Origin of the sequence: Psychrobacter sp. YP14 (assembly GCF_003209315.1) — a bacterium.
Lineage (GTDB): Bacteria > Pseudomonadota > Gammaproteobacteria > Pseudomonadales > Moraxellaceae > Psychrobacter > Psychrobacter raelei.
In genome coordinates, this window is the sequence record NZ_CP029789.1 from 922,743 (window position 1) to 1,038,085 (window position 115,343).

Below are 115,343 nucleotides of genomic sequence, written 5' to 3' on the forward strand. Positions count from 1 at the left end.
TGAATAGGCTGACAGTATAGCCAGCCACAAGCTACTCGATAGACCTCAAAAAGCTTTCACGCTCAAAAATACGCTTTTGATACTCAAGCAGCGGCCGGATTAAATGCGCTGGCAACTCAATTTGCATCTCTTCTAAGCGGTATAGCATAGCGCCAAGCAGCACATCACACCAGCCAAAATCATCGGACATAAAATAGCTACTATTACCAAATACTGGCGCTAATGTGACCAGTGCATCAGACAGTTTGCGACGGGCAATTTTGGCCTGATCAGGATTGAGGCTGTCTTTATGGGTTAATAAAATACGCCCAAGCTTTAGCCAATCATTTTGAATGCGCCACGCCAATTGACGTTGTAAGGCTTTTGACTTAGGCGTATCAGGCAGCAGCTTGTGTCCGTGGTATCTGTCTTCAAGATACTCAAAAATAACGTTCAGCTCATAGAGGCTAAAGTCGCGATGTACCAATACGGGTAGGGTATTGTAAGGATTGAGTTGACGCAAATCCTCGGGACGTTCGCTGTCTAATAAAGACAAATAATACTTTAGCTGTTTTTCAGCCAACAAAAACCTGACAACGTGGCTATCGTAGCCATCATCGGCATACAGGACAAGCTGGCTATCAGGGATATCTCTAGGATCAATCATGGACTACAAAAGGCAATAAATAGACTAGCATCGTAACCAAACTGCTCAAGTTAATCAATAGTAGAATCTTTAATACCAGCCTGCAAGCATTCAACGCCATCCCTTAGATTTTTGACTTCCTCCCCTCGCTAAACCGAGGGGATTCCTACAACTAGACGGTCAAGCCCGACCGCAAGGATGTTCTTAGCAGCATTGATATCTCTATCATGCCATGTGCCACACTCAGCACACCTCCATCCTCTTATTCCAAGACCTGCTCTACCTTTTGGACTACTACCGCTTATTTTAAGGCAGTGTGAACAGGTCTGGGTAGTGTAACTCTCATTTACCATCTCAAGCTGACAACCTGCATACTTGCATTTATATTCCAGTTGTCTTTTGAGTTCAAACCATCCTGCATCGTATGTTGATTTAGCCAGTTTGGTCATCGAATTGGTAAATGAGCGTGATTTAACATCACCAACCACAATTAAAGCATTATTTTGAACTAGCTTGGTGGTGAATTTGTGTATGGCATCTAATCTTGAGTTTTTGATCTTGGCATGGATAGCCTTTACCCGGCTTTTATTGTTTGCACGCTGGGCGACTGCTAATTTATTAGCCCACTTTTGAGTTTGTTTGGTTGTCAGCTTGTCACCGTTTGAGGTGGTAGCAGACTCTTTTAAACCTAAATCAATACCAACACTACCTTTACCACTCACTTGTTTGGGAAAGTCTTTAACAGTAATACAGGCATACCAACGATTACGGCTGTCTTGCACTATCTCAAGCGTATTGATTTGATACAAAGACAAATTGTAGCTATCGAATACGTCTATGATAAGCTTTTGACCTTTACAGAGCGATAGCTGTATGGTTGATTTCAGTGCTTTTTTACCTGTTTGTCTTGTATGTAGATACTTTATGGCAGACTTTTTAAAAGGTATCCAACCTAAGCTTTTTCGTTTGGCATCGGGTCGGTTGGTTCGCCAATTAAGTTTAGTTTTTTTAAACTGCTTACGAGATTTCGCATGAGTCTCGTTAATGGCTTGCAAAGTTTGCGAGTGCAAGCCTAAATACTCACCACTGCCTTTGGTGTATTGGATTAAATCATAGGCCGAAAAGTACTTACCTGTGCGTCTTAAATGCTCAAAGCTTAACGCATTAACATAGTTCCACGCATAGTTAACACTCCCAGCTAGTTTGTTTAGCTGGTTTGCATGTTTGTCTTTGATGCGTAGCTTGAGTGTTTTCATGCCTTTAGTATGGCGAGGTTAATTTTAACTTGCAATACTTTAAGTACTAATCACGACAGTGTGTGTCGCCTTATGTCCACCCCCTGAAGGGGGTGGTTTTACGGCGACCGGTGATAAAGTATAGCCATAAAAAAAGACGATAGATTACTCTATCGTCTTTTTTGGTTTACTGAGCTATTTAGGCTTAGGCAGACTATTTTACGTCTTTCCAGAACTCTTTATTTAGTAAGTAAACTGGGATTAATAAAATTAGCAAGAAGATAATCACGAAGAAGCCATAGCGTTGACGGTCTTCACGAACAGGCTCTGCCATCCAAGCCATAAAGTTGACGAGGTCACCCACACGGCTGCGGTATTCTTCTTCGCCCAACTGGTTTTGTAAGTTCATCAAAACGTGAGGCATAGCAGCATTGTGCAGCACTAGGTTGTTCGCGCCCCAAGGACGGCTAGGATCTTCATAGAAGCTAAGTAGGTATGTGTATACCCAGTCATCACCACGTAGACGTGTCTCTAAAGATAAATCAGGTGGTGGCGCGCCAAACCAAGAGGCTTGAATTTCAGGGTCAATACCGTTGTCAATTTGATCACCGATTTGATCTGAAGTAACCAATAAGTACTTCTCAACCAATTCAGGTGGAATCTCTAAGTCTTGAGCAATACGTGAATGACGCACGTATTTAGCCGTATGACAGCCTGCACAGTAGTTCATGAACATGGTAGCACCACGCTGCAAAGAACCTTTATTAGCAAAGTCGATAGGGGCTGTGCTACACGCTAAATGCTCTTCCACACCATCTGCGTTGGTAAAGGTGCCGCAGCCTTCACCACCTGCTGCTTGCGCAGAGGTAGTGGCGGCTAGTGTTAAAGCAACACCAAATCCGAAGCCGGTCAATGATTTAGTTAAAGCACTCATTAGTGACCTCCAGTAACGCGTTCAGGTGGCTGCTTACATGTCTCAATTGATGTATAAATAGGCATCAATAAGAAATATAAGAAGTACAAGATAGTAAAGATACGACCTAGGATAGTGTTCACTGGAGTAGCAGGTGCCACACCTAAGTAACCTAGTACTAAGAAGCTAACTACGAAGATACCTAGTGCAATCTTAGATAAAATACCTTTGTAACGAATAGACTTCACAGGTGAACGGTCTAACCATGGCAATAAAAACAACATGGCAATCGCACCACCCATCGCAATAACACCACCTAACTTATCAGGAACTGCACGTAAAATTGCATAAAATGGCGTGTAGTACCAAACTGGGGCAATGTGTGGCGGAGTCTTCAATGAGTTAGCCACTTCGAAGTTTGGTTTTTCTAAGAAGAAACCACCACCTTCTGGGAAGAAGAAGATAACAGCAAAGAAGATGATAAAGAATACCACGATACCCACTAAGTCATGCACAGTGTAGTAAGGGTGGAATGGAACACCGTCTAAAGGTACGCCGTTTTTATCTTTTAGCTTTTTAATATCAACGCCATCAGGGTTATTTGAACCCACATGGTGTAGCGCCACTAAGTGAATGAATACTAAGCCTACTAATACCAATGGAATGGCCACAACGTGTAGGGCGAAGAAACGGTTAAGGGTAATACCAGAGATTAGGTAGTCACCACGAACCCATTCAGCAAGGCCGTCACCAATGACAGGAATAGCTGCAGGTAAGTTAAGAATAACCTGAGCACCCCAAAATGACATGTTACCCCAAGGAAGTAGGTAACCGAAGAAGCCTTCTGCCATTAGACATAGGTAGATACCCATACCAATTAGCCAGATAAGCTCACGAGGCTTCTTATATGAGCCATAGAGCATACCGCGGAACATATGCAGGTAGACCACTACGAAGAAGGCAGAAGCACCGGTAGAGTGCATGTAGCGAATCAACCAGCCGCCTTTAACATCACGCATGATGTATTCAACAGAAGCAAACGCGCCTTCAGCACTTGGGTTAAACATCATGGTCAGCCAAATACCAGTTACTAACTGGTTGACCAACACAATCATTGATAAAACACCGAAGAAATACCAAAAGTTGAAGTTCTTTGGTGCGTAGTACTTCGACATATGGTATTCATACGTCTCAGTCGCGGGGAAGCGGGCATCAACCCAGCTCATCATCTTTTTACCAAAACTCATGATCATGCCTCCCCAATAGTTAAGATAGGACCATCAACACTGTAGTCAGGTATTGGTAGGTTTAGTGGGGCAGGTACACCGCTGTACACGCGTCCAGCTAGGTCGTATTTTGAACCATGGCATGGGCAGAAGAAACCACCGAACCAATCACCACCACCTAAGTCAGCTGCACCTACTTCTGGGCGATAGTTTGGTGCACAGCCCAAATGGGTACAAACACCTTCTACTACCAAGACAGTAGGCTCACGTGAGCGGGTTTCGTTTTTGGCGTATTCAGGTTGCACTGAAGCCTCAGATTGTGGGTCACTTAATAAAGGCGTTACTTTAGTTAAGTTGTCCAACATCTCAGGAGTACGCTTGACGACGAAGATTGGTTTACCACGATATTTCACCACAATCATTTGACCATCTTCAATGGCACTAATGTCTTGGGTAACGGCAGCACCTGCAGCTTCAGCCTTCGCACTTGGATACCAAGAGCGAACAAATGGCGTGGCCACCGATGCAACTCCTACTGCGCCAATAGCGGCAGTTGAAGCGATCAGAACTCTACGGCGTTTTATGTTGACGCCTTCGGCATGGCTCATTAAAAACTTCCTCCAGATAAAAGTCATGAAATGACGGCACCTAGTATATAAGTAACTCGTACAGTTTCATACTGGTATGTAAAACCCAATGCAATAAGAAGACAATAACTTTTACTTCCGCTGTGTTATTTGTCATTAATAATATATGTTGGGTTACATTGGCTTTGCCTAATATTACTAATTGTGTCTATTCTAAGCTATTTTAGTAATAAAATAAATTCGCATCTGTAAAAATAAAAAAACCCTTGAGTCAACAAGGGTTTTTTTGATATTAAATAAGCAAGTACAACTCTGCCTATAAAATAAATTAACGTTTAGAGAATTGAGGACGTTTACGCGCTTTGCGTAGACCCAATTTCTTACGTTCAACTTGACGTGAGTCACGAGTAACAAAACCAGCTTCTTTAAGAGCAGGTTTTAAAGTTTCGTCAGACTCGATTAGCGCGCGAGTGATACCATGACGGATAGCACCGGCTTGACCATTGATACCACCACCTTTAACAGTAGCATAGATATCATAAGTTTCAGCTGAATCAAGTAATTCTAGTGGCTGACGAACAACCATACGTGAAGTTTCACGACCAAAATACTCATCAAGTGGTTTGCCGTTTACAACGATGTTACCAGTACCTTTTGATAAAAAGACGCGGGCAGTTGACGTTTTACGACGACCAGTTCCGTAATTGCGTTCCATAACTTACTCCTGATTATGCGATTAGATGTCTAGTTCTTTAGGCTGCTGGGCGGCATGTGGATGCTCTGTACCAGCATATAGCTTCAACTTCTTAATAGTAGCATAACCAAGAGGGCCTTTAGGTAACATGCCTTTTACGGCTTTCAAAAGAACTTCTTCTGGTTTATGAGCGATTAACTTAGTGAAGTTAGTCTCTTTAATGCCGCCAGGATAGCCACTGTGACGATAGTATTTTTTGTCTTGGGCTTTCTTACCAGTTACAGCAATCTTGTCAGCATTGATAACAACGATATAATCGCCAGTATCGACATGCGGAGTGAAAGAAGGCTTATGCTTACCGCGTAGGCGAGCAGCAATTTGAGTGGCAAGACGACCTAAAGTTTTACCTTCAGCATCGACGATATACCAGTCGTGAGTAACCTCAGCGGGCTTTGCACTTTGTGTTTTCATGATTAAACCTTAAGTTATCGAGTGAAGCAGTTGTCTGTGAAACAGCTAAACTGCTTCACTGTCGTTGAGAGTGTTGGGGGAAACGGGGCTCTCAAAAAACAGACGCACATTGTAGTCATTGGCTACAAAAAAAGCAACATAAGAATGTAATTAGCACAGATTATTTATTTTAACTAACCTGCGCATTTAGGCTTCTATTTGTACTTGAATTAAACTGGCAAAAATCTGCCCCATTTTTGTCTCTTTTAAAAGGGTGTAATTATACGCTAACCCTTGCAAGGTTTGGGAAATCTCTCGCCTATCTTCTAAATAAAATAAAGTATGTTTATTGACCAATTTATTTTCTATAAGGGCGGTTAATAAAGGTACCCATAGCTCTAAGTCGTAAGGCGGATCGACAAACACCAAATGATAGCCAAAAGCGTTGTCGCTACTTTGCAAGTTTGTCTGCTCCGCTACGCTTGCTGCACGGTGCTTGAGCGCTAAGGTAGGTATTAGGCTTAGGGCATCACCCACATGTACGGCTAGGCTTGATGCCGGCAGCTTTAAGCGCTCGGCAGTTTGCCCAAGTAAAGCGGCCTGCTTGGGTTGTAGCTCAATAAAAGTGACATAATGAGCGCCTCGTGATAAGGCCTCAAAGCCCAATGCGCCGCTGCCGGCACACAGATCTAACACGGTGGCATCATGGAGCTCAAATTGCACCCAGTTAAATAAAGTCTCGCGCAATCTATCTGGGCTAGGCCGTAGACCATCGGCATCAATAAAGGGCACCAATTGGCGTTTAAATTGACCGCCAATAATGCGCACCTGACCGGTAACACCACTTTTGCCAGATTTTGCAGCAGTGTGTTTAACAGGCTGTTTGCTCATTTTCGAGCGGGCTGTCTTAACAGGGCGTTGGCGCTTGGCACTCATAAGCAAGACTCTCACATCTTTATAGTAGATTGACGGTATACAGGCACATTTTACTCAATAGATCCGTTAATTGCTTTGGGCTGGTTTTGGCTTGTCGGCAGATTTTTCAACAGGCTTGTCGCCAGGCTGAGTAGTGCCGCTCTGCTTTTGCTGCTCTTTAAGGGCTTCTTCTAGCGCAGCTTGGGCATCACGTTCGGCATCTAGGCGTGCTTTTTCTTCAGCCTTTTGCGCTTTTATAATAGCCAGCTCGTCGGGTGTAGGTGGTACGATTGGGTCGCTTTTACGGCGCAGTATCCAATAATCAAACAAGGCGCGGCCAATCGGTGCGGCTGTTGAGCCACCACCGCCACCGTTTTCGACCAAGACGGCCACAGCAATCTCAGGGTCTTCTACCGGTGCAAAGCCGGTGAACCACGCGTGGTCCCAGTGGCGCTTATCTAAAGCGGCCTTGTTATAGCTTTTGCCCTGAGCAATGGACTTGACCTGAGCGGTACCGGTTTTACCAGCGATGCGATACCGCGGAGTATAAATACCGTGACCGGTTCCTCTTTTAACGGTCTCCTCCATCGCATCGCGCATTTTTAGCCAGTCCGCTTGGGTGCCATTAAATTCAATTTGACCTGTCGGCCGATCAATAGGATGTACCTCTGCAGCACCTTCAGATCGCTTAAGCATATGCGGGGTAAGCTTCTTACCTAAGTTTGCGGTCATGGCTGTGGCATTAGCAACCTGAAGCGGCGTCGCCAAAAAGTAACCTTGGCCAATACTGACCGAAATGGTCTCACCCGGTAGCCAGTCTTTATCATAGGTGTCTTTTTTCCACTTAGGGGAGGGCATAACGCCAGATTTCTCACCTGGCAAATCAATACCGGTAGGGCTGCCAAAGCCAAAGCGGATCATCCAATCATGCAGTCTTTGAATGCCCAATTGATACGACAATTTATAATAGTAAGTATCCACAGACATGACGATAGATTTGGTGAGGTTAACCGTACCATGACCGCCTTTTTTCCAGTCACGAAAGCGGTGACTGTCGCCCGGTAGGGTAAAGTAGCCGGGGTCATAAATGGTATCATTCCAGCCCATTACCCCATAATGAATAGCGCCCAAACCCTCAAAAGGCTTGATGGTAGAGGCCGGAGGGTACATGCCCTGAAGCGCTCGGTTATAAAGAGGCTGATCGGGGTCATCGCGCAGCGCCCCATAATCTTTAAAAGAGATGCCCGAAATAAAAGGGTTAGGGTCAAAGCTTGGGTTACTAACGAAGGCTAAGACATCGCCATTTTTAGGGTCAATGGCGACAATAGCACCGCGGCGGCCGTTAAGTTGTTCTTGAGCCACCTTTTGTAGGCCGTAATCTAGGCTTAAATAAATGTCATTACCTGGAACAGGCGGCGTGCTATCAAGTTTGCGCAGCACATCGCCATGGACGTTGGTCTCGACCGCTTGATGCCCAGGCTTACCGAGCAATAAATCCTCATAGTAATTCTCGATACCAATCTTGCCAATTAAATCAGTGCCTGCATAACGCTCTTTGTCTATTTTCTTAGACTCTTTATCATTAATACGACCCACATAACCGATAACGTGCGCAAATAAATCATCATAAGGATAGCTGCGCGTTAGTTTGCTTTGGATGCTCACGCCTTTAAAAAATGGCTTACGCTCACTAAACTGCGCCATTTGCGCATCAGTGATGTCAATTTTTACCGTGACCGGATCATTTTTATTTTTGTCAATGCGTGCCAAGATATCGATAATGTCCTCTTCAGTTAAATCGAAGATAGGCGCTAACAGATGCAACGTACGTGCCGGATCCTTAATCTCATCTGGGCTAAGCATGGCTGTAAACACCGGCTTATTATCGGCCAGCAAATAGCCATTACGGTCATAGATATAACCGCGAGAGGGCGGATCTGAGATGAGCTTAACCCGGTTGTTGTCTGCTTGAGTGATGTATTTTTCGTGAGAATACACTTGCAAGTACCAATAGCGGGCCATAAGCACCGAAAGGCCTAAGAAGATAAATAGCGCAGCAAAAAAAATACGGCTGATAAACACCCGATTTTCTTGTCGAATATCTGAGGAGATAGGTTGTTTCATTAAGTGTATATGCTTAGCAGGCAAAAAGATTGGAAGGTGAGGGCTTAATATGCGGGTAAAAAAACCAATATTTCTAATTATATCATACCAAACTGTGCTGCATGGTAATTGAGCGCAAATATTCAAAGACAGTTTTTAATGCTATTTATCTGAGTGAGAAATTTTTAATCAGCTCTTTTATTGAGCAAAATTAAACAGTGACTTATAAGATTAGGGGTTAACTATTGCACAATTTGATGATATCAAGCTATTATCAGTGCCTGCTATGATTTGCGAGTACGCTTAAGTAAATCAGTGGTGGGTGTGTTAGAATTTGGCACACAAAATGACCGATACACGGAAGTGGGTGTTTAACCTAAGTCTATAAAGAACAATAAAGAATAAGTGATATATCCAACATGTTCTCTTCTATTTGGCAAGTCTTAACTGCACATCCTGAATTTTTAGCGATGCTCACTATCCCGTTTGTGACGGCATTTGTGACTTGGGCGCATGTTTGGATGGCATTAAAAATGCTGTTTTATCCCATTAAGTTTTGGGGGATAAAAATTCCTAACCTACCGTTTGGCTGGCAGGGTATTGGCTGGCAGGGTATTGTGCCGCGTAAGGCAGGTAAAATCTCAGGGGTCATTGTTGATCAGACCTTATCTAAGCTTGGCTCACTTGATGAATTCTTTAAGGCGATGGAGCCTGAAGAGATGGCTGACTTTATTACTAAAACAGTCGATGCCAATCTTGAACATCTTATTGATGAGATTATGAATGAGCGCTCTGCCTCTTTGTGGAGCAATTTGCCGTATGCATTAAAGCGCCGCATCTACGCGCATGCCCATGAGCAGCTTCCCATTATCATGCGTGAGCTTGTGGTAGACTTAACCCACAACGTAGAAGACTTGGTAGATATGCGCCAAATGATTGTGCGTACTATGGAAAATGACCGCCGTTTGATGGTCAATATGTTTTTGAAGGTGGGCCAAAAAGAGATCAACTTTATTTGGCATATTAGTGCGCTTATAGGCTTTGTGTTTGGTATCGTGCAGATGTTTATTTATCTGTTGGTGCCACAGCACTGGACAGTACCATTTTTTGCTGCCATCTGGGGCTTTTTGACTAACTGGATTGCCATTTGGATGGTGTTTAATCCAGTAGAGCCGGTACCGGTTAAGTATTTAAGACTGTTTAAAAAGGTCAAAGGCTTTCCTTTTGTGGTGCCAGTTATCCCTCGTATGGACACCTATTATTGGCAAGGCGGCTTTATGAAGCGTCAGCCTGAGGTGTCAGAGGTGTTCGCCGGCATCGTGGTGCAAGAGCTGGTAACCCTTGAGAACATCATGAATGAGATGATGTATGGCTATAAAGCGGCTGAGACCCGCAATCTAATGAAGCGCCATTTATATGGAGTGTTAGAGTCACCTGTGGTCAGCACCACTTTGCGTGTCGGCTTGGGGCGACGAGAGTTTGGTCAGCTCAAAAATACCATTATCGATAAGTCTATTGATGCCACTATGGTGCCTATCCGTGATCCGGGGCTTAATGAAAGCCGTGCTAGCAAGATTTATGGCCTGTTTTGTGAGCGTATTAAAGCGTTAACACCCAGAGAGTTCCAAAACTTGCTGCGTCCCGCCTTTAGAGAGGATGAAACCACATTAATTATCTTGGGTGGGGTGACGGGTTTTTTGGCCGGTTGGCTACACTTAATACTGGTCTTTTTCCCCATCAGTGGCGGTTAGATTTATAATTAGACCCATGACTGCTATAAGCTGCATCCTTATGCAGGGCACAAGCTATCTCTGTCTTAAGCGGCGTCTTAGGCAGGTTTTTCGGGTTAAGTGGTTTGTTACCAAGGCTGTTTATATGGCCCGTAACTCTATATAATAGCCGCTATAAATTGTCTTTGATAAAGCCACTCTATTGACTGAGTGGCTTTATTCGTCAAGAGCGCATAACTTACTAAAAAGGTTATCAATAGAGACTACATAATTAGTGATGTTATGTATGTCATGCGTGCTGATAGACCAAGCGCAGTTAAGTTAAGCGTGGCCAATTAGGCAAAGACAAGTGCTATTAAAATATGAGTAACACAAATATCAGTGTTCACCATGCCTTGAGTGATGGTCGACAATTTAAAGTTTCATGAGTATTCACACGCTTATTTTGATGGGGCAAAACCTGCCTCATGATGATAAATAAGCAACAGCGTAGTAGTTTTAGGGCGAGCGAATATGGTAATTACTGAGCTAGGGTATTTTGCTTTAGTGGCATCAATGGTATTGGCGTTACTGCAAGTGGTGCTACCAACTTTTGGCATTGTCCGGCAGCAGCCTCATTTGCAGCGTTTGGCTCCAAGCTTAGCTTGGGCACAGTTCGTGGCAGTAGGATTGTCCTTTTTGGCACTGATGGCTGGGTTTTATTATAACGACTTTACTTTAGTGTATGTCGCCCAGCACTCCAACTCTTTGCTGCCTTGGTACTATAAGCTATCTGCCACTTGGGGTGGTCACGAAGGGTCTTTACTATTGTGGGTAACCATTTTGGCTGGCTGGTCATCCATGGTGGCTTGGTTTAGCCGCGGCTTACCACTCAATATGCGTGCTCGCGTTTTAGTCATCTTAGCGGCCGTACAGTTGATGATGTTGGCCATGCTGATTTTTACCTCCTCACCTTTTGATCGCACCTTACCCAATGTCCCTGTGGATGGGGCGGATCTAAACCCCTTACTACAAGACCCCGGCTTAATTTTCCATCCACCTATGCTATATATGGGCTATGTAGGAATGGCAGTGCCGTTTGCATTTTGTATGGCGGCGCTTTGGGCCGGTCGTTTGGATGCGGTATGGACGCGTTGGTCTCGCCCTTGGGCGCTAGCGGCATGGGGCTTTTTGACCTTGGGTATCGCTTTGGGCTCTTGGTGGGCTTATTATGAGCTTGGTTGGGGCGGTTGGTGGTTCTGGGATCCGGTTGAGAATGCATCCTTGATGCCTTGGCTGGCATGTACGGCCTTAATTCACTCGTTGGCGGTAACTGAAAAGCGTGGGGTGTTTAAAGCGTGGACCATTATGCTGTCTATCTTCGCCTTTGCGCTAAGCTTACTGGGAACCTTCTTGGTGCGCTCAGGGGTGATTACCTCTGTGCATTCTTTTGCTGCTGATCCCACGCGTGGTTTGGCCATTTTAGCCATCTTAGGGGTGGTGATTGGCTCAGGGTTATTTGTGTTCGCTGTGCGCGGATGGCGCTTGACCGTTGAGAGTCATTATGGTCTAAAATCACGTGAGACCTTATTAGTAATCAACAACATAGTAATATTAGTGGCCACCTTAGTGGTTCTACTAGGAACCTTGTATCCCATCATTGCTGACTCCTTTAATTTGGGTCAGGTATCGGTGGGCCCTCCTTACTTTAACGCCTTGTTCGTGCCTTTGGCGTGGCTGATTTTATTGACTATGGGTATGGGCTCAAACTTGCGCTGGAAGCAAGACAAACGCCCACTGCTAGGTGCTGCCACCACCATTTTGGTAAGCAGTGCATTGTTAGCCGGTATTATTACCTACCTCATTACCAAAAGTCTTAATGTCCAAATTATTATCACCGGTTTATTGTGTTTGTGGGTGCTGGGCTGGATGTTGTATGACATCAAAGAAAAAACCCGCAATGCACCAAGCCTTGGCCAAGGTCTAAAGCGTTTAAAAGCTCATTATTGGGGCATGCAAATTGCGCATGTGGGCGTATTGATTGTCGCTTTGGGTATTGGTGTGACCACCGCGCTGAGTGTCGAAAAAGATGTGGCAATGACGGTGGGCGATACTGTGGATGTCAATGATTACCACTTTACTTTAGTTGACTTCGAACAAGTGCGCGGCAAAAACTATGATGCCACTCAAGCGGAGATTAAGGTCGAAAAAGACGGTAAGTTTGTGACCACGTTATACCCACAAAAACGTGATTATGTGGTCAGTAGCATGCCTATGACCGAAGCGGGTATCCAAACCACTATGCTACGAGATGTCTATGTGGCCCTAGGCGAGCCGATTAATGCCAATGAGCCTGAGGGTAATTGGGCAGTGCGTGTGTATGTTAAGCCCATGATTGCATGGCTATGGCTTGGTGCCATAGTGATGGCGTTAGGCGGCATTATCAGTATGCTAGATCGTCGTTATCGCCTAAAAAAGTCTTAATTAAGATTGGTTAGGCGTAGTCAGTCGTATACGTTAAGCTAGGTTCATAACTTGTTATTTAAGGAAGCTATAAATGTCTGATCCGGTCATGAAGAAGTCACAATTTAAGGTCTGGTTTTTAATTCCACTGATTGTCTTTGCAGGTCTGATTGTCATGTTCTTTGCTCGGTTGGGTAAACCGACAGAGGTGGTCATTGATAATGCGCTCAACCGTCCGGTTCCGACTTTTGACTTGCCGCTTTTGTCTGACCCTTCAAAAAATGTGACCAATGCAGATTTACCTAAGACACCATTTTTAATTAACGTCTGGGGCTCTTGGTGCCCAACCTGTATCGTTGAGCACCCTTATTTAATGCAGCTGCATGAGCAGGGCGTCCCTATTGTGGGTGTTAACTATAAAGATGAGCTTGAAAATGCCAATGGCTATCTGGCGGATGGTGGCGATCCTTTCTTATTTAGCTTCCGTGATTATTCAGGTAGCTTTGCCATTGATCTAGGTCTGACAGGAGCGCCTGAGACCTTTGTGGTGGATTCGGAGAATAACATTCGCCAACACATTATCGGTGAGGTGGCTGAGGAGAACTGGAAGGCGCGTATTGAACCTTGTGTCTCTTTGCTCAATAAGCTTGGTGAACAACAAGCGGATTTGTCTGCCGCAGATACCGCCAAAAATATCGCAGAGGTGTGTAAATGAATGCATCAAGCCTAACATTACAGTCATTTGGCCGAGCCCTAAAATATAGCCTAAGTATCTTAGTTCTGGCCTTTAGCCTTATGGGATTTCATACTTCGGCGCAGGCTGCCATTGAGGTGTATGAGTTTAACAGCCCCAGCCAAGAGGCGCAGTATAAAGCCTTGATTGAAGAGTTTCGTTGCCCAAAGTGCCAAAACCAAAACTTAGCCGGCTCTGACTCACAAATTGCACAAGACCTAAAGCGTAAAACTTATGAGATGGTCATCGCCGGACAAAGTGATGCGCAAATTCGCGAATACATGTATGAGCGTTACGGCGACTTTATCAGCTATAAACCGCCTGTACGTCCTTCTACTTGGATCTTATGGTATTTTCCACCACTGATTTTAATTTTATTGGTAGCGGGCTGGTTGTGGCGTACCAAACAAGGCCAGAGAAATAAGGCGTTGGCCACAGCACAGGCTGCTCAAAGTGATACAAAAGCGGCGAGCCGCCTAACCGATGCTGACAAAATTGAGTCAGAATTATCCAGTGAAGAAGCAGCCAAGCTAAATGCGTTACTACGCAAACACGGCTCAACATCTGATGCAAATAGCCCAACAAAACGCTCCGATAGCGATTTAAAATAGCCTAAGCTTTTATAACGCAGCAGTGAATGTAGGCTTCACAGCCTATCTTATGCGCTTTATACCTCAACTTGTAAGGAGTTAAATCATGCCAACGTTAGTGATTTTTGTCGCGCTGGCAATAATATTGACACTTGTCTTGGCGGTTATTGTCTTAATGCCTTGGCTTAGAGTGGATAAATCTGCTCAAAATAATCAACTGATCGTGCTAAATATTGAGGTATTTAAAGAGCGTCTAGAGGAGCTAAAAGCCGACTATAATTTAGGCGGCATGAGTGAGGCTGAGTTTAAAACTCAAAAAACTGAGCTTGAGCGTCAACTGCTTTTGGCCAGTGATGATAAAAACAGCCTTATTTTGGACGATAACCTAGATACCGATTTGGCACATAATGGGCATAGCAGCAGCGCCATTGCCAAGGCCCAGCGTGAGCAAAGATTCACCCGCAGTGCCAAAGCACGCTTAACTATCTTGATCTGTGTGCCCATTTTGATGATCATGGCATACTTTTTGTCTGGTGATCGAACCGCTGTGACGAATCTGTGGCAAGCGCAAGATAAGGTGGGGCAGGTAGCAGATGACTTATTGACCGGCAAAATTGATGCCCCGCCTGAGTGGGCCACCGAAGATAGTATTGGTCTGATGGGCGCCATCCAGACCAACGTGCATCATCATGCCTATGACCCTATGCGCTGGATGCGATTGGCCGATATTTTAATGGCATTTGAAGCCAACGACCAAGCTTTAGAAGCCCAATCACGTGCTTATCGCTTAAGCCCAGAAGATGAAGAAGTCGCCGTTGCCTACGCTCAGACCAAGTTCTTCACCAGTGGCGGCATGCTAGATAGCAGCAGCCGTGAAGCATTACAAAATGTACTAAGAAAAAATCCAGAGCATCAAGGCGCCCAAATGCTTATGGCAATGGGTGAGGCCCGCTCAGGTAACTATGAGCAGGCACAAGCATGGGTTGAGCGTTTAAGACAAGGCATTGCTGCCAGAGATGGCGATCACAGTGAGGCTTTAAATAGCTTAAATGAGTTAAGCCGTAATATTGCTCAGCAGCAACAGGCAGCGTTACAAGCACAAACCTCAGGAGCCAAGAGCACTACAGATAGCGCTGCTTCTGCTCAGTCTGTGGCAGTTACCGTGACGTTAAACAAAAGCTTGGACAGTATGGTTGAGCCCAGCGATATACTGTTTGTGACCGTTCAAGAGGCCACAGGCGGTGCCCCATTGGCAGTGAAGCGCGTGCCGGCTACTCAGTTAAGCAGTGCAGTGAGTGGCTTTAATATCGAGCTTAATGACAATGATGCGATGATGCCTACCCATACCTTGTCAAAAGCTATGGCTGAAGGCAAGTCTTTGGTAGTAAAAGCCCGTATTAGTAAATCAGGGCAAGCGATGACAGCGTCCGGTGATTTAGAAGCCACTGATTTACCCTTAGAGTATCAGGGGGTAGCGGGTGATTTAAAAGTGGCACTTGAGATTAATAAACAGGTGCCTTAATGGGCATGGGTTTTGAGATCAGTTGCAACAAAGCTTTTCTCAAAACCGTAGGGCAAAGCACAAACAGGGCATAACAAAAATAGGGTAAAATAAAATAACAAAGTGAGCCGTTACCCTAGCCATAAGCGTGGCTATGCTGTTGTCATAAAAGTGACTTAATTTTGACTAATAAGTTTTCGTTATATCGGTATTTATTATCAAAATAGCTTGAGCTTTTTTTCAGCACAATGTAAGGTATTTGTGTTTTATATGACAGGATTAAAGCGTCCCTAGTGGCTACTAGCGAATGAGAAGTTGTCACCACCTTATGATAAATAGTATATTTAGGGCTTGTGGTTATCGATGCTCAATTAATTTAGGCGCTTTATTTTTTGGATGATATTTGCTCATCTACACAACTTAAGAGGATTACGACTATGATGCGTATTATTTTGCTAGGGCCTCCAGGGGCAGGTAAAGGCACCCAAGCACAATTCATATCTAAACAATATGATATTCCACAGATTTCTACCGGTGATATGCTACGTGCTGCCATCAAAGAGGGCACTGAGCTTGGCAAAAAAGCAGAAGGTATTATGAAATCTGGTGGCTTAGTATCAGACGACTTAATCATTAATCTGGTGAAAGAACGTATCGCTAAGCCTGACTGCGCTAATGGTTGTATCTTCGATGGCTTTCCACGCACTATTCCACAAGCTGAAGCGTTGATTGAAGCGGGTGTGGACATCGATCATGTGGTAGAAATCAGCGTACCTGATGATGAGATCGTCTCTCGTTTATCAGGCCGTCGTCAGCACCCAGGCTCAGGCCGTGTGTATCACCTAAAATACAATCCGCCTAAGCAAGAAGGCTTAGATGATGAGACAGGTGAGCCACTTATCCAGCGTGATGACGATAAAGAAGAAACCATCCGTGATCGCTTAGCTACTTATCATGAGCAAACCTCTACTTTGGTTGGTTTTTACCAAAACAAAGCCAAAGAAGATGCCAATGCCCCTAAATATCATCAATTCGATGGAACCAAAGATATTGAAGTGGTTAAAGAAAATATTCTTAGTGCTCTAAAAGGCTAGTCTTCAACGTTATTTTAAGCATTAACGTAAAAAAACCTCAGTTCATCTTTGAACTGAGGTTTTTTATATCACAATAAGCTGATTAAGCGTTGCCTTCACCATCAGTAACCTGCTGCTGGCTTTGAGCATAAGCTTGATCAAAGTTAACAGGCGCTAGTAGCAATTGAGGGAAGCTACCACGAGTCACGATATCACTGATGACTTCACGGGCGTAAGGGAATAGGATATTAGGGCAGTAAGCACCTAAAATTTGACCCACTTGATCTTCTGGGATGTCTTTGATTAAGAAGATACCCGCTTGATGCACTTCAGCGATAAAGGCAGCAGCACCTGCGTTTTGTGCATTAACGGTTACTGTTAAAATCACTTGATAATGATCTTCATCAAGTGGCTCAGCTGTGGTGGCCAAATTAATATCAAGCTCTGGTTGCCACTCTTTGGTAAATACTTCGGCACCGGCCACTTCAAGTGACATGTCTTTTACGTAAATACGTTCAAGGGCTAGTTGAGGTTGGGCTTGCTGTTCTGCCATGAAAATTATCCTTAGTTATGGGTTGTAAATTGTAAGCGGGGTTATCCGTTGAAAGTTAAATATCTGGCGTAAAATGATAAAAGGCGTGGGTGATTAGCCGTTTACCATTTCATCTAGTTTACCGCTTTGGTTAAGCTGATTTAACTGATCAAAACCACCCACGAACGTGTCGCCAATGAAGATTTGAGGGACAGTTCTGTAGTTATTGGTTTTTTTCATAAGCTCCATACGCTCATCCGAGCTGATATCATGCATACCAATTTCTTTAAATTCAATACCTTTTGATTTCAAAAGTTGTTTGGCATTAGAGCAGTAAGGGCAAATGGGGGTGGTATATACAGTAACAGGAGCAGTCATGTCATAATCCTTTTTGTTATTTATTAAAATAGGCCAATCATTAAATCAGCAAAATAGGGTAAGGTGATACAATCCTTGATTTTACTAAACTGGGCCTGGTTTATAATGGGTTATTTAACTGTTTTTTGTATTCAATGTATTACTTAAGATACCAATCTGACACAAGGGTGGCCTATAGGTGTCAATAGGCAAAGCGACTTCTTATGCTAGTCAATTAACGCGCTTTGGCTTTGCCATTTACAGTTTTAGTGGTTTTTACGGTGCCACCCACTAAAGGCATGCCGGCTGCCTGCCAACCGCCGATACCGCCATCTAGGCGAAATACATTAGGTTTGCCAATCATTTGTACGGCAGCTCCTGCTTGAAGGCCCATATCACAGACGATGACCACAGGGGCTTCAATGGCACGAATCTCTTCTAGACGGTCTTTAAGCTGAGTAAAAGGAATGTTGCGGCTGCCTTGAATGTAACCGGTTTCAAATTTCTTCTTGGCACGAATATCAATGATTTGTGCATTTTGTGAGTTCACTAAGGTGCCCAAAGTATTGGGAGACACCTTTTTACCACTGCGTTGGTTTTCTACAGTGAAGAACAAAAAGATAAGCACGGCCAATGTGCCGAATAAAAACGGGTGGTGGGCCATGAACTCAAGCCAGCGATCTAAAGACAAAACACTTCTCCAATAAAATTTTTATGGCAATTATTATAACGTGATAAGGCTATAAATGCATTAACGACTGTAGACTATTGCTACTAGGGCACTCATACTTAATAAGTGGGGGTATCGGCCTCAGCTTGCAAGGTCACCAAGCTCTCTACCCGGCGCTGTAGCACCCTGCCTTCAGCGACCGCCTCCCAAAGTGCGCAGCCTTTACTGTTATGGGTATGCTTGCAATCTCTAAACTGACAATCTGCCGCTAAGGCAGAGAGCTCAATGAAGCCGGCAATAATATCATCAGGGGTCAAATGCCAGATACCATATTCACGAATACCAGGCGTATCGACAATGCCGCCTTGGGTCAAGTCGTCACGATTAAAGGGCAAAAGGCGACTGGTCGTGGTGGTGTGCTGGCCAAGCTTAGAGTTGGTGGATATGACGTTCACGCTTTGCTCAGAGTCTGGCAATAACGCATTAACCAAGGTGCTTTTACCGACCCCAGATTGACCGGCGAAGATAACCAACTTATCTTTAATTTTTTGCTGTAAGTCCGACAAGCCCAGCTGAGCTTTAGGCTGATCCTCACTTTGGGCACCATGTAAGATATTTTCAGGACAAGGCGCGGCGGTGAGTACCGTCTCATAACCTAGGTTTTGGTACTCATCTAGCAAGGCTTGGGTAAACGCATAATCTTCAATGGATAATAAGTCAGCTTTATTGAGCACCAATAGCGGCTTAACATCGGCATGATGACAGACCACCAAGTAGCGGTCAATCAAATTAGGCGCAGCTGCTGGCAAGGGGGCAAAGACGATGGCTAAGATATCTACGTTGGCGGCCACAGGCTTAAGCTTATGATAGCGATCGGGGCGTGATATTAGTGAGGTTCTAGGCTGCACCGACTCAATGCGACCAAAGCCGGTATTGGGATCGGCCACCCAGCGAACTTTATCGCCTGTGGCTATCATAGGTAGATTGGTACGCACATGACAGCGCCAGATATCACCCAGCTCAATGGCCTGCCAAAATGGTTCAGGCTCTCCTTCGACCACTTCAGGTCGCTCAGGTATGAGGGTAGGCAATGAGGTCACTTGCACCTCTAATTGCTTACCATAATGGGCCATTACTACGCCATCCATCAAGCTGCCATCTATCGATTCTTGTTGCTGAGCTTGCTGTTTATCAATGCGTCTTAGTTGTTGTTTGGTCAGCTTACGTTGTCGTATTAAAGCCATAAATTCAAATTACCTGTGGTTTGTTCTAAAAGAAGTTTTTTGTAATATCTGGATGGTCAATGAGGGTGAATGCAGTCTGGCTCAAGGGCTATTAGCATATCGCTTAATGACCGGCTATACAATAAAGTGACAGTTTACGCCTTCTAGGCGCACAATAGTTACGGCCAAAGCGTCGAAATTTGTTACCATAGAGGGCTGACGAGCTGGCAGCTTAAATCGATAGCGCCAAACCGGATATCAAGCGGCAGTGATGCCGCATAGCGTGATGTCTCTTGTCGTGTGTCCTTGATGGTGCACCCTAGGCAATGTGCCCTGTATTGTACCCTGATTTGACGCGTTGTTTTGTCCCATTGTTCTGACCCTATGCGGCTAGTGTCTAAAATAACTAGTGGCTAAACAGATGGCCAAACGGGTGGCCAAAATAAGAGGCGCAGCGTGCTCGTGATGTTTTACAGGCTATCTATAATAGTTTATTACCGTGATTTACGCTTTAAATTAGCAGCGTTTATGTTTTTTGTATATTGGCAGGTTTAGGAAAAATTATGAGTGACCACCCCAACAAAATTAGAATTAAGAATCAAGGCAAAAAAGGGCTTATCTGGATCGATTTAGAAATGACCGGCCTAGACACAATGAATGATGACATCATTGAAATTGCGACCATAGTCACCGATGAGGATTTAAACATATTGGCAGAAGGTCCAGTATTTGCCATTAAAGTCTCAGACCAAAAGCTAAACGCGATGGATGACTGGAATACCAAGCAGCATGGGCAGTCAGGCTTAATTGATAGGGTGCGCCGTAGCAGCGTAACTTTAGAGCAAGCCGAGCAAGAAACCATTGCCTTTTTGAATAAATGGGTCGATGAGGGTAAGTCTCCAATGTGTGGCAACTCAATCTGCCAAGACCGCCGTTTTTTAGCGCGTCAGATGCCGCAGCTAGAGCGCTTTTTTCATTACCGAAACCTAGATGTGTCCTCTATCAAAGAGCTGTGCTATCGCTGGCGACCTGATATCTTAAAGGGTGTTGAAAAAACGGGCAGCCACTTAGCGATGGATGATATTCGTGATTCTATTCGTGAGTTGAAGCACTATCGTCAGCATTTTTTCAAACTGTTGGATTAAGCACTTAAATAAAGGGCAGCGGCTTAACGGGTTGGCCACTCAAACGTAACCAGCTCAAAGCTTGAGCTAATCTGAGTGTCCAAAGCCAAGCCAATCACCGCTTGTACTTGTTCACAGCGGGTATCTGGGTCTAGGATACGCCAATCCCCGAGCACATAGCGTTTTTTAAACTCAAGGGTTTGAGAGCGGGCTTTGGCGTTTAACGCCAGGTGAGTTTGATGGCAGGCTGGGCGGTGGGTATGACCATGAATGAGGCCATCGACTTTTTTAAGAGCACAGGTGACCGCCTGCTCATTTACATCCATAATTTGTAACGATTTGGCTGATTTATCGAGCGCACTTTGACTGCGTATCTTTTGTGCTAAGGCTTGGCGCTTATTTAGCGGCTGCTTAAGTAATAGCCACTGTACCAATGGATTACGCATGACCTTACGAAAGCGCTGATAGCGTTTATCATCTGTGCACAAGGCATCGCCATGCTCTAGCCGATACGTCATCTTGCCAAGCTTTAATAGATAGGGCTCATCAATCAGCTGTCCACCGAAGTTGTCACAAAAATCTTGACCGATTAAAAAGTCGCGATTGCCATGCATCACAAAGCTTTGGCAGCCTTTATTTTTAAGCTCAGTAAGCTTGGTTATGAGGGGAGTTAGCCAATGGCGTTTTTGCTCTGTAGCAGACAATGACAAATACGCATCGTCACCAATCCAAGCATCAAACCAGTCGCCTAAAATATATAGCTGATGTACATTGGGCAGCACCAACACATCATCAAGTAAAGCCAAAAAAGCCTGCACTAAGGCAGGCTCATCAGCGGATAAATGCAAATCACTGATAACCACCCGATTGATATCATAGGGTCGGGTGGTTATCAGGTGATGATAGCTGCTAATAGCAAAATCTTGATTAGACATAAATCAGCTAAAACTTACTTATTCGCTGACCACAACCGCAGAGTTGATAATCACAGGCTCTTTTGGTACATCAGCGTGCATGCCATAACGGCCAGTAGGTACGCCTTCAATTTTCTTAACCACGTCCATACCGCTGGTTACTTTACCAAATACGGTATAGCCCCAACCTTGCATGTTTTTGCCAGAATGGTTTAAGAAAGCATTGTTTTTTACGTTAATAAAGAACTGACTGGTGGCTGAGTGTGGATCTTGAGTACGCGCCATAGCAATGGTGCCTTCCTCGTTCTTCAAACCATTGTCTGCTTCGTTTTCGATAGGCGCGTTGGTGCTTTTTTCATTCATGTCAGCATCCATACCGCCGCCTTGAATCATGAAATCTGGAATAACGCGGTGAAAAATCGTACCGTCATAATGGCCTGATTTTACATAAGACACAAAGTTTTCAACAGTTTTAGGTGCTTTTTCAGCGTTAAGTTCGATTACGATCTCACCCATAGAGGTGTTTAGTTGTACTACTGGCATATCGCTCATTTGTGTATCCTTAGAATTTGTAGTGATGTTGGTACTGGGGGTTTGAGTAGCAGTGGTATTGGTACAGCCCATCAAAAAAAGAGGCAAAATTAAGCTACCAAAACCTAACGTTTTAAGTGTGCTCACAGGGTGTCCTTATCGGATGAAATGGGCTGGTTATTGGTTAAACTACCCGTTATGTCCTAAATATAAGTGATGAGGCAACCGGCACAATACCAAAAAGGTAGGGTTTATCACCTGTAGTTAGCGAATGAGTTCTCGCCAGCTAGGCAACAAAATGGTCAGTTATCCCCTTGTTTAAGAGCACAATGGGCTCTATATAGAGCAGATGCTCTTAAATTTAAAGGGGTAGTCTAACCTCTTTTTTTTGGGTTGTCATGTGTCTAGCTGTTACAGGGTTTGGTAAACCTGATAGAATGGGGCAAAATTATGAATGATACCCCCAAGTTTTATAATAGGAGAAGTAATTCGATGAGCACTGAAAATAATAAAGCGAATGCCTCAGCTGAGCACAAAGAGGATCAAAAAAACGATTTTATTCGTCATATCATTCGTGAAGATTTGGCCCAAGATAAATACAATCAAATCGTGACCCGATTTCCGCCTGAGCCAAATGGCTATTTGCATTTGGGTCATGTCAAATCTATCTGTCTAAACTTTGGAATTGCCAAAGAGTTTGGCGGTATTTGTAATCTGCGCTTTGACGATACCAACCCCACTGCCGAGAAGCAGGATTATATTGATAACATCAAAAACGACGTACAGTGGTTGGGCTTTGAGTGGGCCGATCAGCCTTATTATGCGTCAGGCTACTTCGATCAGCTACATGAATGGGCTATTAAACTGATCAAGCAAGGCGATGCCTATGTTGACTTGCAAACGCCGGAGCAAATTAAAGAAAACCGTGGTTCATTTAATGAGCCAGGTAAGCCGTCGCCACAGCGTGATACCAGCGTAGAAGAAAACTTGCAGCGCTTTGATGATATGAAAAATGGTAAATATGCCGAGGGTGAGGCAGTACTGCGTGCCAAGATTGATATGGCAAGCCCCAATATGAATATGCGTGACCCTGTTATTTATCGCGTTATGCATCAAGCACATCACCAAACAGGTGATAAATGGTGCATCTATCCGATGTATGATTATGCGCATCCCTTATCGGACGCCATTGAAGGGATTACACACTCCTTATGTACGCTAGAGTTTGAAGATCATCGTCCGTTTTATGATTGGGCTGTAGAGAAGATTGGCTTTGATGTACCACCACATCAGTATGAGTTTAGCCGTCTAAATGTTGATCACACCATGACCAGTAAGCGTAAGCTTAAGCAGTTGGTTGATGAGCACATTGTCAGCGGCTGGGATGATCCACGTATGCCGACCATTGCTGGCATGCGTCGCCGTGGCTATACGCCAGAAGGTCTACGTGATTTTTGTGACCGTGTTGGTGTGACCAAAGCCGATAGCGTGGTAGATTTCCGTTTGCTTGAATTTAGCATTCGTCAATCGCTTGAGAACACCACCGCGCGTGGTATGGCGGTATTAAAACCTCTAAAAGTGACCATCACTAACTTTGATGAGGCGTTAAGTGAGTGGGAAAGCCTAAAAGATGACGGCGTTAATGCGCGCTGGGATGAGGCGAGCAAGACCTTATGGATCAATCAGCCCAAGCACCCAAATATTGATATGGGCGAGCGTGAGATTCCTTTTACTGAAACCATCTATATCGATCAAGGTGATTATGAGCTTGAGCCGCCAAAAGGTTATAAGCGTCTGTCTCCTGAGAAGCCAGAGATTCGTCTGCGCAATACCTATGTATTGGCCGTGACGGAGCATGTGCTAGATGATGCAGGCAATGTGGTAGAGCTAAAAGCCACTATCGATAAGACGACGCTGGGTAAAAACCCAGAAGACCGCAAAGTAAAAGGTGTGATTCACTGGGTATCAGCCACGCAAGGCGTACCCGCAACCGTGCGTTTGTATGAGCATCTGTTTGCAGCAGAGAACCCAAGTGCGGTAGAGGACGTACATCAAGCACTTAATGATCAGTCTTTAGTTGAGCTAGAGGCAGTCGTTGAGCCCGCTTTGGCTAATGCTGAGCCGGGCACTCGCTTCCAGTTTGAGCGTGAAGGCTATTTTGTGGCGGATGAGGTAGAGCACAGCAGTGATAAGCCTGTGTTCAACCGCACTGTGACGTTACGCGATAGCTTTAAGCCAGAATAAAATAAATAGCCTGGTAATCTTTGATAGACTAAAAGGCGCTAACGACATCTCGTTAGCGCCTTTTTTGGGGTGGTAGCAGTAACATAAACGCCAGCACTTTACCCTAAACTATCAGTACCATACTGTTTGCGCTTGTTGCTGAAGAATCTGTCCAATCTGTCCATGGCATCTTCTAAATCCAATAAGTTAGGTAAGAACACCACACGGAAGTGATCGGGCGCATCCCAGTTAAAGCCCGTGCCTTGTACCATCAGCACTTTTTCTTCGATTAATAAGTCCATCATAAACTGCATGTCATCTTTAATAGGGTAGATGCTGCGGTCAATTTTTGGGAAACAATAAAAGGCGCCTTGCGGCATGGTGCATGAGATACCTGGGATGGCATTTAGACGCTCTACCGCCAATTGGCGCTGCTTGTATAAGCGGCCTGTTTCGGCCGTTAAGTCCTGCATGCTTTGATAGCCGCCTACTGCAGTTTGGATGGCATGCTGAGCTGGCACGTTAGCACACAAGCGCATCGAGGCGAGCATGTCTAGGCCTTCAATGAAGTCGCTGGCATGTTCTTTATTACCAGAGAGCATAAGCCACCCCGCTCTAAAGCCGGCAATCCTATGTGACTTTGACAGACCGTTGTAGGTCAAAATCAGGACATCTTGCGCTAAGGTACACATGGGGGTGTGCACTGCATTATCATATAAAATGCGGTCGTAGATTTCATCTGCCATCAGGACTAAATTGTACTCACGTGCCAGATCGATAATTTGTAGCAGCACATCGTTAGAGTAGAGCGCGCCGGTGGGGTTATTGGGGTTAATCACCACTATGCCACGGGTCTTATCGGTAATTTTTGCACGGATATCTTCAATATCAGGCTGCCAGTTATTCTCCTCATTACAGCGATAATGTACCGCGGTGCCGCCAGCAAGATTGGCCGCGGCTGTCCATAGTGGATAATCTGGCATAGGGATAAGCACCTCATCACCATCATTCATTAGCGCTTGCATGGTCATTACGATAAGCTCTGATACGCCATTGCCTAGGTACACATCACGCACATCAACCGCTGATAACAGCCCCTTTGATTGATAATATTGTAAGACGGCCTTTCGGGCTGAGAAAATACCTTGTGAGTCTGAATAACCGGTCGCATTGTGCAAATTTAGCGCCACATCTTGCAAGATTTCATGCGGGGCATCTAAGTTAAATGGCGCGGGGTTGCCGACATTAAGCTTTAAGATGCGCTGACCTTGAGCTTCCATTTGCATTGCTGTCTTAAGGAGCGGGCCTCGGATGTCGTAGCAAACGTTTTGTAATTTATCAGATTTTTTTAAGGGCTTACGGGTAGGGGCGGTGTTTTTCATGATGCTGTTACTCGTACTTAGGTGAGAAGAAGGGGTCTGGATAATGCTTGGAGTAGCATTGGTGCTTGAGTTAATAGAGGGTGGGTTGCTGGCAAGGCTTGAGCGTTGAGTACTATTATCTGGCTCAGCGTTGTCTGCTGGCTCACCACGCAATAAATAGCCCTCAGAGCAGCCTAAAATATGAGCCAAAGCGGGCAGCTTGGAGGAGACAATCCCATTTATGCCACGCTCCCAATTAGATATGGCGCCACGACTGACTTTAGAACCGGACGCTGTCATTGCCGTAGCCAATTGCTCAGCCGTAAGACCCTTGGCCTTACGCAGCTTACTGAGCCTTGCGCCTTGTGCCTTAAATTCAGATTGCTCACTCATAACGGCTACTCTTTGTTGTTTGGTTTATATGCTTTTAGACACCGTCTAACCTAGGTGTGCTAAACAATTTAATGTAGAAATTCTCTAATGCAAGATATTATTGCATTAAATGGTTTTTTTCAATGGGTTGTAATGCAAGTAAATCTTGCATTACGAGAGGTGCGTTTGAAATCACAGAGGTGTCTAATAACAGGTTATTTATAAAAAGTATTTAAAATTAATGGCTTAGATATGATTAATGAGCCAGGCGCGTCTGCTAAAGGTATCCTATTGTCACGCCTATCTTTGATGATAAGAAGTTTTATGATTATGTAATCAAGCTCTATATTTGGTAAGATTAGGCAAAGGGGTGATTGAAGTTATCAAGGATGCCCGCATAATTGACAGTAGCGCACTCAAATAACTGATGATAAAAATACCAAAAGGACATGTTATGCAAGACTCACAATTGACCCCAGAAGAAATCGCCCAATTAACCGACGCAGACTGGCGGGCGCGCTTAAGCGATGAGGAGTATCGTGTGCTGCGTCAAAAAGGCACAGAGCGCCCTTTTACCGGCATCCATAATGACATGAGCGAGCAGGGCGTGTATCGCTGTAAAGGCTGCGGTGCCAAATTATTTGATTCAAGCAATAAGTTTGATGCCGGCTGTGGTTGGCCAAGCTTCGATGCCACCTTAGATGAGTCGGCCGTAGATGAGCACTTAGATACATCGCATGGCATGCGCCGCGTTGAGGTCACTTGTCGTAATTGTGGCGGTCATTTGGGACATGTGTTTCCTGATGGCCCAAGAGAAACCACAGGGCTGCGCTACTGCATTAATTCAGTGGCCATTGACTTGGAGCCAAAACCCTAAGTTCAAGGGTAGAGATTGCGGCTAAAATCTAGTAACTGAGGCTCTACATTTAAGGACTGAGCTTCTATTAATGATTGAGTAATGATTGAGCATCAAGTCTTGGGCCGCCATTAATTTAAACAATGGGTAACACTGACAGGTGTTATCCATTTTGTTTTTTGTCTATAGTGGTAAACTATGGCGTAATATCGAAAAAACCTATTGACTCTAAGTTTTAGTGAGAATAATCATGCGAATACGTAAGCTGTTTAAATTTGAAAACGCCCATATTGTGCGTAACTGCAGCTCGGATAGATGCAAGCGCTCTATTCATGGACACAGCTATCAAATTGAGCTGATTTTGCAAGCAGACAGACTAGATAATGGTCAAATGGTATATGACTTTGGCCTGTTAAAATCCTCTATCAAAGACATTATTGATAGCTTTGATCATGCCATTTGTTTTTGGAACAAAGATGATCCTGAATACATTGCAATGTGTAAAAAATTCAGCGCCCGTTGGATCAGCTTGCCGGTATCACCTTCAGCGGAGCAGTTTTCTCGGGTCATTTTCTTTTGGGCCCAAAGTATTTTAGAGCAGACTAAAATGGCTAATGGCGAGGCAGATGTCAGCGTGTATTCGGTGATTGCTCATGAGACGGCAACTGGCTACGCTCAGTGCTTTGCTGAAGATGTGAGCAACGAGCACATGGGTAAATTGGCGCTAGAGGATTTTGAATTTAGCGATCAAATCAAGCAAGAGTGGAGTGATCCGGCGATGTATGACAAGCTAAAAGCAGGTGAAGCTTTTATAAATCCTGAAGTGGCACTGCAAGTAAAATAATAATCAGCAGCTGATAACCAGTCATCAACCTATGGGCTACAAAGAGAATAAAAGGAGTGCCAATGACGCGCCGCAATGTACAGCTTACGCTAACCTCTGAGAGCGATACTCAGGCCTTGGCCAAACAGTTGGCCAAAGCCCACATCAAAGGTAGTGTCTGGCTATCAGGAGATCTGGGTGCCGGAAAGACCACTTTAACCCGCTACTGGCTGCGTGCCCTAGGCCATGAGGGCGCGGTAAAAAGCCCGACCTATACTTTGGTTGAGCCTTATGAGCTAAAAAATAGCACGAATGTGGCGGTTGATCGGGTGTATCATGCCGACTTGTATCGTCTACAAGACCCAGAAGAGCTGTCATTTATAGGCTTTGAAGAGTATTTGGAGGATGAGCGGGCGTTGGTAATTATCGAATGGGCCAGCCGTGCTGAGGCGTATTTGCCGCCGCCGGTAATGACAGTCACCCTTACTGTGGTCAGTGATGAGCAAGGCACACGCCGAGAGGTGAGCGTGGACTTTGATGAGGCTATTGATTTTGTTGCCCCAGATTAATAACTTGATCTTTTGCAGTGATTTGGATGCTCATATCCTTAATTATTTGCCCTAATTTATTTACCTTAATTTATTTGTCCTCATTTATTTATCGTCCAGCTTTGAGCTTTATACATGATGTTTCGCCGTAACCCGCTCGATGGCTTAGCCGACACTGGCCTACAGGTCAGCACTCAGGCTCAGCATAGCAATCGCATAAAAAAACTGCCGCCTTTATTGGTCAATCAGCTGGCAGCAGGCGAGGTGGTGACTCGGCCTGCCTCAGTGGTCAAAGAGCTGATTGAAAATGCGCTCGATGCTGGCGCGCGCCAAATTGATGTGCGCATTACTCAAGGCGGTATGGGCATTATTGAGGTGGCCGATGATGGCTGCGGCATTCATCCTGAGGATATGGTAATGGCGGTGACCCGCTTTGCCACCAGTAAAATCGCTGATGTGGCGCATTTGCAAGGCATAGCCACTTTGGGGTTTCGTGGTGAAGCACTGGCCGCTACAGCTGCTGTGTCCCGATTGAGCTTAACCAGCTGCTGTGATGACAGCGGTATTGGCCGACAGCTTAATGTGGCCGGTATTTTAGAGGACACGCCGCAATTGGTGCCGGTAATTCATCGCCGTGGCACCACAGTAAGCGTAAAGGACTTGTATTTTAATGTGCCGGCAAGACGTGGCAATCTAAAGGCCATCTCGACTGAGTTTATGCACATCGAGACGGTGGTCAAACAGTTGGCATTGGTAGCAAGTGATGTCAGCTTTAGCCTTTGGCATAATGACAAACGTCGTTTTAATTTTGCCGCCATCCATGCTGAGCCGTCATCGCCGTTAACCGTATCTTCGTCTAACCTTGCCTCAGAAGCCTTGTCTACCCAAGTGATGCAAGCCTTGCTGACACGATTAAAATCGGTGCTACCTCCAAGTCATGAGCAAGCAAGTTTATTACATGACAACAACTTGCAGGTGTTATCCTTAGATTTAGAGGCGCTGCGTGTGCAATATGAGGGCATGCGCGGCATCAACCGCAGCCAAGAGCCACTAGGTATTGAAGGGCTGATAATTCCAAGTACAAAGGCACTGGCCAATCATCCTTATAAGCTGATTTATATCAATGGTCGCTTGGTCAAAGACAAGCGTATTGCCCAGAGCCTACGTGAGAGCATTAATGGCTTTGATCACATTGCCAGCCTAGGCTACGTGCTGTTTTTTAATCTGCCCAAGGCGTGGCTCAATCTTAATGTGCATCCCTCGAAGCTGTGCATAAAAATCCAAAATCTGGCCAATGTCATGGCGCACTTTGAGGTGGGCGTGCGTGAGGCCTTGCAGCGTTGGCAGAAGCGTCAGCCGATAGTGCAGCCGCCGCAATACCAGATCAACGCCCAAGCATCAGTGCAAGTGGCGCAGTCCCACTCTCACCAGATATCTGTCAGCCAAGGCTCTAAGCGGATTGCAGCATCTAATCACATAGACTACCCGCACAATAGCAGTGCTACAGCATCTGAGACGACAGTACCTCAGTTAAAACAGCCGGTACAGACAAATGAGTCGATAGCCTGTTATCAGACACAGGGCCACAACGGCCAGTATACGCAAAGCCACCCCCATGTCGTCTCTGATTCACGCTTATCAGGTTTTGATACTGTAACAGACTTGCCTCCTGTGTCTTTTACCCAAAAAGATGGCCCAGTGCAGTGCTTATATTTGTTAAAGGACAGTCTGTTGAAGGAGAGTCTGTTGAGTGACAGTCTTTTAAGTGATCAGCAGCTGGCGTTATTACAAATACAGCACACCCTGTATGTCTTTTTAGAGACTGAGTTGATACATTGGCTACAGGCTAGCTTCTGTACGCTGCTAGAGGACGAATGGCAGAGACACTATAAAGACTATCAAGCCTGCGTGAGTCAAGGGCAAAAACTAGCCTGGATAAACACCCAGCTACAAAATCTAGCTAAAGCGGCTCAAAACCAATGGAAGCAGCCTTGGAGCAAGCAATTGGCCGACCAAGCGCTTGGCGAGCTGCCTTTATCGCAGCTGATTCAATTAATACTAAAAAACGACCCGTAAAATCAGTTAGGTTTATGACAGTATCCAAGCCGTTTATAACCGCTAATCCAATCAAAAAAAACCATAACCATAAGAGTAGATACCATGGGTGATGTTGATAATTTAAGCTTGCCAACAAAGCTGCCAGACAATGCGGTGGTGTGCTTAATGGCTCCCACAGCCAGCGGTAAAACCTCGTTGGCTTATGAATTGTATGAGACCGGACGCTTTGAGATTATTTCGGTTGACTCTGCGCTTATTTATAAAGACATGAATATAGGTACCGCTAAGCCCACACAAAGTGAGCTTGAGCAATATCCGCATCATTTGGTGGATATCATCGATCCGACGCAAAGCTATAGTGTGGCAAACTTCGTCAGCGACACACAGCAGCTTGTTGAGCAAATTCATCAGCGCGGCAAAATTCCGCTATTGGTTGGCGGTACCTTGATGTATTACATGGCACTGTTTAACGGCTTATCTCCAATTCCCGATACCGACCCAAACGTTCGTGCCCAAGTAGAGGCTCAGCGTCAGCAGCAAGGGATTGAAGCTTTGCATGACTATTTATCTAAGATAGATCCACCGCTGGCTGAACGCTTACCTATAGGTGATACCCAAAGAATTACCCGCGCCATCGAGGTATATCAACAAACCGGTAAACCCTTAAGCTATTGGCAGCAACTTCCCAAACAGGCCTTATCAGACAATCCTCAGCAGTACTGGCTGGGCTTAGCGGTCATGCCAGATAGAGCGTGGCTCCATGAGCGTATTGCCTTAAGGCTTGAGATGATGTGGGCAGATGGTTTTTTTGATGAGGTGGGGCAGCTGCTTACCAATTATTCATTGGATGCGCAGATGCCATCGATGCGCTGTGTGGGCTACCGCCAAGTCATTGATTACCTGATAGCCACCGATCATCCTCTGATTAGTCGGCTGAAAATAAACGGCCAATCTGTTGATAATAAAGGGCTAGAAGTGAATGAGGCGCACAAGTCAATTGCTTGTCAAGATATGAAAAATAAGGCATTATATGCGACGCGACAGCTGGCTAAGCGCCAATATACCTGGCTTAGAAACCTGGTAGCAAGCCATCAGCCCTCTGATACGCTGCAGACAAGCGGTGCACAAACTGAGCAAAAAGTGGTGCACAGCTTCGATACCATACAAGACGCTAAGGCCTATTTATTCTCCCGTCTTTAATAAAAGCACAATAAAAAGTGTCACAAAAGATGTCAAAGGCAATGTAGCCGATGCGTAAGTAATATATCTTGAGCGTAGTTCGCTATAAAGGGTATGGACTGGATTTTGAGAGTGAAAATAGCCCGCTTAATATTGTGAACGTCAAGTATAAGCCAGCCAAACGTATATAAAACCTGTGCTTCACTTTTTTTGTAAGACGAAGAGCAAAAAAAATGCTATGGTAAAGACAACTTAAGTATTGACAACTTTTTTTAGAAATACAACCAATTAATAACGAAACGTAATAGCTATTTTGGGATTACAGTATTACCCTAATTACTTATTTGTCATCCATCTATAATAAATTAAAAAATTCAGGAGACATACCTCATGTCAAAAGGACAAACGCTTCAAGATCCATTTTTAAATTCTTTGCGCAAAGATCGCATACCCGTATCTATCTTTTTGGTAAATGGTATTAAACTACAAGGTCAAATTGAATCTTTTGACCAGTATGTGGTGTTGTTAAAAAACACGGTCAGCCAAATGGTATATAAGCATGCCATATCAACAGTAGTACCTGCCCGCAATCCACGTAGCAGTGGAGCAACACCGGGCGGCTCTATTCAACAACCTGCAGGCTACCCTAGTGCAGGCGGCTTTAGTGCACCGCCAGCTGCAGGGGGATTTGATCGAGGCGCGCCTGGTTTTGAGCCGGGCGGTTTCGCCAGTAAGCGCAGCGGCTTTAATCGTGGTGGCTTTGCCGATCGCGGTTTTAATCAAGAGCGTGGCGGCTTTGCCCAAGAGCGTGGTTTTGGGGTAGAGCGTGGCTTTGAAGGCGATCGTGGTTTTGATTCTGATAGAAGCTTTGGCGCCAGTCGTCCACAACCACAGCGCGGCTTCGATGAGCGTAGCTTTGAAAAGCGCGGCTTTGCAGCGCCCAACCAGGTCGATAATGATGAAGACTTAGGTGGTGGTTTTGGCAGTGATGATTAACTGTTGATGCTGATTTCAAGAGCAATACTCAACAGCCGCCCATTTAAATCTAACGGCTTTGAGTCAACAATAAAAAAACCTGCTTTCTGGCAGGTTTTTTTATGCCTAAAATCGGATAAGGTTAGATATTATTACATTCTATTGACATCTAGAGCTGCTCGTAGCTTGGTGGAATATGCTAAACTTACCCCTTATAGTAAGCTATGAAATAGACCCTGAAGCGTAAGGGTTAAAAAAGCGATATTCTAATAAAAAATTACATTCCAATAACTCATAAAGCCTGATTTTATTATGCAAACACAACTGCCACCGCCCACTTATGAACAGTATATCAAGTATGCGGTAGATGCCATCCGCACTGAGCAAGCTGCATTACAGTTACTAATTGAGCAGCTTGATGAGCGTTTTGTCGAAGCGTGCGAGCTGATTCGCAATTGCAAAGGCCGAGTGGTGGTCACTGGTATGGGCAAGTCAGGCCATATTGGCCGTAAAATTGCTGCCACCTTTGCCTCAACCGGTTCTCCCTCCTTTTTTATGCATCCTGGGGAGGCCGGCCATGGTGATTTGGGCATGTTGGTGGCAGGGGATGTGTTGCTGGCCATCTCAAACTCTGGTGAGTCTGATGAGATTAAGACCTTGTTGCCTGTGGTCAAGCAATTGGCCATTCCTTTAATCAGTATCAGCCGTGATAAGCGCGGTATGCTGCCTAAGTCTGCAGATGTGGCGCTCACTTTGGGTGCTTCTGAAGAGGCTTGTCCCTTGGGGCTGGCTCCCACTTCAAGTACCACAGCGACTTTGGCCTTAGGCGATGCTATTGCTGTGGCATTGGTACATGCGCGTCATTTTACCTCAGAGGATTTTGCGCTGTCACATCCAGCAGGTGCGCTAGGACGTAAGTTGTTGATGCGAGTTAGTGACTTGATGCATCAAGCCCAAAAAGATTTGCAGCTGCCCCTGGTATCGACCGATACCACGTTACATCAGGCACTATTTGTCATGACCAATGGGCGCTTAGGCATGGCGGTGGTTATGGATGAGGCGCACAAGGTAGTGGGGATTTTCACCGATGGTGATTTGCGCCGTGCACTTGAAAAACACATTGATTTGCAAACCCCTATGTCACAAATTATGACCCCCAATCCCAAACAAATCTCAAAAGATATGCGGGCCTCAGATGCTTTAAGTTTAATGAACGAAAAAGCCATCAGCCAGCTACTGGTAGTCGACGAGCAGCAGCAGCTTGAAGGGGTGATTAGCATTCATGACTTATTACAAGCGGGCGTGAGTTAGGCGTGATCATAAGCTTGTTATCTTAAATCATAAAAGGCTGTGCGCTTTTTACAGCTGTTGAGCCACTAAATACTGTCTTATTTTTTAATACATTTCAATTCGCGACGACACATAGGGTAAGTAGATATTATGCAAGACTTAATCCAAGCTGCAGGCAAAGTAAAATTGTTGGTGCTCGATGTAGATGGCATCTTATCTAATGGCTATATTATTTATGATGGCGAAGAGATAGAGACCAAGTGTTTTAATGTGAAAGATGGCATGGGCATCAAAGCAGTAAAATGGGCCGGCGTTAAAACGGCCATTATCACAGGTCGATCAAGTCCTATGGTCAATAAAAGGGCCAAAGAGATGGGTATTGATTATGTGATCCAAGGCCGTGATGATAAGCTTGAAGCGCTTAATCAGCTACTATTAGATTTCCCAATAAGCTTAGAGCAGTGTGCTTATATGGGTGATGATCTGCCAGATATTAAGGCCCTGCAGTCGGTGGGTTTCTCTGCTACAGTAGCTAATGCCCATGCTGAGGTATTAAGCCGAGTGATGATGGTCACCACGCGCGCAGGTGGGGAGGGTGCCGTACGTGAGGTTTGTGATTTGATTTTAAAAGGTCATGGCAAGTACGAGCAATATATTAGCCAGTATGTGCTTGATTAATCAGCACTTAACACCATTTATTTTTTGTTATGGTCATAAAGAGGTGTAATGAATACCCGATTTTTATTTATCCTATCCTTGCTTGTGGCAGTGTTTGCCGTATGGTTTTATCGCAATCAGGGCGAGCTTGACTCGATTATCAACTTATCTACTACCAATATTGAGTATGAAGCTACCGATATTTTGGCAGTTCAGACCAATGATGATGGGGTGGCTGAGTATTCATTAGCTGCCGATACTTTGACCCATTATGCCGATCAAAACTTGGATAAATTGGAGGCGATGAAGCTTAACTGGCGCCCCAGTCCCAATCGCAGTGTGTTGATTAATGCTGACGAAGCGGTGATGTATCATGAACAATCCAAAGTGGTGATGACCAATAATGTGTTGTTCTCGAGCCAAACTGCCGCAAATAATCTGGACAATAAGCCGCCTATGAAATTAGTGGCTTCAGAGCTTATAGGCGATTTGGAACAAAAAAGGGTTTATAGCAACACGCCCATTAAAGTGACCCAAGGACAAAACAGCTTTGAATCTTCAAGATTTTTGGCAGATGTGAACACAGGTGATTACGAGTTTGCCCAAGTGGCGGTTACCTTCATGCCACCGGCCCGCAAAGACGTGCCCTTATTTTAGATAGCTGTCTATTTTAAATGACGACTTATTTTTGATAGCTACTTATTCATTATTGTAGATAGCTACTGACTTTAAATAACTACTTTAGGCCATAATTTAGGAAAAACATTGTGAATAAACGCTCAAATACGCTAGCACCAATACTCTCTACCCCGCACTCACCAAGCTTGATACCGGTGCTGAGCAAAATCACGCTTTTTGCCGCCACTGCTTTGGCGTCTATGGTCTCATTTAATGCCAATGCTTTGCCCTCTGATGCGCAGCAACCTATCCATCTGTTGGCGGATAAAGCCACTTATAGTGAGCGCACCGGTGTGACCTCCTACTCAGGCAATGTCACCATTACTCAAGGTACTTTAAAGCTTGCAGCAGATAATATTACCGTGAATTTATCTAATAGCCGCAGTATCTTATCCGCTGTCGCCACAGGCCGCCCAGCCACCATGCAGCAAGTGGTCACCAAAGAAAAAGGCTTGGCTCGCGGTCAAGCCAACAAGATTGATTACAATGCCCAAAATGGTATTGTGACTTTGACCGGTAACGCCAAGCTTACCCAAAATGGCGCAAGTTTCGCCGGCAACGTTATTCGCTATAGCTTAAAAGTGGGTGACGTTGAGGCTACTGCAGGCGGCAGTCAGCGTGTTGAGCTTGTTTTCCCGCCCAGTGAATCCAATAGTCGTACAGGAATTAGGTAGGTTATGAGTAACTCTGCATCGAATGCCCCAAAGCCTGAAGTGATAAGCCCTTTAGAGAAAACCCCCGTGTCGATAGCGCAGCCGGTTAGCTCGGATACTGCGTTGACCATGCTTAATCTGGCCAAGCGCTACGGTAAGCGCTGGGTGGTAAAAGATGTGTCATTTAGCGTGGAGCCAGGTCAGGTTGTGGGTTTGTTAGGCCCGAACGGCGCTGGTAAAACCACCAGCTTTTATATGGTGGTGGGGCTGGTGAATATGGATAAAGGCATGGTAAAGCTTGGCAATCAAGACCTGTCTAAATACGCCATGCATGAGCGCGCGCGCGCCGGTATTGGTTATCTACCCCAAGAGGCTTCTATTTTTCGTAAGCTGACTGTACGAGAGAACATTCTTGCGATTTTACAAACCCGAAAAGACTTAGATAAAGCGGCGCAGGAGCAAGAGCTTAACAAACTCATCGCTGATTTTAGCTTAGAGCATGTGTGCCATTCACTCGGTATGAGTGTGTCAGGGGGTGAGCGTCGGCGCTGTGAGATTGCACGTGCACTGGCGGCCAATCCGAAGTTTATTTTATTGGATGAACCCTTTGCTGGTGTTGATCCTATCTCAGTGAGCGACATCAAAGAGGTGATTGTGGCGCTAAAACGCCGCGGTATTGGGGTGCTGATTACCGACCATAACGTGCGTGAGACGCTGGCGATTTGTGAGCATGCGTATATCGTAAGTGAGGGCGCTATTATTGCCCATGGTACCTCAGAGGAGGTGTTAAATAACGAGCTGGTGCAAGAGGTGTATTTAGGCCGCGACTTCCAGGCTTAGTCGTCACCTATTGTCAGCGGGGGGTCAGCCGGTGGCATCACTATTAAACACAGCCTTTTAGACAATCCGTTATAGATTAAATGAGGCAGATGTCGTAGACGCATAGGCTTTTTAGCCCGTTGTTTATGGCATGCCCATACTTATTGCTATTTTCATTCTCCTCGCATCCTAAAGATAGCTGGCTGTTACAGGCTGGCTATTTTTAACGCCAAAGTTTGTCGCAATCGGCGCATCTTTATTAATCAACCATTTTGCATATGAGACGCCTCATATGTAGCATCACTTACTAAGGGTAGCGGTTATGGCCAAATCAAAATCAAGTTATGTCTGCCAAAATTGCGGCGCCTATTTTGGTAAATGGGCCGGACAATGCTCTGACTGTGGGGAGTGGAATACTCTTGTTGAGGCGCCCAATGTCAGCCTACCGCATCACAATAAGTCGGCGGCTAAAGGCGCTATGGCAGCACATACAGGCCCTAAGGTGTTGGCTGGTGCAAAGTCTGATCGTATGAATTATTCAGGCTCACAAAGCGGCGTTGTCACGTTAGGCTCAGTCAATGTCACCTTCGATACCCGTCTGCCTACTGGGATTAGTGAATTTGACCGCGTCCTTGGTGGCGGCTTAGTGGCCGGCTCAGTGGTGCTTATTGGTGGTGACCCTGGTATTGGTAAATCGACCATTTTATTGCAGACAGCGGCCAATATGGCAGACCCTGAGTCTTTGTCCGGCAGTGCATTGTATGTGACCGGAGAGGAGTCGTTATCGCAAGTGGCCATGCGGGCGCAGCGCTTAGGGTTATCCAGCGATCACTTAAAGGTCATGACAGAGACCAATGTGGAGACCATCTGCGCAGCACTGACCCAAGAGCAGCCTGCGGTGGCTATTATTGACTCTATTCAGACTATTTATACCGATGCCATAAACTCGGCACCCGGGGGCGTCAGTCAAATTCGAGAGTCAGCAGCAATGCTCACCCGCTATGCCAAGCAAACCGGTACGGCCTTATTCTTGGTAGGTCATGTGACCAAAGAGGGTACGTTGGCTGGGCCACGCGTGCTTGAGCACATGGTGGATACGGTGTTGTATTTCGAGGGTCAGTCTGATTCTCGCTTTCGTATGATACGTGCAGTAAAAAACCGCTTTGGCGCGGTCAACGAGCTGGGTATTTTTGGAATGACAGATACCGGTCTAAAAGAAGTGGCCAATCCTTCAGCCATATTCTTAAGTCGTTATGATAAGCCGATATCTGGATCCATTGTCATGGTTAGCCGTGAAGGCACTCGGCCGCTATTGGTAGAGGTGCAAGCGTTGGTCGATGATTCTGCGGGTCAGCCCAGACGTATGGCATTAGGCCTAGATCCTCAGCGCTTGGCGATGCTACTGGCGGTCATGCACCGTCATGGCGGTATACATACCAGCGGACAGGATGTGTATGTCAACGTGGTGGGCGGGGTAAAAGTGATGGAGACCGGCTCAGACTTGGCGGTACTGTTAGCTTGTGCCTCAAGTATTAAGGAGCGGCCGTTGCCCTCATCTTTGGCGGTATTTGGTGAGGTGGGGCTATCGGGCGAGATACGCCCGGTTCCCAACGGTCAAGAGCGCCTAAAAGAGGCAATGAAACACGGCTTCACCCACGCCATCGTACCCAAAGCCAATGCCCCAAAAAACCTTATGGGGCAGTTTAAGGGTATCACAGTGATAACGGCTGATCGCTTGGATGATGCCATTGACCGAGCGTTTGAAATTTAAGGCGCTGAGTGTTTTAAATTAGCGCTCATAATACGCGTAAAAATGATGCACCGGACCATGGCCATGACCGACATTAAGCTCATCTGCATGCGCTAGAGCACCCGTCAGATAAGCTTTGGCCTTAGCACAAGCTAGGCTTAAGCTGTCGCCTTGACTCCAAAAAGTCGCGATGGCGGCAGATAGGGTGCAGCCAGTGCCGTGGCTGTTTTTAGTAGCGATACGCGCCGCCTCCAGCCACTGACTTTGACCCTCTACCCATAACAGATCTGGAGAGTCTGGCTGATTAAGCAGGTGACCGCCTTTTAAAAAGGTGGCGACCCCTAAACGCTCTGCCTGCTCGAGCATCTGTTCTCGGGTGGTGGCCTCAGCTTCACCCAGTAAATCAGCGGCTTCTGGCAGGTTGGGGGTAATCAGCCCCACTTGGGGCAATAATAGCTCACGCAAGGCCGCCACCGCATCACTGTCCAGCAGTCTATCGCCGCTTTTAGCAACCATGACCGGGTCTAGTACTACCTTGGTGGGTTGGTAAGTCTGAAGCGCTTCTGCCACACAGCGGATGACCTCAGCGGTACCTAACATTCCAATTTTTACCGCATCGACCTGTACATCGCTAAATACAGAATCTAATTGAGCACGAATTAAGTCAGTTGGCATCATCTGAATTTGCTGCACACCTTGGGTGTTTTGTGCCACCACAGCGGTGATGACACTCATCGCATAGCTACCATTGGCACTAATGGCCTTAATGTCGGCTTGAATACCGGCGCCGCCTGTACAGTCTGTACCAGCAATAGTTAATACATTTTTAATCACCGCTACGCTCCTTAAAAATTAGGATGGTTATTGATAGCCTATCTTATGTTATCGCTGTGCTATCAGCAGCTCAGCTGCTTGCTTTGGATCATCGGCTGCACAAATCGCAGAGACTACAGCGATCCCATGACAGCCTGTTTGGTACACTTGTCTGGCATTAGCATGGTTAATGCCGCCAATGGCCACTGTGGGCAATACGCTGGCCTTGGATAAAGTGCTCAATCCCTCTAAGCCTATAGGCTTGGCATGATCTTGTTTGGTAGCGGTAGCGAATACAGGGCCTAGTCCGACATAATCGAGCAGATCAAGGTGATGGTGGTGCGTCTGCTGTAACTGCGCTAAAGTATTAATAGACAGCCCCAGCCAAGCATCATGGCCTAAAATATTTCGGGCCTGTTCAACACTCAAGTCACCTTGACCGATATGAGCACCATCGAGTTTGGCTTTATGTGCAATCTGCACTTTGTCATTGATAACCAAAGGAACACGACCAGCAATGGCCTCTTTAAGCTCACAGGCTGTGGTATACAAGGCCTCATCGCTGGCGTGTTTGTCACGCAACTGCACTAGGGTCACGCCGCCATCGATGGCAGCAAGCACCGTCTCAATCAGTCCCTTATCAGCGCATAGAGCGCTATCGGTGACCAAATATAGCGATAAGGCATCGGCAGATTTATTATGTTTATTCATAAAGCGTTACTCGTGCTTGTTGAGAGACATCGGTTGCCTGTAGGGCATACAAACTATCGAGGAAGTGGATATAAAAGCTGCCAGGCCCTTGAGCAATCTGCATGGCGTGCTCAGCGGCCTGTCCGTAATAACATAAGGCGGTGACAGCCGCTTGTGCCATAGTCTTCTTATTGGCGCCTACAAAGCCGGCTATGAGCGCCGTTAAGGCACAGCCAATTGCGGTGACTTGAGTCATCATAGGATGGCCATGATTAATAGCCCAGCGGTTCATGCCATCGGTCACCCAGTCAATCTCTCCGGTAACCACCACTACCTTGGCATATTGGGTCAAGGCTTCAGCTGCTGCATGGGCTGCCGCCACGCTATCGCCGCTATCGGTGCCCCTGCTTTGACTACTCATACCCGCCAGAGCCAATATTTCTGAAGCATTGCCGCGAATGACATCAGGCTGTAGTGACAGTAGCTGCCGGCAAGCTTGTTGCCGAAATGCAGTGGCACCCACAGCGACTGGGTCTAGCACCCAAGGAATGCCTTTGCTGTGTGCCATCTCGGCCGTGGCCAGCATGCTGTTTAGACGAGTTTGGGTCAGCGTACCGATGTTAATGGCTAGGGCATCAGATAAGCACACAAAGTCAGGGGCTTCTTGAATGTCATGTACCATAGCAGGCGAGGCGCGACAGGCCAAAAGCACATTGGCAACCGTATTATGGGCAACATCATTGGTGAGGTTATGGACCAAAGCAGATTGGTCTTTAAAGGCGTGAAAACAAGACTCGATGAATGGTAACTGCATCTTCCCTCCGAATAGGATAAGAGGGCGTTTAGAAACACACAGCATGACGGCACGCTTATGATAAAGGTGGCAAGTTAACAATCAACCCTTACCCGAAGATGCCGTTATCGCTATACACTCCCTACGCCAGTATAATCTGGATCAGGTTCAAAGGGTGCATCTCAGCCCAAGGGCGCCCCTGTGATAACTTAAAAACAAATAAAACAGCTGTTTATCATAGCTAAGATGGCTTTTTTTCACAAGGGTTTGAGCGGCCTATCTTGCTCAGCTTTTTTAAACTTAGAGCTTTGAAGTTGCCGACTCAAAAATTGGGCATAAAAAAAAGACCTGCCGTTTACGGTGCAGATCTTCTTTTGATCCTGGTTTTAGCCCACCAGGCCGCTTATCGACAAGCGTAAATTTATCACCCTGACTTGATTTAGCAACTGTACTTTTAAAAACCAGCAGCTTACTAAGATTAGCAGGATTAAGGTGAACCCACTCTTTCAATGGTCACATTGGCAATACCACGGCTTACCAAACCGATCTGCTTAGCAGCAGCATAAGATAAATCCAACACACGGTTACCATGGTAAGGACCACGGTCATTCACTTTGACTACCACGCTCTTACCGTTACCTTTGTTGGTGACACGTAAGTAAGTATTAAAAGGCAAAGAGGGGTGTGCTGCGGTTAATGAGTTCATATCAAAGCGCTCACCACTGGCAGTCTTTCTGCCATGGAACTTGCCACCGTACCAAGAGGCACGACCACTTTGTTTGAATTTGTTAACAGCATTTGAGGCTACTAACGTTAAATGAGATAACACATCATCGTTATCTTGGCTAACTTTACTACCTTTGGCATCCATCAATGAGCTGCTGGCAGCTAAAGAGGAGGGCTCAAAGGAGGTTTGTAATAAAGAGGTGGGTTGGCTTTTTTTGCGTGCTAACTCGTTGAGTACACTGTCGATATCGCTTGGGCTTTTAACGCTGATAGTTTGCTTAGAATCCGTAGCGTGAGCCAGATTAGTGGCTCCTACCATGCATGCTAGCGCACATAGAGCTGATGTGAATTTCTTCATAATTGCCTCGTAAGCATTTATCTTAAGTAATGGAAACTCAAAAGATTATGCATTTACTATAAAAATACTACTTAATTAAATAGCTTAAATAAAAATGGGTTAAATAAAAAATACTTACCTAAATTGTTAACATTGGCTATAAAACCATAGGAGGTAAAGATACACACGAAGTGTCACATTTAGATTTGCCAATGTTATATTTTTGTAACTTAACATTAAGCAAAGGGGATTTGCAAGTGACGCTAGAGTTCAACTTTATAGATAATAGACCATTTTTTGATCTATGAATAGTAAAAATATTGAACTCTAGCTAAATAAAGGACGCAATAAATTAAAATTTATTGGTTAAGCTTTACTGATAAATAACTTCGATAATTTCAAATTCTACCAGGCCGCTTGGGGTCTCAATACGTGCCTCATCACCCTCTGATTTACCGATTAAACCTCGAGCAATAGGGGAGTTGACGGAGATTTTGTTGTTCTTAAAGTCTGCCTCATCATCGCCCACAATCTGATAGCGCTTTTGCTCTTCAGTGTCTAGGTTTTCGATAACCACAGTCACACCAAATACGACGCGGCCCTCACGTGGTAAGGTAGCCGGATCAATAACTTGAGCGCCAGAGAGTTTGGCTTCAATGTCACGAATACGGGCTTCACAAAAACCTTGTTGCTCACGGGCGGCGTGGTATTCTGCATTTTCTTTTAAGTCGCCATGTTCGCGGGCTTCAGCAATCGCAGCCGTGATGCGCGGACGATCTACGCTTTTGAGTTGCTTAAGCTCGGCTTCTAACGCAGCATGTCCTTGCGGAGTCATTGGGTAACGTTGCATATCATCTTCCTCATATACATATATGGATGAATAAATTAATAAACAAAAAACACCCCAGCACTCATCACTAAGAGGGTGCTGTTGGTGTCAGGCTTAGGTTAAGTTGTGTGTCGACCTTCTATTTTCAGCGCTGAGCTAAAAAAAGACGACTTATAACAAAAATTGCTAACCGAAGCTGTCGATTAGCAATTAAAAAAAACATAAGGTGGTACGTTATCAAGCCAGTATATTAATGTTGAACAAAAAGCGACTGCTTAATAACAAGCCTAGAGTTATTAGCCTAAACTTTTTAGGGCAATAAGTCCACTTTTATATCAGGGTTTTCACATCAATAACGGTATCATATAAATGATAAGAGGTCTTATTATAAAAGCTCATTTTGGTTTGTATCGCTAAATTTTGTTACCGGCGACTGCCATGAGCTGTGACAATTTAGAGCCATCACAACACACAACAGCCACCCGCGAAACTTACGTTTTAGCTTTCAGTTTATAGTAGTCAAGCAGCTCACTTAATAGCTGCTTGCAACCCGTTGGCTTTATAAGTCTACTTTTGGCAGCTTTAATCAGACCAGTGACTAAAGTGCGGCTTCGTGTAACGCTTGTAATTTATAGACATCAAAAGGCAAGTCGATGGCATAAGACTTACATACCGCATCGGCTGCGCCTAAAGTGGTGACATAGAACACCTTGCTTTGAAGGGCATTGCGGCGAATTGAGAACGAGTCCTCTTGCGCTTGCTTACCTTCGGTTGTATTGATAATAAGGTCGATTTCACCATTTTTCAAGGCATCAACGACATGAGGACGACCTTCAGTCACTTTATTAATGCGTTTGCACTCGATGCCTTGCTCGGTGAGATACTGCTCAGTACCTGCGGTGGCTACCAATTTAAAGCCAAAATCAATGAGCTGTTTGGCGATAGGTGCAATGTTAGGCTTGTCGCTATCACGCACTGAGATGAATACAGTCTTGGTCTCGCCCTGTTGTGGTAGGCCTGGTAGGCGCTCATTAGAGCCGATAATGCCTTTATAGAAAGCTTCACCGAAGGTTTTGCCAACGCCCATCACTTCACCGGTTGACTTCATTTCAGGGCTTAAGATAGGGTCCACACCTGGGAATTTAGCGAATGGGAAGACCGACTCTTTCACTGCAAAGAAAGTGGGCTTAATTTCTTGGGTGAATTTTTGATCCTGTAGGGAGGTACCAGCCATACAGCGAGCCGCCACTTGAGCCAGTGACTTGCCAATGCATTTAGAGACAAAAGGCACGGTACGCGCAGCACGAGGGTTCACCTCTAAGATGTAAACGGTGCCATCTTTTACCGCAAACTGTACGTTCATTAAGCCTACCACGCCAAGCTCTTTGGCCATGGCCACGGTTTGAGCGCGCATCTCATCACAAATCTCATCAGATAGGGAATAAGGCGGTAATGAGCAGGCTGAGTCGCCTGAGTGAACACCCGCTTGTTCGATGTGCTGCATGATACCGCCGATAACCACTTCATTGCCGTCACTAACACAGTCTACGTCCACCTCAATGGCGTCATCTAAGAAGCGATCTAACAGTACTGGTGCTTCATTAGAAGCTTGTACCGCAGTGCGCAAATAGTGCTTAAGCTCTTCTTCGTTGTAGACGATTTCCATGGCACGGCCGCCGAGCACATAAGATGGGCGAACGACTAATGGATAGCCGACGCTGCTGGCCTTCATTAAGCCATCTTCCATGCTGGTGGCTAGGGCGTTTGGTGGCTGAATCAGATTTAGCTGCTGAATCATGTGCTGGAAGCGCTCACGGTCTTCAGCACGGTCAATGGCATCAGGAGAGGTACCAATGATGTTCACGCCTGCAGCTTCTAAGGCACGAGCTAATTTAAGTGGGGTTTGACCACCGAATTGCACGATAACCCCTTCAGGTTTTTCGATACGGACAATTTCAAGCACATCTTCTAACGTGATTGATTCAAAGTATAGACGGTCAGAGGTGTCGTAGTCGGTTGAAACCGTTTCTGGGTTACAGTTCACCATGATGGTCTCATAGCCGTCTTCACGCATGGCAAGGGCTGCGTGCACACAGCAGTAATCAAACTCAATACCTTGACCAATACGGTTTGGGCCACCGCCAATAACCATGATTTTTTTGTTATCGGTTGGGTTCGCCTCGCACTCTTCATCATAGGTTGAGTACATATAAGCGGTAGAGGTGGCAAATTCAGCGGCACAAGTATCTACACGCTTATAAACCGGATAGACCTGTAAGTCCCAGCGCTTTTTGCGCAGCTGCTTTTGAGATACGCCGAGCAGTTTGGCCAAGCGTAAATCAGATAGGCCTTTGCGCTTAAACTTGCGTAGATTTGCGGCATTAAGACCACCGAAGCCTAGCAGCTTAACCTGCTCTTCGGTTTTTACAATGTCTTCAATTTGAACCAAGAACCAAGGGTCGATATTGGTCAGTTTAAATACTTCATCAACACTCATACCTAAGCGGAAGGCATCTGCGATATAGAAGATACGCTCAGGAGTAGGGACGGTTAAGCGGTTTTTAATCTCAGCCTTTACTTTGTCCTCGCTGATTTTGCCGGCTTTTAGAGCGGCAAAGTCGATTTGCTCATCAAAACCATCAGCACCCGTCTCAAGGCCACGCAGCGCTTTGTGCATCGACTCTTGGAAGTTACGGCCGATAGCCATGACTTCACCCACAGACTTCATCTGGGTTGATAAGATGTTTTCTGCTTGTGGGAATTTTTCAAAGTTAAAGCGTGGAATCTTGGTGACAACATAGTCAATAGATGGCTCAAAGCTGGCTGGTGTTTTACCGCCAGTGATGTCGTTTTGCAGCTCATCAAGTGTATAACCCACGGCCAGTTTGGCAGCGATTTTAGCAATTGGGAAGCCGGTTGCTTTTGAGGCCAGAGCTGATGAGCGAGATACACGAGGGTTCATCTCAATCACCACCATACGGCCGGTTTTTGGGTTCACCCCAAACTGAACGTTAGAGCCGCCGGTTTCCACACCAATCTCACGCAGTACGGCCAGTGACGCGTTACGCATGATTTGGTATTCTTTGTCGGTAAGCGTCTGAGCAGGGGCAACGGTGATTGAGTCGCCGGTGTGCACGCCCATTGGGTCGACGTTCTCAATGGCACAGATAATGATACAGTTATCATTTTTGTCGCGTACCACTTCCATCTCATATTCTTTCCAGCCGATTAATGATTCATCGATTAACAGCTGATGGGTGGGCGATAGGTCAAAGCCACGCTCACAAATCTCGATAAATTCATCACGGTTATAAGCGATACCGCCACCTGAGCCGCCCATCGTAAAGGAGGGACGGATGATACATGGGAAGCCAAGTTTGGCTTGGATTTCAAAGGCCTCTTCCATGCTCTCAGCAGTTTCGGCGCGTGGACATTCAAGGCCAATACGCTTCATGGCTTGGTCAAACAGTTCGCGGTCTTCGGCCATCTCGATGGCATCTTTGGTTGCCCCGATGAGCTCAACGTTGTATTTTTCTAAGACGCCGTTTCTATCCAAGTCTAGTGCACAGTTAAGTGCCGTCTGACCACCCATGGTCGGCAAGATAGCGTCTGGACGTTCTTTATCAATAATTTGCTCAACCGTTTGCCAAGTAATCGGTTCAATATAGGTGGCATCTGCCATCACAGGGTCAGTCATGATGGTGGCGGGGTTTGAGTTGACTAAGATAACGCGGTAGCCTTCCTCGCGAAGTGCTTTACAAGCTTGTGCGCCTGAGTAGTCAAACTCACAAGCTTGACCGATAACGATAGGGCCGGCGCCAATAATTAGGATGCTTTTAATATCAGTACGTTTTGGCATAAGTCTCTCTTTTTTATATATTTAGTTCTGTGTCTATGGGTGACAATCAGCAAAATGCGTCGAGCGTATTGGCTGGTGATTAAGCCTGTTTGTTCTGCTGCATTAAGTCAGTAAATCTCTTAAATAAGGGCGCCGCATCTTGAGGGCCAGGGCTGGCTTCAGGGTGACCTTGGAAGCTAAAGACAGGCTTGTTGGTCAGCTCAATACCTTGGTTAGTACCATCGAATAACGAGCGATGTGTTGGCTTAACGTTATCTGGCAGGGTCGACTCATCAATAGCGAAGCCGTGGTTCTGACTGGTAATCATCACCTTTTTGCTGGCCAAATCTTGTACTGGATGGTTGGCACCGTGGTGACCGGTTTTCATTTTCATGGTCTTGGCACCGCTGGCAAGGCCGACCAGCTGGTGACCTAAGCAGATACCAAAGGTTGGGATGTCTGTCTCTTCAATGATGTGACGTACCGCATCGATGGCGTAATCACAAGCGGCAGGGTCACCAGGGCCATTTGATAAGAAAATACCATCTGGGTTTTGCGCCAAGACATCAGCAATAGGCGTTTGCGCCGGTACCACAGTCACTTTACAGCCCAAATCTACTAACATGCGTAGGATATTGGTTTTGGTGCCAAAATCGTAAGCCACCACGTCATATTGATGATCAATATGCTCGCCAAGTTTTTTGTAATAGCCGCCGGTTTGGCTCTCGGTTACCCCATGTACGCCGCGGTCTGCCAGCTCCCAAGTGCCTTCTGTCCACTCAAAGCCTTCAGGGTTGCAGCACTCTTTGGCCAGGTCCATACCTTCTAGGCCTTCCCACTGCTGGGCAATTTCGATGGCTTTTTGGATATCTTCTTCACTGATGGTCGCACCATTGCTGGCAGTCATGATACAGCCATTTTGAGCGCCTTTATCACGCAGGATACGGGTCAGTTTGCGGGTATCAATCTCAGCGATAGCCACAGTCTGCTGGCGCTGTAAATAATCGCTTAAGCTTTCTGAATTGCGGAAGTTTGAGGTGGTCATGGTGGCATCACGAATGATTAAGCCCTCTGCCCAAACTTGGTTGTTTTGATAGATGTTGCCAGATTCGGCATCTTCAACGTTGGTGCCTGTATTACCGATGTGTGGGTAGGTTAGGGTAACGATCTGTTTGGCATAACTTGGGTCAGTCAGGATTTCTTGATACCCAGTCATTGAAGTATTGAAGACCACTTCACCTACGCGGCTACCTGCTGCACCAATTGAGATGCCACGAAAAATATTACCATCGGCCAAAGCCAAAATAGCTTCAACTTCATTAGAGATATTGTGTGTTGTGTCTTGTTGTACGCCCATATTACCACCCTTATAATTCGTGTTTATCATGACCTAGTAATTGTGAAGGTTGCGGCTATGTTGTGACCTAAAAACCGCTAAGGCACAAATTCTAGTCGCAAAAAAAGCGAGTAGCACGATAACAGAAAACAACAATATCACTAAAAGAAAAGTCATTAGTGAACGTTGCAAACTGTGTCATGTCTACTCGCTTAGGTACAGATTTTGCGTATTATACAAAACCTGACTGCAAATGGCTAGGCAATCCTAAAAATATTACATAAAACAAAGTTAGAATTGATAGTGAACCGCCAATTGATAAGACTCAGGGGCTAAATTGGCACTGATTAATAAGTCGTCATTGTGATAGCTTTTGGTTAAAAACATGCTGCTGGCTATCCCAAGCGCTGCGCCAGCCAGCACATCTGAGGTATGATGTTTGTCTGACTCTACGCGGCTGTAGCCCACAAATGTTGCACCAACATAGGCGGGTATACTGTACTCAAGTCCATAGCGCTTGTGAATAAAGCTTGCTCCCTGAAAAGCAATGGAGGTATGTCCTGACGGAAATGAGTCATTGTCACTGTGATCAGGGCGCTCTCTATCAATGCTCTTTTTTAATCCATACGTCACCACAGCATTGGTCGCAAAGGATTTATAAAATTGACTGCGCCCCTCAGGGTCATCCATATAATAGGTAGAGCCATAAGCCAGGGCGGGAATTGTGATGGCGATAACATCACCTGCAGTTTCGATGTCTGATTTTGCATACGCGGGGCTGGCAGCCAAAGCTGAGCCTGAAAGTAGTAAAGCGGCGGTAAGGTGCTTGTGATGCATCAAAGAAATCCTAAATTAAGGGACAATATTTAACTAAAAAGTGACAGATAAGCTGAACTGGCTCTATAGTACTATGCCAGCTTTGTATGACAGCGATATATCTTTGTCGTTTTTTGTGAAAAATTTGCTAATAACAGCTTAAAGCATTGATAATAGCACGGGATGAAATCTCAATGCACGAGCTCGTATAGGGTTGGATAACATTGTACTTAATGACGTTAAAAATATATGTAATTAATGCTAGCCTAGTCAGAGAACTGACATCAAGGTAGGGTCAGCAATAACCGCAAACAAATAACTTAAAAGGATGTCACCGATGATTTATAAATTTTTGGACAAAGCCCCGCAGTTTGCCACCCCTTTTCAAGGCTGGGTTGCCGATAGCGCCCGCGTGATTGGGGATGTGTATTTAGGCCATCAAGCCAGCGTTTGGTTTGGTGCGGTAATCCGTGGTGATAATGAGCGCATTCATATTGGTGATTACAGTAATGTGCAAGAAAATGCGGTGATTCACACGGATGCTGGCATACAGGTCACTATCGGTGAGTATGTCACCATAGGACACTTGGCCATGTTGCATGGTTGCACAGTCGGCGATAATAGCTTAATTGGCATCGGCGCTGTGGTATTAAACAATGCCAAAATTGGTAAAAACTGTATTATTGGTGCCAAGGCCTTGGTGACTGAAGGCAAGGAGATTCCTGACAACTCATTGGTGATGGGCGCGCCGGCCAAAGTGGTTAAAACCTTAACTGAAGAGCAGGTGGCTTTTTTAAAAATGTCAGCGCTGCACTATGCAAAAAAGTGTCAACAATTTAAAGCAGGCTTAGAGCCAGTGAGCGCACCTGAATAATGAAATGAGCATAAATACCACACATCAAAACGACGCTAAACACAACATATAAAACGATGGGCAGCTTTTACAGTGTTTAAGTATGGCCCATCCACTTATGACCCATGCACTAAGGAAAATACATGCAGCAAAGTGATGCCCAGCAAAAAGAATTGGCCTTGTTCGACTTAGACCACACCTTACTTGATGTCGATAGTGACTATCTGTGGGGCGAGTATATTGTAAAAAATGGCTTGGTCGATGAGGCGCAGTACCGCACTGCCAATCAAAAATTTTATGAGCAGTACATAGAAGGTACCCTAGATGCGACTGAATACAATGAATTTGTGGCTCAGTTTTTAACCAGTTTGCCTCTTGATGAGCTGTGTCAAATCCGTGAGGCGTATATACAAACTGAAATTGAGCCACACATACGGCCAAAAGCCATTAGTGCCATCCAGCATCATATCGAAGCGGGGCATGACGTGGTCATTATTTCAGCCACCAATGACTTTGTGGTATCTGCTATCGCTCAGCGCTTCGGTATCGAGCCGGTCAATGTGTTGGCCACGCCGCTTGAGGTGCAGGATAATCGTTATACGGGCAAATTAACCGACAAACCCAACTTCAAAGAAGGTAAAATATATCATCTAAATAAGTGGTTAGAGGCCAAGCACGCACAAGGCACTCGTTACAGTAAGACTTATGCTTATTCTGACTCAAAAAATGATCTGCCTTTATTACAATGGGCAGATATACCAGTGGCAGTTACCCCAGATGAGGTGCTGCACGCGCATGCTTTAGCGCACCGCTGGGCAGTTGAGGACTGGAAATTATAACCTCTTGTCCCCAGTGTGACGCCTTCACGATATTTATATGGTTGATAGGCTCATTAGAGGGGTAGGCCGATTTATGACACTTATCTACTTAATGAGCGCTATCCATTCATTCTTTTTTATTCCTTATAGCTGACAAACAACCGCGGAAACCCTATGGAAATTAACCAATATCAAGAACAAATCAAAGATTTAAGCGAGCGCTCACAGGACATGCGGAGGTATCTTTGACTTCGATGGTAAGTCAGAGCGCCTAGAGGAGGTTAATCTTGAGATGGCGTCGCCAGAGCTTTGGAATGACCCAGAGCGCGCGACCAAAATCAGCAAAGAAAAAAGCCAGCTTGATGCAGTGATTACTACCATTACCGGTCTAGACACTACTCTTGAAGATGCCGCTGCCATGCTTGAGCTGGCGGTAGAGGCCGATGATGAAGGCCTGCTTGAAGAGGTGCAAAATGAGCTTAATGCTGCCCAAGCTTTGGTAGAGGACTTAGAGTTTAAGCGCATGTTCGATGGCGAGATGGATGCCAATAACTGCTTCGTTGATATTCAATCAGGCAGTGGGGGTACCGAGGCGCAAGACTGGGCGGAGATGCTGCTACGCATGTATACCCGTTGGTGTGAGTCACATGGGTTTAAGGTTGAGATTATTGAGGTGTCAGCGGGTAGTGTGGCTGGCGTGAAATCAGCCTCATTTAAAGTCAGCGGTGATTATGCCTTTGGCTGGCTGCGAACCGAGACAGGCGTACATCGCTTGGTGCGCAAATCACCCTTTGATAGCAATAATGGCCGTCATACCTCGTTTGCTGCGGTGTTTGTGTCGCCTGAGATTGATGATGATTTTGAGATTGATATTAATCCGGCTGATTTACGTATTGATACCTATCGCTCAAGTGGGGCAGGTGGTCAACACGTCAACACCACCGACTCTGCGGTGCGTATTACCCACGTACCGACGGGTACCGTGGTGCAGTGTCAAAATGAGCGCAGCCAACACGGCAACAAAGCCACGGCCATGAAGATGCTACGCGCTAAATTGTATGAGCTTGAGATGCAAAAGCGTATGGAGCAGCAGCAAGCCGTTGAAGATAATAAATCTGATGTGGGCTGGGGCAGTCAAATTCGCTCGTATGTGCTTGATGACTCTCGTATTAAAGATTTACGTACTGGTGTTGAGACCTTTAATACCGGTGCAGTACTAGATGGTGATTTGGATCAATTTATTGAAGCGAGCTTAAAAGCAGGTCTGTAGTTATCTAACATTATATAAAGATAAAGCTAAGTATAAAGATAGAACTAAGACCGTTTAATAGGTATGCTATTAAACGGTCTTTTTATTACATTCGCTTTTGGAGTATGACTTGTTTATCCCTAAATCTTTTGCACAACATGATGAGTTTGCTATTCAAGAGTTTATTGCCCAGCATCCTTTGGCAACTATCATTGCGACAACTCCTAATGGCCTTGAGGCCAGTCATGTGCCGATGCAGTGGGTGCAACAGGAGGAAGGTGAGTCTCAATGCCATTATTTGCTAGGGCATATTGCCAAGGTTAATCCACTTAATGATACTGACGTATTGACAACACAATGGTTGGTTGTTTTTCAGGATGCAGGGCATTACATCAGCCCCAATTGGTATCCAAGTAAAGCTGAGACGCACAAGCAAGTACCTACATGGAATTATCGTGCCGTACATATCACGGGTAAACCCCGCAAGCTCACTGACTCAGGCAGTCTGATGACTATTTTAACGCGTTTGACAGAGGTATTTGAGGCAACTGAGATAAAGCCTTGGTCATTAAAAGATGCGCCTGATAAATACATTCAAGGGCTGTGCAAAGCCATAGTGGGTATTAGGATAGATTTTGACCCAGACCATATAAAAGCGCAGTTTAAATTGAGTCAAAATAAGTCGAAAGCAGACAGAGAAGGGGTGATAGCAGGATTAAAGGCCGTAGGGACACCTGAATCACTCAAGATGGCAAGCCTTATTGCGCTAGATTAAAAGGCTTGCAATAAATAAATGGCTGCTCCTTTATATCAAGATATATGATGTGTGAGGCGATTTGGCTTTTGTGCGAGGGACGAGCGCCGAGATAGGCCATTAATCAGTGCCTACCTCTGCCTTGCATATTTCTCAACCGCAAACGTGCGCTATGCTGAGGCCATGCTTTTTGCTCTTTTTTTAATGCCAAACCTACAGCATCGGCTCTAATACCGTTTGTATTCCATACTCTTCAATGGTGCCTGTCACCCAGTCTGCCCTTTGTTTAAGTGCAGGCTGGGCATCTCCCATGGCCACACCAAAACCCACCACATCGAACATCTCTAAGTCATTAAAGCCATCTCCAATGGCCATTGCGTCACTAACATCAATACCAAAGTAATGGCAAACGTCCCGAACCCCGCGCTCTTTTGAAGCTTCAATCGGCAAAATATCACCGCCAATTTTGTGCCAGTGCACCAGCTTTAATCCAAACTCTGCGAAATCCACGTGTTGCATTTTGTCTTTTTTGCTTTCAAAAAAAACCGAGCATTGATAGACCGGATGCGTTTTGTAATAGTCAGGGTCAATGATTGAGCTGGGATTATTGGCAATAAAAGCCCGTATATTCTCGTTATCATTGGCCCAAGCCAAGTGGGTTGCTGAATCAAATTTGTGAATAAGATGGTCTTGGCGACACAATTGATCGATATTACTGGCCTGCTCAAGTGTGAGTGGATAATGACTGATGATGCCGTGCTTATCAAAGCTGTATTGACCATTGGTACAGACAATGGCGTCAAAAATATGTGATTCAAACAGTGCCATAATATCTTTGGGAATGATGGACTTTGAGCGGCCGGTGGCGATGACTAACTTAATATCTGTTTTGGCAAGATCTTCTAAAGTGGCTTTGTTGTGCGGCGCGATGCTCCCATTGCGGCTTAAGGTATCGTCAATATCAAAGAATATAATCTTTGGGATAAATGTAGGCTGAGTGGGCGTTACGTCGGTTGCCAAAATTTGAGTCATGACGGTCCTATTTTTGAGTTATCTGTTTTATCAGGTATCTGTATTTTTACGAATTTACGAACATGGCGGTATCAATTTGTTGTCTATGCTGGTGCACAAGCCACCGAGCAACAACTTATTGTACTTAAGTATATGCAAGAGTATACGCAAGTATAGACACAGTAATTTTTCATAGCAACCATATAGAGAAATAGAGGATTGAACAGCAGAGGATTACAAATCAAAGGCTGATGACGGGCTTTTGTACAGTCAAGGTTATAGACAATTTTTGTAGATGATTTTAAACTTATTTGTGTTTCATCTAAAATATACACGGTAAAAATCATTTATTTGGAGAAGTAGATGCCCGCTTTCGCTTGGGTTTGTGTTGTCATAGGTTTTATTATTCTATGGTTTTATGGTATTCAGCTTATCATTATCGCGTTTAGAGAGTCGATAGCGTGGGGCCTGATGTATTTATTTATGCCTTTTGCTAACCTTTATTATGTGATTAGCCGCTGGGATAAATGTAAATCTCCTTTTTTAAAGTCGCTGTTGGCCTTGCCTTTTATTATTCTAGGTTTTTATTTGCTCAATACCAGTATAGCTGGCCCAGGCTATGAAATGATTGACGGTCTAACTCAGCTCTAAGCGCTTAAAGTGGTGACAACCTCAGTGGCTCGCCTGTATATAAGGTATAATCAATAACACACTCATTTTTAGCAAGTTTTTAGCCAATGGCTTGCCGCTGCAAGGGCGGCTATTGAGCGTTATTCATCCCCACTAAGGCCCATTTATGATTAATACAAAAATATATCGCGCAATTTATAATTTAGCTGAAGACTTATTAGAGGCCGATAGCAAAAACGATCAAGCCCGCTTTGATAAGCTGTATGCTGAGCTTAAAGCCATTTGTGACGACAATGAAAATAGCGATAAAGACCATCCGGAGCAGTGGGAAACGTTGGCGGACTTTACCGCCGATCTGGATCAGGCATTGGTCATCTATGACAAAGCCTTGGCCAAAGCCACTGCCATTAATTCCAAAGATCATATGTCCTCCATCGCTTTTTCGATGGCAGAGCTGCAGTTAGAATTGGGTCAGACTGAGGCGGCTATTAAGAGTCTAAAGCAGGCCAAAATTACGGCCAATAAAATTGAAGACAAAGAATTTAAGCAAGAGATTGATACGCTGCTGACCAAGTTGTTAACTCATTAATTTGTTAGATCGATAAGGATGTACCTTGGACTGCTTAAACTTCCCCGCTATTGCTAATATCGATAATCCTCAATTGGCAGCTGATCTACAGCAGCTTCTGGATAACAAAACCAAGCCACTTGGTGCACTGGGCCGGCTAGAAACGCTAGCGCTAAAAATCGGGCTTATCCAAGGGACAACGCAGCCAAAGATTGTTAGCCCGCACATTCGAGTGTTCGCCGCTGATCATGGGTTAACCAAACATGGTACCTCGGCTTTCCCTAGTGAGGTAACGGCGCAAATGGTGCTCAATTTCTTAAAAGGGGGCGCGGCAATTAATGTGCTGGCTCGTCAGCATAATATTGAGCTCAAGGTGGTCGATGCGGGCGTGGCCAGTAACTTTGCTGAATATGGGGTAGACCATCATCCGCAGCTTTTGGATTACAAAGTGCGCCTGGGGAGTCGTGATGCGCTCACTGAACCGGCCATGAATAGTGAAGAATGTATCGAAGCGCTTAAGGCAGGTATGCAGGTTGCCAAGTCTCTGAAAGGTAATCTGTTTATTGCAGGTGAGATGGGTATCGGTAATACCTCAGCGGCAAGCTTACTGCTCGCCAAGTTAGAAGATATACCTATTGCCCAGTGTGTTGGCCGTGGTACGGGACTTGATGATGCTGGCTTACAGCACAAAGTTGACGTGCTAAGCCAAGTATTGCAGCGTTATGAGCACGTGACCACGCCACTTGAAGTGTTGGCGGCTGTGGGCGGGCTTGAGATTGCCATGATGGCCGGCGCCTTTATCCAAGCGGCCAGTGACCGACGTATTTTATTAATAGATGGTTTTATTGCCAGCAGTGCGCTACTGGTCGCAGAGCGTTTGGTACCCGGTGTGGCCCAATTTGCGATATTTGCCCATCAGTCGGTAGAGCCTGGCCACAGCAGGATGTTGGCGGCGCTAGATGCTGAGCCCCTACTGGGCTTTGAGTTGCGATTGGGCGAGGGCAGTGGTGCGGCGCTGGCGTATCCTTTATTGCAATCAGCGTGCGCCATTATCAATGAGATGGCAAGCTTTAGTGATGCGGGGATTAGTACGCAAAGTGAGCCAGGTTCACAAGCCAATATAGCCGCAGTTGTGGCCACTAATGATGGGCAATAACGCCAATGTCTATTAAGCACGAGTGGCGCTTATTACAGGTTGCTACTCAGTTTTTGACCCGCATTCCTGTAAAAATGGATGATTATCAGCCTGACTGGTTACATCAAAGCAGCCGTCATTTTTCGGGTGTCGGGCTATTGGTGGGCATACTTTGCGCCGCTGTGTTTTGGGCAGTGAGCTTGGGGTTTCCCCCTTTGGTAGCAGCCATCGCCAGTACCACCTTTGGCATTAAACTGACGGGCGCTTTTCATGAAGATGGGCTGGCGGATACTTGTGATGGGCTTGGCGGCGGGCTTACTCGAGAACGCACCTTAACCATTATGAAAGACTCTCGTCTTGGTACTTATGGCACCCTAGGCTTGGTGTGTGCTTTGTTATTAAAAGTGAGTCTGCTTGCGGCAATGCCGGTTATGACAGCCGTGGTGGCTTTGATTGTCGCCCACAGTGCCTCGCGGCTGTTGTGCACCTCGCTGATAGTGCTGCTGCCTTATGGCGGTGAAATAGAGCATGCCAAGGCCAAGCCCATGGCGCAGCAAATGACATTTAAGCAGTGGCTGGCAAGTGCGCTGTGGCTGATACTTATTGGTCTGCTACTGCCTTTGTTGCTGCCACAAGCTATGCACAGTATCAGCTTAAAGCAATGGGTGCTGGCATTCATATTTGCCCTACTTGGGGTGACCCATATGTACCGTTTGCTTAAAAGACGCTTGCAAGGCTATACCGGTGATGGATTAGGAGCCACTCAGCAAATCACTGAGATTGCTATTTATGCTGGTCTAGCGGCCAATTTTACCGGATAGATGTTTCTCTTATGCAATTATACATCTGGCGCCATCCTAAACCAAAGCAGGTGCAAGGGCTGTGCTTTGGTCAACATGAGGTTATGGTTGATAGGCGCAAATTAAAGCGACTGGCGCATCAAATTCTGCGCTTTGTTAGAGTCAATCAATTGCCTAAGCGAATTTGGGTGAGCCCCTTACAGCGCTCCAAGCAAGTGGGTGAGTATTTAGCAGCACAAGGCTTTGAATGTCATGTCGATGCTCAACTGCTCGAGACCCATTTTGGTGCTTGGGAAGGTAGGCTTTGGTCAGACATTAGCAAAGATGAGATTGATCAGTGGTGTGAGCATTTTGCGGATTTTACACCCCCAGGCGGTGAGAGCCTACGCCAGTTATTTGAGCGAGTGGCGGCTTGGATTGAGCAGCAAAAGCAGACCCAAGCTGAGCTGAATATTGATGCTGCTACTACTCATGCTAGGCTTAGTCCCAAACACCAGGTAGTCACGCACCAGACAGTCTTGCATCAGGCAGTCTTGCATCAGGCAGTCTTAGTCGTGGGGCATGCTGGCTGGATTAGTAGCGCAAAATTTATTCAACAAGGTCAACAGCCGCCTACTCAAGCAGCACACTGGCCGCGGTCTGTCGGTCACGGCCAATTGAGCTGTTTTAAGTTTTAACCTTGACGGCGCATTTGAGGTTGTGGGTTTTGTGCCTCAATTTGCTCTTCGATAAAGTGAGTGTCTGCATGATGCTCAATGTGATGTTCAATGCGGGTTTTTACTAAGGCAAACCAGTAAGCCGGCCATTTTTGATTGGGTTTGATATTGTTCACAATAAGAGCCACGACAATGAGCGCTACAGAGCCTGCCAAGACGGGCATGATTAAAAAGCCCCAGTCATAATGCGTGGTTTGCGCGGTCAATAGCACCACTAAGGTGGTGGCGCCAGCAGGGGGATGGATGCATTTAAAATAGTGCATCAATGAGATCGATAAGCCAACGGCGAAGGCAATGGCAAAGATAGAGGTGCCAATATATTTTAAGAATACCAATCCCACAAAGGCTGCAATCAAATGACCAAATATGACGTTACGCGGCTTGGCCAAGGGGGAGTGAGAGACAGCAAAGAGTAAGACGCAGGTGGCACCAAAGGGGGCCATAATCATTAGGTTGCCGGTATATTGGGTAAGTAACAATAGGATTAAAATCCCTAAGGTGCCGCCTATTAATGAGCGTAATAAATCTATGGCACTGGCATTTTCAGGTAGTTTTTCGGCCCTATCAAATAAAAAATGCATACACACCCCTAAAACAAACATCATGCGCTAAGCTTTTAATTAAAACGCTTTCAAATTGAAATATTTTCAGATTAAAAAATTTCATCGTAATAGGTATAACCTGAAATATTTTTAACCGGGTGGAAAATATTAGCACAACACATCAAGGCGCAGTAGATGGATAAATATGCCTTAATGGGAGCATAAAAGTCACTTATGGAATAATAATGGACACACAGGCAGCATAGCGCTGCTTTTTTTTGTTATTATTTCAGCCTGAAAATGGGTATAAAAATAGGGCAGATAGCTGCGTGCATGGCTCAAAATATTGAGATTTTTATTGGCTTATGAGCATATGCTTTTTATCCAAAAGCCGAGGCGCGACTATCTATTTAATGCCTAAACAAGCAACAGCGGTCTTAGATTAAGGTCTAAGACCGCTGTTTTTGCCGGTTATAAAGAACACTAAGGAGCAGTATGGAGATTTACGCCACCGCACTAACTTTGTTTTTGATTATGGATCCATTGGGGAATATTCCCATTTTCTTATCGGTACTTGATAAGGTGCCAGAGCAAAGGCGCAGATTTATTATTATCAGAGAGTTACTGATAGCCTTAGTGCTTATGGTCCTGTTCTTATTTGCAGGTGGCAGTATTCTACATACCTTGGGGCTTAGTACTGAAGCGGTTGCTATTGGTGGCGGTTTGGTGATGATGATTATCGCCATTCGTATGATTTTTCCGAACCGTGGTTCAGTCATGGGCGATGAAGATGACGTAGACGGTGAGCCATTTATTGTGCCTTTGGCCATTCCCTTAATTGCTGGGCCTTCTATTTTGGCCACGCTGATTTTATTGACTGAAAAAAACCCAGAGAGTATCCCGAAGGCGTTAGTGGCCCTACTTTTGGCATGGTTTGTCTCGGCAGTTATCTTGTTCTTTTCAACCAAGCTGTACAAAGTGCTGGGTAATCGTGGTCTAAAAGCCATTGAGCGCTTGATGGGGATGATTCTAATCTCAATTTCGGTACAGATGTTATTAAATGGCTTTGCGTCATTTATGAACTAGTTGATAACCAGCATTTATGAACTAACTGAGAGTCAGTTAAATATCAGTTAAATAAAAGCCTCGCTAATACTCATTAGCGAGGTTTTTTTATTAGAGAGCTGATTGTCGGTATGACCGTCTCACGCTCTGTCTCTATAAATATAAGACCGAACTTTAAGCCAAGTTCGTTGACTTCACCTGACCATTTATCACAATCATCTCTATTGGGTTTAACCCCATTTGATAGGCAAGGTCAGCAGGGCGTTCGATATCCCATAAGGTTAAGTCGGCATCTAGACCGATTTCAAGACGGCCTTTGTTGTCTAAGCCTAATGCTTTAGCAGCATGCGTAGTAATCCCTGCTAATGCCTGTTCTGGTGTCATGCTAAATAACGTGCAGCCCATGTTAAGCGTCATTAGTAGCGACGTTAAGGGTGAGGTACCTGGATTACAGTCTGTTGAGAGTGCAATTGCCACATTGTGTTTGTACAGCGCATCCATAGGCGGCAGCTGGGTTTCTTTTAGAGTATAAAACGCACCAGGTAGCAATACTGCGACTACGTCATGCTCGGCCATCTTCTGTACATTTTGTTCAGATAAATACTCAAGATGGTCAGACGATAAGCCATTATAATCAGCAACCAAGCCGCTACCATCCATATCGCTGAGCTGCTCAGCATGTAATTTAACCGGTAGGTTTAACGATTTGGCCACATCAAATACTTTACGCATTTGTTCAGTGGTAAAGCCGATATTTTCAACAAAACCATCGACCGCATCGACTAAGCCCTCGTTATGCAAAATAGGCAGCCACTCACACACCGCATCAATGTACTCATCAGAGCCGTTTTCTTTGTCTTTATACTCAGTCGGTAAGGCGTGAGCAGCAAGATAGGTCGTCTTGACTGTAATGTTGTAATCTTCCCCTAATTGACGAGCCACTTGCAGCATTTTGCGCTCAGTATCCAAATCAAGGCCATAGCCTGATTTAATTTCAATCGTGGTCACACCCTCAGCAAGCAGTGCTTGCAAGCGGCGTTCGGTTTGGGCATACAAGGTATCAAAGTCTGCCTCACGAGTGGCGGTGACGGTCGCCACAATACCGCCGCCATTGTCAGCGATTTGTTTGTAGCTGACACCTTGCAGGCGTGCTTCAAATTCATTGCTGCGGTTGCCGCCGTATACCAGATGCGTATGGCAGTCGATAAGACCAGGCAATAACCATTGGCGATTGGCATAAATGATTTTGTCATCAGCATCGGGCTGCATAATGGCGTGATGATAAGCTGTGCTGTTTAAGGCACTTTGACTGTCACCAATCCAGCTGATTTTGCCCTCTTTAATTGTTAACGCACCATCTATGATTTGACCATAAGGGCTGTGCGGTTTTGATGACTCTGATGGCTCAGCGTTGGCCACTGCCAATGCTCTATCAAAACCATATTGCTCTGAAAACGTGGCAATATTGGCATGTAAAATCAGGGTATCAAAATCTTCTGGAAAATCTTTAATCATTGAGGATGTCATGTGAGACTCCAAATGGATAAATGGATAAATGGATAAATGGGTTTGTATACGACTTATTAAGTGGTAGGCAATAGCAAATGATGTTGAATCATCAGCGCCAACAGACGTGCTGTTACTTTACAGCTGCGAGCATCAATGTCATAAGTGGGGTTTATTTCAGCAAAATCAGCCATTTTTACTTTACCGCTTGCAAATATCACCTCAAGGCAGCGTTCGGCAAAGTCAAGAGAGATGCCTTTGGCCGCAGGGGCGCTCACGCCAGGCACGATGCTGGCAGGGAAGGCGTCCATATCAATGGTGACGTATAGCACATCGACTTGATCGATGAACTGCTTAAGCTGCTTATCAATTGTCTCCCAGCTGTCTCGTGCACAGGTGTCATCGCTAATAATAGTCACACCAAGCTCATCGGCTCTGTCAAATAAAGCCGCGGTATTAGAAAACTGACTGATGCCAATAGCGCAGTAATAAAAGGGCTGTCCATGTGCTTGATTGTGTTCAGCAATTTGGCGAAACGGTGTCCCAGAGGTGCCGTTTGGTGCATTGCGAATATCTAAATGCGCATCAACGTTAATAATACCAATCTTAGGGCTGTTTGACTCAGACTGACCATTTAATGCCTGCCATAATCCCATATAACTGGCATAAGCAATGGCATGCCCTCCGCCCAAACCTATGGCTAGGCTGCCTTGATTGATAATCTTGGCAACCTGCTCACTATACTTGGCTTGCGTTTGCTCAAGCACATCAGGCATTAAGCTGTCGTTATCATGACAGACAATGTCACCAGCATCAGCCAGTAATGTACCATAGTCAGCCTTGCTAAATTTGTCTTGCAGCACAGGCGTGATAGGCAGCTTAGCAAAGGCTTGACGAATGGCAGGCGGCGCATGGCGAGCACCGACACGGCCTAAATTACGGCGCACACCTTGATCGCAAGCAAAACCCACTAAGGTGACCTTTGAGTGATGCTCACTCTTATCGGCTGCTTGACTGGGCGCCACGACTTGATACCAGTATAGTGCCCGCTGTGACTCGTCTGGCTCAGCACGTCCGGTCCAAAGACTAGTATCAAAAGGTATATGCTCGGCACCAAGCTTAACATCATCAGTGCTAGGGTATGAGGTCGACATAATCAGTACTCGCAAAAGTCAGTATTAGGGTTAAAGCAGTGGTTGCTAACACGCTTTATTCTTGCAAAAACCAATCTGCTCTTAGCTCAGACCAGTGCTCATTGAGCGCAGCAGACAACACCAGTTGTTTGGCCGCTTCGATATCAGGGGCAAGATAGCGGTCTTTATCATAAAAGCTTACTTTTTCACGCAGTAGGGCATGTGCTTTGGTCAACAGCTTAGAGGTTTGCAGCCCTTTATGAAAATCAATTCCTTGTCCAGCGGCTAATAGCTCGATGCCGACAATGGTTGCGGTATTTTGTGCCATGTCATATAGACGGCGACCAGCAAAGGTGGCCATAGACACATGGTCTTCTTGGTTGGCAGAGGTCGGAATGCTGTCGACGCTGGCAGGATGGGCCAAAGATTTGTTCTCTGACGCTAAGGCAGCAGCGGTCACATGCGCAATCATAAAGCCTGAGTTGACGCCTGGGTTATCGACTAAGAAGGGCGGCAGGCCGCCATTTAAGGTGGCATCGATTAATAGTGCCACACGGCGCTCAGACATCGAGCCAATTTCAGCAATGGCAAGTGCCAAAGTATCTGCGGCAAAGGCAACTGGCTCGGCGTGGAAGTTACCGCCTGAAATGGCAACTGGTCCATCTTCATTTCTAAAGATTAGCGGGTTATCGGTGACCGCATTGGCTTCGATAAGTAGCGTATTACCTGCCTGATTAATAATATCTAGACACGCACCAACCACTTGTGGTTGGCAACGAAGACAGTAGGGATCTTGTACACGGTCGTCATTCTCGGTATGTGAGGCACGAATTTCACTGCCAGCGATTAATCGGCGGTGTGCTTTGGCAACTTGGATTTGGCCGTGGTGGCCACGCACCTCATGGATACGGGCATCAAAGGGTGAGTCTGAGCCACGCGCCGCATCAACCGATAACGCCCCAACCACAGTGGCTGTAGCGACCAGATCACGGGCCAAGAAATAACCACGTAAGGTCAGCGCAGTCGATACTTGGGTGCCGTTAATCAAGGCCAAGCCCTCTTTGGCTGCTAACGTGACAGGCTCAAGGCCTGCTTGTGCCAGTGCGTCTTTGGCAGACATCTCTTTGCCATTGATATAACACGTTCCTTGACCGAGTAGGGTCAAAGTCATGTGCGATAACGGGGCCAAATCGCCTGACGCGCCCACTGAACCTTTAGCAGGAATGTGTGGAATAATATCGTGATTGATTAGACCGATTAAGCCATCAATCACCTCACGGCGCACGCCAGAGAAGCCTTGGGCTAAACTTGCAACCTTCATGACCATAATCAGACGTACTACACCATCTTCTAAGCGCTCACCGGTGCCAACAGAGTGCGACACAATTAAGTTATATTGCAATAAGCCCAATTCATCATCACTGATACGCGTTTTGGCCAACAGACCAAAGCCAGTATTGATACCATAAGCACTTTTATCACGCGCAATAATCTCTTTAACACAGTCATGTGACGCATCTATGTCTTTGTATGCACTGTCATCAAGACTGACTTGTACCGGTGAATCATAAACCTGACGCAGCTGAGCAAAAGTAAGCTTACGTGGGGTGAGGCTTAGGGTTTGAGTGGAGGGCATGAGAAAATCCTTTATAAATTGTTATCGCTTGGCATTAATACCAAGCTTTATTTTTTATTTATTTTGCAAGACAAATTAGTTTTAGGTCATCTAAATACAAGGAGTTGGCCTAAATTACGCAGGGAAGCTTAGCGCATTATGGTCATGCATGCTGTGTTACAGTTTAAGCTATCCATCCGGCAGCAATAGCAATATGAGCAAAGGCAGCAGCCAATAAGATGCTTAAAATAGTTCTCTGAAGCCAAATGATGAGCATTTTTGGGATAGATAACGGAATTTTTGTCGCCAATATACAAGGAATCATCGCTGAAAAGAACAACACACTACTAATAGAGACCACACCGGCAACGTAGCGGGTTATCACATCTGTCTCGCTAAGTAGTAATGCCGGTAAGAACATTTCAGCTAAGCCGGCTGATATGCCTTTGGCCGCAAGCAAAGGATCAGGCAAACCGCCAACCAAAGTAAATGGATACAACAATAAGCCTAATACCTCAAAGACTGGAGTATATTTATCTAATAGTAAGCCGGCTAATCCCACAGCAATAATAGAGGGGACAATAGCGGCGGCCATCTCTAAGCCATCTTTAAAGTTTGACCAAAATATCTTGGGGATATTGCTTGAGCGTCTTGAGGTTTGAATGCCTAATTCAAGGGCTGCACTTAAGCGGTTTTCCTTAATATCTACGACAGCTTGCGCCGAAGGGTCAGCATCATCATTACGCTCTTGGCTAATGGGTGGAATACGGGCGGTAATGGCAGTGACTATGAAGGTAATGACCAAGGTAGACCAAAAAAATAGGTTCCAAAGCTCCATTAAGCCTAAGGTTTTAGCCACAATTACCATAAAGGCGGCTGATACGGTTGAAAAGCCGGTGGCAATAATAATGGCTTCACGAGTAGAGTAGTGGCCTTGTAGATAGACGCGGTTAGTGATCAGAAGACCAATTGAGTAGCTGCCCACAAAGGAGGCAACAGCATCAATAGCAGAGGTTCCTGGGGTACGCCAAATGGGCTTCATAATCGGCTGCATTAACACCCCAATCATCTCAAGCAAACCAAAGCCAATCAGTGAGGCTAAAATAAGAGCCCCAATAGGTACAATCATACCCACAGGTAACGCCAACTTCTCAAACAAGAAGGGCATCATGTCTTTTTCCATAATGACATCGGGCGCCATACCCAGTACATACAAGCTGCCTAATATTAATCCAGCAATCTTTGCAGCGCTTAAGATAGCATGTGTCAAGTTTTGCTTATATTTACCAGTGACAATAGGCTTGATGGCGCCATAAGCCATGAGTAAAAATAATAATGCGACTGCAACAGCGTGTAAGTCATTGACCAAATACGAGGCGGCATGATCAAACAAAATGGTGCTTTTATCATTAATGGTAAATGGAATAAAAAATGTAGTAATACCAATAATACTAAAAACAATCAGCTGCAGGATGCCTCGTGACCGAGATAAAATTGGGTCGTCACTGATTAACGAGCCTGGCTGTAATTCTTGCTGATCTACGGTAAACATTTCAACGTTTTTATCGACTTCCATGATGACAAATCCTTGTCTGTAGCAATAAGTTAAAAATTGTTAGACTCACTGGTTTATAAGAAGCTGTTGGTTAGCAGCTTAGCGGCGTAATAACGGACGCTAACCAGAAAGCTTGTTTGCTTAATTTGCATACTTAGTTTTGTATACAGAGGTTTGTATAATTTGTATAAATAGTCGCTTAACTTGCCTATGTCTATAGACAAATTAAGCTTAGAGTATGAAGGCATAGGTCGATAAAAATAGTTATTTAATCATTGGTAGCTTTAAGCCGTAGTCTTTGGCAGTTTTGATGGCAAGCTCATAGCCGGCATCTGCATGACGCATGACACCTGAGCCGCAATCGTTGACCAATACACGGGCCAAACGTTTGGCTGCTGCATCAGTACCATCAGCAACAATCACCATGCCAGAGTGCTGTGAGTAACCCATACCCACGCCGCCGCCATGATGCAGTGACACCCAAGTAGCGCCGCCAGCCACGTTTAGCATACCGTTAAGTAGCGCCCAGTCTGATACCGCATCACTGCCATCTTTCATGCTTTCTGTCTCACGGTTTGGACTGGCCACAGAGCCGGTATCTAAGTGGTCACGGCCAATGACGATGGGGCCTTTTAACTCACCGTTTTTGACCATTTCATTAAAGGCAAGGCCGGCTTTATCACGCTCACCTAAGCCAAGCCAGCAAATACGGGCGGGCAGGCCTTGGAACTTAATACGCTCATTGGCCATATCTAACCAGTTATGCACGTGTTTGTTCTCTGGGAACAGCTCTTTGATTTTTTGATCTGTTTTGTAGATGTCTTCTGGGTCACCAGATAAGGCTACCCAGCGAAAAGGTCCCTTACCTTGACAGAATAACGGACGCACATACGCAGGTACGAAGCCTGGGAAGTTAAAGGCATCTTTGACGCCCTCATCAAAGGCAACTTGGCGAATATTGTTGCCGTAGTCGGTCGCAGGGATACCCATTTGTTGGAAATCAAGTATGGCCTGCACATGAATCGCACAAGACTCTGCTGCTGCTTTGGCCAATCTTGGGTGCTGCGTGTCATCGGCTGCAGCGGCTTTCCACTCCTCTACTGTCCAGCCTGCTGGCAAGTAACCATTAATTAAATCATGTGCTGAGGTTTGGTCAGTGACCAAATCTGGTTTAATGTCGCCATCTTTAGCACGTTTTACCATCTCAGGTAGGATTTCGGCAGCGTTACCAAGTAGTGCAATAGAAACTGCATCACCGGCTGCGGTATGCTTTTTGATGAGCTCGTAAGCGTCATCTAAATCTTTGGCCTGCATATCGACGTAGCCGGTACGCAGACGAAAATCAATGCTGGTTTGCTGACATTCGATGTTTAGAGATACCGCACCGGCAAAAGTGGCTGCCAGTGGCTGAGCGCCGCCCATACCGCCAAGCCCTGCGGTCAAAATCCAGCGACCTTTCCAGTTATCTGGGCTGGCAGTTTCAGCGCCTGCACCGTAATGTTGACGACCGGCTTCTGCGAACGTCTCATAAGTGCCTTGGACAATGCCTTGGGTGCCGATATAAATCCAGCTGCCAGCGGTCATTTGACCGTACATCATCAAGTCTTTACGATCAAGCTCGTTGAAGTGCTCCCACGTTGCCCATTTTGGTACAAGGTTTGAGTTAGCAATCAATACTCGAGGCGCATCTTCATGAGTCTGGAACACACCAACAGGTTTGCCCGATTGAACCAATAAGGTTTGATCATCTTCAAGCTCTTTTAGAGACTCTAAAATTTGATCGTAGCACTCCCAGTTACGAGCAGCACGGCCAATACCACCATATACCACCAAGCTTTTTGGATTTTCGGCAACATCAGGGTGCAAGTTGTTTTGAATCATGCGAAACGGTGCTTCGGTCAGCCAGCTTTTGCAGCTTAACGTTGATCCGGTAGGGGAGGCAATTTCACGGCTTTCATCAGTGCGGGTAAATTTATAGTCAGTCATGGTCAGTCCTTTGGGTCTAGAATAATAGATTTTATATTTTGTATATACAAATTATCAGGAAGGAAAACAGGATGCAAGTTTTTTTTATCGCCAATTTAAGAGTGCCTTTATTTTTATAGTAAAATTTTTTATAACTAAGTTTGTTGTGATTGGCTAAATTGTATTATTATCGCTATATCAATGTTTATGGATGTTCACTCATTGTGATGAGTATTCTTTACTTTCCTTAATAAATAAGTCTTTTATCATGTCAAAAAAGAAAACAATGGTGCCAAAGTCTAATTCAAGAGCGAAGCCTGCCTATCAGCGTATTAAAGACAGCATTTTAAAAAATATTCATTCGGGAAAATGGCAGGCAGGAGAAGCCATTCCGACGGAACACGCTTTAGCAGATAAATTTTCTGTATCACGAATGACTGTCAATCGTGCGTTAAAGGAGCTTAGTGAGGAGCGAGTATTACATCGCAGACAAGGTTCGGGCACCTTTGTGGCGCAGCAGCAATACAACCATACGGTGGTAGAAGTGCGCAATATCGCCGCTGATATTAAAGCCACAGGCAAGCAGTATAGTGCGCAAGTCATCAGTCAGCGCCGGGTCGCTGCCAGTGAAGTCAGTCCGCGAATCTTGGCATTATTAACCCAGCCGATGCTGGATATCTCTCCGACACCGACCACAGGTCTTGAGCGGCGAGAGGACACCGATCTTATTGATGAGGTAAAGCTGGTACATATCGCCAATGGTAAGCCGCTACAATACGAGGAGCGCTGGGTAGATGCCTCATTAGTGCCGCAATTTATCGAGCAAGACTTCAGTGTGGTCAATACCAGCGACTATCTGATACAGCAGGCCCCACTACAAGGGGGTAGCTATACCATTCGTGCGGTGGCGGCGCCCAAGCCGGTGGCTAAGGCTTTAGATTTGGCAGTGGGTGCCCCTGCATTATTGCTCAGTCGTCAGACTTTCTCAGCCGGCCGCGTGGTTACCTTTGTTAATATGTGGCATGCCGGTGACAGTTATCAGATCTCTGGCACCTTGTAGCTACTTTAGCGTTTGGCTTTGCTGACATTTATATCTGCCAGTGTCAGCTCTTTTAAGCCAAAATAAGTAACGCTTCGGCTGACTTTGACCTTGTGGGTAATCGGGTTAAAGTCGGCCTTTTTTAGTCAAATAAAGCCGTTACTAACCTGTCTATTAGGTTGTAAAAAGTCTGAGGTATAAATAATTTAGCGATACATATAGTCAAAGAGCATATAGTTATGCAATAATAGTATATAAAATTATATAATATATTTCTGTGTAACCTGAGTGGGTTGTATATAATACTTCTTTGATTGGTCTACGAAGGAGATATTAACTGTGTCAAATGCAATCGAACATGAGGCATCCAAACAAGATGACCGTACCAACGTGCTTAACCTAGATACAGGCGAATTAGATACAAGCAAATTAGATATAGCAGCGCTCAAGGCTTCAGCGACCAAAGCCTCAGCCTTACTTAAGTCGTTATCGCATTCAGATCGCTTATTGTTGTTGTGTCAGTTGGTGGAATCAGAAGCTTGTGTGCGTGACTTAGAGCAGGCAACGGGTATTAAGCAGCCCAGTCTATCGCAGCAATTGGGTGTATTGCGTGATAACGGATTGGTGAGTACCCGCCGTGAGGGTAGACAAATTTTTTATAGCATTGCCAGTGAGGATGCGCTGGCCGTCATGCAAGTCTTGTATCAGCGCTTTTGTGCCAAATAAGCACAGCAATGTGCAGATTAAAGCGATATTTTAACGCAAGATATGTCAGTCAAAGCAGTCACCTATACACAACTCAAGCGCACGACTTTAGGAGTATCACATAAAATGCACACGTGGATAGATATGGCAAACTTTACGCCGTGGAGCGCCTTGATTGGCGGTATTATGATTGGTCTGGCAGCGTCTATTCTGATTGTCGGTATTGGTAAAATCATGGGTATGAGCGGTATTTTAAAAGGCAGTTTGGCAAGTCTGCCTAAGTTTAGTTGGCAGTTGATGTTTGTCATTGGGATGGCCATTACCACTTGGCTTTATAGCTCATTTATTGGATTTCCAGAGCTTGAAATGGGGCAACCGCTTTGGAAAATCATAGCGGCAGGATTATTGGTTGGCTTTGGTACACGTCTGGGTTCAGGCTGTACCAGCGGTCATGGTATTTGTGGTATTTCACGTCTGTCAGGTCGCTCAATCACCGCAACCGTACTGTTTTTATTTAGCGGTATTGTCACAGCCACTTTATTTGCGATGGTCTGATAAACCTTGCTTAAGCTATCTAATATCCTCTGTATCGAGATAATAATATGAGCACATCAAATAAAACCACTCCAATGACGTTAATTATCAGCCTATTATCGGGCGCTGTCTTTACCGTCGGGCTTATTGTGTCGGGCATGGTGAATCCAGAGAAGGTGCTTGGGTTCTTACGCCTGTTTCACGGCTGGGATCCGTCACTCGGTCTGGTGATGGGCGGGGGTATTGCCGTTGCCATGCCGACTTTCTTTTATGTCAAATCACGTATCGCTAAAGGTGAGAGGGCGCTCGATAAAGGCAATTTTGATTTGCCCACGGCGACCAAGATTACACCGCAACTGGCTATTGGTAGTCTTATCTTTGGTATCGGCTGGGGTATGCTTGGATTTTGTCCTGCACCGGTATTGGTAACCGCATTTGCTGGTTATATTGAGTCGATGATATTTGTGGTCGCAATGCTGGCAGGCTTTTGGTTACATGCGAAGTTAATCAAAAGCTAGGCGTTAATTAAGTAGTTGTCAATTATCCAACTACAGGCAGCAATTGAATGGTTCTGATAGGGTATGCCCTGTTAGTTAATCATCACTCTGAATAAAAAATATTTACGAATATATTGTTTATGGCTACCCACCAGTAATAGCATTTTTGAGAATAGATTATGATCTTTACGTTCTGCTATTTTAAACTTCCTGACTCTGATAGTTTGCATGCAACAATTCTTCCTAACAGAATAGAAGATGATATGGAAAGTTTAATTGCATCATATTTAGTAGACAATGGAGGGGCTTCTCTAAAATCACATATTGAATATTTGAAAGGATGCTTGAGAGCGCTAGAAAGCCCTTCAACGTATGAGGCTGATATAAGTAGTAATTCTTATTCTGCTGAAATACGTAATGATGGGGTGAGATTAAGTTTTTTATATGATGAATTTCAGAGTATTAAAGTAAGTCGTACTAAACTGCAAGACATTACGAAGGCTTGGATTTTATTTTTAGAAAGAGAGCCCATAGCAGGGTATATAGAAACTATGCGTATTGCTTAAAACTGTTATATCTAACAATTATTAAATTGTTTTGAGCAAGCGAAGCTAAATATGACTTATGCTTTCAACCCTATAATTATCAGATAGATGATTGTATAGCACTCCAAACCCGAATAGGATATTCAGATAAATCTTAAAAAAATGTAGTCATTCTTAAGCTGGAGGGAGTGCTTTCAATTACATTATTATTTTTTGGGATGAATATCCATGTATCAAAACTTACAGCTGTAACATCATCAAAAACCTTTACTATACTTCCAACAGTCGTCTCTATAATCGGGTGTGCTGCATCATTCCAGATAACAAAACAACTATCTGTTAAGGTAAGATTTATTTGATTGCTAATCTCTTCTATACAGCTTAATAGCACTTTTTTCTCAACCTTGTTCCAGTCGATTCCTCCGCTACCACTAGTTCGTATCGGAAATGAGCTAACAAACTGATCCATTACTTTCCTAGACTCATCATCTGCTAACACTCTAACTTCTTTAAGCGCATCTAAAGCTTCGTCGAATAAAACACTCATACAAGTGACCTGTTAAATTGTTTAAGATAATTAAGAGTAACTAGATTAAATCTTGAAAAGCTCGCTTTATGTACATCATCAAGTACACTGCAATTATTTAGATAATTCAAACCATTGGTTCTACTGGCTTAAATATCCAAGCATCTACTGTCAATGAGAGTCAGTGTTCACCAAGGGCAGTATTTTCCAGAGACAAGCCAGCTTAGTTTATATAATATTCAAAATAGCATTTCAGTACAAACCTTTAAGCTCAGCTCATCATCAATTTGCGGTTAACTTGATTGTCCCGTATAATACCACTCACTTTATCAACCCACGCCATGACACACTTGTGCATTTGGCCACAACCTACGGAGGAATCAGTATGTATTTGTTTCAAAAAACTGTGTTACAGATGACGCAAAACACAATGAGTGATGACCTCGGTACGGTTGTTGTTAGCTTGAGCTAAGCTTATCCTACCTCGATCATTTCTCTAGACCAACTACTGGTCACATTCCAATTTGCATTGTCTTAACTCATTGACCTTAGGTTAATGGGCTTTTTGCGTCTGCTATTTAATACAATATCACCCTCTATATTATGACTTACGTGACGCAAAGCACAGTATTTAATATATAGAGGCGACTGGGTGTTGTTTGTGAAGCCTATGGAATTACCGTACAGCAAGCGAACAAATAATACCCGGTCGTGATAACGCTTAATACAACAAAACATATTCAAAGCGAATAAGTTTGGTTAAACAAGTCTATGGTTCTAAACCGCTTATTCGACTAAAAAATAAAGGTAATAACAAAATGGGCATACAGCTAATTTTGAATGAAAACAGTAAAAAAGGTGTACCCGTTAAGGTATATACCCAAGATATCGCACAAGAGGCGATACAACAATTACGTAATATGGCGCAGCTAGAATTTGTACACTCACACATCGCAGTGATGCCAGATGTACACGTGGGCAAAGGCGCAACGGTGGGCAGCGTGATTCCGACCAAATCCGCCATTATCCCTGCCGCAGTTGGGGTGGATATCGGCTGTGGGATGAATGCGGTGCGTACCTCGCTAACTGCCAGCGACTTGCCAGACAGTCTAAGAGCGGTGCGCTCAGCGATTGAGAAGCAAGTGCCGGTTGGCTTTAATATGCACAATCAAATCACAGCCAAAGCCTCAACCCTTGATCCGTTAGGTAAACGCTTAAAGCCGATTACTGATAAGCATCCGGGGCTTTTAAAGATGCTCAAAGGTTTTGAGCGGACTTGGGCCAAACAGCTTGGTACGCTTGGTGGCGGTAACCACTTTATCGAGATTTGTCTTGATGAGAACAACGATGTGTGGGTGATGCTGCACTCGGGTAGCCGAGGTATTGGTAACTGTATCGGCCGCTACTTTATTAATTTGGCCAAAAAAGAGCATCAATCACGCTTTGGTCATGTGCCTGACAAAGATTTATCCTATTTTGCTGAAGGTTCAAGCAGCTTTGATGACTATGTCGAAGCGGTGCAGTGGGCGCAGGATTATGCGGTGCAAAACCGCAAAGAGATGATGCGTTTGGTATTAAATGCGATGCAGTCTAAGCAGGCAAAATTACCGCCCTTTACCCTGACCAAAGAAGCCATTAACTGTCACCACAACTATGTGGAGCAAGAGAAGCATTTTGGCGAAAACGTCTATGTCACTCGCAAAGGCGCTATCAGTGCTTACGAGGGTGAGCTGGGTATTATTCCAGGCTCTATGGGTGCTAAGTCGTTTATCGTGCGAGGTCTTGGTAATGAAGAGTCGTTTTGCTCATGTTCACATGGGGCAGGGCGTAAGATGAGCCGAACCAAAGCATCTAAAACCTTTACCGTTGATGAGCTTAAAGCACAAACCGCAGGCGTTGAGTGTAAAAAAGACAAAAGCGTACTCGATGAAATCCCCGGTGCGTACAAAGACATCGATGAGGTGATGGATAACCAAAAAGACTTGGTTGAGGTGGTGCATACGCTTAAACAGGTGCTGTGTGTGAAGGGATAGTTATTTGGACTATTTCATCCTGCTACGTTGTCAATCTCGCTTGAAGTACTGCAAGTGCATCGTCGCTTCATTTCACAGGTAGGTGTTCCTTGAACACTATGTTCGCTTTTTGTCCTTCAAGATAAGCAAATATTACAAATTCGAAGAAGTAAGGAAATTAACATGAAGTCTTATCCTTATATCAATCAAAACGGTAAACGAAGACCGCAAAATAAGGAGTGGCAAGGTGTTAGGGCAGAAATGATACGCCTTAAGTCAGAGCTACATATAAGTGATAATGAGTTTCGTCCATTATCGCCTCATGACAACTGGAGAGGTATTGAAAATAATATTTATCAGACATTTTGTCATTTAACGAGTGGGGCAACCAAGCCAATACGGTTATGGCAGTGTTTAGAAGGTGACGTTGTTTCTGCCAATTTAGGTGAACATCCAGAGAGTTATTTACAGCACTTACTAGATGTTAATGAAACTATTTTTTGTGGTGTTTCAGGTTCTTATAAAGAGCAATCTAAGTTATGGCTTTATGAAGGAAAAATTCGAACCATTCAAAAAATTATGTCTGAAGTATATTTCTTTGATGAGTTTTATTTCATATCTAAGAAATATGATTGGCTAATTTGTATTAATCACTATGACCTACTTATTGCAACAGGTAAAGATAAGCCAAAAAAACTAAAAGAGTTAGAGAAACTTATAGTTTAAAAAGACTATTCTGCATATTAAGGAGTATAAAAATGTCATCAACTAAAAAACAAAACAACCAACCAAATAAAAAATTAGAAGATTTAGGACAAAACTATGAGCTTAAAACAAACCTTAAAGCTGGCGAAGCAACTAGAGAGTCGAGCCAACAAGAGTGAGGATAGCCTGAATAATACGGCGAACCTCAGCGCTCTAAAAGATGAAACCAAACCTCGTAATCATGTTGCGTTTAATCCGCTACTTAAAAAGGGCGGCGTCCATGAAAAAGACAATATCGAAGCGGTGCGTAAGAAAAAACGCCGTGAAACCAAGAAAATTCTGCGTCAAAAGGATTGGCTGTCAGAAATATAAAGGCTTTAATTTAAACTGTCTTAGAAGAAGCCCATTCTATGGATATAGGATGGGTGTTAATCACATAGTAGTTTATTGCACAGACTCTAGGTGATGTCACTGTTTACAATATGTGCTCTAAATTAAATTGTAATAAGGTTAAGGATAACACAATAAAATGGATGAATATCGCCCGACGAAACTTACGCAGCCTCAGCAACATTTTTTAAATCAATACTTATCAGCATTAACCAGTGAAGAAAGACAAAATATTCCCAATTTAGATGATATTCCTGCTGAGTATTTCTGTGCTGATGAGGTTAATGCTAATGAGTGCGCAAGATTGGTTGAGCTAGGTATCAAAACAGCATCCTGTAGCTTAAAAGGTGGATGGGATTATGACGGTGAGCCTTTGCCTGAAATTGGTTCACTAACGATTGTGACAGATTGGGAGGGCAGACCCATTTGTATCACCCAGTTAACCGATATCAGTATTGAGAAATTTAAAGACGTTACTGAGGATTTCGCTCAAGCTGAGGGAGAGGGAGATGGTACTTATGATTGGTGGAGAGATGCGCATATCTCGTTTTTTACTGACTACGCACAATCAGTTGATAGTCATTTTACACAAGATTCTGAGTTGGTGTTAGAGCGGTTTAAAAAGGTCTATCCCTTATGATATCTATCTATGTAAATGTTATTTGAATGTAGCTAACAGTTTAAAAAGTCTGTTCTAGTCCCATTAAACAATGAGCATTTCCTTTAGTTATTTTATCAGTTCTATCCTAAGTAAACATCTTTACTTTTATACTGCCACTAAGGAGTCTCATGAGCCTATTTTTCGAAAAACTTGTCAATCCTTTCCCCAAAATTGATAATCAAACCCCTCCAAATACTTTGTGGGGCTTTATTCGTTATCATAATCAGGGGTATGGCTGGGTATTTCTTGCATTAGGCATATTAGAGGCACTGTCAGCAATAAGTGAAATTGCCATTTATGCTTTTATGGGGCAATTGGTTGATTTGCTCAGTGAGCATGACAAAGCAACCTTTTTGCAAAGCGAGATGCCGACCTTACTGGGTTATTCAGCCTTGCTACTGATAGCCATGCCGATTATTAATTATCTACGCACCTCGCTTAGAAGCCGCACTTTAAATGGTAACTTGCCGATGAGTGTGCGCTGGCGCTCGCACCGCTACTTGCTCAATCAGGGCATGTCGTTTTTCCAAGATGAGTTTGCAGGGCGGGCGGCGACCAAGGTCATGCAAAGCAGTATGGCGGTGCGTGAAGTGACCTTGATTTCAGTCTCGGTGATGGTTTATGTACTGGTTTATTTCGGCAGTATGCTATACGTATTAACCAACCTAAATACATGGTTTTTGGTACCTATGCTGGTGTGGCTGGGTATTTATACCGCGCTGCAATTTTATTTTAATCCTAAAGTGCGCCAGTACTCGCAAGCGCAGTCTGATGCCCGCTCGACCATGACCGGCCGTATTGTGGATGCCTATACCAATATTAATACCGTCAAGCTGTTTGCGCATACCGACAGCGAAGCAGAATACGCGCGCGACAGTATGGATACCTATTTGCAGACGGTGTATAAGCAAATGGGCACGTTATCAACCTTGATGATAACCATGACCATTTTGAACTATATCCTTATTTTTGCGACCAGTGCGCTCAGTATCTATCTGTGGCTGCATGACTTGGTTGGCCTTGGTGCGATTGCGGTTGCGGTATCGATGGCACTAAGACTGCTCGGCATGTCACGCTGGGTGATGTTTGAGCTGACTGACTTGTTTGAAAGCTTAGGGACAGTGCGTGATGGGATGAGTTTACTGACCAAACCCTTGACCCTAACCGATAAAGCAGATGCTCAGCCGTTAGCAGTACAAGGCGCACAAGTTGATTTTAACCATGTCCGATTTAGCTATCACAGAGCGGGTATTAATGATGGTGACAGTGAGGCCGATAAAGAGTTAAGCATATTCAAAGATTTAGATTTGCATATCAAGCCAGGCGAGCGTATTGGTCTAGTCGGTCGCTCGGGTGCGGGCAAGTCAACCTTGGTGAATTTGCTACTGCGGTTTTATGATGTGCAAGGCGGTAGCATTTGTATCGACGGGCAGAATATTAGCAAAGTGGCGGAAGAAAGCTTGCGCGAACACATTGCGATGGTGACGCAAGATACCTCGCTATTGCACCGCACCGTTCGTGAAAACATCATCTATGGTAAGCCTGATGCCACAGAAGAAGAGCTTGAGCGTGCGATCAAACAAGCCAATGCTGATGAGTTTATTGATTCATTGGTGGATTTAAAAGGCAATACGGGGCTGGATGCGCAAGTGGGTGAGCGCGGTGTGAAGCTGTCAGGCGGTCAACGTCAGCGTATCGCCATTGCGCGTGTGCTATTAAAAGATGCACCGATTTTAATTCTGGATGAAGCAACCTCAGCACTCGATAGTGAGGTGGAGGCGGCGATTCAAGAGAGCTTGGATAACTTAATGCAAAATAAAACAGTCATTGCCATTGCCCATAGACTGTCGACCATTGCATCGATGGACAGACTGGTGGTGATGGATCAAGGGCGCATTATCGAGCAGGGTACGCACCAAGAGCTGCTTGCAAAGCAGGGTGTTTATGCCAGTCTGTGGGAGCGTCAAACTGGTGGCTTTTTAACCGATGAATAAAGAGGCTGACTGACAGCGAGTAAGTGATGAGTGCAGAGCGCGCACAAGCTTGGTATGACAGGTTAACCCAGCGTTCAGACGTGCACCTTAAAGTGCCATCTAAGTGCGTGTATCATCGATGGGTGTTGCCAAGACCCTGTAAATCCTGCTATAACACTTTGGTGTCATTGCCCTTCAATTTTTAAATCTAAGGATAATCTATGCCAAGCGTTAATCAATATTTTGACAACAAAGTCACCTCAATTGCCTTTCAAACCGAGACAAAGCCTGCCACTGTCGGCGTGATGGAAATTGGTGAATATGAGTTTGGTACCAGCGAGTTTGAAACCATGACAGTCGTCAGCGGTGCATTAACCGTAAAGCTGCCAGGCTCAGATGAGTTTGTGACTTATGACGCCGGTCAAAGCTTTACCATTGATGCCAATCAGAAGTTTCAGGTAAAAGTTGCGGTTGAGAGCGCTTATCTGTGTACTTATGGCAAATAAGAAGCCGCGGTAACTAAAGATAAAAAAAGATAAAAAAAGATAAAAATAGCAAAGCAGCAGACCTAAGTTTGCTGCTTTTTTGTTTGGTATGTATCAGGCATATTGACTGCTTTGTATTAATGATACATTTTGTATTGAAATAAAAAGGCAAATCGGTTAATAATAGACAGGTTAATAGGATGTTAACTTAACTCTTATCCCCCAGCGCCCAATATAGGGCATGCTAGAAGATGCTAAAGGAATAGCGACATGTCACTTACTACCCCCACATCACTGAACTCTATCAGTTACGCTGAATTTTATCAGCAGTTTGACCAACAAGACCTACTAAAACAAATATTCCAAGATCATCCTGAGGACGCGCTGAATGCTTATTTGGCATGCTGCGGCAGGCATGTGCGTAATGGCTTAGGTGATAAAGTGGCCTTGGTACATGAAGATACTAAGCAAAAAATTACTCAGCTTAGCTTCAATGAGCTAGATCAAAGAAGCGCCCAAGTGGCCAACTTGCTCAAAGCCTATGGCGTCAAAGCTGGTGATAGAGTAGCGACCATGCTACCGCGCACCCCAGAGCTGCTTATTGTGGTGTTGGCCACCTGGCGTGTCGGGGCAATTTATCAGCCTCTATTCACCGCCTTTGGGGTGGAGTCTATCGCTTATCGACTCGATAAAGCGGACACCAAGGTGGTATTTACCAATTTGGACAACCGCTCAAAATTTGATGAGATTGAAAACTTGCCTACGATGGTGTTGATTGAAGCGCAAGCCGCCGCGGATGCTAGTGGTTACAGCGATGATATCTTTGCCAAAGCCGAGCAGTATTCTGAGGTGTGTGAGCCGGTACTACTGACCCCCGATGCGCCATTTTTACAAATGTTTACCTCAGGTACTGTGGGCAAGTCAAAAGGCGTTAGTGTGCCTTTGGCCGCTTTGCCAACTTTTTATCTGTACATGCGCTATGCCATTGACCTGCAACAAACAGACCACTACTGGAACATGGCCGATCCTGGCTGGGCTTATGGCTTGTATTATGCCATTACCGGTCCGTTATTGATGGGCATTACCACTTACTTTAATGAGATGGGTTTTGATGCCCAGAACACCCTTGATTTCCTAGTCCGACATAAAATTAGCAACATAGCTTCCTCGCCAACTGCATTTAGAATGATGAAATCCAGTGGGGTCTTTGAAGGTGTGGCGGACCAATTGTCGTTACGTGTGGCCAATTCAGCAGGTGAGACACTCAATACCGAAGTGGTGGGCTGGGTGAGCGAAAACCTAGGCTGCAAGGTCTGCGATCAGTATGGTCAGACTGAGACGGGTATGACCTGCTGCATGCATCATGCGTTGCAGCATGAGGCGCCCACAGGCAGCATGGGAATGCCACTACCAGGACATAAACTGGTGGTATTAGATGCCGATATGCAACCGGTAGAAGATGGGGTGCAAGGGCAATTGGCAGTGGTGGTTAGTCAGTCGCCAGCCTTTTATTTTAATGGCTACAGCTGGAATGAAAAACAGGCCTTTTTCGATGACTATTATTTGACTGGTGATGTGGTTGAGCGTCATCAAGATGGCACGTTCTGGTTTGCCGGTCGTGATGATGATATTATCATTACCGCAGGCTACCGCATTGGGCCCACCGATGTGGAAAACTGTGTGATGGAGCACGAAGCTGTGGCAGAATCGGCTGCTGTGGGAGTTCCGGATGAGATGCGTGGCCATGTCATCAAATCTTATGTGGTGTTAAAAGAGGGCATTGATGGCTCAGAAGATTTGGTCAATCAAATAAAGTCTTTGGTACAAAAGCGGCTGTCAGCTCATGCTTATCCGCGTTATGTGGAGTTTGTGACGGCATTGCCGAAAACACCCAGTGGCAAAATACAGCGTTTTTTATTGCGTCAATCAAATTGATAAATATGACTAAACCTGTTTAAATAAATGCTAAAGTTGTTTGACTGTTTGTTCGAGTAATAACTCATAATTTAACCATAAAAAAGGATTTTAAATGAAGATTGCATCACAAGCTTTTATCGTAACCGGCGGCGCTTCAGGATTGGGTGCGGCCACCACACGTGAATTGGTCCAACGCGGTGCCAAAGTGGTTGTTGCAGATCTAAATGCACAAGCCGGTGAGGCACTGGTTAGCGAGCTTGGTGACAGTGTGCGCTTTGTGGCCTGTGATATTACAAAAAGTGAAGATGTGGAGCATGCCGTACAGACTGCCGAAAAAGAGTTTGGCGGGCTAGCTGGCAGTATCAACTGTGCTGGTATCGCTATCGTTCAAAAGCTGCTTGATCGTGATAACAACCCTGCTGACCTTGAGCAGTTTAACAAAGGGGTTCAGGTCAATTTGATCGGTAGCTTTAATGTGGCGCGCTTAGTGGCAGCAAGTATTGCCAAACGAGTGGCGGCCAGCGGCGGTCCTAACAATGAAGATCAAGGTATTATTATCAATACCGCATCTATCGCCGCCTTTGATGGCCAAGTGGGACAAGGCAGCTATGCCTCCTCAAAATCTGGAGTAGTGGGCTTGACCCTGCCTTTGGCACGTGAGCTGACTCGCCATGGTATTCGTGTAATGACCATTGCACCAGGTATTTTTGAAACCCCCATGATGGCAGGTTTACCAGAAAAGGCGCAAGAGCAGCTTAAAGCAAGCGTACCTTATCCCAAACGTTTGGGCATGCCTGCAGAGTACGCCAATTTGGTCGCTCATATTATTGAAAATGCCTACCTTAATGGTGAGGTAATTCGTCTTGATGGTGCCATTCGTATGACCTAATAGGCGATGATAATGAGCGTCTAAAATTAGCCCAGTGTCGATAATAAGCTGTCTTCTTAACCGAAGGCGGCTTTTTTTGTGTGTTGAGGGGTTCACTTACACCAAGTAACAGATTCACTGCCACCGGCTACTGTTTTAAGCGGCTTGTGCTATTTAAAATGGTAGTCGCTTTTTATAACTTATAACTTATAGCTTTATAATCTGACAGGAGTTGTATATGTCCGCTACGCCGTCCTTGCAACCGCCAAAAGCTGATACAGTGAAACAGGCCACTCAACCAAAACACAAGCAGCCAAACTCTGACTTGCGTCATGATTATGAAGCGCTGGCCAAGCAGGCGGCGTTACGTTATGTCAGTGATGAGCAGCCTGGCTTCACTCGCAAACGCTGGGCCAAAGGCTTTACTTATAAAGATGCGCTGGGCAATACGGTAAAAGACCCATCACTACGCAGCCGTTTTGATGCTTTGGCCATCCCGCCCATGTGGTCTGAGGTGTGGATTTGTGAGTATGAGGATGGGCACCTGCAATGTACAGGCCGTGACGAGAAAGGTCGTAAACAGTATTTATATCACGAGCAGTGGAATCAGGTACGCGATATGGCCAAGTTTGATGCGGTAATGGGATTTGGTAACGTGCTGCCTAAGCTGCGCGCACAAGTTGAGCAAGATCTTGCGGCGCCAGCGCTTAGTCGTGCTAACGTATTGGCGGCGGTAGTAAAACTACTTGAAACCACCTTAATTCGTATCGGCAATGACCGCTATGCTAAGCAAAACAACAGCTATGGTCTGAGCACTTTGCGCAGCCGTCATGTCACTGAGACTGAGGAGGGGCTTGCTTTTGACTTTGTCGGAAAAAGCTCTAAAGCGCATCATATTGAGCTGCAAGATGAGCGTTTAGTTGACATTGTTCAGGCGTGTTCTGATTTACCAGGCTATCGTATTTTTAAATATATCGATGAAGCTGGTGAGAAGCAGGTGGTCGAGAGCGGTGATATCAATGAGTATCTGCGTACCCATACTGGTTATGAGTATAGCGCTAAAGACTTCCGCACTTGGATGGCGACGGTGCTGGCGGCCGCTTATCTATATGAGTATGCCGATGATGAGGTGCTGGCAAGTGAGCCTGACAGTAAGCTGCGTCAGCAATTGGTGGTTGATATGGTTAAAGAGGTGGCGCGTAATTTGGGCAATACGCCAAGTGTCTCGCGCGCCTCTTATATTCATCCCAAAATTATTGAGCACTTTTTACAAGACAGCTTTATGGACGCTTATAAGCAGGGGCGGCGTGGCCGTAGCAAAAAATATCAATCGCTTGATGAAAAAGCAGTGTTGGCATTGTTAACCACAAACGAGTAATCTATCTCACTTTAATCTTGAATAGTTAGGCGCTTATAGATCAGCGCAGTACATCTTCTTTTAATGGCATTAATTTTTTAGACACTCGACCATGACTCGCTTTATTTTTGTCCCTGCGACATCGACTTCCACGTATCCGGCTTTAAGCGAAGAGCTTGAGGCGGCATCTGTGTGGCTACAGACTGTGTCGGCGGGCGACTGGGCTTGGCTTGGGGTCGCTATTCATATCACCCTAACGGTGTTTATGATCGTGCGTATCTTATCTACTCAGCGCAATAATGGGATTGCCATTGCGTGGTTGGTATTGTTATTTGCCATCCCTTTTTTGAGTATTATTGCTTATGTCTTGGTGGGTGAACCCTATTTGGGCAAAAGCTATAAATCACGTAACTCACAAGCCCAAAAAATGCTAAAGGCTGTCGCCAAACGTGAAGCGATTCAGTTGGCCAAAGTCGATGATACTTTGCCGCAGCGCTATCAAGGAGTCAGTCGTATTGGTACTTTTGATACTGGATTTGGGGTGTATGATAAGCACAAGATGCAGCTACTGACCTCAGCACAGGCCACGTTTGAGTCGCTAATTTCTGATATTAATCATGCCACCACCTTAATTTTGATGGAGTTTTATATCATTTATCCCAAAGGCCGGGTCCAAGAGGTCTTTGAGGCTTTAATTGCCGCAGCACAAAGAGGCGTGGAGTGTCAGATATTAGCAGATAGTGTGGGCAGTTTTAGCTTCTTTACTGATGACTGGCATAAGCGGCTAACGCAAGCAGGTGTGACCATCCATCAGTCGCTGCCAGTGGGGTTATTTAAGACCTTATTTAAACGTACGGACCTACGCAATCACCGCAAGATTGTGGTTATAGATGATGATATTGGCTATACCGGTAGCTTCAACTTGGTTGATCCTGAGTTTTTTAAACAAGACAAGGCGGTAGGTCAGTGGATTGACTTAATTATGCGCATTGAAAGTGAGAAACCGGTAAGTGTGGTGACCGCTTTGGCCGCAGTGAATGTGACTGATATTGGTGCTGAGAGCCTAACTAATTTAAAAGAGCTTGGCTTGCGCATTGATAACAATATTAATATTTATACACGCAAACTGTATCGTCCCAAGCCGGCCATTAATGATATAAATGATAAGGCATCGGGTTATCTATCGCGGCAAATCGCCTCTTTTAACTTAAGTGATGAATATGGTCATGACTTTAAGGCCTCTGATCAAAAAGTACAGGAGGGGGCAGACGAGAGGTTGCCGCAGAAGCTGGCAGGCTATATGCAGCAAATTGCCAACTTGCCAGCAATAGATAATGTCATGGCGCAGCTCATTCCTTCAGCGCCGCGCATTACAGAGCATGTGATTTATAACACCTTATTGACTGTGTTTCACCGCGCAGATCGACGCATTCAAATTACCACCCCCTATTTTGTCCCTGATGAGGCGCTGTTAGCGGCGTTAACTACCGCGGCAAAACGAGGCGTGGAGGTGACCTTAATTTTACCCAAAAAGGTCGACTCGTTTTTTGTGCAGCATGCCTCACAAGCGTCGTACTCTATTTTGATGGAGGCTGGGGTTAATATTGCCTTATTTAATGGTGGTTTGTTGCATGCAAAGACGGTGGTGATTGATGATGACTACTGCTTATTTGGCACCGTCAATATGGACATGCGCAGCTTTTATCTGAATATGGAGATTAGCTTAGCGCTTTATACCCCAAGTATTGTGGCACAAGTGGTGCGCTGCCAGCAGGCGTATTTGACCCAGTGTGAGATGCTGGATCTGGCACACTGGGAGAGCCGGCCGACTTATAAGCGTTTATTTGATTCGGGCATACGTTTGTTTAGCCCGTTATTGTAGATATATTATTGATAGCAATCGCTATTTTAAACATTTTAAATGGGGTAAAATAACGCCTATTTTTTCCGCCATTGGTTTTATTTCTTTTTATAAGGTGATATTGGGTCGATCATGCCAGACAAAAATGCCACAACATCCTCTGAACCACCCTCCGCCTTAAACGCAACTGCTGGCCAAAATGGCCAGGCCTTATCGCCGCCTTGGTATTATAGTTTAGTGATAAAGCTGTTAAAGCCGCTGTATAGGATAGCGCTGTGGCGTCGGCATAATAAAGCCACTAAGACAGGTTTGCCTGTGGCTGATTACAAAAGCGAGATTGATGCTCGATATGGCCGCCGCTACCCGCTGCCGCCGCGTTTGGCCACTGCCACAGAGGTCAGTGAGCGCACTTCTGCCTTTTATAACACTCTCATTTGGTGTCATGCCGTGTCACTGGGTGAGACCAATACCATTGCGCCTATGCTCAAGCAGATGCTCAAACAAGGTGCAAGGCTATGGATTACCAATACCACACAGACTGGATTTGCCCGCACTGAGGCCTTGTTTGCTGAAGCAATAGCTGCCGGTCAAGTGGTGCACACTTTTGTGCCAGTAGATGACAAGGCTGTGATCCAAAAGTTTGTGGATAATGCCAAGCCAGATTTGGCCATGTTCGTTGAGACTGAGCTGTGGGCCAATATTTTAGCGGTTCTTAAGCAATCTAATATACCGTCAGTCTTAGTCAATGCCCGCTTATCCCAAAAATCTTATGATAACTATGCCAAACATGCTGCCGTTAGTAAGGGCATGGTCCACAACTTAACTATGATTATCGCTCAAGATGCCGACTCCGCTAAGCGCTTTCGTTATCTGGGTACTGACGTTGTTAAAATCCGCCGTGCCAACTCCTTAAAATGGTCGACCGGCTCCATGCAGCCAAAACCGCTAGATCAACTGCGCAGTGAATTTGCCGCAAATACTCAGGCTCTACAGCGGCCGATTTGGGTAGCCGGCAGTACGCATGATGGCGAGGAGACTGCCGTGCTTAATGCCCATAAGCAGCTATTGACTCAGCCGCATATGGAGAACGCTTTACTTATCTTAGTGCCGCGCCATCCTGAGCGCTTTGATGCCGTGGCTGAGCTGATTGAACAGACTGGACTTAACTACCGCAGGCGCAGTGAGCAGCAACTGATTGATGCCGATACTCAAGTGTATTTGGCTGATACCATGGGGGAGCTGGGTGACTGTTATGAGCTGTCTGATGTGGCCTTGGTTGGTGGCTCTTTGGTCAATATCGGTGGTCATAATCCGATTGAAGCGGCCAGTCTGGCCAAGCCCATTATCATGGGGCCTTATACCCAGTCGTGTCATGAATTGGTGAGTGAGTTAAGCGCAGCTGGCGCCCTAGTGGTGGTAGACGCCGCTGAAGGCCATGCCCAAAAGCGCAGTAATAAACAATCAGCGACTAAAGGCAGCGATGGGGGGCAAACACCGGCGCCGCAATCGACGCTGCTGCAAGCTGTGCTTCAGTGGCTAGCCTATCCTGAGCAAGCACAGCGGGCCGGCCAACTAGGCGCGCAGCTGGTGGCCAAAAAAAGCGATGCCATGCAAAAGCAGCTAGCTATGATAGAGAGCTTATTGATTAAAAAGCAAATTTCCTTATCTGCTAAGCCAGATCCTAAACAAGAGCCGCTGGACCTTGATTACTTTAAAGTACGTACCCGCAGCGATGGCAGAGATGTGGACAGTGGCGAGCTATGAACCTAATTTTATTAGATCAAGCGGAGCCATCTAGCGCTCAGACTGTACTTTGTGATCCGGCTCAAATTCAGCACATACGCCAAGTGCTACAGCTGGGTGTTGGTGATCATTTAAAGGTGGGGCAAAAGCACGGAAATATAGGGACAGCTGTCATTAGCGAGATGCGCTCTGATCAGATAATATTGACTGATATGGTGTTAACGACTGCGCCGCCGGCTAAGCTGGATTTGACTGTCATACTGGCGCTACCTCGGCCCAAAGTATTGCGCCGCCTGATTATGGATATGACGGCTATTGGTGTGCGAGATATTGTGCTGGTAAACAGCTATCGCACCGATAAAAGTTACTGGCAAAGCCCGATGTTAACTCGCCTAGATGAGTTTGTTCACGAGGGACTGCAGCAAGGGATGGACACGGTGCCACCCAATATTTATCTAAAAAAACGCTTTAAACCCTTTGTCGAAGACGAGCTGAGCCTTTGGGCACAAGCGCAGCAGGCAGTGGTGGCCCATCCTTATGCGGCGACAAGCTTTAGCGACTGGAGTGACCGCAATGGCTTGCCACAAATTTTGTGCATAGGTGCAGAAGGTGGCTGGATTGAATATGAAATTGAGCTGCTGCACAATAATGGCTGTCATAGCGTAAACTTAGGCGATCGCATCTTGCGTACTGAGGCAGCGGTCAATGCGTTATGTGGCCGCTACTTCTAAAGCCGTTGTCGCACATATACTTTTAATAGATAAACAGGTAAGCTGCTAGGCCTATTACAGGTTAAGTATTTTAACCTTGTTTTAAATCTTCACCCCACTGTCCAAAAAATCATAGGTCTTAGCCATGTTAAACCCTGTTCGTGCCAGCCTTCCTATTTTTGCCAAAGCAACCTTGGCGCTGATGGTAGCTGCGGTCAGCCTAACTGGGCTGGTAGGGTGCTCGAGCCGCTCAGACACCGATACTGCTCAAGATAAAAAAGAGCAGCCACTGATGAGCCAAGAGCGCTTTCAGGTAGGTACCGATCTTGATATAGCCATGCTCAAGCCGCTGAGCGATGCTTATAAACAAGAGACGGGCATTAGTATCGAGTGGGTGCCTGTGGATCGGCAAGTATTCACCATACATTTTGATGAAGAGCCGCCGTTACACTTCGATGTGCAGCTGCCCAAAGGGGTGGATATGCTAATGATGCACAGCGCTTATAGCTTAGCCGATGCCAATGCCAGTCATGTGCTGCAACCGGTGGGATCAGAGAAGCTCACCACCCGAGTGCCGGCGCAATATAAAGACCCCCAAGGCCATTGGTTTGGGGTGGCCAAATATGCAAGAACCTTGGTGTATAACCGCAATAAGGTGAACGAGCCTGAGCTCATTAACTACGCTGGACTTGCCGCAAAAAAATGGTACGGCCGCTTGTGCATGACCGATATTTATAGCCCAGAAAACCAAGCCATTGCTAAAATGATGATGTCGTATCGGGGCACGAAGCTGACCCCAGAGATTTTGGCCAATTGGCAAACCAATATGGGCCGCCCCTCAGCCAGTAATGAGGACATCTTAAAAAATATAGAGCAAGGCCGCTGTGATGTGGGTATTGTCGACAGCGATGTGTTCTGGCACCATGCCAAAACCCATCCCGACACACCCATTCGCTTAATGTGGGCCAATCAAATTAACCGCGGCACCCTGACTAATACCATTAGTATCGGTATGATTGATGAGGGTGAAGAGGTGGGTCAGGCATTGAGATTTATGGAGTGGTTGGTCAGTGACCGCGGGCAAGCGTTATTGGCTTTTTATACCAGTGCCTTTCCTGTGGTGGATATCAAGGATGACAGTATAAATATGCAGGCGCTGCGTCCTGAGTGGACTGAGTTTGAACCAGACCTCACGGCGTTGCCGGACATTATTGCCAATCACAGCAAAATTGAGCCGCTTAAAATGGAGCCTGAGCCGGTGCTTGAAGATAAAGCCGGCGCTGCTGCTAGCACCAAAGACAATAGCGAGGCCGAAGCAGCGGTACAAAACGATTTAACCCAGGCTTCTAAACAGGCTGCCTTACAGCGTACACAGGCTGCCCAATCTGAGGCAGCAGGGGGTACTACGCCGCCTATAGTGATGCAAAATGTAGAGTAAAGCGGCTCAATGGGATAAGGTTTTAAATGAGATTGGTTAGTTATTGATAATTGTTACTATTTGTATTAAGATGCCAATCTGTGTTTAATTACAGGATTGTAACAAACACAGTTTAGACCAAACTAAAAATCAATTCTCTAAAGAGGCCAAAATGGGTACAGATAGACAAGTAACAGCAGTAGCACATTCAGGAGTAACAAAATACTCATTACTGAGTGCAGCTGTGATTGGTGCATTGGCATTAACTGGATGTAATAAGCCTGCAGATCAAACACAAACTACTGAAACCGAAAACAGCGCAGAAGTGGCACCCACTGCTGACGCCAAAACTGTAACCATTTACTCCTCACGCAATGAGCAGCTTATCCAGCCTTTATTAGATGAGTTTACTAAAGAAACGGGTATTCCCGTAGAGCTTGTGACTGATGACAGCGGCCCACTTATGGCGCGTTTGCAAGCAGAAAGCACCAATACCCCTGCCGATATGCTATTGACTGTAGATGCCGGTAACTTATGGCAAGCTGCGCAGCAAGGCCTACTACAGCCTCTAAACTCTGAAGTTGTGAACAGCAATGTCCCTGCAAAATACCATTCAGTAGATGACTTATGGACTGGTCTCTCCCTGCGTGCACGTACTATTTTTTATGATCCAGCCAAAGTAAACCCAAGCGACTTATCTACTTATGCAGATCTTGCTGATCCAAAATGGAAAGGCAAATTGTGCCTTCGCACCTCCAAAAAAGTATATAACCAGTCTTTAGTCGCCAGCATGATTGAGCATTTAGGCGCTCAAAAGACCGAAGAAATTGTGAAAGGCTGGGTGGCAAACTTAGCCGCCCCTGTGTTTAGTAATGATACCAAGCTGTTAGAAGCCATTGCCGCCGGTCAATGTGAAGTTGGTATTGCAAATAGCTACTACTATGGCCGTATCTTGGATGAAAACCCAAGCTTCCCTGTAAAACTATTTTGGGCCAACCAAGGGGAAGGCGCTGAAGCAACTGGTACACATGTGAACGTATCGGGTGCAGGTATTATCAAATCCTCTGATAACGTAGAGGGCGCTCGTAAGCTGATTGAGTGGTTATCATCAGATACCGCCCAAGGCAAATACGCCAGCAGTGATAAAGAATTCCCAGTAAAAGAAGGGATTGATGAGTCAGACATGTTGCGCTCATGGGGCAGCTTCAAGCAAGACGACATCAATGTGAGCATCTTTGGCCAGCGTCAAGCTGAAGCGGTTCAATTAATGGATCGTGCAGGATACGAATAACCTATTATTGACATTAAAATAGTAGCAAGATTGTGACACTGCGCTAGAGAGAAAACCAAAATCAGTGCTAAAGTCAAAGGGCAGTGTTCACCGCTTGTCCTAGGGCTTGGCAATAGGGTTTTATGAAAGCAACTATCTCTAAAGGGTCCTTAATAGCGAAATCAATCTTAGTATTGGTTTCGCTATTTATGTTGATACCTGTCTTTATTGTTATGCGCTCTTGGCTTGAGCCCATGGCTGATATCTGGAAGCATTTGGCAGATTATGTACTGCCACAAGTACTCAAAAACACCGCCTTAATCTTATTACTTGTCACGTTGATTGCGGGTAGTTTAGGTACTTATTTGGCGTGGCTGACCAGCATGTATCGCTTTACCGGACAGAAGTTTTTTGTCTGGGCTTTAATGCTACCCTTTGCTATTCCTGCTTATGTGTTGGCCTTTGTTAGTGTTGGGCTCTTTGATTATAGCGGCGTGCTACAGACCACTTTAAGAGAGCTGAATATAACGGGCGCACTTGGGGCACAAATTCGTAGTGTCTGGGGCGCCGGAATTATCTTATCACTGGTATTTTATCCTTACGTGTATCTGCTGGCGCGGCAAGCCTTTTTATCCCAAGGCCAGCGTGCATTAGAGGCCGGACAAATGCTGGGACTTACCCGCAGACAGGCCTTTTTTAAAGTGGCACTACCACAGGCCATGCCTTGGATTGTGGGTGGTTTGCTGCTGACGTGGATGGAGACTTTGGCCGACTTTGGTGCGGTCTCAGTATTTAATCTAGATACCTTTACTACAGCCATTTACAAAGCTTGGTTTGGCTTCTTTAGCTTAACCACAGCTGCCCAGCTGGCCGCCTTGCTTATCATTACTGTGTTTTTAATTTTGATAATCGAGCGCTATTGGCAAAAAAAACGCAGCTATTTACCCAGCGCTGGCCATCGTCAGCGTGAAGAGCTTACCGGACTGCGTAATCTATGGGCCTTTGGCTTTAGCCTGCTTATCTTTATTTTGGCTTTTGGCTTGCCGATGACTCAGCTTATCGTCTGGGTGATAAAAAACTATCACATAGATCTAGATGAGCGCTATTGGGGCTTTGTCAAAAATACCTTGGTGATAGCAGGCGCTACGGCCATCGCCATTGCGTTAGTTGCGCTATTGATAGCTTGGATGCTGCGTCAATACCCAAGCCGCAGCAATCAGCTGTTGGTATCTTTGGCTAACTTGGGCTATGCCGTGCCAGGTACGGTACTGGCAGTGGGGGTGTTTATTCCCATTGCTTGGATAGATAATTTATTAATTGCCCAGCACATTACCACCACTCAAGTGGTCAGTGGCAGTGTGATTGTCATGCTATGCGCTTTGGCCACCCGGTTTATGACGGTAGGCTTTCAGCCGATAGACCGCCAGTTGAATCGCTTAACGCCAAGTCAAGAGCAGGCGGCACAGCTATTGACCACCAACCGCTTCCAACGCTGGCGCCAGGTATATTTACCAGTGATTAGTCCTGGGGTATTTACTGCGCTGATTATGGTGTTTGTTGAGGTTACCAAAGAGATGCCAATTACGCTGATGACACGCCGCCAAGGCTGGGATACTTTGGCAGTGCGGGTTTTTGAGATGACCTCTGAGGGGATGTATGAACGGGCCGCATTGCCAAGCTTAACCATCGTCTTGGTGGGATTGATTCCGGTTATTTTGTTAATTCGTCAATCGGATAAAACCTAGCAGTGCGGCATAAAGCTTGGGTGACTCTAAGCCTTGATTTCTTCAAATATCAATAAGTTAGCTGTCTTAGTAGTAACTTGTTAGTGTGACAACCTTCTTATTAAGATAAATAGCCTAAGCAAAACGGTGGATAACTATGCAAACCAGCCCCAATCGCAGTGTGAATCATTCTTTTGAAAATGTGAGCCATAAGGACAGTGCAGATTATTTAGTGCTTGATAATATCAGTGTCAGCTTTGGTCATACTGAGGTGGTAAAGTCATTATCGATGCGTTTGAACCAAGGCGACATCGGCTGTTTGCTTGGATTTAGTGGCTGTGGTAAGACCACGGCTTTGCGTGCCATCGCTGGTCTTGAGCAGCCGCATCAAGGTAGGGTGGTGCTCAATGGCAAAACCTTAACTGATATTAATCAAGGTAAGGTTACTGTACAGGTTATGCCAGCTAAGCGTGATATGGGCATGGTGTTTCAAGACTATGCACTGTTTAGCCATCTGACAGTCAGTGAAAATATTGGCTTTGGTTTACACCGCTGGAGCAAGGCAGATAAGGCGGCACGTATACAAGAGATGCTAGAGTTGGTGGAATTGACTGAACACGCCAACAAGCGTATCAATCAGCTCTCAGGTGGTCAGCAGCAGCGCATTGCTTTAGCGCGCGCTTTGGCGCCTAAGCCTGAGCTGTTATTACTTGATGAGCCATTTTCAAACCTAGATATGATGCTGCGTGAGTCATTAGCAGCCAAGGTGCGAGACATCCTAAAGCGCACCCATACCACGGCCATCTTAGTCACCCACGATCAGCATGAAGCCTTTGCTATTGCTGATAAAATTGGGGTGATGCATAACGGTAAGCTTGCACAGTGGGCGACCCCTGATGAGCTGTATCATGAGCCCAGCAGTCCATTTATCGCCGAGTTTATCGGGGAGGGGGCCATGATTGATGGGGTCATTGAACAAGGTGTTATCAAGACTGCACTGGGGGATATTAAGCGCTATCCTGAGCCGATTCATGCCACTCATAAAGGCTTTGACTATGATACTTATTTTAGCCAAGGTGAGGTGTGTGAGTATGACTTTCCTAATGGCACCAAGATTAAAGTGCTCATTCGCCCAGATGACATAGTACATGATGATCATAGCACTCAGCATGCCATGGTGGTAGAGCGGGTGTTTCGCGGTGCCAACTTCTTATATCGTCTGCGTTTGGATAATGGCGAGGAAGTGCTGTCTTTGGTTTCAAGCCACCATGATCACCCCGTGGGCGCAGACATAGGGTTTCGGCCGCTAATGGCGCATGTGGTATTGTTCCAAGGTGATAATTTAGAAGACATGACCACGTGGCAGCGTATCTAATGGCTGACACACTAATTAATTCATTCATTAATCACAAACTGGTTAATCACAAACTAGATACTGACAGTTAAGCATCAAAAGAGGCCTGAACATGCAGGTAACGCCCCAGCCATTTATAAGGGGTTTGATCTGAATAGCGCAGCTCCATCTCAATTACAGCCTCAGGATTGGTGTGACCACCACGTTTTAGCGGCGCATAGTCATGAAACACACGCAGCCCGCTTACTTTATCAATCATAAAGCCTTGCGCCTTTAGCCAAGCGTCAGCTTCTTCATAGCTGACGGGGTTATTGGGCGTCAGGCTTTTTTTGTTGTCTGATTTGAAATTGGGGTTATTGAGCAAGTTAAAATTGCCCATAATCAGATTGCGGTATATGAAGCTTGCGGGGTTATAAAAGCACAGCGACAGTACGCCGGTGGGCGCAAGCCACTGTGCAAAAAATGGCATAATCTGTTGCGGCTCAGCCAACCATTCAAGCAGCGCATGACACAAAATCAAGTCATAGCTTTGTTTGTTGTGCTCCCCAAGCAAGTCCTCAAGCTGTTGATAGGGGCAGACTAACCAGTTTACTTGAGTCAACACGCCCAATTGTTCAGCACTTTTTTTGGCCTCAGTGAGCATGTTGTCTGAGATGTCATTGATCGTAACCATGTGACCTTGAGCGGCCAGCTGCAATGACAACTGAGCCAATCCAGCTCCCACATCAAGTATTTTTAATGGCCGCTTTAACTGAGCGGATAGCTGCTCGACTGTCTGAGCCAAGTCGCGCTTGAGCACTGCCAGACGAATCTCCCCTTTTAAGCCGCCATAGACTTTTTTGACAAAATGCTCGGTGATGGGATCAAAGTTACGGTCTTTATCTGCACTCATGTCAACTTAGCCTTTATCAAAAATAGGGGATAAAATGGGGTTAAAAAATCATAGATTGTAACCAAGTTAGCAGAATTTACCAACAAATATCCTATGCTTTTTGACGCAGGCTTAGAAGGTGTTTTTTTTCTGGCTGAAAATCACTGAATTTGGCAAGGGTTTTGGAGTTAATGTCAGTCAAATCGCCCGCTTGAGCGTAATTTATGCTAAAATACAGCAGGTAATTATTAGCATAAAAATTTAAAAAATAGTTTGCAGTTGTCCTCATAAAATTCGTGATTGCCGGGCTAAAAAACCAAGCCAAACTCCATGCTAAAAAATCACGCCCAAAAATGAGATCAGCTGCTAACATGGAGATGTATGTATGAGTGATTCGGTCAGTCCCATTGCCATCGTAGATGAGATGAAGCAATCCTACCTTGATTATGCGATGAGCGTTATTGTGTCTCGAGCATTACCTGATGTGAGAGACGGGCTGAAACCTGTGCATCGCCGTATCATGTACGCCATGCATCAGCTGTCAAACGACTACAATAAACCCTATAAAAAATCGGCCCGTGTGGTCGGTGACGTAATCGGTAAATATCACCCCCATGGTGATACTGCAGTGTATGATGCCATTGTGCGTATGGCGCAGGACTTTAGTCTTCGCTATCCTATGGTTGACGGTCAAGGTAACTTTGGTTCTATCGATGATGACCCTGCTGCAGCGATGCGTTATACCGAAGTTCGTATGACCAAGCTGACGCATCAAATGCTGGGTGATTTGGACAAAGATACTGTCGATTGGGAAGACAACTACGACGGCTCTGAGCGTATGCCAAGCGTTCTGCCTGCTCGTATCCCGAACCTATTGGTTAACGGTGCAACCGGTATTGCGGTTGGTATGGCCACCAACATGGCGCCACACAACTTAACTGAAGTATTAAATGCTTGCTTGGCCTATGCCGACAACCCCAATATCTCAAGTGAAGAGCTGACCAATTACATCTCCGGACCTGACTTTCCTACTGGTGGCATTATCTATGGCCGCTCAGGTATCGTTGATGCATACCGTACCGGTAAAGGCCGCTTACACATTCGTGGCCGCTATCATATTGAGCCGATGAGCGATACGGGTGTTAACCGTGATCGTGAGCGCATTGTATTTACCGAAATTCCTTATCAGTCTAACAAAGCCAAACTGATTGAGCGCATCGCAGAATTGGTTCGTGATAAAAAGATTGAGGGTATCTCTGAGATTCGTGATGAGTCCGATAAAGACGGTATGCGCATTGCCATTGACCTGCGCCGCGGTGAAGTGGCCGAAGTTATCGTCAATAACTTATTCTTGCAGACCCCACTTGAGTCAAGCTTTAGCATTAATATGGTGGCCTTAGATAATGGCCAGCCAAAGCTTATGACCTTACGTCAACTGATTGCCGCTTTCGTGCGTCACCGCCAAGAAGTAGTCACCCGCCGCACCATATTTGAATTAAATAAAGCCAAAGCCCGTGGTCATTTATTAGAAGGTTTGACCGTAGCGCTGGCCAATATCGATGACATCATCGCGACTATCAAAGAGTCGGCCAACCGCGGTGAAGCTCGTGAGAAGCTACTGGCTCAGATTTGGGATTCAGGAACAGTTGTCGCTATGCTACAGGCAGCGGGCCGTGGCACGCTAGCGGCGGGTGACTTACGCTCAGTACGTCCTGAATATATTGAGGGTGAGGATTTAAAAAATCCGTTTGGCCTGATTGATCAAGGCAACAATTACCGTCTATCGCTTGAGCAGGTCAATGCTATCTTAGAGATGCAGCTGCATCGTCTAACCGGTCTTGAGCAAGATAAATTAACCGAAGAGTATCAAGACTTATTGCGTCAAATCGCTGAGCTTGAATCTATTTTGGCAGATTTTGATAAGCTGATGATGGTTATCAAAAATGAAATGCTTGAGATTTTAGAGAACTTCGGTGATGAGCGACGTACTGATATTGTTGACTCACGTACCGACTTTAGCCGTGAAGATTTAATCCCAGAGCAAACAGTGGTATTAACCGTATCTCGTACCGGCTACGCTAAGACTCAGCCTATTAGCGATTATGTGGCACAAAAACGTGGTGGTAAGGGTAAATCTGCCACAGCGATGAAAGAAGATGATGTGATCGATCACTTAGTGGTCATCTCAACGCACGCAACGGTACTTTGCTTTACCGATAACGGCCGAGTGTTTAGCTTACGCGGCTTTGAAGTGCCGATTGCCAGCCGCGGTGCCCGTGGTCGCCCCTTAGTCAATATTATTGGGCTTGAGCCAGATGAAATTGTCACCACCATCTTGCCGATTCCGAATTTATCAGAAGAAATTGACAGCCATTTTGTGTTCTTTGCCACAGCGAACGGTACCGTTAAACGTGTCGAATTGTCACAATTTGCCAACATTCGCTCAAACGGTCTGATTGCTATTGGCCTAGAAGAGGGTGATAAGCTGGTGTCTGCACGCATTACCAACGGCGAGCAACAAGTGATGCTGTTTGCCTCAAGTGGTAAAGCCATCCGCTTTGATGAAAATGATGCCCGCGTTATGGGACGTACTGCCAAAGGCGTACGCGGTATGCGTATTGCAAATGATGAGTTTATCAAGTCGCTGGTAGTCATCGAAGAGGATGTGCAAGAGATTTTGATTGCTTGTGAAAATGGCTATGGTAAACGTACCCCTGTTGATGAGTTTAATGCCCAAAACCGTGGCGGCGGTGGTGTGATTGCCATCAAGACCAGTGAACGTAACGGCGCACTCGTTCGTGCCACTAAGGTTCAGCCAGAAGATGATATTATCTTAATCTCTAACAAAGGTACTTTGGTGCGTACCCCCGTGGCTCAAGTAGCAACCTCAGGTCGTAACACGCAAGGGGTTACCTTAATCCGTTTATCTAAGGATGAAGCCTTAGTGGCCATGGCACGAGTTGAAGATACCGGTGAAGAAGATGAGCTGGTTGAAGCCATGATTGAAGATGGCTTACTGACCGGTGACGTACTTGACGCGGATAAAGACAGTGACGTTGTGGACCACTCTGATACTCTAGAGTAGTTAGCTTGAGTAACAAAACAGTGCTATGACAACTCGCTTAGAGTGTATAGAATGCCGGCATAATCTGTCGGCATTTTTTATTTCATAATCAAGGATCGCTTATGTCTGATTTACATTTACATCACTTACAAAAGTCACGTTCGTTTCGTATTTTATGGCTTCTAGAAGAGCTGGGTGTGCCGTATCAACTGACCAGTTATGAGCGCAATAAATCTTTTTTAGCGCCTAAGAGCTTAGAGCGTATCCATCCTGTCGGAAAATCGCCGATTCTTGAAGTAAAAGGATTGGATCCTAAGCACCCTGATAACAGCACTGCTTTAATCGAATCTGGGCACATCATAGATTACCTCATGGCCAAATATGATACCAATTATGAGCTGCATCCAAAAACTGATGCCGATGATGCCGCTTGGCGTGACTATGACTTTTGGATGCATTATGCCGAAGCGTCTGCCATGCCAGCCTTGGTCATGCGGTTGGTATTTTCAAAAGTAGTGGAGCGCTCTCCGGCCCTAATTAAGCCCATCGCTAAAGGGATTCGTAAGCAAGTAGAAGCCTCTATGATTACTAAAAATGTTAATAATTCGCTAGAGTTGGTCGAACAAACCTTATCGAGTAATCAGTTTTTTGCAGGGAGCGAGTTTACGGCAGCGGACATTCAGATGGCATTTTTTGTTGAAGCGGCCAACTCAGGCGCAGGCCTTGATGAGGTGCGTTATACCAGTACTTTAAACTGGTTAAAGCGTTGCCAAGGTCGTCCGGCCTATAAAGCGGCAGTGGCAAAAGGAGGTAAGCTTGAGTTCTAAGCGTCAACACTCTCAATTGCACTCTGATGTACCCCAAAAACCGGAACTGCTCAAAAACAGCAAAATAAAGATTTTTGTTTTATTACTTTGTGTCGTCAGCTTCTATGCTGGGTGGCAAGCCAGCCGTTCGCACTTGGTCAAAGAGTGTCAGATGGCCGGTGCCCAAACTAGCGTTGAGCAAGGTCTGGTTTATTGTAAAATGCCTTAACAGCTGGACAAACAGATTTGGGTAAAAAAATTACCTAAATGATTGTTAAAATGACGAATATTGGGTGTTATGTCCTAAACCTGCGTTCCTTTTTTATGAAGGGTTCGCAGGTTTTTTTTGGTCAAAATATTGAAAAAAACACAGCTAAATCTTATATATAACACCAATTACCCCTTGGTCATCGAAAAAATTTGACATTGTTAAAAAACAAATAGAGATGACTTGAAAAGCTAAGACCCTAGCTGCATATATATAACAGAACAAAGCAATTTAAGTTAACAACAGGTGTATAGTATTTATGCCTTAAGTTAAAGATTGCTTTTAGACAATTGATATAAAAAATATAAAATACGCCTATTACAAGGACAATCCTATGAGATTTGATAAATTCACTCAAAAGCTACAAGCAGCGCTCCAACAAGCTCAAAGTCTGGCCATCGGTCGAGACCACACCAGTATTGCACCGGTGCATATTATGGCCGCTTTATTAGAAGATGAGTCTAATATCTCGGTGTGTCAGCAAGCCGGTGCCAGTATTCCGGCACTAAAAAATGGCGTGGCCAAAGCCTTGGACAATCAGGCAGTAATTGCCAATCCAACTGGTGAAGTCAACTTAAGCCCAGATGCGGTGAAAGTGCTTAACTTAGCTGACCGTCAAGCCCAAAAAGCGGGCGATGATTATATTGCTACCGAATGGTTATTATTGGTGTTAGCGGAACAAGGCGATACCAAAAAACTGTTTAATACAGCCGGTGTTACTGCTGAGAAATTAAAAGCGGTTATCGAACAATTGCGGGGAGAGCAGACTGTGGACAATCAAAATGCTGAAGATCAACGTGATGCGTTAAATAAATATACCATTAACCTAACTGAGCGTGCCGAGCTTGGTAAGCTTGATCCTGTGATTGGCCGAGATGAAGAGATTCGTCGTACCATTCAGGTGTTGTCACGCCGTACTAAGAATAACCCAGTACTTATCGGTGAGCCTGGTGTGGGTAAAACCGCTATTGTTGAGGGTTTGGCTCAAAAAATCGTTAATGGCGATGTGCCAGAGGGTCTGCGCCGTAAAGAGGTGTTATCGTTAGACTTAGGTGCCCTAATTGCTGGTGCAAAATATCGCGGTGAGTTTGAGGAGCGTCTAAAAAGCGTGCTCAATGATTTGGCCAAGCAAGAAGGCAATGTCATCTTATTTATCGATGAGCTACACACGATGGTGGGCGCAGGTAAGTCGGATGGGGCGATGGATGCTGGCAACATGTTAAAGCCTGCTTTAGCACGTGGTGAGCTACACTGTGTGGGTGCAACAACGCTGGATGAATACCGTCAGTATATTGAAAAAGATGCTGCCCTTGAGCGCCGTTTCCAAAAAGTATTGGTCGATGAGCCAACAGTCGAGGACACCATTGCCATCTTGCGTGGGCTAAAAGAGCGCTATGAGCTGCACCACGGGGTAGATATCCAAGACAGCGCTATTATTGCTGCGGCGCGCATGAGTCATCGTTATATCACCGACCGTAAGCTGCCTGATAAAGCCATTGACCTGGTGGATGAGGCCGCAAGCCGTCTGCGTATGGAGATGGACAGCAAGCCTGAAGCCTTAGGTAAGCTTGACAGCCGCTTAATTCAGCTAAAAATGCAGCGTGAAGTCTTAAAAAATGAAGAAGATGCTGGCGCTCAAGCAGAACGTAAGGTATTAGATGAGCAGATTGAAGAGCTTGAAAAAGAGTATGCTGATCTTAACGAGATTTGGCAGGCAGAAAAAGCGCTGGTCAAAGGCAGTCAGCAGCTAAAAGACGAGCTGGATAAAGCGCGTATTGCTTATGACAAAGCCAGCCGTGAGGGTGACTATGAGACCATGAGTAAGCTGCAGTATGAGACCATTCCGCAGCTAGAAAAACGCATCACCGAATCTGACTTAGCTGAGCAAAAAGAGCAGACGGGTGAAGGCAATGGTATCAAGCTGCTGCGCAATAAGGTAACCGATAACGAAATTGCTGAAGTGGTGGCGGCGGCTACCGGTATTCCGGTCAACAGAATGCTACAAGGTGAGCGTGAGAAGATGCTGACGATGGAGGAGCGCTTGCATGAGCGAGTCGTCGGTCAAGATGAAGCGGTGCAGTCAGTGGCCAATGCGGTGCGTCGTAGCCGTGCAGGTCTATCAGACCCCAACCGTCCATCAGGCTCTTTCTTATTCTTAGGCCCAACCGGTGTGGGTAAAACTGAGCTGACCAAATCACTGGCCAACTTCTTGTTCGATAGTGAGGATGCGATGGTGCGTATCGACATGAGTGAATTCATGGAGAAGCACAGTGTCAGCCGCTTAGTGGGTGCTCCTCCTGGCTATGTGGGCTATGAAGAGGGCGGTGTATTGACCGAAGCGGTTCGCCGTAAGCCTTATAGCGTTATCTTGTTCGATGAGGTAGAAAAAGCGCATCCTGATGTGTTTAACATTCTACTTCAGGTGCTTGATGATGGCCGTTTAACAGATTCACAGGGGCGAGTGGTGGATTTCAAAAACACAGTCATTATCATGACCAGTAACTTAGGCTCGCACAAAATCCAAGAGATGGCCGGTGATGATTATGAAGAAATCAAAGCATCAGTCATGGAATCTGTCGGTCAGCATTTCCGCCCTGAGTTTGTGAACCGTATCGATGAGATTGTGGTTTTCCATCCACTTGGTATGTCACAGATGGCCGGTATTGCCGACATCCAACTGGATCGTTTACGCAGCCGCTTAAAAGAGCGTGAGATGGACATCAAGCTGTCTGCTGATGCGATGCATATGCTGGTGGCTGTGGGTTATGACCCTGTGTATGGCGCACGTCCGCTAAAACGTGCTATCCAGCAGCAGATCGAAAACCCCTTGTCATTAAAGCTGTTGTCGGGTGAATTTGTCGCCGGTGATACCATCCAAGTGGATGTGGATGACGAAGATAACCTAGTTTTCACCAAAGCCTAACTGTGCTTAGAGCAGACGGATAGATGGCTGTATTTATCACACAGCACACCCCTTATCTACGTAAGTAGGTAAGGGGTTTTTTACTTTTAAGCCACAAGTCATCATATCAAGGCGGCTTAGATCAGTGACAGCGGCCAACACGTGGCTTATGATACTGTTGATTTAGTTAATATTATCTTCAAAATAAAAACAGCAGGCCATGCGCAAGCTTAGTTAAGAGTAACTGAGCTTTTTTTATGGATAATAAAGAGGCGGCTCACTATTTACTAGGGAGACATGGCTTAGGTTAATCAATAGGATTTTCATACTTTGATAAAAAAATCAATTAAAGTTGGTTAATTTATTACAGCAAAGCTGTTGCAAAAATTGCTTATTATTAAGAGGATTGTTAAGGTGGCTACTTTTTAAAACAAGGTAGATAAATGAGTGAGTTGAAAATTGGTCGATTGGGTCCTTTTCCCAAGGTCAATAAGCCGGTATTTATAGCCTCAGTTGTATTGATTGTCGGGTTTATCATTTTTGGGGCTCTATTTCCAAAAGTGGCCAATACCGTATTTACACAAGCCCAAAGCTTTATTACCCACAGATTTGGTTGGTTTTTTATTGTGGTCATGAATGCTGCAGTGGTGATGTGTCTGTATTTAATTTTTAGTAAATATGGCGACATTCGTCTGGGACATCAGACCGAAGCACCGCAGTATAGTTTGCCATCTTGGATTGGCATGTTGTTCTCGGCAGGCATCGGTATTGGTATTATGTACTGGGGTACTGCTGAGCCAGTGTACCATTTTATGGCACCACCTTTGGGCGAAAAAGAGACCGTGGAAGCCGCCAAACAGGCGATGAACATCTCATTTTTGCATTATGGTATTCATGCTTGGGCCATTTATGCGTTTGTGGCGCTGTCTTTGGCCTATTTTCATTTTCGCCGTGGTTTACCACTGGCCATTCGTTCAGCGCTATACCCTATATTAGGTAAGCGCATTTATGGCGGCTGGGGCCATACGGTAGATACCTTAGCGGTATTTGGTACCATGTTCGGTGTGGTGACAACTTTGGGTCTTGGCGTGTTACAGATTAACTCAGGTCTAGAGGGTCTATTTAATCTGCCCAACAACATCACCATACAGATTGTGTTGATCGGCTTTATTACCTTACTGGCCTGTGGCTCATTAATGCTAGGCTTGGACAAAGGTATCAAGCGGTTAAGCGATCTTAATATCTTTTTGACCTTTGTGCTGTTGGCTTTTGCTTTTATATTGGGCCCCAGTCAGTACATTATGGACAGTTTCGTCGAAAATATTGGTAATTATGTCCAAAACCTAATTCAGTTGGCCTTTTGGAATGAAGCTTACTCTAAGACAGATTGGCAGTCTGCTTGGACCATTTTCTATTGGGCTTGGTGGGTAAGTTGGTCACCTTTTGTTGGTGTCTTTATTGCTCGTATTAGCCGTGGCCGCACCATTCGTGAGTTTTTATTGGGCGTGCTATTTGTGCCAATGGCTATTTTATTCTTCTGGTTCACTACCTTTGGTGGGGTGGCGGTGAATATGGAGCTACTAGGCAACCCAGGCTTTATCGAAGTGGTGCAAAATGATTATGGTAATGCCATCTTCAAACTGATGGAGTTCTACCCCTTTACTCAGGCCACCACCATGCTGATTGTGGTGATGATTGTGCTGTGGTTTGTGACCTCATCAGACTCTGCAAGCTTCGTGATTGATATGTTAACCTCAGGTGGTGATGCCAATCCTCCTAAGATTCAACGTCTATTTTGGGCAGTGGCTCAAGGATTGGTAGCTGCTATTTTGCTGGCAGCAGGTGGATTGGGTGCGTTACAAGCGGCAGCTATTGTGGCAGGCTTTCCATTTGCCGTGGTGATAGTGGTGATGATGTACTCCTTAATGCGAGGTTTAAGCCGTGACCGTTTAATCTTATACCGCGCTCATCAGTGGTTTATTACCGAGGAGTCGGCTGAGCACAATACTGCTGATGAATTCGTTGATGAAGAGCTGTTGAAAGGCCCTCCTAAGATTATCTCAGGTGATTAACAGCGCATAAGTATAGCGTAGCAAAAAAAATAGCCCACAAACGTGGGCTATTTTTCTGTCTGATAAAAAACAGAAAGCGGGTTAACGCCGATAATCTGATCTATTTTTGCGCTGAGCCGGTTTGTACATATTTATCGAAGTTCTCAGCATAGTCATCTAAGTTGTCACTGAGCATTTGGCGATACTGCTTGGTATAAAACTCGATAATCTCTTGTTTTTCTTTAGCCAAATCACTGCCTTTAACGAAGCCGATTGAAGCCACAGAAGAGCTATAGCGAGCTGCAGCATACAACAAAGAGGCGCCTACTTGACCTGAGTGTGATTCTGGACCTAATTGGCTGTTGGCCAATTCAATGATGGCATCAGCACGTTTGTAAAAGGCTTCGATGTCTTTTGACAACTCAGGGGTTTGGGTGGTGTTATTGTCGGTCATAATAGATTCAACTTATTTACTTTAAAATTTAGAGCCGTTGTTTATTCTTTATAGCGCTTACTATGAGATATTGGCTAAATATTGGCATCTGCTCTTAGGATTTCGGCTTTATCGGTTTTTTCCCAAGTAAAGGCAGTCTCAGAGCCTGGGCGACCGAAGTGACCATAAGTGGCCGTCTGTTGGTACATAGGCTGTAGCAGATTTAACATGTGGGTAATACCATAAGGGCGCAAGTCAAAGTGGGTGCGGATAAGCTCAATGATCACCTCAGCGCTAACTTTGGCTGTCCCAAAAGTATTGACTGAAATGGAGGTTGGCTCAGCAACCCCAATGGCGTAACTGATCTGAACTTCACAGCGCTCAGCCAGACCTGCGGCCACGATATTTTTGGCCACATAACGACCCGCATAAGCCGCACTACGGTCCACTTTTGATGGGTCTTTACCACTAAAGGCACCGCCACCATGACGCGCCATACCGCCGTAAGTGTCTACAATAATTTTACGACCTGTTAGACCGGCGTCGCCTACAGGGCCACCGATGACGAATTTACCGGTGGGGTTAATGTGATAGCGAGTACCGGCATGTAATAATTCAGCAGGCAACACATGCTTGATGATGTTTTCCATCACAGCTTCTTGTAAATCAGCTTGTGAGATGTCTGGATCATGCTGAGTCGACAGTACCACTGCGTCAATGGCTGATGGGGTACCGTTGGTGTATTTTAAAGTGACCTGAGCTTTGGCATCTGGACGCAGCCATTTTAGCTCACCTGAGCGGCGCAGCTCTGATTGACGCTCCATCAAGCGGTGTGCAAATTCGATAGGCGCTGGCATTAATACTTCAGTTTCGTTACTGGCATAACCAAACATTAAGCCCTGATCGCCTGCACCTTGGTCTTCTGGATTCATGCGGTCAACACCCTGAGCGATTTCAGGAGACTGTTTGCCAATCATGTTTATAACGGCACAGGTTTCACCATCAAAGCCTAGGTCTGAATGGTTGTAACCGATACTGTTGACCGTATCACGGACGATACGCTCGATATCGATGTTGGCGGTGGTTGAGATTTCGCCCGCTAAAACCACTGCTCCCGTTTTTACTAAGGTTTCACAGGCCACACGGGCGTGTAAATCTTCACGCATAATAGCATCAAGCAACGCATCTGATATTTGATCTGCCATTTTATCTGGATGGCCTTCACTTACAGATTCTGAGGTAAAAAGTTGATAGTCATGCATAATGAGGGAGTCACTTATAGTCAGGGCTTGTGTTCAGGAACTTGCGATTTTCATCCGATAGAGTTTTAAAAAACATACGACAGAGCTTTAAAAAAGACCAAGACGATAATCGATAAAATCTGACAAGACAAACGTAGAATTTAAAATAGCATATTTTACCTTGAAGTTGGCCAAAACTCTAGTGACTTGGCCACTATTCATCGGTCGAAAACGGCTTAGTTAGTTTTAGCATAAGTCAAAGCACAAAAATGAGCCCAAAAACATCACATCTCAGCAAATAGTTGTTTGTCTTTGAACATACACTCTGTATAAACAGGGCAAGCGCCGCATTTTGGAGTGCGTGCTTGACAGGTGTAGCGGCCGTGCAAAATCAAATAATGATGGGCATCGAGTATAAAATCATCAGGGACACGTTCAATCAGCTTATGTTCGACTGCCAGAACCGTTTTGCCAGTGGCAAGTCCCGTGCGATTGCTGACTCGAAAGATATGGGTATCGACTGCCATTGTGGGCTGGCCGAAGGCGGTATTTAATACCACGTTGGCGGTTTTTCGGCCGACACCTGCTAGCGCCTCTAAGTCTTTGCGGTTATCAGGCACCACGCTGTTGTGTTTATCGACTAAGTCTTTACAGGCCTTAATCACATTTTTGGCTTTTGAATTATACAGGCCAATGGTTTTGATGTACTGTTTCAAGCCCTCTTCACCCAGCGCATAGATTGCCTCGGGGGTATTGGCCACTGCAAACAGCTTGCGGGTGGCAATATTGACACTGACATCGGTAGCTTGCGCCGATAAGATAACCGCGATAAGCAGCTCAAAGTTACTGCTGTATTCAAGCTCTGTGACCGGCTCATCGATGGCTGCGGCCAGTTTCTCAAAAAAAGGGCGTACATCGCGATTGGGTAGGCGTCTTGATGGCGGGGTATCGGCTGTTTTGTGTTTAACCACTTTACTCATAACTCTACACTCATAAAATAGCTTGGCAATTAACCGGCAATAAGCATCAACTGCTGTTTGAGCGCATCAAGCTCAGCTTGCTTGGTAGCATTGGCACGCACGCTAAGCTGCTTTTCAAGCTTTTTGATTTTGGTACGTAGTTTGGCTGCAGCAATGGTGGCTTTGGCCTGATCTTCGTCAATGTCGAGGCTTTGATGCGAGGCATTACCAATCATGGTCTCTACCATACTAGTCACCGGCTTGGCATGGGTATTGTCTGTCATCTGCTGCGCCACACGGTTTAGGTGAGTGTGATAGCGTTGTCTTAAATGCGCCTGCTCTTTGGCTCTATACTCCGGCGTTTCAAGCGCTATATCGCGTGGCAGCTCCACCAGGTCAATACAGTCAACTGGACAGGGCGCTAGGCACAGCTCGCAGCCTGTACATAGGTCGGTAAAGATGGTGTGCATGTGCTTGCCGGTGCCAATGATGGCATCCACTGGGCATGCTGGAATACACTTGGTACAGCCGATGCAGTCATCTTCACGGATAATGGCACGCACTTCAGTAGGGCGGCCGGTATGAGCATCCACAGGCCATTGTGACTGACGCACAGGCAGCGACTCACGGCCTAAAATATCAGCTATATCATTACTGACAGGCTGACCGCCGGGTACACACTTATTATGCGCTTCATCATCAACCACTATGGCCACAGCATAAGGCAGGCAGCCGTCAGGATGATCACACAGCCCGCACTGAGTCTGAGGTAAGATGGCATCTACAGCAGCAATGCGCTCACGCTGTTGTGCAGGCAGGCTCTCAAGCCCTAAGCGATTAAATAAGATGGGAAGGGCGTTTAATCGATCAGTGCTCACAAGTACCTCAAAATAAGTTGAATAAAATGAAAACAGGCCGTTTACGCCGCCAATACTTTGGCCAAACTGCTATTGGCCACCTGCATAGCATATTGGCCGATAGGGTAGTTTTGTTGGCGTGCGCTAAGCTGATGGTCAATGGCCAATAATACAGTGGCAAGGTTGGCAAACGTATCATACGTCTGCTCCTGTTTTTTAGGGTGCTTATTATCATCAATATATAAGCTTTCATCAAGCTGTAGTCGCAAGCGGTTAATCATATTGGCCGCATCGCTTAATGCCAAAAATTGTAGCGCACCGGCGAGTTGTTTGAGCGTCGCTGGGATCTGTTGTAGCAAGCTTTGAGGCTGCACAGATGCATTGGTATTAGAGGCGTGTAAATTATCAAGATACTCACCAATTGCTTGCTCAAGCTGGCGAATAACACGGCGGCTTTGCTTAATGAGCTGTTGATAGGCGGTATCTAGCTGATAAATTGAAATATTAGCATTATTAATTTGTTGCATGGCGGCACCAGGGATATGTGCTTTGGATAAGCCTATAGCAGCATTCTCGGCAACCATCAGCTGAGATAGCAATATATCAAGCTGCTCATCATTTGGGAGATGCCATTTACCAATCTCCTGAATGCTATTTTGTAAGCTCTGGGCGGCTTTTGGTAAGTTTAACAGCTGGAAGATTGAGGCCAGCTGAGCCAACTTATCTGTCGCGCTATGAAACTTAGGCACGACTGGCTGCTCTGAACCATCAGCAGATAAAGATACATTAATTTGGGCATCGATATCGGCTTTGATGTCATTGATTTGCTGCTGAATCAAAGTATGTATGGTGCCGGTGATTTTTTGATCGGGCCCATGCAAAAACTGCTTAAACTGTTTTAATTGCGAGTCACTTAATTTATTGGCAGTGACTTGCTGTCTTAAGCGGCCGGCAAGCTCACCAGGTTGCAAGCAGGCAAAACTGACAAGTTCAGCGAAGCGGCGATTATCGGTTGGCAAGTCGGTATTAAACTGCTGATCAATAAAGATAAATAGCCGTTTTTGTGCTGGCTGCAGCGGTAATAGTTCTGCCAAATGCTGGGTAGCCACTTGAGCGGCTCGCCAAAATAGGCTGTCTGATTGATCCGCAATAACTGTGCAGGCTTGATGCATGGCGCTAATCTTGTCTCGTTCAGAGTCGGTCAATTTTGAGGTTTTGGCGCTCAATACAACCGCAAGGCCTGCGCGATAAGCAGTGGTAAGTAGCTCATGATTGAGCCCTAACTTAGCCACCGGCTGAAAGTTTTGGGCAGGATTGGCTAAGATTATATGTTGATAACCGCTTAGGCCTTCTACACTGACAGCCGTCTCGCTAATTAGGCTGTGTCCTAATAAGCCATTAATTTTATTGATAATAGGCAATAGTAATGAGGGTTCTAGTGTCTCTTGAAGTAGCACAAACTCCACATAACGGGCCTGAATCATAATCGCTTCTAACAGACTTAAAATCAGCGCTTTTTTGCTATTATCACCGTGATCATAAAGGTGCTTAAACCCTGCTGATAATGCGTGTGCCAACTCACTACTGCCATAAAGTGAGATTAACTTAAACACTGAGCCTAACTGCGCCAGCATCGCCGCTGAGTCCAAAAGCAGTGGGGCCTGCGCTTTATCATTATAAAACTCACTTAGATGCTTTTCGCAATTATCTAAGATCATTTGGATTTCTGGGCGCAGCAGATAAAGCGCTGATAAATCAAAGTTTGTGATACTAATGGCTTGTGGTGGCGCTAAGCGCTGTGATGAGGCTGATGAGATCATAGAGGTTACCAAGTAATAAATAAATCCATATAGCTACTTATGGCGCGAGTATGTCCTTATTGCGTCTTTATCACTGTAGTACAAACTTAGCTATCAATCAATCACAGCTTAGCTTACGGCAAGATATAAGTTGTCGGCCAGACTCACATCATACACCAAGGGTCTACTAAATCCTTGCTGCTGCGCCTGAGTGGGGCGGACAAAAGGCTTTTGTAGCAGCACACTTGGCACTTGCGTGTCTTGGGTAACTTGATAAAAACAGCTAACCCCTTGGGTTTGGGACAAATTGGGGTATTTTTTTAATAACTTGGCCACCCACAGGACATGATCGCTTAGAGGGGCTTTGGCGGTAACCAGCTTATCTGCCAAATGCGCAAAGCTTGCGTGCGAGCCTGCGCCTTCGCTTTGGGTATCTTCATCAATGGCTAAGGCAACCTGGCCGCCGGTCATGGCCAGATATACCTCGGCTAAAATCTCCGAGTCGAGTAAGGCGCCATGGAAGGTGCGGTCCATCTTACCCACATTCAAGCGGCGTACCAAGGCATCCAAAGTATTCTTTTGGCCTGGATACTGCTGCTTGGCCAACGCTAAAGAGTCGGTGATTTTTATTTGATCAGCAAAACCGGTCAATCCCACTCGATCAAATTCCATCGATAAGAAGCTGATATCGAACGAAGCGTTGTGCGCGATTATCTCAGCGCCGAGCATAAACTCATATAACGGCTTGGCGATCTGACCAAAGGTAGGTTTGTCTGCCAAAAAAGCTTCACTAATACCATGAACTCGGATAACTTCTTCATCCATACCACGCTCAGGGTTGATATAGACATGCAGTTTCTCGCCGGTAAATTTGCGATCCACCAGCTCAATGATACCCACCTCAACAATGCGATCACCTTTTAGCGCATCTAGTCCGGTGGTCTCGGTATCCATAATCAGCTGGCGACCGCTAAGACCGCGGTTAATAGGCTGCGGCAGTAATGGCTTAAAATGAGGGTTGGCTCGGCTGGTATCGCCATCAAATGCCACCTCTGGGGTGTTAGCTTCTAGTGACTCAGCCATTTGCGGCGCCATAGCATCTTGCGGTGCCGCAGTGTCCCTCAAGTCTTGATCAGGTGTGGCTTGCGGCATAGGCTCAGCGTCTAATGCCTTATTGTCAAAGTCTGCAGGGTCTTGGGCAGCATAATAGTCATCATACTCAGCAGGCTCTTGGGTGTCAGCTTCCATCTCATCGAAGCCTAAGGGGTCGTTAAGCAGCCAGTCGGTTTTAGAATTATCAGGAGTCATAGAGGCAGTATTCTTAATATTTTGAGAGAGCGGTGGGAGAGTGTCGGCATCAGTCAAGCCGGTGCTGGGTGTCAGGCTTGGCTTAGGCGTTTGAGTTAGTTTTTTTTTAAGTCCTCTGAGGAGGATAAAATACCACGATTGGCCAGCTCATCCGCCTTTTCGTTGCCTTCATGGCCTGCATGGCCTTTTACCCAGTACCAGCTGACGTCGCGGCCGCTTTGCAAGCTATCTAAGCGCTGCCACAGTTCTTGGTTTTTAACCGGTTTATTCGCAGCAGTTTTCCAGCCCTTTTTCTTCCAGCCTTGTATCCATAGAGTAATGCCATTTTTCACATAACTTGAATCGGTCCAAATCTCTAATAGCTGATCCTTTGGGCTTTGTTGTAGCGCAACAATGGCACCCATCAGCTCCATCTGGTTATTGGTGGTGTGTTTTTCGCCGCCAAAATACTCCACTTGCTCTCCGCTGCTGAGTACCAACAATGTACCCCAGCCGCCAGGGCCAGGATTACCCTTACAAGCGCCGTCAGTAAAAGCTATGGTGGTATTGGGTTTGGGATGCAAAACAGACATAAAAGCTCACAGCAGATAAGATTGGCAAAAAAGTAGTCACTGGCCAATAGGAAAATAATCGTATTAGCCAAAAATCAGGCAGGCGCTGCCCAAATTGTGCCCTTAGTATAACAAAAATAGCGACGCTATTTGAGCTGGCGTAGTTAATATTTGATAAGCGTACCCAGAAGGGCTGTAAGTTTGTTAAAATGGCAATCTGCTTAACGGCTTAGACCCTTTTATTATGATTGGAAATACTATTTTGAAATCACTAAATTTATCCAATATAGCTTCTACCTTACTGCTAACGGGCGCTGCGGTGCTGGCAGGCTGTGACAGTCACGATGCCCCTGAGGGTCAGACCATGGACAGTGCAGAGGATGTAACCTCTGCTGCCTCTATCAAAAAGCATGCTGAGCTGTTTGCAGGCTGTTATACCGTCAGCCATGAAGAGCCAGCTCAAATTAAAGTCAGCGAGCAAGCGGGCAAGCTGGTGATGCAAATGAAAGAGCCCAAATCTGCCAATAGAGTATGGGATGATCCAGAGCCGCTTGAGCCAATGCCCTTAAAGCAGGCAGATAAGTATTTTCCTGTCAAGCCCGAGGACTTAACGGCCATGATAGGTCGTCCGGATAGAGTGCTGGTAATGGCGAATGTCAAGCAGGCCTATGTCAATATTGACCCCTCATTAGACAGTCCGTATTTGGGCTATATCTTGCAAGGTCAAAACACCATTTATAAAGTGGATTGTGATGACACACCAGCGCAAGAAATGCAGTCCAATCCGCATAGCAATATAGCCGGTATGGAAGAGGTGGGCAATATCACCATTAGGCCAGCGGGTAAGGTTGAGTAGCTTGGCCGTTATTTTGTATCTTCGCTATTTTAAATAATGATAAGTTAGGTAGGCAAAGCTAAGCCTTATCGAGCCTATGGCATCGGTGGGGCGGCTTCATGAGTAGGAATTCAGCCATGGGTTTTTTAAATTATTTATTGATGGGCGCTTTGGCTTATGCTGCCGGCTGGGCAATTAGGCTGTATGTCTTAGAAAAAGGGCCAAGACCTAATCAGCCTTATGGGCTCAAACATCCCAAAATTAGACTGTATTTAGCGCTGTTTTTTGCCCTGATGCTGCTGATTTCTGTATTACTGGGGCGATTTGTACTGGGTCATGCCAGCCTTGATGTGCCTTTTGTGGTCGTCAACAGCCTTGTGGCGACTTTTGTGTTCTCTTTTGGCCTAAGCCCTGATCACATTCGTCACGACCTGCCAGAGTAGAAGATAAGCTGCGGGGTCATGCCAGCCAGCTTAAGCGTTTTTGTTCATATGTTTCACCCATAAAAAATGGCGCTATGTATAGCGCCATTTTTTGTCAGTATTATTGGGCAGAATCTAATGCGGAACTAATGCGGAACTAAGGCTGAACTAAGGCTGAACTAAGGCTGAACTAAGGCTGAACTAAGGCTGAACCACTTTAGAGTCAGCAGGCTCAGTGGTGGTTTCTACCACAGAGATATAAGCATCGGTGTTGTTGTCGTTGTTTATATCTACTGGGGTTGCTTGTTTTTGTTCCACAACTTTCACAGGCTTTTGCTGCTCAAGCAGGTAAGCTTCTTGGGCGGTGACAATTCTTGGCCCTTTGCTGGCTTCAACAGCATTGACCGCTTTTTGCTTATTGGTCTTATTATCAAGGACATTGACCAGGTTTTGATATTTAGGGGTAGGTACTGCCACCGCACCTAAGTTGGCACCGCCACCTAACACTTGATACAGCTCAATCTGGTTATTTAGACGCTCTTGCTCAAGGTTCAAAATAGACTGCTGAGTGGAGAACAGTGAGCGCTGAGCATCTAGTACCGCTAAGTAGTCATCCACTTGCGCCTTAAAGCGGGCTTCAGAGATATCAAATAAACCTTGATAGTTCTCTTGTAAGCGATATTCTGCTTGAGTTCTGGCATCTAATGTCGCTCGATCTGCCAGTACATCGTTGACCTCTTTAAACGCCGCCTCTACTGTACTTTCGTAATTGGCAACGGCTTGATCACGCTCAATTTGAGCCACTTCATAGTTGGCATCACGCTGACCGGCATCAAATAAAGGCAATCTAATAGAGGGTCCAAACGACCAACTGCCAGCACTGCTCTTAAATAAGTCAGATAAGTCGCTACTTGAGTAGCCTAAGTTGCCTGTCAAACTAATAGAAGGGTAGTAGGCAGCTCGGGCCACATCAATATTAGCCCCTGCCGCTTTTAGATTGTATTCAGCTTGCAAGACATCAGGGCGGTAGCGTAATAAGTCACTTGGCAAGCCTGCGCTTAATACTTGGCTTGAAGTAATCGAAGGAATAGCGGGATCTGGCATCATGTCTTCGCTAATCTGGGTACCCACCAAGAATTTCAAAGCATTTTTGGCTCTTAATACGCCGCTTTGAGCATTTAGTGCAGCAATACGAGCCGTCTCAGCAGAGGCAGCTGCTTGCAGCGAAGGCGCTTTTGAGTCAATGCCAGCTGCCAAGCGGGCTTGCGTAATGCGTAGCGACTCTTCTCGAGTCTGCAATGTACTAATGGCAAGCTCTAGCTGCTTTTGCTGATAGCTTAAATTGACATAGCTTTTGGCAATATTGGCAATCAAGCTGACCTGAGCGGTGTCACGTGCGGCTGTGGTGCTGAGGTAATTTTGCAGCGCTTGGTCTTTTAAGCTTGCCACTTTACCCCAAAAATCAAGTTCATAAGCCGCCATACCTAGGCCTACATTAAAGCTGTCACTAGGGTTACGGTCTCTAGCATTACTTGCCCCGTATGAGTAATCTCCATTCAAACCTAAGTTAGGCGCATCATTACTGTCAGTAATGCGGTACTGAGCTTGGGCTTTCTGAATGGCTAGGACAGCTTGCTTAACATCTTTGTTATTATCCAGACCCATTTGGATAAGCGCTTTTAGCTTAGGGTCAGAATAAAAGCTCTGCCAACGTACAGCCGCTAGGCTTGAAGGCACTTGGTTGTTGCCATAAAGCTCATAGTTTTCGCCCGGATTCAAAGGAATATTGGGGCGGGCTACTGTGGGGCTTGTGTCGGCCAGTGGAACACTTTGACAGGCGCTGATTGCGACTGTCAAAGCAGATAGACCAAACAAACGGGACCATTTTTTTCGGGTACGCATAACAGAACCACTCACGCTTCGACTTTTAGAATCAGGAATTAAGGTTACAGAGGTCGTCATTGAGTGTTGTCTCCAAGATTTGCTGGGGTAGAGGCTGCACTTGTGCCATTAGCTGAAAGAGCAGGGGTTGTCGCATGCGGCTGAGCAGCAGCGCCACCTGAGCCATCTTTTGGACCCTCAGGCTTATATTTAAATACAGAGCGTACCCACACATAGAACATAGGAATAAAGAAGATACCTAATAAAGTTGCGGTAATCACACCACCGACCACACTGGTACCAATGGCGTTTTGGCTACCGGCACCTGGACCTGTTGCTAAGTATAAAGGAACCACACCAAAACCGAAAGCCAGTGATGTCATGATAATAGGACGCAGACGTTGTCTTGCTGCTGTCATTACCGCCTCACGTAAGCTGTAGCCTTCCTCTTGGTGCTCTTTAGCAAATTCAATAATCAAGATGGCGTTCTTAGCAGACAGACCTACCACGGTTAATAAACCCACTTGTAGATAGATGTCGTTAGCAAACTGTCTAAACCAAGTTAGCACGACTGCACCCAACACCCCAAGCGGAATAACCAGCAACACTGCAAATGGGATGGACCAGCTTTCGTACAAAGCGGCCAAACATAAGAACACCACAAGAATAGACAAGGCATATAGCATCGGTGCCTGAGCGCCTGATTTTTTCTCTTCAAGTGACATACCAGTCCACTCATAGCCCACACCTGGTGGCAATTGGCTGACCATCTCCTCCATAGCTGCCATGGCTTCACCGGTACTTAAACCTGGTGCAGCGCTGCCTTGGATGTTCATAGAAGGAAAGCTGTTGTAGCGCGTTAAGCTAGGTGAAGCATTTTGCCACTCACTGCTTGAGAAGCCGCCCATAGAAATCATATCACCAGTCTTGTTACGCACATACCACTTGTTAATGTCTTCAGGGTTGGTACGGCTGTCAGCTTCACCTTGAACGAAGACGCGTTTGATACGGCCTCTATCAACGAAGTCGTTGACATAAGATGAGCCCCAAGCTGTAGATAGTAAGCTGTTAATGTCGCTCATAGCCAGACCGTAAGCGGCCGCTTGTTCTTGGTCAATATTAACTTTGAGCTGAGGCGCATCTTCTTGACCATTAGGGCGAACACCAGCGACTTGATCATTTTGTGACGCCATACCCAGCAGTTGGTTACGTGCGGCTAATAAGCCGTCATGACCCACGTTACCCACATCTTGTAGCATTAAGTCAAAACCACTGGCGTTACCTAGCTCAGTAATGGCAGGGGGAACAATGGCATATACTTGAGCTTCATTTAATTGGGTAAAGAAATAGCCCATGGCACGTCCGGCCACAGCTTGGGCACTGTTTTGTTCCCCTTTACGATTCGCCCAGTCGCTTAACCGCACGAAGGCCAGACCCATGTTTTGACCTTGACCGGCAAAACTAAAGCCGGCGACTGTAAACACAGAGGCGACGTTGTCTTTTTCTTGACTGTCGTAATAGCCCCTGACTTTATCCAGTACTTCTTGGGTCTCATCTAACGTTGAGCCTGAGGGCAGCTGTACTAAGGTAATCATAATACCCTGATCTTCTTCGGGTAAAAATGAGCCAGGAATACGTAGGAAAACCACAGCCATAAGACCAATGATTGCCGCATATCCTATTAAGTATAGCCATTTTAGATTGATACTCTTACCGATAAAGCGCTCATAGGCTTTACTGGTTTTGTCAAAGCTGCGGTTAAACCAACCAAAGAAACCTTTTTTCTCCTCGCCATGATTTTTTTGACGCTTCAGTAAGGTCACACATAATGCAGGAGTAAATATTAAGGCCACTAGGGCGGACAGCACCATACTGGTGATTAAAGTGATTGAGAACTGACGATAAATCACACCTGTTGAGCCGCCAAAGAAGGCCATAGGTACGAAAACGGCAGATAGAATGAGCGCAATACCAATAACCACTTTACTAATTTCGCGCATGGATTGGAATGTGGCATCTTTGATTGATATCTCAGGGTTTTCTTCTAAAATACGCTCCACGTTCTCCACAACAACAATCGCGTCATCCACCAGTAGACCGATGGACAGTACCATGGCAAACATGGTCAATACGTTGATACTAAAGCCTGCGACATACAGCACACCAAAAGTACCTAACAAAACAACAGGTACTGCAAGCGTTGGGATAATAGTCGCACGCCAGTTTTGTAAGAACAAGAACATCACCACAAATACCAGAGCAATTGCTTCTAGTAAGGTATGAACCACTTGTTCAATAGACAGCTTAACAAATGGGGTGGTGTCATAAGGTACAACGGCAGTTAAGCCTTTAGGGAAGTTGGCTTCAAGCTGCGTCATACGCTCAGCGACAAGCTCACGGGTGGCCAGTGCGTTAGAGCCAGGTGCTAATGAAATACCCAAACCAGCGGCTTCTTTACCATTATATAAGGCATTGACACTGTAGTTTTCACTGCCCATCTCGACACGCGCCACATCACCTAAGCGTACTTGTGCGCCTGTGCCATCGGTTTTCACTAATATGTTTGAGAATTCTTCAGCTGTTTTTAGATAGCTTTGTACACTGACGGTGGCGTTAATGACCTGTTTGTCAGTATCGGCTGGGGCTTGACCCAATTGACCGGCAGAGACCTGAGCGTTTTGGGCTCGAATGGCATTGACCACATCTGAGGGTACTAAATTATAGCTACGCAGGCGAGCGGGGTCTAACCAGACACGCATTGCATAAGAGGAGCCAAATAAGTTAATGTCACCCACACCTTCCACACGGCTAAGCTGATCAACCACGTTTGAGGCCACATAGTCAGCAATGTCTGAGCGGTCCATAGAGCCATCTTCAGAGACGAAGGCTTGTACCATTAAGAAGCTGCTAGAGGACTTGTTAACGTTGACCCCTTGACGCTGTACTGTTTCGGGTAGCGAGCTCATGGCCGCTTGTAGCTTGTTTTGTACCTGTACCTGAGCGGTATCTGGATCGGTACCGTTTTCAAAGGTTAAGGTGACTGAGCCTGAACCGGTTGAGGAGGAGCTAGAGGACATATACATCAATCCATCTAGACCTTTCATGCGCTGCTCAATAATCTGCACCACAGAGTCCTCTACGGTCTGTGCGTTAGCACCTGGATAGGTGGCGCTGACCTTAATGGTTGGCGGTGCAATGCGCGGGTATTGCTCAATCGGCAAATTAATGACCGAAATAACACCCAATAGCATGACTAAAATTGCAATTACCCATGCAAAAATAGGGCGGTTAATAAAATATCGTGACATGATTTCTTCCTAGTCTGCCTATTTTTGAGTTATTTTGCAGCGTCATCTTCAGGCGACTTTTGCGCTTGAGGGGCTACAGGGCCTTTTGGCATTTCAGATTTGGCGGCGGGGGCTTGCCCTTGGTTAGGTGCGCCACCTGCTTGAGGGGCTGCGCCGCCTTCGCTAGAGGTCGGTACATAAGGCTTACTGACCACCTCTTGTTCAGGCTTAACTTTGGCACCACCAATGGCCACCACATTATCCCCTGATTGCAGGCCGTCAGTCACAATCCACTGGCCTTGATAAGTGCCTTCGATAGTGACATTACGAACCTGAATCTTATTGTTTTTATCAACAATATATACCTGGGTTTCACCCTTTGGCGTACGCATAATAGCGCTTTGTGGCAATAACACCGCGTTATTAATCAAGCCTTGAATTAATCGGGCTTTTACATACATACCTGGCAGCAGCATGTAGTTATCATTTTTGAAAATAGCACGCAGGGTGACCGCCCCGGTATCTTGCTCAACCTTGGCTTCAGCCAGTGACAATTGGCCACGCACCGGATACGTCGATCCATCTTCAAATACCAACTCAACGGTGCTGGTACCAGCTTGTATTGAGCCTTTAGCTTGCTGTTGTTTTAGCTTTAATAGCTCGCTAGAGGACTGGCTGATATCAACATAAATCGGATCGATTTTTGAGACAGTAACCAAAGGATTGGCTTGGTTGGCGTTTACCAAGGCACCAGCGGTGACGCTTGAGCGCTCAGTGACGCCTGAAATGGGCGAGCGTACAATGGTACGGCTGATATCTAATTGACTGCCCGATAACTGAGCCTGCGCTGTGGCTACCGCAGCTTGTGAGCTTGCGATATTGGCTTGGGCTTGTTGTGCCGCCGCCTGAGCACTATTTAGACCTGCTTGTGCTGTTTTTAGCTGAGTCATGGCTTGCTCGTACTGCTGCTCTGAAATGGCTTGCTGAGCAACCAAGGGTTTAAGGCGACGCA

At 45.5% G+C, this 115,343-nt stretch carries 101 protein-coding genes, 1 pseudogene and 1 riboswitch (1 of these 103 only partly in view); of the genes and pseudogenes, 58 read left to right on the top strand and 44 right to left on the bottom strand.

Features of this window, described 5'->3' with window-relative positions:
* Nucleotides 1–31: 31 nt before the first annotated feature.
* From DLE54_RS03975 to mrdA, 9 genes are all read right to left on the bottom strand, one after another.
* Entirely contained in the window at nt 32–646 is a 615-nt protein-coding gene (locus DLE54_RS03975; protein ID WP_011960068.1) for a glutathione S-transferase N-terminal domain-containing protein, read from the bottom strand.
* A 128-nt stretch (nt 647–774) separates the two neighbouring features.
* Complete coding sequence (locus DLE54_RS03985) at nt 775–1,881, bottom strand: RNA-guided endonuclease InsQ/TnpB family protein (protein ID WP_110816331.1); 1,107 nt, start codon at nt 1,879–1,881, stop codon at nt 775–777.
* Between the two features lie 193 nt (nt 1,882–2,074).
* Nucleotides 2,075–2,794, bottom strand: coding sequence for a cytochrome c1 (locus tag DLE54_RS03990; protein WP_011960069.1), 720 nt, complete (start codon nt 2,792–2,794; stop codon nt 2,075–2,077).
* Nucleotides 2,794–3,999 (bottom strand): cytochrome b, encoded by a 1,206-nt coding sequence (locus DLE54_RS03995; protein WP_190272750.1) that lies wholly within the window; start codon nt 3,997–3,999, stop codon nt 2,794–2,796. Before DLE54_RS03995 ends, DLE54_RS03990 begins: the two co-directional genes overlap by 1 nt.
* A gap of 23 nt (nt 4,000–4,022) precedes the next feature.
* A complete protein-coding gene (gene petA, locus DLE54_RS04000; protein ID WP_041773293.1) occupies nt 4,023–4,607 on the bottom strand; it encodes a ubiquinol-cytochrome c reductase iron-sulfur subunit in 585 nt (194 codons plus the stop codon).
* A gap of 307 nt (nt 4,608–4,914) precedes the next feature.
* Nucleotides 4,915–5,301 (bottom strand): 30S ribosomal protein S9, encoded by a 387-nt coding sequence (gene rpsI, locus DLE54_RS04005; protein WP_007393902.1) that lies wholly within the window; start codon nt 5,299–5,301, stop codon nt 4,915–4,917.
* A gap of 21 nt (nt 5,302–5,322) precedes the next feature.
* Nucleotides 5,323–5,751 (bottom strand): 50S ribosomal protein L13, encoded by a 429-nt coding sequence (gene rplM / locus DLE54_RS04010; RefSeq protein ID WP_007393901.1) that lies wholly within the window; start codon nt 5,749–5,751, stop codon nt 5,323–5,325.
* 186 nt (nt 5,752–5,937) lie between these two features.
* Nucleotides 5,938–6,666 carry a 16S rRNA (guanine(966)-N(2))-methyltransferase RsmD gene (gene rsmD, locus DLE54_RS04015; protein WP_110816332.1) on the bottom strand — a complete coding sequence of 243 codons (729 nt, stop codon included), beginning with the start codon at nt 6,664–6,666 and terminating at the stop codon, nt 5,938–5,940.
* Between the two features lie 66 nt (nt 6,667–6,732).
* Nucleotides 6,733–8,769, bottom strand: coding sequence for a penicillin-binding protein 2 (gene mrdA / locus DLE54_RS04020; RefSeq protein WP_110816333.1), 2,037 nt, complete (start codon nt 8,767–8,769; stop codon nt 6,733–6,735).
* 398 nt (nt 8,770–9,167) lie between these two features.
* Between mrdA and DLE54_RS04025 the strand changes: the two genes are divergently transcribed.
* The 6 genes from DLE54_RS04025 (at nt 9,168) to adk (ending at nt 16,838) form a co-directional block, all read left to right on the top strand.
* Nucleotides 9,168–10,499: a DUF445 domain-containing protein gene (locus DLE54_RS04025; protein WP_011960074.1), complete on the top strand. Its 1,332-nt coding sequence runs from the start codon at nt 9,168–9,170 to the stop codon at nt 10,497–10,499.
* Nucleotides 10,500–10,991: 492 nt separating this feature from the next.
* Complete coding sequence (locus tag DLE54_RS04030; protein ID WP_110816334.1) at nt 10,992–12,941, top strand: heme lyase CcmF/NrfE family subunit; 1,950 nt, start codon at nt 10,992–10,994, stop codon at nt 12,939–12,941.
* A 73-nt stretch (nt 12,942–13,014) separates the two neighbouring features.
* Nucleotides 13,015–13,635: a DsbE family thiol:disulfide interchange protein gene (locus DLE54_RS04035; protein ID WP_011960076.1), complete on the top strand. Its 621-nt coding sequence runs from the start codon at nt 13,015–13,017 to the stop codon at nt 13,633–13,635.
* Between the two features lie 80 nt (nt 13,636–13,715).
* Nucleotides 13,716–14,264 carry a cytochrome c-type biogenesis protein gene (locus DLE54_RS04040; protein WP_413775371.1) on the top strand — a complete coding sequence of 183 codons (549 nt, stop codon included), beginning with the start codon at nt 13,716–13,718 and terminating at the stop codon, nt 14,262–14,264.
* A gap of 85 nt (nt 14,265–14,349) precedes the next feature.
* Entirely contained in the window at nt 14,350–15,765 is a 1,416-nt protein-coding gene (ccmI, locus tag DLE54_RS04045; RefSeq protein WP_011960078.1) for a c-type cytochrome biogenesis protein CcmI, read from the top strand.
* Nucleotides 15,766–16,184: 419 nt separating this feature from the next.
* A complete protein-coding gene (gene adk, locus DLE54_RS04050) occupies nt 16,185–16,838 on the top strand; it encodes an adenylate kinase (RefSeq protein WP_197708931.1) in 654 nt (217 codons plus the stop codon).
* A gap of 82 nt (nt 16,839–16,920) precedes the next feature.
* Here the strand turns inward: adk and secB are convergent, their stop codons facing one another.
* The 4 genes from secB to rsgA form a co-directional block, all read right to left on the bottom strand.
* The gene (gene secB, locus DLE54_RS04055) at nt 16,921–17,370 is read right to left on the bottom strand and encodes a protein-export chaperone SecB (RefSeq protein ID WP_110816336.1); all 450 of its coding nucleotides are present in this window, start codon (nt 17,368–17,370) and stop codon (nt 16,921–16,923) included.
* Nucleotides 17,371–17,463: 93 nt separating this feature from the next.
* Nucleotides 17,464–17,727: a glutaredoxin 3 gene (grxC, locus tag DLE54_RS04060; protein WP_011960081.1), complete on the bottom strand. Its 264-nt coding sequence runs from the start codon at nt 17,725–17,727 to the stop codon at nt 17,464–17,466.
* 214 nt (nt 17,728–17,941) lie between these two features.
* Nucleotides 17,942–18,370: a rhodanese-like domain-containing protein gene (locus DLE54_RS04065; RefSeq protein ID WP_011960082.1), complete on the bottom strand. Its 429-nt coding sequence runs from the start codon at nt 18,368–18,370 to the stop codon at nt 17,942–17,944.
* A 125-nt stretch (nt 18,371–18,495) separates the two neighbouring features.
* Nucleotides 18,496–19,620: a ribosome small subunit-dependent GTPase A gene (rsgA, locus tag DLE54_RS04070; protein ID WP_110816337.1), complete on the bottom strand. Its 1,125-nt coding sequence runs from the start codon at nt 19,618–19,620 to the stop codon at nt 18,496–18,498.
* Between the two features lie 542 nt (nt 19,621–20,162).
* Here rsgA and orn point away from each other — a divergent pair.
* Nucleotides 20,163–20,744, top strand: coding sequence for an oligoribonuclease (gene orn, locus DLE54_RS04075; protein WP_011960084.1), 582 nt, complete (start codon nt 20,163–20,165; stop codon nt 20,742–20,744).
* A gap of 23 nt (nt 20,745–20,767) precedes the next feature.
* On the opposite strand, the gene DLE54_RS04080 is transcribed toward orn, so the two are convergent.
* Entirely contained in the window at nt 20,768–21,658 is an 891-nt protein-coding gene (locus tag DLE54_RS04080; protein WP_110816338.1) for a UDP-2,3-diacylglucosamine diphosphatase, read from the bottom strand.
* Between the two features lie 18 nt (nt 21,659–21,676).
* On the bottom strand, nt 21,677–22,189 hold the full coding sequence (locus tag DLE54_RS04085) for a peptidylprolyl isomerase (protein ID WP_041773541.1): 513 nt from the start codon (nt 22,187–22,189) through the stop codon (nt 21,677–21,679).
* 471 nt (nt 22,190–22,660) lie between these two features.
* Between DLE54_RS04085 and DLE54_RS04090 the strand changes: the two genes are divergently transcribed.
* Nucleotides 22,661–24,412, top strand: coding sequence for a glutamine--tRNA ligase/YqeY domain fusion protein (locus DLE54_RS04090; RefSeq protein ID WP_041773294.1), 1,752 nt, complete (start codon nt 22,661–22,663; stop codon nt 24,410–24,412).
* Nucleotides 24,413–24,510: 98 nt separating this feature from the next.
* Here the strand turns inward: DLE54_RS04090 and DLE54_RS04095 are convergent, their stop codons facing one another.
* Entirely contained in the window at nt 24,511–26,145 is a 1,635-nt protein-coding gene (locus DLE54_RS04095) for an aminotransferase class I/II-fold pyridoxal phosphate-dependent enzyme (RefSeq protein WP_110816339.1), read from the bottom strand.
* Nucleotides 26,146–26,578: 433 nt separating this feature from the next.
* Between DLE54_RS04095 and msrB the strand changes: the two genes are divergently transcribed.
* From msrB to radA, 12 genes are all read left to right on the top strand, one after another.
* Nucleotides 26,579–27,001, top strand: coding sequence for a peptide-methionine (R)-S-oxide reductase MsrB (gene msrB, locus DLE54_RS04100; protein WP_011960089.1), 423 nt, complete (start codon nt 26,579–26,581; stop codon nt 26,999–27,001).
* Nucleotides 27,002–27,230: 229 nt separating this feature from the next.
* On the top strand, nt 27,231–27,824 hold the full coding sequence (locus DLE54_RS04105) for a 6-pyruvoyl trahydropterin synthase family protein (protein ID WP_011960090.1): 594 nt from the start codon (nt 27,231–27,233) through the stop codon (nt 27,822–27,824).
* A gap of 62 nt (nt 27,825–27,886) precedes the next feature.
* The gene (gene tsaE, locus DLE54_RS04110; RefSeq protein ID WP_110816340.1) at nt 27,887–28,372 is read left to right on the top strand and encodes a tRNA (adenosine(37)-N6)-threonylcarbamoyltransferase complex ATPase subunit type 1 TsaE; all 486 of its coding nucleotides are present in this window, start codon (nt 27,887–27,889) and stop codon (nt 28,370–28,372) included.
* A gap of 114 nt (nt 28,373–28,486) precedes the next feature.
* Entirely contained in the window at nt 28,487–30,427 is a 1,941-nt protein-coding gene (gene mutL, locus DLE54_RS04115) for a DNA mismatch repair endonuclease MutL (RefSeq protein ID WP_110816341.1), read from the top strand.
* 84 nt (nt 30,428–30,511) lie between these two features.
* Nucleotides 30,512–31,609, top strand: a complete 1,098-nt coding sequence (gene miaA, locus DLE54_RS04120; RefSeq protein WP_110816342.1) for a tRNA (adenosine(37)-N6)-dimethylallyltransferase MiaA — start codon at nt 30,512–30,514, stop codon at nt 31,607–31,609.
* A gap of 369 nt (nt 31,610–31,978) precedes the next feature.
* On the top strand, nt 31,979–32,584 hold the full coding sequence (gene hfq / locus DLE54_RS04125) for an RNA chaperone Hfq (RefSeq protein WP_011960094.1): 606 nt from the start codon (nt 31,979–31,981) through the stop codon (nt 32,582–32,584).
* Between the two features lie 291 nt (nt 32,585–32,875).
* Nucleotides 32,876–33,874 (top strand): KpsF/GutQ family sugar-phosphate isomerase, encoded by a 999-nt coding sequence (locus tag DLE54_RS04130; protein WP_110816343.1) that lies wholly within the window; start codon nt 32,876–32,878, stop codon nt 33,872–33,874.
* A gap of 129 nt (nt 33,875–34,003) precedes the next feature.
* Nucleotides 34,004–34,531, top strand: a complete 528-nt coding sequence (locus DLE54_RS04135; protein WP_110816344.1) for a KdsC family phosphatase — start codon at nt 34,004–34,006, stop codon at nt 34,529–34,531.
* Nucleotides 34,532–34,579: 48 nt separating this feature from the next.
* Entirely contained in the window at nt 34,580–35,167 is a 588-nt protein-coding gene (gene lptC, locus DLE54_RS04140; protein ID WP_011960097.1) for an LPS export ABC transporter periplasmic protein LptC, read from the top strand.
* A 221-nt stretch (nt 35,168–35,388) separates the two neighbouring features.
* On the top strand, nt 35,389–35,862 hold the full coding sequence (gene lptA, locus DLE54_RS04145; RefSeq protein WP_011960098.1) for a lipopolysaccharide transport periplasmic protein LptA: 474 nt from the start codon (nt 35,389–35,391) through the stop codon (nt 35,860–35,862).
* A gap of 108 nt (nt 35,863–35,970) precedes the next feature.
* Entirely contained in the window at nt 35,971–36,681 is a 711-nt protein-coding gene (gene lptB, locus DLE54_RS04150; protein WP_110817297.1) for an LPS export ABC transporter ATP-binding protein, read from the top strand.
* Between the two features lie 301 nt (nt 36,682–36,982).
* Entirely contained in the window at nt 36,983–38,431 is a 1,449-nt protein-coding gene (gene radA / locus DLE54_RS04155) for a DNA repair protein RadA (RefSeq protein ID WP_110816346.1), read from the top strand.
* A gap of 18 nt (nt 38,432–38,449) precedes the next feature.
* On the opposite strand, the gene thiD is transcribed toward radA, so the two are convergent.
* The 8 genes from thiD to DLE54_RS04195 all read right to left on the bottom strand — a co-directional run bounded on the left by thiD (nt 38,450) and on the right by DLE54_RS04195 (nt 48,609).
* Nucleotides 38,450–39,244 carry a bifunctional hydroxymethylpyrimidine kinase/phosphomethylpyrimidine kinase gene (gene thiD, locus DLE54_RS04160; protein WP_011960101.1) on the bottom strand — a complete coding sequence of 265 codons (795 nt, stop codon included), beginning with the start codon at nt 39,242–39,244 and terminating at the stop codon, nt 38,450–38,452.
* Nucleotides 39,245–39,292: 48 nt separating this feature from the next.
* Nucleotides 39,293–39,934, bottom strand: coding sequence for a thiamine phosphate synthase (gene thiE, locus DLE54_RS04165; RefSeq protein WP_110816347.1), 642 nt, complete (start codon nt 39,932–39,934; stop codon nt 39,293–39,295).
* On the bottom strand, nt 39,927–40,727 hold the full coding sequence (gene thiM, locus DLE54_RS04170; RefSeq protein WP_110816348.1) for a hydroxyethylthiazole kinase: 801 nt from the start codon (nt 40,725–40,727) through the stop codon (nt 39,927–39,929). The genes thiE and thiM overlap by 8 nt, the downstream gene beginning before the upstream one ends.
* Before the next feature lie 101 nt (nt 40,728–40,828).
* Nucleotides 40,829–40,917, bottom strand: a riboswitch (TPP riboswitch).
* A gap of 276 nt (nt 40,918–41,193) precedes the next feature.
* Nucleotides 41,194–41,790 carry a septal ring lytic transglycosylase RlpA family protein gene (locus tag DLE54_RS04175; protein ID WP_110816349.1) on the bottom strand — a complete coding sequence of 199 codons (597 nt, stop codon included), beginning with the start codon at nt 41,788–41,790 and terminating at the stop codon, nt 41,194–41,196.
* Nucleotides 41,791–42,142: 352 nt separating this feature from the next.
* Entirely contained in the window at nt 42,143–42,619 is a 477-nt protein-coding gene (greA, locus tag DLE54_RS04180) for a transcription elongation factor GreA (protein ID WP_011960105.1), read from the bottom strand.
* Between the two features lie 577 nt (nt 42,620–43,196).
* Complete coding sequence (gene carB / locus DLE54_RS04185) at nt 43,197–46,457, bottom strand: carbamoyl-phosphate synthase large subunit (protein WP_110816350.1); 3,261 nt, start codon at nt 46,455–46,457, stop codon at nt 43,197–43,199.
* A 79-nt stretch (nt 46,458–46,536) separates the two neighbouring features.
* On the bottom strand, nt 46,537–47,793 hold the full coding sequence (gene carA / locus DLE54_RS04190; RefSeq protein WP_110816351.1) for a glutamine-hydrolyzing carbamoyl-phosphate synthase small subunit: 1,257 nt from the start codon (nt 47,791–47,793) through the stop codon (nt 46,537–46,539).
* 270 nt (nt 47,794–48,063) lie between these two features.
* Nucleotides 48,064–48,609, bottom strand: coding sequence for a phosphatase PAP2 family protein (locus DLE54_RS04195; protein ID WP_110816352.1), 546 nt, complete (start codon nt 48,607–48,609; stop codon nt 48,064–48,066).
* A 316-nt stretch (nt 48,610–48,925) separates the two neighbouring features.
* Here DLE54_RS04195 and DLE54_RS04200 point away from each other — a divergent pair, with 316 nt between their 5' ends.
* From DLE54_RS04200 to DLE54_RS04215, 4 genes are all read left to right on the top strand, one after another.
* Entirely contained in the window at nt 48,926–49,462 is a 537-nt protein-coding gene (locus DLE54_RS04200; protein WP_011960109.1) for a gamma carbonic anhydrase family protein, read from the top strand.
* Nucleotides 49,463–49,584: 122 nt separating this feature from the next.
* Nucleotides 49,585–50,280: an HAD family hydrolase gene (locus DLE54_RS04205; protein WP_110816353.1), complete on the top strand. Its 696-nt coding sequence runs from the start codon at nt 49,585–49,587 to the stop codon at nt 50,278–50,280.
* A 153-nt stretch (nt 50,281–50,433) separates the two neighbouring features.
* Nucleotides 50,434–51,529, top strand: a protein-coding gene (prfB, locus tag DLE54_RS04210) for a peptide chain release factor 2 (protein WP_110816354.1) whose coding sequence is annotated in 2 segments (ribosomal slippage) — nt 50,434–50,505 and nt 50,507–51,529 — 1,095 coding nt in all. Because the reading frame shifts where the segments join, the coding sequence is not laid out codon by codon here.
* 109 nt (nt 51,530–51,638) lie between these two features.
* Entirely contained in the window at nt 51,639–52,283 is a 645-nt protein-coding gene (locus DLE54_RS04215; RefSeq protein ID WP_162617730.1) for an FMN-binding negative transcriptional regulator, read from the top strand.
* 192 nt (nt 52,284–52,475) lie between these two features.
* On the opposite strand, the gene DLE54_RS04220 is transcribed toward DLE54_RS04215, so the two are convergent.
* A complete protein-coding gene (locus DLE54_RS04220) occupies nt 52,476–53,294 on the bottom strand; it encodes a Cof-type HAD-IIB family hydrolase (protein ID WP_110816356.1) in 819 nt (272 codons plus the stop codon).
* Between the two features lie 342 nt (nt 53,295–53,636).
* Here DLE54_RS04220 and DLE54_RS04225 point away from each other — a divergent pair, with 342 nt between their 5' ends.
* The 5 genes from DLE54_RS04225 (at nt 53,637) to DLE54_RS04245 (ending at nt 57,083) form a co-directional block, all read left to right on the top strand.
* Nucleotides 53,637–53,924, top strand: coding sequence for a hypothetical protein (locus DLE54_RS04225; RefSeq protein WP_110816357.1), 288 nt, complete (start codon nt 53,637–53,639; stop codon nt 53,922–53,924).
* A gap of 145 nt (nt 53,925–54,069) precedes the next feature.
* On the top strand, nt 54,070–54,492 hold the full coding sequence (locus DLE54_RS04230) for a tetratricopeptide repeat protein (protein ID WP_011960115.1): 423 nt from the start codon (nt 54,070–54,072) through the stop codon (nt 54,490–54,492).
* Between the two features lie 25 nt (nt 54,493–54,517).
* Nucleotides 54,518–55,627: a nicotinate-nucleotide--dimethylbenzimidazole phosphoribosyltransferase gene (gene cobT / locus DLE54_RS04235; protein ID WP_110816358.1), complete on the top strand. Its 1,110-nt coding sequence runs from the start codon at nt 54,518–54,520 to the stop codon at nt 55,625–55,627.
* Nucleotides 55,628–55,632: 5 nt separating this feature from the next.
* Entirely contained in the window at nt 55,633–56,427 is a 795-nt protein-coding gene (gene cobS, locus DLE54_RS04240) for an adenosylcobinamide-GDP ribazoletransferase (protein ID WP_110816359.1), read from the top strand.
* An 11-nt stretch (nt 56,428–56,438) separates the two neighbouring features.
* The gene (locus DLE54_RS04245) at nt 56,439–57,083 is read left to right on the top strand and encodes a histidine phosphatase family protein (protein WP_110816360.1); all 645 of its coding nucleotides are present in this window, start codon (nt 56,439–56,441) and stop codon (nt 57,081–57,083) included.
* A 92-nt stretch (nt 57,084–57,175) separates the two neighbouring features.
* Here the strand turns inward: DLE54_RS04245 and DLE54_RS04250 are convergent.
* A pseudogene (locus tag DLE54_RS04250) lies at nt 57,176–57,703 on the bottom strand (HPP family protein); the annotation flags it as partial.
* A 456-nt stretch (nt 57,704–58,159) separates the two neighbouring features.
* Here DLE54_RS04250 and DLE54_RS04255 point away from each other — a divergent pair.
* A complete protein-coding gene (locus DLE54_RS04255) occupies nt 58,160–58,750 on the top strand; it encodes a YhgN family NAAT transporter (protein WP_110816361.1) in 591 nt (196 codons plus the stop codon).
* A 153-nt stretch (nt 58,751–58,903) separates the two neighbouring features.
* Here DLE54_RS04255 and hutI read toward each other — a convergent pair whose 3' ends face one another.
* The 5 genes from hutI to hutU form a co-directional block, all read right to left on the bottom strand.
* A complete protein-coding gene (gene hutI, locus DLE54_RS04260; RefSeq protein ID WP_110816362.1) occupies nt 58,904–60,256 on the bottom strand; it encodes an imidazolonepropionase in 1,353 nt (450 codons plus the stop codon).
* Nucleotides 60,257–60,312: 56 nt separating this feature from the next.
* A complete protein-coding gene (gene hutG, locus DLE54_RS04265) occupies nt 60,313–61,389 on the bottom strand; it encodes a formimidoylglutamase (protein ID WP_110816363.1) in 1,077 nt (358 codons plus the stop codon).
* A gap of 55 nt (nt 61,390–61,444) precedes the next feature.
* The gene (gene hutH / locus DLE54_RS04270; RefSeq protein WP_110816364.1) at nt 61,445–63,004 is read right to left on the bottom strand and encodes a histidine ammonia-lyase; all 1,560 of its coding nucleotides are present in this window, start codon (nt 63,002–63,004) and stop codon (nt 61,445–61,447) included.
* 163 nt (nt 63,005–63,167) lie between these two features.
* Nucleotides 63,168–64,559: a YjiH family protein gene (locus DLE54_RS04275; RefSeq protein ID WP_197708908.1), complete on the bottom strand. Its 1,392-nt coding sequence runs from the start codon at nt 64,557–64,559 to the stop codon at nt 63,168–63,170.
* A gap of 243 nt (nt 64,560–64,802) precedes the next feature.
* Complete coding sequence (gene hutU / locus DLE54_RS04280) at nt 64,803–66,524, bottom strand: urocanate hydratase (RefSeq protein ID WP_110816365.1); 1,722 nt, start codon at nt 66,522–66,524, stop codon at nt 64,803–64,805.
* 247 nt (nt 66,525–66,771) lie between these two features.
* Between hutU and DLE54_RS04285 the strand changes: the two genes are divergently transcribed.
* From DLE54_RS04285 to DLE54_RS04305, 5 genes are all read left to right on the top strand, one after another.
* On the top strand, nt 66,772–67,563 hold the full coding sequence (locus DLE54_RS04285; RefSeq protein ID WP_049750986.1) for a UTRA domain-containing protein: 792 nt from the start codon (nt 66,772–66,774) through the stop codon (nt 67,561–67,563).
* A gap of 318 nt (nt 67,564–67,881) precedes the next feature.
* On the top strand, nt 67,882–68,268 hold the full coding sequence (locus DLE54_RS04290; RefSeq protein WP_110816366.1) for an ArsR/SmtB family transcription factor: 387 nt from the start codon (nt 67,882–67,884) through the stop codon (nt 68,266–68,268).
* 42 nt (nt 68,269–68,310) lie between these two features.
* Nucleotides 68,311–68,802: a YeeE/YedE family protein gene (locus tag DLE54_RS04295; RefSeq protein ID WP_413775367.1), complete on the top strand. Its 492-nt coding sequence runs from the start codon at nt 68,311–68,313 to the stop codon at nt 68,800–68,802.
* Between the two features lie 47 nt (nt 68,803–68,849).
* Entirely contained in the window at nt 68,850–69,299 is a 450-nt protein-coding gene (locus DLE54_RS04300) for a DUF6691 family protein (RefSeq protein WP_110816368.1), read from the top strand.
* Between the two features lie 158 nt (nt 69,300–69,457).
* Entirely contained in the window at nt 69,458–69,844 is a 387-nt protein-coding gene (locus DLE54_RS04305) for a DUF5376 family protein (RefSeq protein ID WP_110816369.1), read from the top strand.
* 133 nt (nt 69,845–69,977) lie between these two features.
* Here the strand turns inward: DLE54_RS04305 and DLE54_RS04310 are convergent, their stop codons facing one another.
* Complete coding sequence (locus DLE54_RS04310) at nt 69,978–70,370, bottom strand: hypothetical protein (protein ID WP_110816370.1); 393 nt, start codon at nt 70,368–70,370, stop codon at nt 69,978–69,980.
* Nucleotides 70,371–71,167: 797 nt separating this feature from the next.
* Between DLE54_RS04310 and DLE54_RS04320 the strand changes: the two genes are divergently transcribed.
* The 16 genes from DLE54_RS04320 (at nt 71,168) to DLE54_RS04395 (ending at nt 90,817) form a co-directional block, all read left to right on the top strand.
* Nucleotides 71,168–72,382: an RtcB family protein gene (locus DLE54_RS04320; protein ID WP_110816372.1), complete on the top strand. Its 1,215-nt coding sequence runs from the start codon at nt 71,168–71,170 to the stop codon at nt 72,380–72,382.
* A gap of 162 nt (nt 72,383–72,544) precedes the next feature.
* The gene (locus tag DLE54_RS04325; protein ID WP_110816373.1) at nt 72,545–73,087 is read left to right on the top strand and encodes a DUF6756 family protein; all 543 of its coding nucleotides are present in this window, start codon (nt 72,545–72,547) and stop codon (nt 73,085–73,087) included.
* Nucleotides 73,088–73,183: 96 nt separating this feature from the next.
* On the top strand, nt 73,184–73,438 hold the full coding sequence (locus DLE54_RS04330; RefSeq protein ID WP_110816374.1) for a hypothetical protein: 255 nt from the start codon (nt 73,184–73,186) through the stop codon (nt 73,436–73,438).
* Between the two features lie 157 nt (nt 73,439–73,595).
* Entirely contained in the window at nt 73,596–74,096 is a 501-nt protein-coding gene (locus DLE54_RS04335; RefSeq protein WP_110816375.1) for an ASCH domain-containing protein, read from the top strand.
* Nucleotides 74,097–74,245: 149 nt separating this feature from the next.
* Nucleotides 74,246–76,111: an ABC transporter ATP-binding protein gene (locus DLE54_RS04340; protein WP_110816376.1), complete on the top strand. Its 1,866-nt coding sequence runs from the start codon at nt 74,246–74,248 to the stop codon at nt 76,109–76,111.
* A 200-nt stretch (nt 76,112–76,311) separates the two neighbouring features.
* The gene (locus DLE54_RS04345) at nt 76,312–76,596 is read left to right on the top strand and encodes a pyrimidine/purine nucleoside phosphorylase (RefSeq protein ID WP_011960134.1); all 285 of its coding nucleotides are present in this window, start codon (nt 76,312–76,314) and stop codon (nt 76,594–76,596) included.
* 249 nt (nt 76,597–76,845) lie between these two features.
* Complete coding sequence (locus DLE54_RS04350; RefSeq protein WP_110816377.1) at nt 76,846–78,510, top strand: AMP-binding protein; 1,665 nt, start codon at nt 76,846–76,848, stop codon at nt 78,508–78,510.
* 94 nt (nt 78,511–78,604) lie between these two features.
* A complete protein-coding gene (locus tag DLE54_RS04355; RefSeq protein WP_011960136.1) occupies nt 78,605–79,381 on the top strand; it encodes an SDR family NAD(P)-dependent oxidoreductase in 777 nt (258 codons plus the stop codon).
* 217 nt (nt 79,382–79,598) lie between these two features.
* Nucleotides 79,599–80,738: a DNA topoisomerase IB gene (locus DLE54_RS04360; protein ID WP_227535520.1), complete on the top strand. Its 1,140-nt coding sequence runs from the start codon at nt 79,599–79,601 to the stop codon at nt 80,736–80,738.
* Between the two features lie 91 nt (nt 80,739–80,829).
* Nucleotides 80,830–82,599, top strand: a complete 1,770-nt coding sequence (locus tag DLE54_RS04365) for a cardiolipin synthase (RefSeq protein ID WP_110816378.1) — start codon at nt 80,830–80,832, stop codon at nt 82,597–82,599.
* Nucleotides 82,600–82,710: 111 nt separating this feature from the next.
* A complete protein-coding gene (locus tag DLE54_RS04370; RefSeq protein ID WP_110816379.1) occupies nt 82,711–84,342 on the top strand; it encodes a 3-deoxy-D-manno-octulosonic acid transferase in 1,632 nt (543 codons plus the stop codon).
* Nucleotides 84,339–85,052 carry a 16S rRNA (uracil(1498)-N(3))-methyltransferase gene (locus DLE54_RS04375; RefSeq protein ID WP_110816380.1) on the top strand — a complete coding sequence of 238 codons (714 nt, stop codon included), beginning with the start codon at nt 84,339–84,341 and terminating at the stop codon, nt 85,050–85,052. The genes DLE54_RS04370 and DLE54_RS04375 overlap by 4 nt, the downstream gene beginning before the upstream one ends.
* Nucleotides 85,053–85,176: 124 nt before the next feature.
* Nucleotides 85,177–86,469 (top strand): ABC transporter substrate-binding protein, encoded by a 1,293-nt coding sequence (locus DLE54_RS04380; protein ID WP_110816381.1) that lies wholly within the window; start codon nt 85,177–85,179, stop codon nt 86,467–86,469.
* Nucleotides 86,470–86,620: 151 nt separating this feature from the next.
* Complete coding sequence (locus tag DLE54_RS04385) at nt 86,621–87,739, top strand: extracellular solute-binding protein (RefSeq protein ID WP_193564698.1); 1,119 nt, start codon at nt 86,621–86,623, stop codon at nt 87,737–87,739.
* Between the two features lie 122 nt (nt 87,740–87,861).
* Nucleotides 87,862–89,463 carry an ABC transporter permease gene (locus tag DLE54_RS04390; protein ID WP_011960143.1) on the top strand — a complete coding sequence of 534 codons (1,602 nt, stop codon included), beginning with the start codon at nt 87,862–87,864 and terminating at the stop codon, nt 89,461–89,463.
* Nucleotides 89,464–89,599: 136 nt separating this feature from the next.
* The gene (locus DLE54_RS04395) at nt 89,600–90,817 is read left to right on the top strand and encodes an ABC transporter ATP-binding protein (protein ID WP_197708909.1); all 1,218 of its coding nucleotides are present in this window, start codon (nt 89,600–89,602) and stop codon (nt 90,815–90,817) included.
* A gap of 67 nt (nt 90,818–90,884) precedes the next feature.
* On the opposite strand, the gene DLE54_RS04400 is transcribed toward DLE54_RS04395, so the two are convergent.
* Entirely contained in the window at nt 90,885–91,688 is an 804-nt protein-coding gene (locus DLE54_RS04400; protein WP_110816382.1) for a methyltransferase domain-containing protein, read from the bottom strand.
* Nucleotides 91,689–91,779: 91 nt separating this feature from the next.
* Nucleotides 91,780–92,040 (bottom strand): hypothetical protein, encoded by a 261-nt coding sequence (locus tag DLE54_RS04405; RefSeq protein ID WP_110816383.1) that lies wholly within the window; start codon nt 92,038–92,040, stop codon nt 91,780–91,782.
* A 12-nt stretch (nt 92,041–92,052) separates the two neighbouring features.
* Here DLE54_RS04405 and gyrA point away from each other — a divergent pair, with 12 nt between their 5' ends.
* The 5 genes from gyrA to DLE54_RS04430 all read left to right on the top strand — a co-directional run bounded on the left by gyrA (nt 92,053) and on the right by DLE54_RS04430 (nt 100,779).
* Complete coding sequence (gene gyrA, locus DLE54_RS04410; protein ID WP_110816384.1) at nt 92,053–94,752, top strand: DNA gyrase subunit A; 2,700 nt, start codon at nt 92,053–92,055, stop codon at nt 94,750–94,752.
* 101 nt (nt 94,753–94,853) lie between these two features.
* The gene (locus DLE54_RS04415; RefSeq protein ID WP_110816385.1) at nt 94,854–95,558 is read left to right on the top strand and encodes a glutathione S-transferase; all 705 of its coding nucleotides are present in this window, start codon (nt 94,854–94,856) and stop codon (nt 95,556–95,558) included.
* Nucleotides 95,548–95,766, top strand: a complete 219-nt coding sequence (locus DLE54_RS04420; protein WP_011960148.1) for a hypothetical protein — start codon at nt 95,548–95,550, stop codon at nt 95,764–95,766. The genes DLE54_RS04415 and DLE54_RS04420 overlap by 11 nt, the downstream gene beginning before the upstream one ends.
* Before the next feature lie 373 nt (nt 95,767–96,139).
* A complete protein-coding gene (gene clpB / locus DLE54_RS04425; protein ID WP_110816386.1) occupies nt 96,140–98,728 on the top strand; it encodes an ATP-dependent chaperone ClpB in 2,589 nt (862 codons plus the stop codon).
* Between the two features lie 422 nt (nt 98,729–99,150).
* On the top strand, nt 99,151–100,779 hold the full coding sequence (locus tag DLE54_RS04430) for a BCCT family transporter (RefSeq protein WP_110816387.1): 1,629 nt from the start codon (nt 99,151–99,153) through the stop codon (nt 100,777–100,779).
* 100 nt (nt 100,780–100,879) lie between these two features.
* Here DLE54_RS04430 and DLE54_RS04435 read toward each other — a convergent pair whose 3' ends face one another.
* From DLE54_RS04435 to rnhA, 7 genes are all read right to left on the bottom strand, one after another.
* Nucleotides 100,880–101,212, bottom strand: coding sequence for a DUF3144 domain-containing protein (locus tag DLE54_RS04435; protein ID WP_011960151.1), 333 nt, complete (start codon nt 101,210–101,212; stop codon nt 100,880–100,882).
* 74 nt (nt 101,213–101,286) lie between these two features.
* The gene (gene metK / locus DLE54_RS04440) at nt 101,287–102,453 is read right to left on the bottom strand and encodes a methionine adenosyltransferase (RefSeq protein ID WP_110816388.1); all 1,167 of its coding nucleotides are present in this window, start codon (nt 102,451–102,453) and stop codon (nt 101,287–101,289) included.
* Nucleotides 102,454–102,716: 263 nt separating this feature from the next.
* Nucleotides 102,717–103,412 carry an endonuclease III gene (gene nth / locus DLE54_RS04445; RefSeq protein WP_011960153.1) on the bottom strand — a complete coding sequence of 232 codons (696 nt, stop codon included), beginning with the start codon at nt 103,410–103,412 and terminating at the stop codon, nt 102,717–102,719.
* Nucleotides 103,413–103,441: 29 nt separating this feature from the next.
* Nucleotides 103,442–104,269: an RnfABCDGE type electron transport complex subunit B gene (locus tag DLE54_RS04450; RefSeq protein ID WP_011960154.1), complete on the bottom strand. Its 828-nt coding sequence runs from the start codon at nt 104,267–104,269 to the stop codon at nt 103,442–103,444.
* A 41-nt stretch (nt 104,270–104,310) separates the two neighbouring features.
* Nucleotides 104,311–106,068 carry a hypothetical protein gene (locus DLE54_RS04455; RefSeq protein ID WP_110816389.1) on the bottom strand — a complete coding sequence of 586 codons (1,758 nt, stop codon included), beginning with the start codon at nt 106,066–106,068 and terminating at the stop codon, nt 104,311–104,313.
* Between the two features lie 108 nt (nt 106,069–106,176).
* Nucleotides 106,177–107,355, bottom strand: coding sequence for a DNA polymerase III subunit epsilon (gene dnaQ, locus DLE54_RS04460; protein WP_110816390.1), 1,179 nt, complete (start codon nt 107,353–107,355; stop codon nt 106,177–106,179).
* 95 nt (nt 107,356–107,450) lie between these two features.
* On the bottom strand, nt 107,451–107,927 hold the full coding sequence (rnhA, locus tag DLE54_RS12240) for a ribonuclease HI (protein WP_110816391.1): 477 nt from the start codon (nt 107,925–107,927) through the stop codon (nt 107,451–107,453).
* A 241-nt stretch (nt 107,928–108,168) separates the two neighbouring features.
* On the opposite strand from rnhA, the gene DLE54_RS04470 reads away from it, so the two are divergent.
* Nucleotides 108,169–108,762 carry a hypothetical protein gene (locus DLE54_RS04470; protein WP_227535522.1) on the top strand — a complete coding sequence of 198 codons (594 nt, stop codon included), beginning with the start codon at nt 108,169–108,171 and terminating at the stop codon, nt 108,760–108,762.
* Between the two features lie 98 nt (nt 108,763–108,860).
* On the top strand, nt 108,861–109,184 hold the full coding sequence (locus DLE54_RS04475; protein ID WP_227535524.1) for a hypothetical protein: 324 nt from the start codon (nt 108,861–108,863) through the stop codon (nt 109,182–109,184).
* A gap of 180 nt (nt 109,185–109,364) precedes the next feature.
* Here DLE54_RS04475 and DLE54_RS04480 read toward each other — a convergent pair whose 3' ends face one another.
* The 3 genes in view from DLE54_RS04480 to DLE54_RS04490 are tightly spaced (at most 29 nt apart) and all read right to left on the bottom strand, a layout consistent with a single transcriptional unit that may run on beyond the window.
* The gene (locus tag DLE54_RS04480) at nt 109,365–111,125 is read right to left on the bottom strand and encodes an efflux transporter outer membrane subunit (RefSeq protein ID WP_110816394.1); all 1,761 of its coding nucleotides are present in this window, start codon (nt 111,123–111,125) and stop codon (nt 109,365–109,367) included.
* Complete coding sequence (locus tag DLE54_RS04485) at nt 111,122–114,352, bottom strand: efflux RND transporter permease subunit (protein WP_011960159.1); 3,231 nt, start codon at nt 114,350–114,352, stop codon at nt 111,122–111,124. Before DLE54_RS04485 ends, DLE54_RS04480 begins: the two co-directional genes overlap by 4 nt.
* Nucleotides 114,353–114,381: 29 nt before the next feature.
* Nucleotides 114,382–115,343, bottom strand: partial view of an efflux RND transporter periplasmic adaptor subunit gene (locus DLE54_RS04490; protein ID WP_011960160.1) — the 3' portion only. 448 nt of this gene lie beyond the right edge of the window; only the last 962 of its 1,410 coding nucleotides appear in the window; the start codon falls outside the window, past its right edge; its stop codon occupies nt 114,382–114,384.

Coding starts and splice junctions, on each gene's coding strand:
- DLE54_RS03975 (WP_011960068.1), bottom strand. CDS start 646: ATGATTGATCCTAGAGATATCCCTGATAGCCAGCTTGTCCTGTATGCC.
- DLE54_RS03985 (WP_110816331.1), bottom strand. CDS start 1,881: ATGAAAACACTCAAGCTACGCATCAAAGACAAACATGCAAACCAGCTA.
- DLE54_RS03990 (WP_011960069.1), bottom strand. CDS start 2,794: ATGAGTGCTTTAACTAAATCATTGACCGGCTTCGGATTTGGTGTTGCT.
- DLE54_RS03995 (WP_190272750.1), bottom strand. CDS start 3,999: ATGAGCTGGGTTGATGCCCGCTTCCCCGCGACTGAGACGTATGAATAC.
- petA (WP_041773293.1), bottom strand. CDS start 4,607: ATGAGCCATGCCGAAGGCGTCAACATAAAACGCCGTAGAGTTCTGATC.
- rpsI (WP_007393902.1), bottom strand. CDS start 5,301: ATGGAACGCAATTACGGAACTGGTCGTCGTAAAACGTCAACTGCCCGC.
- rplM (WP_007393901.1), bottom strand. CDS start 5,751: ATGAAAACACAAAGTGCAAAGCCCGCTGAGGTTACTCACGACTGGTAT.
- rsmD (WP_110816332.1), bottom strand. CDS start 6,666: ATGAGTGCCAAGCGCCAACGCCCTGTTAAGACAGCCCGCTCGAAAATG.
- mrdA (WP_110816333.1), bottom strand. CDS start 8,769: ATGAAACAACCTATCTCCTCAGATATTCGACAAGAAAATCGGGTGTTT.
- DLE54_RS04025 (WP_011960074.1), top strand. CDS start 9,168: ATGTTCTCTTCTATTTGGCAAGTCTTAACTGCACATCCTGAATTTTTA.
- DLE54_RS04030 (WP_110816334.1), top strand. CDS start 10,992: ATGGTAATTACTGAGCTAGGGTATTTTGCTTTAGTGGCATCAATGGTA.
- DLE54_RS04035 (WP_011960076.1), top strand. CDS start 13,015: ATGTCTGATCCGGTCATGAAGAAGTCACAATTTAAGGTCTGGTTTTTA.
- DLE54_RS04040 (WP_413775371.1), top strand. CDS start 13,716: ATGGGATTTCATACTTCGGCGCAGGCTGCCATTGAGGTGTATGAGTTT.
- ccmI (WP_011960078.1), top strand. CDS start 14,350: ATGCCAACGTTAGTGATTTTTGTCGCGCTGGCAATAATATTGACACTT.
- adk (WP_197708931.1), top strand. CDS start 16,185: ATGCGTATTATTTTGCTAGGGCCTCCAGGGGCAGGTAAAGGCACCCAA.
- secB (WP_110816336.1), bottom strand. CDS start 17,370: ATGGCAGAACAGCAAGCCCAACCTCAACTAGCCCTTGAACGTATTTAC.
- grxC (WP_011960081.1), bottom strand. CDS start 17,727: ATGACTGCTCCTGTTACTGTATATACCACCCCCATTTGCCCTTACTGC.
- DLE54_RS04065 (WP_011960082.1), bottom strand. CDS start 18,370: ATGGCCCACCACCCGTTTTTATTCGGCACATTGGCCGTGCTTATCTTT.
- rsgA (WP_110816337.1), bottom strand. CDS start 19,620: ATGGCTTTAATACGACAACGTAAGCTGACCAAACAACAACTAAGACGC.
- orn (WP_011960084.1), top strand. CDS start 20,163: ATGAGTGACCACCCCAACAAAATTAGAATTAAGAATCAAGGCAAAAAA.
- DLE54_RS04080 (WP_110816338.1), bottom strand. CDS start 21,658: ATGTCTAATCAAGATTTTGCTATTAGCAGCTATCATCACCTGATAACC.
- DLE54_RS04085 (WP_041773541.1), bottom strand. CDS start 22,189: ATGAGCGATATGCCAGTAGTACAACTAAACACCTCTATGGGTGAGATC.
- DLE54_RS04090 (WP_041773294.1), top strand. CDS start 22,661: ATGAGCACTGAAAATAATAAAGCGAATGCCTCAGCTGAGCACAAAGAG.
- DLE54_RS04095 (WP_110816339.1), bottom strand. CDS start 26,145: ATGAGTGAGCAATCTGAATTTAAGGCACAAGGCGCAAGGCTCAGTAAG.
- msrB (WP_011960089.1), top strand. CDS start 26,579: ATGCAAGACTCACAATTGACCCCAGAAGAAATCGCCCAATTAACCGAC.
- DLE54_RS04105 (WP_011960090.1), top strand. CDS start 27,231: ATGCGAATACGTAAGCTGTTTAAATTTGAAAACGCCCATATTGTGCGT.
- tsaE (WP_110816340.1), top strand. CDS start 27,887: ATGACGCGCCGCAATGTACAGCTTACGCTAACCTCTGAGAGCGATACT.
- mutL (WP_110816341.1), top strand. CDS start 28,487: ATGATGTTTCGCCGTAACCCGCTCGATGGCTTAGCCGACACTGGCCTA.
- miaA (WP_110816342.1), top strand. CDS start 30,512: ATGGGTGATGTTGATAATTTAAGCTTGCCAACAAAGCTGCCAGACAAT.
- hfq (WP_011960094.1), top strand. CDS start 31,979: ATGTCAAAAGGACAAACGCTTCAAGATCCATTTTTAAATTCTTTGCGC.
- DLE54_RS04130 (WP_110816343.1), top strand. CDS start 32,876: ATGCAAACACAACTGCCACCGCCCACTTATGAACAGTATATCAAGTAT.
- DLE54_RS04135 (WP_110816344.1), top strand. CDS start 34,004: ATGCAAGACTTAATCCAAGCTGCAGGCAAAGTAAAATTGTTGGTGCTC.
- lptC (WP_011960097.1), top strand. CDS start 34,580: ATGAATACCCGATTTTTATTTATCCTATCCTTGCTTGTGGCAGTGTTT.
- lptA (WP_011960098.1), top strand. CDS start 35,389: ATGGTCTCATTTAATGCCAATGCTTTGCCCTCTGATGCGCAGCAACCT.
- lptB (WP_110817297.1), top strand. CDS start 35,971: ATGCTTAATCTGGCCAAGCGCTACGGTAAGCGCTGGGTGGTAAAAGAT.
- radA (WP_110816346.1), top strand. CDS start 36,983: ATGGCCAAATCAAAATCAAGTTATGTCTGCCAAAATTGCGGCGCCTAT.
- thiE (WP_110816347.1), bottom strand. CDS start 39,934: ATGAATAAACATAATAAATCTGCCGATGCCTTATCGCTATATTTGGTC.
- thiM (WP_110816348.1), bottom strand. CDS start 40,727: ATGCAGTTACCATTCATCGAGTCTTGTTTTCACGCCTTTAAAGACCAA.
- DLE54_RS04175 (WP_110816349.1), bottom strand. CDS start 41,790: ATGAAGAAATTCACATCAGCTCTATGTGCGCTAGCATGCATGGTAGGA.
- greA (WP_011960105.1), bottom strand. CDS start 42,619: ATGCAACGTTACCCAATGACTCCGCAAGGACATGCTGCGTTAGAAGCC.
- carB (WP_110816350.1), bottom strand. CDS start 46,457: ATGCCAAAACGTACTGATATTAAAAGCATCCTAATTATTGGCGCCGGC.
- carA (WP_110816351.1), bottom strand. CDS start 47,793: ATGGGCGTACAACAAGACACAACACACAATATCTCTAATGAAGTTGAA.
- DLE54_RS04195 (WP_110816352.1), bottom strand. CDS start 48,609: ATGCATCACAAGCACCTTACCGCCGCTTTACTACTTTCAGGCTCAGCT.
- DLE54_RS04200 (WP_011960109.1), top strand. CDS start 48,926: ATGATTTATAAATTTTTGGACAAAGCCCCGCAGTTTGCCACCCCTTTT.
- DLE54_RS04205 (WP_110816353.1), top strand. CDS start 49,585: ATGCAGCAAAGTGATGCCCAGCAAAAAGAATTGGCCTTGTTCGACTTA.
- DLE54_RS04220 (WP_110816356.1), bottom strand. CDS start 53,294: ATGACTCAAATTTTGGCAACCGACGTAACGCCCACTCAGCCTACATTT.
- DLE54_RS04225 (WP_110816357.1), top strand. CDS start 53,637: ATGCCCGCTTTCGCTTGGGTTTGTGTTGTCATAGGTTTTATTATTCTA.
- DLE54_RS04230 (WP_011960115.1), top strand. CDS start 54,070: ATGATTAATACAAAAATATATCGCGCAATTTATAATTTAGCTGAAGAC.
- cobS (WP_110816359.1), top strand. CDS start 55,633: ATGTCTATTAAGCACGAGTGGCGCTTATTACAGGTTGCTACTCAGTTT.
- DLE54_RS04245 (WP_110816360.1), top strand. CDS start 56,439: ATGCAATTATACATCTGGCGCCATCCTAAACCAAAGCAGGTGCAAGGG.
- DLE54_RS04255 (WP_110816361.1), top strand. CDS start 58,160: ATGGAGATTTACGCCACCGCACTAACTTTGTTTTTGATTATGGATCCA.
- hutI (WP_110816362.1), bottom strand. CDS start 60,256: ATGACATCCTCAATGATTAAAGATTTTCCAGAAGATTTTGATACCCTG.
- hutG (WP_110816363.1), bottom strand. CDS start 61,389: ATGTCGACCTCATACCCTAGCACTGATGATGTTAAGCTTGGTGCCGAG.
- hutH (WP_110816364.1), bottom strand. CDS start 63,004: ATGCCCTCCACTCAAACCCTAAGCCTCACCCCACGTAAGCTTACTTTT.
- DLE54_RS04275 (WP_197708908.1), bottom strand. CDS start 64,559: ATGGAAGTCGATAAAAACGTTGAAATGTTTACCGTAGATCAGCAAGAA.
- hutU (WP_110816365.1), bottom strand. CDS start 66,524: ATGACTGACTATAAATTTACCCGCACTGATGAAAGCCGTGAAATTGCC.
- DLE54_RS04285 (WP_049750986.1), top strand. CDS start 66,772: ATGTCAAAAAAGAAAACAATGGTGCCAAAGTCTAATTCAAGAGCGAAG.
- DLE54_RS04295 (WP_413775367.1), top strand. CDS start 68,311: ATGTCAGTCAAAGCAGTCACCTATACACAACTCAAGCGCACGACTTTA.
- DLE54_RS04300 (WP_110816368.1), top strand. CDS start 68,850: ATGAGCACATCAAATAAAACCACTCCAATGACGTTAATTATCAGCCTA.
- DLE54_RS04305 (WP_110816369.1), top strand. CDS start 69,458: ATGATCTTTACGTTCTGCTATTTTAAACTTCCTGACTCTGATAGTTTG.
- DLE54_RS04310 (WP_110816370.1), bottom strand. CDS start 70,370: ATGAGTGTTTTATTCGACGAAGCTTTAGATGCGCTTAAAGAAGTTAGA.
- DLE54_RS04320 (WP_110816372.1), top strand. CDS start 71,168: ATGGGCATACAGCTAATTTTGAATGAAAACAGTAAAAAAGGTGTACCC.
- DLE54_RS04325 (WP_110816373.1), top strand. CDS start 72,545: ATGAAGTCTTATCCTTATATCAATCAAAACGGTAAACGAAGACCGCAA.
- DLE54_RS04330 (WP_110816374.1), top strand. CDS start 73,184: ATGAGCTTAAAACAAACCTTAAAGCTGGCGAAGCAACTAGAGAGTCGA.
- DLE54_RS04335 (WP_110816375.1), top strand. CDS start 73,596: ATGGATGAATATCGCCCGACGAAACTTACGCAGCCTCAGCAACATTTT.
- DLE54_RS04340 (WP_110816376.1), top strand. CDS start 74,246: ATGAGCCTATTTTTCGAAAAACTTGTCAATCCTTTCCCCAAAATTGAT.
- DLE54_RS04345 (WP_011960134.1), top strand. CDS start 76,312: ATGCCAAGCGTTAATCAATATTTTGACAACAAAGTCACCTCAATTGCC.
- DLE54_RS04350 (WP_110816377.1), top strand. CDS start 76,846: ATGTCACTTACTACCCCCACATCACTGAACTCTATCAGTTACGCTGAA.
- DLE54_RS04355 (WP_011960136.1), top strand. CDS start 78,605: ATGAAGATTGCATCACAAGCTTTTATCGTAACCGGCGGCGCTTCAGGA.
- DLE54_RS04360 (WP_227535520.1), top strand. CDS start 79,599: ATGTCCGCTACGCCGTCCTTGCAACCGCCAAAAGCTGATACAGTGAAA.
- DLE54_RS04365 (WP_110816378.1), top strand. CDS start 80,830: ATGACTCGCTTTATTTTTGTCCCTGCGACATCGACTTCCACGTATCCG.
- DLE54_RS04370 (WP_110816379.1), top strand. CDS start 82,711: ATGCCAGACAAAAATGCCACAACATCCTCTGAACCACCCTCCGCCTTA.
- DLE54_RS04375 (WP_110816380.1), top strand. CDS start 84,339: ATGAACCTAATTTTATTAGATCAAGCGGAGCCATCTAGCGCTCAGACT.
- DLE54_RS04380 (WP_110816381.1), top strand. CDS start 85,177: ATGTTAAACCCTGTTCGTGCCAGCCTTCCTATTTTTGCCAAAGCAACC.
- DLE54_RS04385 (WP_193564698.1), top strand. CDS start 86,621: ATGGGTACAGATAGACAAGTAACAGCAGTAGCACATTCAGGAGTAACA.
- DLE54_RS04390 (WP_011960143.1), top strand. CDS start 87,862: ATGAAAGCAACTATCTCTAAAGGGTCCTTAATAGCGAAATCAATCTTA.
- DLE54_RS04395 (WP_197708909.1), top strand. CDS start 89,600: ATGCAAACCAGCCCCAATCGCAGTGTGAATCATTCTTTTGAAAATGTG.
- DLE54_RS04400 (WP_110816382.1), bottom strand. CDS start 91,688: ATGAGTGCAGATAAAGACCGTAACTTTGATCCCATCACCGAGCATTTT.
- DLE54_RS04405 (WP_110816383.1), bottom strand. CDS start 92,040: ATGTTAGCAGCTGATCTCATTTTTGGGCGTGATTTTTTAGCATGGAGT.
- gyrA (WP_110816384.1), top strand. CDS start 92,053: ATGAGTGATTCGGTCAGTCCCATTGCCATCGTAGATGAGATGAAGCAA.
- DLE54_RS04415 (WP_110816385.1), top strand. CDS start 94,854: ATGTCTGATTTACATTTACATCACTTACAAAAGTCACGTTCGTTTCGT.
- clpB (WP_110816386.1), top strand. CDS start 96,140: ATGAGATTTGATAAATTCACTCAAAAGCTACAAGCAGCGCTCCAACAA.
- DLE54_RS04430 (WP_110816387.1), top strand. CDS start 99,151: ATGAGTGAGTTGAAAATTGGTCGATTGGGTCCTTTTCCCAAGGTCAAT.
- DLE54_RS04435 (WP_011960151.1), bottom strand. CDS start 101,212: ATGACCGACAATAACACCACCCAAACCCCTGAGTTGTCAAAAGACATC.
- metK (WP_110816388.1), bottom strand. CDS start 102,453: ATGCATGACTATCAACTTTTTACCTCAGAATCTGTAAGTGAAGGCCAT.
- nth (WP_011960153.1), bottom strand. CDS start 103,412: ATGAGTAAAGTGGTTAAACACAAAACAGCCGATACCCCGCCATCAAGA.
- DLE54_RS04455 (WP_110816389.1), bottom strand. CDS start 106,068: ATGATCTCATCAGCCTCATCACAGCGCTTAGCGCCACCACAAGCCATT.
- dnaQ (WP_110816390.1), bottom strand. CDS start 107,355: ATGACTCCTGATAATTCTAAAACCGACTGGCTGCTTAACGACCCCTTA.
- rnhA (WP_110816391.1), bottom strand. CDS start 107,927: ATGTCTGTTTTGCATCCCAAACCCAATACCACCATAGCTTTTACTGAC.
- DLE54_RS04475 (WP_227535524.1), top strand. CDS start 108,861: ATGAGTAGGAATTCAGCCATGGGTTTTTTAAATTATTTATTGATGGGC.
- DLE54_RS04480 (WP_110816394.1), bottom strand. CDS start 111,125: ATGACGACCTCTGTAACCTTAATTCCTGATTCTAAAAGTCGAAGCGTG.
- DLE54_RS04485 (WP_011960159.1), bottom strand. CDS start 114,352: ATGTCACGATATTTTATTAACCGCCCTATTTTTGCATGGGTAATTGCA.